Origin of the sequence: Ornithinimicrobium tianjinense, assembly GCF_014636495.1 — a bacterium.
In the GTDB taxonomy this organism is placed as follows: domain Bacteria; phylum Actinomycetota; class Actinomycetes; order Actinomycetales; family Dermatophilaceae; genus Ornithinicoccus; species Ornithinicoccus tianjinensis.
In genome coordinates this window covers 23,803-115,971 of the sequence record NZ_BMEM01000006.1, presented here as the reverse complement: position 1 = coordinate 115,971, position 92,169 = coordinate 23,803, and the positions used below count along the sequence as shown (strand labels likewise).

Here is a 92,169-nt window from a genome sequence, read left to right as displayed (position 1 = left end):
CGACGAGGCCCACGGCTGGAACCCCTCGGTCGAGGACATCCGGTCCAAGGTCACGCCCCGGACCAAGGCGATCGTCATCATCAACCCCAACAACCCCACGGGCGCCGTCTACTCGCGCGAGGTGCTCGAGCAGATTGTCGAGGTGGCCCGCGAGCACTCGCTGCTCGTCTTGGCCGACGAGATCTACGACCGGATCCTCTTCGACGACGCCGTGCACACCTCGGTGGCCTCTCTCGCCCCCGACCTGCTGTGCCTGACGTTCAACGGCCTCTCCAAGACCTACCGGGTGGCCGGCTACCGCGCCGGCTGGGTGGCGATCACCGGGCCGACGTCGCACGCGGCCGGCTTCCTGCAGGGCATCGAGCTGCTCGCGTCGACCCGCCTGTGCCCCAACGTGCCGGCCCAGCACGCGATCCAGGTCGCCGTCTCCGGCCACCAGAGCATCGAGGCGCTGATCCGACCGGGCGGGCGGCTCGCCGAGCAGAAGGACATCGCCACCACCATGCTCAACGCGATGGACGGCGTGAGCTGCGTCGAGCCCCGAGGTGCTCTCTACGTCTTCCCCCACCTCGACCCCGAGGTGCACGAGATCCACGACGACGAGCGCCTGGTCTACGACCTGCTCGAGCAGGAGAAGATCCTCGTCGTGCACGGCACCGGCTTCAACTGGCCCAGGCCCGACCACCTGCGCATCGTCACCCTGCCCTGGGGCGCCGACCTGCGGGCCGCCCTGGAGCGGATGGGCAACTTCCTGGCGAGCTACCGGCAGTGATGCGCTGATGTGCGGACGGTATGCCGCGACCGCCAACCCCGACGAGCTCGTCGAGGCCTACGAGGTCGTCGTCGACGCCACGCACGAGCGCTCGCGCAGCCTCCTGAAGAACCCGCAGCAACCTCCTGCCGGCACGCCCGACCAGAACATGGCACCGACCAAGCAGGCGCCGGTGGTCCTGACCCGGGCCCCGCGTGGCGGGGACACCGACGGTCGCGAGGACGGCGCCACGGCGGAGGCGGTGCGGCAGCTGCGGCTCCTCACGTGGGGGCTCGTGCCCTCCTGGGCCACGGACCCGTCCGTCGGCAACAGGATGGCCAACGCGCGCAGCGAGACCGTGCTGGACAAGCCCGCCTTCGCCCGCGCCGCGAGCCGTCGCCGCTGCCTGGTGCCGATCACGGGGTGGTACGAGTGGCAGGTCTCCCCCGTCGCTCTCGACGCCAAGGGCAAGCCGCGCAAGCAGCCCTTCTTCATCAGCCGCGCGGACGACGTGCCGCTGGCGCTCGCCGGGCTCTACGAGTTCTGGAAGGACCCGTCCGCCCCCGCCGAGGACCCGCTCTCGTGGGTCGTCTCGTTCACGATTCTCACGACCGACGCCGAGCCGGGTCTGGACCGCATCCACGACCGCCAGCCGCTGGCGCTGGACCCTGACCTGTGGGAGGACTGGCTCGACCCGGGGACGACGTCCCCGGACGCGGTGCGCTCGATGATCGACGCCGCGCAGGTGCCGGGCCGGTTCCAGACGTGGGCCGTCAGCACGGCCGTCAACTCCTCCCGGAGCACGGGCCCGCACCTGCTCGACCCCGTCCCGCGCGACCAGCTGGTCGGCGCCGTCGACCCCGTCACCGGGGAGGTGGTCGGGGTATGACGTCCGCCGCCGCCTCGGTCGCGGCGCTGCCCCGCACGGACGTGCCGACGGCGGAGGGGACCGCCCAGGTGCGCGTCCTTCCCTCGCAGGGGGCCACCCACGGGACGCTCCTGCTCGGCCACGGTGCCGGGGGCCGCGGCGACGCCGCCGACGTGGTCGCCCTGACCGCGCTCACCGCGGACGGATGGACCGTGGTCCTCGTCGACCAGCCCTGGCGGGTGGCCGGGCGGAAGGTGGCCATGAGACCCCCCTCGCTCGACCGCGCCTTCGCCGACCTGACCGCGGTCCTCGCGGACGAGGACTGGCAGGCGAGCCACGGCATACCCCTCCCGCGTCCGTGGGTGCTCGGCGGCCGCAGCGCGGGCGCGCGCGTGGCCTGCCGCGCCGCCGTCGACGAGCACGGGGTCGCCCGACCCGGCATCGCCGGGGTGGTCTGCCTGGCCTTCCCGCTCCACCCGCCCGGGGCTCCGGAGAAGAGCCGGGCCGCCGAGCTCGAGGGGCCTCTCGCCGCCGGGCTGCCCACCCTCGTGGTGCAGGGTGCGCGCGACCCGTTCGGCACGCCCGAGGAGGTGCGCGCAGCCGTCCGCGACCAGCGCGCCTGCCTCGTCCTGCATGAGGTGCCGGGCACCCACTCCCCCAGCCGCGACCTTGCGGCGGTGACCGGCCAGGCCCGGCAGTTCCTCGCCGGGCTCGGCGGCCGCCCGGCCGCGGGGGCGCTAGCGTGAACGACCGGACCGACCCGAGGAGCCACGTGCCGACGACGACCGCGCCCGACCTGTGGACCGCACCCCGTCCGGGCTCGCCCGTCGACGCGGTCGTCGAGGTCCCCGGCAGCAAGTCCCTGACCAACCGCTGGCTCGTCCTGGCCGCGCTGGCCGACGGTCCGTGCACCGTGCGCCGGCCGCTGCGCTCGCGTGACAGCGAGCGGATGGTCGACGCGCTGCGGCTGCTGGGGGCGCAGGTCGACGACACCTCCGACGACGCGTGGACGGTGGTGCCGGGCGTCGCGGTGCGCGGCGACGTCCGGATCGACGCCGGGCAGGCCGGCACCGTCATGCGCTTCGTCCCGCCGGTCGCGGCGATGGCCGACGGGCCCGTCGCCTTCGACGGTCACGAGACGGCACGGCTGCGACCGGTCGGCCCCGTCCTCGAGGCGTTGCGGGCGCTGGGTGTCCGCGTCGAGGACGAGGGGCGCGGGACGATGCCGTTCACCGTGCACGGTCGGGGCCGCGTCGCCGGCGGCGAGGTGGCGCTCGACGCGTCGGCCAGCTCGCAGTTCGTCTCCGCCCTGCTGCTCGCCGGGGCGCGCTACGAGCACGGGCTGACCGTGCGGCATACCGGCAGCGCGGTGCCCAGCGCGGCCCACCTCGACATGACCCTGCAGGTGCTGGCCGAGGTCGGCGTGCGGGCGACCCACCCCGACCCCGTGACCTGGCGGGTCGAACCCGGCCCGATCACCGCCTTCGACCGGACCGTCGAGCCCGACCTGTCCTCCGCGGCGCCCTTCCTCGCCCTCGCGGCGGTGACCGGCGGCCGCGTGCGGCTGCGCGGCTGGCCGCGGGAGACCACCCAGCCGGGGGCCTGGCTCGTCGGGGCGCTGGAGCGCATGGGCGCCACGTGCACGCTCCACGACGACGGCCTGGAGGTCCAGGGCCCGCGCCGGCCCCTGCGCGGCGGGGACCACGACCTCTCCGACGTCGGGGAGCTCACCCCTGTGGTCGCGGCGCTCGCCGTGCTTGCCGACGGCCCGAGCCGGTTGGCCGGGGTCGCTCACCTGCGCGGCCACGAGACCGACCGGCTCGCCGCCCTGGCGGCGGAGATCACCCGCCTCGGCGGGAGCGTGCACGAGACCGCGGACGGGCTCGAGATCACGCCCACGCCGCTGCGGGGCGCGCAGCTGCGGACCTACCACGACCACCGGATGGCGATGTTCGCCGCGGTCGTCGGCGCCGCGGTCCCGGGGGTCGTCGTGCAGGACGTCGCCACCGCGGACAAGACCTTCCCCGGCTTCCACCTCGCGTGGGAGCGCGCGGTCGCCACCGCTGACCGAGCCCGCCCCGAGGGAGTGCCGGGGTGAGCGGGCGCTACGACCACCTCGACGAGAGCTCGGTGCGCCAGCGACCCTCCCGCAAGGGGTCGCGTCCCCGCACCAAGGACCGGCCGGCCCACGAGGACGCCGTCGTCGGGGTCGTGACCGGGGTGGACCGCGGCCGCTGCAGCATCCGCGTCGGCGACCGGGTCGTGGTCGCCATGCGGGCCCGCGAGCTGGGGCGGACCCGCATCGTCGTCGGCGACCGGGTAGCGATGGTCGGCGACACCTCGGGCGAGCCCGACACCCTGGCGCGCATCGTCCGTGTCGAGGAGCGCCGGACGGTGCTGCGGCGCAGCGCCGACGACACCGACCGTGTCGAGCGGGTGATCGTCGCCAACGCCGACCAGCTCGTGGTCGTGACCGCGCTCGCCGACCCCGAGCCGCGCCCCCGGATGGTGGACCGCTGCCTCGTGGCGGCATACGACGCCGGCCTGGACCCGCTCCTGGTGCTCACCAAGGCCGACCTCGCCCCTCCGGAGCCCTTCCTCGCGCACTACACCGCGCTGGACGTGCCCCACGTCGTGAGCCGGTCCGGGCCGGACGGCGGGCTGGACGCGGACGGCGTCGAGGCGGTCCGGGCACACCTCCTCGGCCGCACCAGCGTGCTCGTCGGCCACTCCGGCGTCGGGAAGTCGACCCTCGTGAACGCCCTCGTCCCGGAGGCCGAACGGGCGACGGGTGCCGTCAACGCGGTGACCGGGCGCGGGCGGCATACCTCGACCTCCGCGGTGGGGCTGGAGCTGCCGGGGGGCGGCTGGGTGGTGGACACCCCCGGGGTCCGCTCCTTCGGCCTGGGGCACGTCGACCCGGCGACCTTCATCAACCACTTCGAGGACCTCGCGCCGGGCACCGAGGACTGCCCGCGCGGCTGCAGCCACGACGAGCCGGACTGCGCGCTCGACGCATGGGTGGCCGGCGGGCGTGCCGGCCCGGCCGGACCGGCACGCCTGGAGTCCCTCCGCAGACTGCTGCGCAGCCGCTCCGGCGACGAGCGCTGAGCCTGCGCGGCGCCGTGCCGCGCGCCCTGACGGGCGGCACGCCGGTGTGCGGCTACGGTGGGCCGGTGCCCCGATATGACGACGACCTGCGCCTGGCCCACGTGCTGGCTGACTCCATCGAGCGCACCGCGCTCGAGATGTTCGCCTCGCCCGGGCTCGAGGTCAGCGTCGCCGACGACGGCTCGCTGACCACCCAGGCGGCCGGGACGCTCGAGGAGCTGCTGCGCCACCAGCTGCAGCGCACCCGCCCGCGCGACAAGGTCCAGGGGCGCATCCTGCCCTCGACCGGGCACGGCGACCGCCGATGGGTCATCGACGCCCTGGACGGCGCCGCCAACTACGTGCGCGGGGTGCCCGTGTGGGCCACGCTGATCGCTCTGGTCGTGGAGGAGGAGCCCGTGCTCGGGCTGGTGGCCGCGCCCTCCCTGTCCCGCCGGTGGTGGGCGGGGCACGGGTCCGGCGCGTGGACGGGACGCACCCTGGCCCGGGCCACACAGGTCCGCGTGAGTGACACCGCGGTCCTGGAGCACGCCTCGGCCTCCGCCGACGACGTGGCCTCCTGGCTGTTCGGCCCGCACGGGCAGGGGTTCGCCCAGCTCACCGACCGCGTCTGGCGCACCCGCGCCTTCGGTGACTTCTGGAGCCACGCGCTGGTCGCCGAGGGGGCCGCCGACGTGGCCCTGGGCTCCTACCTCGACACCTTCCAGACGAGCACGCTGTCGGCCCTCGTCCGCGAGGCGGGCGGCCGGATCAGCGACCCGTGGGGCGCCCCCGTCTCCGACCGGGCGGCGAGCGGTGGCTCGCCCGTCGTCGTGACGAACGGGCTGCTGCACGAGGCGGTGCTCGCCGCCCTCTCCCCCACCGACGCTGCGGAGGGCTGAGCTCGGCGGTCGGGCCCCGCGAGCCTCAGGAGCCCGTGACGACCGACACCGGCCCGATCCCCAGGTCCTGCAGCCCGGCCGCGTGCTGCGGGTCGCCCACGAGCACCACGGTCCAGCCGGGTCCGGCCAGGACCTCGTCCCAGGCCGCCCCCACCTGGGCCGCCGTCAGGCCCCGCAGCTGCTCCAGGGTGGCGGTCACCACGCGAGGCTCGAGCCCGTCGGACACGAGGGAGACGATCTCGTCCGCCACCGCGTCCGCCGTGCCGTAGCGCCCGGGCGCGGTCATGGACACGAAGTCCGCGGCAGCGCGCACCTCCGGCTCGGTGAGCTCCGCCCCCGGCACCGCGAGGATGTCGAGCAGCTCACGCAGCGCCGGCACGGTGGCGTCCGCCCGCACCGAACCACCGGCGACGGTCAGCCCGCCGGTCGCGCGCGGCCGGAAGCCCGCCCGCACCCCGTAGGTGTAGCCGCGCTCCTCGCGCAGGACCTGGTCGATCCGCGCGTGCGGGGAGCCGCCGAGCACCATACCGAGCGTCTGGTAGGTGCCCCAGCCGTGCGGCGTGCGGCGGTCAGGTCCGGGGCGGCCCAGGTAGAGCTCGGTCTGGGCCAGCCCCGGACGCTCGACGAGCACCACCCGTCCGGCGTCGTCAGCGCGCCGCGCCGCGGCGGGTGCCTCAGCAGGCCCCCCGGAGCCGGCCCAGGACCCGAGGGTGGCAGCCACCGCGGCGACGACGTCGCCGCACGCCGACAGGTCGCCGGTCAGGACGACCGCTCCGCCCGCAGGGGTGAGGCTCGCGTGCCGGTCACGCAGGACGTCGGGGTCCAGGGCCGCGACGCTGGCCCGGGTCCCGCCGAGGGGCTGGTGCGGCCGGTCGCGCGGGTCGAAGTAGGTGCGGATGAACTCCAGCGAGGCGCGGGCCCCGGGGTCCGCCTGGTCGTGGGCGATGTCGGCGAGCCGGTGCCGCACGAGCCGAGCCACCTCGGCCTCAGGGAAGGTGGCCTCGGTCAGGCACTCGGTCACCAGGTCCAGGGCCGTCCCGAGGTGACGCGCGGTCACCTCGACGCCCAGGTGCACCCCGCGCTCCCCCGCACCGGCGCCCCAGGCGATGCCGTGCCGCTCGCTGAGCTCGGCGATCTCCTCGCTGGTATGGCGTGCCGTGCCCTCGTCGAGGGCCCGGGTCATCAGCAGCGTGGCACCCTCGGTGCCGGGCACCTCCTGGGAGACCGGGAGGGCCAGCACGACCCGCAGGGACAGCACGTGCTGCCCGGGCAGGTCGACGAGGAGCAGCCGCATGCCGTTGGGCAGCGGGTGCTCGGCGGGCTCGGGGAAGGCCCAGGCGCGCGGGGGCAGCACCGCAGGACGGTGCATCTGACGCGAGCTCACGGCGCGACCCCGCTCGCAGCGAGGACCTCCGCGGCAGCGACGTCCTCGTCGACCCCACGCACCTGACGGAACCGGATGGTCGCCACCGAGGCGGGGCGCAGCCACTCCGCCGCCGCCCGCCGCACCTGCTCACCCGTCACGGCCACGACGTCGTCGAGGTAGGTGTTGACGTGCTGCGGGTCGCCGAAGATGACGGACGCGCGGGCCAGGAGATCCGCCCGGTCGTCGAAGCTGGCCAGCGCCTCCAGCCAGGAGCGCTCGGTGTCGGCGCGCGAGGCCTCGAGCTCCACCTCCGACGGGCCCTCGACTCCCATGCGCACCAGCTCCTCGTGGACGGCGGCCTCGACGACGGACGGGTCGACGCTCTCGGACACGTCGAGGACGAGCAGACCCAGGGACGCTCCGTCCGCCAGCCCGAGCACCGACGCGGACACCCCGCTGACGGTCTCCTCGTGGCGCAGGAGCCGTCGGTACAGCCGCGAGACGCTCAGGGACGCCAGTGCGTCCAGGGCCATCGCGCAGGGCAGGAAGTCCGGGTCGGTGACGGCCGGGAGGCGGAAGCAGAGGTACAGGCGCTCCGAGGGAACGTCCCCGACGATGTCGAGCGCGACCGGCTGCGGGAGCGGCCCCAGCGGGGCGCTCGGTGCGGGACGCGGCTCGGAGGTGTCCTCGAGGTGTCCGAGATGGCGCTCGGCCAGGACGCGGGCCTGCTCCGGGGTCACGTCACCGACGAGGACAAGGGTCGTCGTGGACGGCCCGTAGTGCGCGCGGAAGAAGGCGTGCACGTCCTCCAGCGTCGCGGCGGACAGGTCGGCCATCGACCCGATCGTCGTGTGGTGGTAAGGGTGGTCCTCGGGGAAGACCAGCCGGCAGGCGTGCTCGAGGGCCGCACCGTAGGGCACTGTGTCGTAGCGCTGCCGCTTCTCCTCGACCACGACGTCGCGCTGGTTGTCGAGGTTGTCCTGGGTCAGCGCCGGGAGCAGGTGGCCGTGCCGGTCCCCCTCCAGCCAGAGCGCGAGCTCGAGCGCGCCCGAGGGGACGGACTCGACATACGTGGTCCGGTCGAAGGAGGTGGTCGCGTTGGAGCGCCCGCCCTGCGCCATGAGCAGCGACATGTGCTCCCCCTCGGCGACGAGCTCGGAGCCCTGGAACATCAGGTGCTCGAACAGGTGAGCCAGCCCGGTGCGACCCGGCTGCTCGTGGCGCGAGCCGACGTCGACCCAGAGCGTGACGGACACGCTGGGCACGGAGTGGTCCTCGCTGACGACGAGGCGCAGCCCGTTGGGCAGGGTGGAGGTGACGACCGGGAAGTCCAGAGGCATGGTCGTCCCACTGTACGTGCGGTGCGACGGCCTCTCGACCAGTGCGGGAGGTGCGGCGGCAGGGAGGGACGAGCGCACGGGAGGAACATGCACGAGGCGATCGACATCCTCGAGGCCGCGATCCCCAGCACGGAACCGGCCGAGATCTACTCAGTCACTCACAGCGCTCGCATCGGCGCTCAAGGTGATCGCCCGGGCCGACGACTCCAGCGGCATCATCGGCGACGCCTGCCGTCGACTCCTGGAGCCCCATCAGCAGGCGGCTGCCGGGGCCAGGACACCGATGTCCGGGACGAGGTCGTTGCAGCTCTCACGGCGAGTCCCCGGGACGTGGTCCTCTTCGCGCTCCTCACTCTCAAGGAGCCCGAGCTTGCCTGGAACCTCGCGCACGCCCTCGCCCTGGACAGCGACCGCACGTGGAGCGAGCTGATGAACGTCTACAAGAAGGTGGACCCGATGGCCACGCTGCGATCCACGGCGTCGTCCGCGCCTGCAGCAGGAGTTCGACCGCGCCGGGCTCCCACGCAGCCCGGGAAGGAGTCGATCGTCCTGAGCAAAAGTTCAGGCCCCTGACCTGGCGTCTCGCCTGGTCAGGGGCCTTGTGGAGTAGCGGGGGCAGGATTTGAACCTGCGACCTCCGGGTTATGAGCCCGGCGAGCTACCGAACTGCTCCACCCCGCGTCGTTGCTGTGCTTGGACTACTTTACCCCGACCCGGCGGCCCGACCAAATCGAGGTCGGGCCGCCGGTCTGCGGGCGGCGGGCCCCGGTGGCCCGGTCAGGGTGCGGTCGTCTGCGACGCGTCGTCGCCCGGCACCGTGACCGAGCCGCCCTCCGGGCTGGCCGCCACCGCTCGCTCGATGGCGCTCTGCAGGCGCTCCTGAGCCTGGCCGTAGGCCTCCCAGTCGCCGGCCGCCAGGGCGGCCTGTCCTTCCTCGTAGGCCTTCTGGATGTCGGCGACCGCGGCGGCGAGGTCACCCTCGACGGGCTCCTCGGACGGGGTCCCGCCCTGACCGGGGGGCGTCGTCGGTGACCCCGTGCCGGCGTCGCCCGCCGTCGCGCCGGAGTCCCCGCCGAAGAGCTCGTCGAGCGCCCCGTTGAGGGTGTCCGACCACGCCAGCTCGTTGCCGAAGGCCACGACGACCAGACGCTGCAGCGGGTAGGAGGAGCCGCTCTCCGCCTGGACGTACACGGGCTCGACGTAGAGGAGTCCGTCCCCGACGGGGAGGGTGAGCAGGTTGCCGATCTTGACCTGCGAGCCCTGCTGCCGGTTGAGGTTGAGGAACTGCGACAGGGTCTGCGTGAAGGCCTCCGACGTCTCGTTGGAGGAGTTGATGTCGTTCTGGAACTGCCCGGGACCGCGCACCGTCGTGTCGCGCGGGAGCACGAGCAGACGCATCTGGCCGTAACCCTCGCGCGGCTCGCCGGTGGTCTGCCCGGCGTCCGCGTCGACGGCGAGGTAGCCGGTGAGGTTCTGCCTCGCCTGCCCCTGGGGGATGTAGGTCGTCGTGAGACTGAACGTCGGCTCGTCCTGCCCGGGCATGGCGACCGAGAGGTAGTACGGGGGGATGTCCGGCTTGGTCGCGGTCTCCACGCTCGGGTCCTCCGAGACCGCCCAGAAGTCCTGGCCGCCGAAGAAGCTGGACGCGTCGTCGACGTGGTAGCGGGTCAGCACCGAGCGCTGGACCTTGAAGAGGTCCTCCGGGTAGCGCAGGTGGCTCATCAGGTCGCCCTCGATCGCCGACATGGGCTGGACGGACCCGTCGAACGCCTGGCTCCACGCCTTGAGCAACGGGTCCTCCTGGTCCCAGGCGTAGAGGTCGACGGAGCCGTCGTAGGCGTCGACGGTCGCCTTGACGGAGTTACGGATGTAGTTGACGCGGCCCGCGCCGATGGTGTCGACGTTCTGCGCCTGCTGCAGCGAGTCGGCCGTCGCCTCCCCGAGCTCCATCATCACGCTGTACGGGTAACGGCTCGAGACGGTGTAGCCGTCGACGATCCAGACCACGCGCCCACCGACCACGGCCGGGTAGGGGTTGCCGTCGAGCTTGAGCCACGGAGCCACCCGCTCCACGCGCTCCCGGGGCTGGCGGTGGTCCAGCAGCCGCGACTCGCTGTTCACCGAGTCGGACAGCAGGATCTCGATCTCGCGGTACTTCAGGGCGTAGGCGGTGCGGCGCAGCACGTTGCCGATGGAGACCCCGCCGTCACCCTCGTAGTTGTTGCGGACCTCACCGGTGGTGGAGCCGCTGGAGGGATAGTCGATCTCCTGCGGGGTCGCGCCCTCGGGAGCCCCGACGATCGAGTAGTCCGGGGAGTGCTCCCCGAAGTAGATCCGGGGCTCGTACTCACCGAGAGCCCCGACCGGCGGGATGTTGCGCTCGTAGAAGATCGGCTCACCCTCGCTCGACCGGCGGTTGCCGTACGCGGCCACCACGCCGAAGCCGTGGGTGTAGACCGTGTGGTCGTTGACCCAGTTGCGCTGGGCGGCCGGGATGCCGGCCTGGTTGAGCTCGCGGACGGCGATGACGGTGTCCACCTGCTCGCCGTCCACCTCGTAGCTGTCCACGTCCAGCGCGTCGCCGAACTGGTAGTAGTTGCGCACGCCCTGCAGCTGACGGAAGGTCGGCGAAACCACCATGGGGTCGACGATCCGGATCCCGGGGATCGTCTCGGCGTCGCTGCGCAGCTGCCCGGGCTCGGCGTCGGTCACGGCGTCGTAGTCGGTCTTCTCGACACCCGCGAGGCCGTACGCCTCCTGGGTGCTGGCGATCGCCCGCTCGATGTAGGGCGCCTCGAGCTGGGCCTCGGAGGGGCGGACCCGTAGCGACTGCACCAGCGAGGGGTAGAGGCCGCCCAGCAGCAGGGCCACGACGACGAGACCGCCGAGGCCGATGAGGGGAAGCCGCCACGCACGGGTCCAGATGGTGGACACGAAGAAGGCGGCGCACAGCAGCGCGGCGACGGCGAGGATGCTGCGCGTGGGCAGGACCGCGTGGACGTCGGTGTACGTCATACCGGTGATCCGTGCGTGCTCGGTCATGCTCAGCGTGTAGCGCTCCACCCAGTAGCCGGCGGCACGGACCACGAGGAGCAGCCCGAGCAGCACCGAGAGCTGCAGGCGCGCGGCGGGCGTGGTCCGGGAGGCTCCCGCGGCGGCCTGCAGCTGGATGCCCCCGTAGATGTAGTGCGTCAGGACCGCGGCGATCACCGAGAGCCCGATCACGAGGGTGGCGAACGAGACCAGCATCTGCCAGAACGGCAGGCTGAAGACGAAGAAGCCGATGTCGAGACCGAAGTGAGGATCCTCCCGGCCGAACGGCTGGCGGTTGAGGAAGAGCAGGACCGTCTGCCACTGCGAGGACATCGCCGTGCCGGCGAAGGCGCCGAGCACCAGAGGGACCGCCACGAAGACCAGGCGCCGCATCGGGTCCAGCGCGGTGCGGTAGCGGTCGAGGGCGGCCTGCTCGGGGGTGCTGGGGGCGTAGACGGGCCGGTGCCGCCAGGCGAGCCAGAGGGAGGCCCAGACCAGCAGCGCGGTGAGCCCGCCCGCGATCACGAAGATCGCCGTCTGGCTCAGCAGCCGGGTGGTGAGCACCGAGCGGTAGCCGACGGCGTCGAACCACAGGAACTCGGTCCACAGCGTGGCCGCGGACCCGATCCCGGCGAGCAGGACGAAGAGGATGACCAGCGTGGGGATCAGCCGGCTGCGTCGTCGACCGGGGCGCCCGGGTCCACCCGGTCGGCGCGGGCCACGGCCTCCCGGCCCTGTCGGACCGGTGTTCCGCGGCGGACCGGTGGGCTCGTCGGGGTCGGGGCGGGGCTCTGGCTCGCTCACCCCGACAGCCTATCCGGCCGCACCGTGCCCTCCTGCGTGGCCTCGGGTGCGACGATGGGTCCCGTGCCCCACGACCAGGAACCGACACGATCCGCCCTGCTGACCGCTGCCGTCGACACCGAGCGGCACGTCGCCCGGCTGGGCTGGGACCAGCCCCCGCGCCTCTTCGCGCTCGTGCCGACGGCCCTGCTCCGCGAGCGTGAGCCGAGCCTGGCCGGTCGGCTGTCCGAGGCGGACGACACCGGCTACACCGCCGTGGAGCAGGACGGGCTCCCGCCGACCGCCGACCTCGAGTCGCTGCTCGGGCGCGTGGCCTGGCCGGAGGAGGTCGCCGGCGTCGCGCTGGCCGTCGAGCGCATCGTGGTGCCACCGGAGGCGGAGCGGAACCTGCCCGACGACCCGGGGGCGGCCACGGACCAGCTGGCTGCCCACCCCGACCGCAAGGACGTCCGGCTGCTGGCAGCGTGCCTGCGCGACGGCGAGCAGATCTGCCTGCTGCGCCAGCGTGAGCACGACAGCGACGACGCCGTGGCGATCGGCCGGGACATCGCCCCCGGGCTCACCCACGCCCTGGCCGCGACGCTGCGCGACTGAGCCGCTGCGCCGACGACGGCGCGCCCTGGGGTCTCAGCCCGTGGTCGTCGCGCCGTCCGAACGCTCGGCCAGGACCTGCTGGCAGGTCGGCAGGTCCAGGGAGCTCAGCTCGTCCGCGCCTGCCGAGGCGACCGCCTCGACATACTCCTTGGCCTCGTCGAAGGTGCTGACCGGGACCACGGTCAGACCGTCGGGCGTGCGCTCGACCACCTCGTCGCAGTTGTCCGCAGGGGCGAGGAAGACCGTCGCCCCGGCCTGGTCGGAGGCCCACATCTTCTGGGCGATGCCGCCGATCGGGCCCACGGTGCCGTTGCCGCTGATCGTGCCCGTGCCCGCGAAGGACAGGCCGCCGGTGAGCGACCCCGGCGTGATCGTGTCGTAGATCGCGAGCGCGAACATCAGGCCGGCGCTCGGTCCGCCGACGTTGCCCGCCGAGACCGTGACGTCGTAGGGCATGTCGTAGTCGGGAGCCAGGTAGACGCCCACGATGGTGCGGCCGCTCTCCTCGTCCTTGGTGGTCGGCACGTCGAGGGTGATCGTCTTGCCGTCGCGCACGAGGGTCATCTCTGCCGTCTCGCCGGGGGTGACCTCCTGGAGGCGGGAGCGCACGGTCTCGGTGTCGTCCATCTCGTCGCCCTCGACCGTCAGGATCTGGTCGTCGACCTCCAGCACCCCGTCGGCCGGCGCGTCCTGGATGACCTGGGCCACCATGATCTTCTCCGGCACCGCGATCCCGTCGGCGCGCAGCGCGACCACGGCCGCGTCCTGCTGCGAGTGCTGCATCAGGGAGGTGTTCTGCTCGCGGACCTGCTGCGGGGTCACGTCCTCCGGATAGACCTCCTCGCGCGGCACGATGGTGGTGGACGGGTCCAGCCTGGCCCTCACCCATTCCCAGACGTTGAGGTCGTCGCCGGGGCCGCCCGCCAGCCGGATGGTGGTGAAGTAGAGGTCGCCGTCGGTCGGGTAGGTCTCCAGGTCCTCGTCCATCTGGACCACGGTCGTGTCGTCGATGGCCCCGAGCGTGTCGTACACGGGTCCGGGGAAGTAGACGACGTCGTCCACCGTGACCCGGCTCAGGGCCGCACCGAGGACCACGGCGAGCGCGACGGTGACGATCATCGCCCAGGCGTAGGCGCTCACGCCTGTGTGAGGAGGGCGGTCCGGGGGCACCTGCGCGGGGGCCGGACCCTGCTGCGCCACGGTCACAGGCCCACCCAGGTGTGCCCGCCCTCGGCATACTCCTGGCGCTTCCAGATGGGCACCTGCGCCTTGAGCTCCTCGATCAGGCGCCGGCCGCCCTCGAAGGCCTCCGCGCGGTGCTCGGCGGAGACCGCGCAGACGACGGCGAGGTCTCCGACGGCGAGCTCGCCGACCCGGTGCACGGCGTAGACCCCGTGGATCTGCTGGCCCGCGGCGACCTCCTCGGCGATGAGGGTCAGGTGCGCCAGGGCGTCGGGGTGCGCGCTGTAGTCGAGCTCGGTGACACCCTCGCGCCCCTCGTCGTGCTCGCGCACGGTCCCCACGAAGAGGGTCACCGCGCCCGCGCGCGGGTGCGCGACGGCAGCGAGGGCCTCGTCGACGGACAGCGGCTGGTCACGGATGTCGGTGACGACGGTCGGTGCGTGCTCGCTCACCGCGTCATCATGCCCCATCACCCCTGGGAGGGCCCTGTATGCCGTGCGCGGTGCCGTGCGCGGTGCCGTGCGCGCGCTGCTGGGTCCGGCTCCTCAGTCCCGCCCGCGGCGGCGGCGCAGGAGCGCTGCGGTCGCGATGACGGCCACAGCCGCACTGGCGGCTCCGGCCGCGGCCCCGACCGCGTCCCTCGAACGCAGCCGTCGGGCCATCACCGCGCGGTGGCCCCGGACCTGGTCCAGCAGGGTGGCCAGGCAGGAGGCGTTGTCGTGCGCGGGCTGCCAGCCGAGCGCGGCGAGCCGGTGCGGCTCGGTGACCCAGGGGTGCGCCACGTAGGCCAGGTCGCTCGCCGCCACGGGAACCGCACCCAGCCGGTGCAGACGGTCGGCGGCCGAGTGCGCCGAGGACTCGGACAGCTCGACGTGCCGCATGCCGGATAGTTCCTCCACGTCCTGCTGGCTGAGACTGCCCCAGGAGGACACGGCCAGCTCGTCGGGCACCTCGTCGGCGCGCGCGAGGACCAGGAGCGCCGACGCCAGGTCGTCCACGTGGCAGAAGCTCCAGGCGGGTCTCGTGCCCCGCAACGTGAGCAGGCGGGGAGCCTCGAAATGCCGGGTGATCATCGTGTCCACGCCGGGACCCACCAGGGCTCCGGGGCGCAGCACGGTGACCTGGGGACCGGGACGGGGTGCGCCGCGGGCCGTGAGCTCCTGCTCGACGGCCACCAGGTCGGCGACCAGCCCTTCGGTGTCCGGCGTCCGCGCCGGGCTGTCCTCGGGCAGCGGCACCGGGTTGTCCGCCCTGGCCCCGTGGATCATGCCGCTCGTCACCACGACCAGCCGTCGCACACCCGCCGCGGCACTGGCGGTCAGCAGCGTGCGCACCGTCCGGACCTGACGGGCACGCCTCACCGCGGGCTGCTCCGCGAGGGAGGTCTGCAGGTCTGGCTCCCACGCCAGGTGCACGAGCACGTCGACACCCTCCAGGTGCTGGAGCACGGCGGGCGAACCCGCGTCCACGCTGCGCCACTCCACGCCGGGACTGTCGCCGACGCGCTCGTCGAGTCCCACGAGGTCCGCGCCCCCGGCGACGAGCAGCTCGGCCAGCGCGGTGCCGAACGGCGTGCCCGCCCGCGTCAGCGCCACGCGCACACCGCGGCCCGCAGGAGCGCTCGTGTCACCCGTGGAACTCACGGAGGCCTCCTGGTGTTGATGAGGATGAGGGCGCTGCGGCGGCAGCCGCGGCACCCGCCATCGTCTCAGAGTGGCAGGCTGGACCGACCGGCCCTGCCCCCAGGAAGGAAGCACCCACCGTGTCCGACCAGAACCGTCCGGAGCTGCCCGAGGAGCCCGAGGGCCGAGACGACCCCTTCGAGGCGCTTTTCGGGGGTGCCGTACCGCCCCAGATGCGGGAGGCGCTCGAGGCCATGGGCCTGGGCAACCTCGACGCGACCCAGGCCGCCCAGATGCGCAGCCAGATCGAGATGCTGATGGGAGCGGGTGCGGGCGATGACGGACCGGTCAACTCCGAGCTGGCGCACGACGTCGCGCGCCAGGTGGTGGCCCAGCAGGGCGACGCCTCGATCGGCGAGAGCACCCGTCGCGACGTCGAGCAGGTGGTCCAGGTGGCGTCCCTGTGGCTGGACGCCGTGACCGACCTCCCCCGACCGGAGGGCCTGGCCCGCGCGCTGAGCCGCGCCGAGTGGGTCGAGCTGACCCTCCCGCTGTGGCAGCGGCTCACCACCCCCGTCGCGACCGGGCTGCAGAACGCCCTGGGCGAGGCGATGCGCCAGCAGCTGTCGGGCCTCGGCGAGGAGGGCGCACCCCAGATCCCCGGTCTGCCGGCCGGCATGAACCCGGCGATGCTCATGGGCCAGATGGAACCGATGATCCGTCGGATGAGCGCCAGCATGTTCGGCGGCCAGGTGGGCCAGGCCGTCGGCACCCTGGCGGCGGAGACCCTCTCCGGGACCGAGGTCGGCATCCCGCTGCTGGACGACGAGTCGGTGGCGATCCTGCCCGCCAACGTGGCGCAGTTCGCGGAGGGCCTGGAGATCGATGCGGGTGAGGTGCATCTCTACCTGGCCGTGCGCGAGGCCGCCCGGGTCCGTCTCTTCGCCGGCGTCCCCTGGCTGGGCCCTCAGCTCCTCGGGAGCGTCGAGGCCTACGCGCGCGACATCAGGATTAACACCGAGGGCATCGAGGAGGCCGTCCGCAGCACCGATCCCCAGGACCCGGCCGCGCTGCAGGAGGCGCTCGGCGGCAGCCTCTTCTCCCCCGACCCCAGCCCGACCCAGCAGGCTGCCCTGGCCCGGCTGGAGACCTACCTCGCGCTCGTCGAGGGGTGGGTCGACCAGGTGACCGCGCGGGCCACGGCGGCGCACCTGCCCCACAGCGAGGCCCTGGCCGAGGCTGTCCGGCGCCGGCGGGCCACCGGCGGACCGGCCGAGAAGACCTTTGCCTCCCTGATCGGGCTGGAGCTGCGCCCCCGCCGGTTGCGTGATGCCGCGAACCTCTGGGCGGCCCTCGAGGAGTCCTCCGGCGCAGCCGCTCGTGACGAGGCCTGGGGCCACCCCGACCTCGCTCCCACCGCGGCCGACCTCGACGACCCCCTGGGGTATGTCGAGCGACGTCGAGGAGGCAGCGTGGAGAGCGGGGACGGCCTCACGGTGACCGACGAGGACATCGAGCGTCTGCTGGGCGGCGACGAGGCCTGAGCCTGCGGCTCACCCCTCCCGAGGCGGGCGCACCTGTGGACAACCACGGGTCCGTCCGCGCCGCGGTGCGAGGGTGGTCGGGTGACCATGACACCCAGCCGGCCGGAGGACGTGCCCGAGCTGCGGCTCGGCGTGGGCCCAGGGGCCCTCATGGCCAGCCAGGCGGGTCCCAGGCGGCTCGCCGAGACGATCGGGGCGGCGCTCGCCTGGCCGTCGAGGCCGACCGGGAGACCGACCTGCCCGGTGCTCGGCGCCGGCCCGGTGGCACGGCACCTGTCGCTGCTCCTCGGCGGTGTCGCGGCCACGGAGCAGTCCGCCGGCCCGGCCGTCCAGGTGCACCATCACGTCATACCTCCGGACGTGGCGCTGACGACCTCACGCGCGGGGCTGCTGCGCCTGCCCGTCGTCGTGCAACCGCGGCGCATCGTGGTCGGGCCGCTGAGCGGACTGCCGGAAGGCCCGTGCCTGCACTGCCTGGACCTGCGCCGGCGGGACCGTGATCCGGCCTGGCCCGAGGTCGCCACGGCGTTGGGCCACCCCGCCCGTCAGCTGGAGCCGGTCCCGGTCGTGCCCGAGGTGCTCGCGACCGCGGAGGGTGTCGTGATGCTCCTGATCGCCTCCGTCGTGGCCCACCGCCCGGTCGCGGCGGGCCTGGCCCACGAGATCGGCCCGCACGCGCCCCACGTCGTGACCCGGACGTGGACGCGCCACCCGGAGTGCCCGTGGCACCCCGGGTGGCGCTGATCCGGCCGGCGGCCGGTGGCGGGACTCCCCCGCCGGGCCCGCCCCTGTCGTCCGCAGCCGCGTTCACCCGCCGGCGTCGGTCGTCAGGGAGCGTCGGTCGCTAGGCGGCCGCGACGGCGTCCTTGCGGGGTCGGCCGCGTGGCCGCTTCCGCGGCACGACCACGCCCTGCAGCACGAGCTGTCCGCCCCAGACACCCCAGGGCTCACCACGCTCGAGGGCGCCGGCGAGGCAGGCCTCGCGCAGCGGGCAGTCCAGGCACAACGCCTTGGCCTGCTCGACCTCGTCGGGCAGCTCCGCGAACCACAGGTCTGCGTCGTTGACCTGGCACGGCAGGGCGACGACCCGCGCCTCGGTCCTCACGTCGAGGACGAGCCCGAGCATCGCGGCGATCGGGTGGGCCGAGCTCCCGACCTGCCTGTCGGTGGCGTGCGTGCGCATCGCGGTAGGCACGTCTGTTCCTTCCTGCTGCTGTCTGATGTGCGGTCTGGGTGGGTGTGCGGTGATCGTCATGACGAAGGTCTCCGGGCTGGTGCGGGACGGATCCGTGACGGTCTGCGCGACCTGGCGGGGAGCCTGGTCCAGACAGCAGAACGGCCGCGGATCCTCGGACGAGGACTCGCGGCCGGCAGACGCAGCAGCGGAGCTAGCTGGTCCTGGCTGAGGTCACGTCCAGGGCAGGGTTCGGCGCCGTGGCGCCGCCGAGGTCGGCGCCGAACACGGCGCGGACCGGGGCGAGCCTTTCGGCAGAGCCGAAGCGCGGGCGCAGCGAGAAGCCGGGGGTGGGCATGGCTGCGCCCGTCACGCCGACGAGGCGCCGAGAGCCGGTGACGAACATCGTCTTCTCCATGTCTTCCCCTCCTTCCCAGATGCGCTGACCCCACAGGCCATCGACGGCCGTGAGCTGGACAGAGATCACTCTAGGCACCTGCCCGCCCGCGCGCAACGTCTTTATTCCGGATCAGTCGGACGAGGGCCGCAGCAGGGCGAGGACAGCCTCGCCATACATCCCTAGCTTGCGCTCCCCGACCCCCGAGATCTGCTGCAGCGCAGCCTGGTCGGCAGGCATGGACTCAGCGATCGCGGTGAGGGTGGCGTCCGTGAAGACGACGTAGGCCGGGACGGAGGCAGCGGCCGCCGTCTCCTTGCGCCACTGCCGCAGCGACTCGAAGACCGCCTCGTCGTACGTCGCCGGACAGGCCTCGCAGCGGCCGATCTTGCGCTCGGCCGCGCTGTGCAGCACCGTCCCGCACGTCCGGCACGTGCGCGGTGCCCTGTCGGTGCCGCGCTTGCGGGCTGCCCTGCCCGCACCCGTGCGGTCGCGGCCTGCCGCGCCTGCCCCCAGGACGGTGGCCGCCGGCGCCAGGAAGCGCGAGACCGACCGGGACGCCCTCCCCCCGGGAGCTCGGGCACCGGCCCAGCTCAGGACCAGGCGGTCGCGGGCGCGGGTGATGCCGACGTAGAGGAGGCGGCGTTCCTCCTCGACCCGTGCGGGGGTGTCCGCCAGCGTGATGGGCAGCAGCCCTTCGCTGCACCCCACCAGGTGGACCACGTCCCACTCCAGACCCTTCGCCGCGTGGAGCGAGGCGAGCGTGATGCCCTCGACCGTGGGTGCGTGCTGCTCCGCCGCGCGCCGGTCGAGCTCGGCGACCAGGTCGGGCACTCGCGCGGCCGGGGTGGTGCGAGCGAGGTCGTCGGCGAGCAGGGCCAGGGCCTGCAGACTCTCCCAGCGCTCGCGGGTGGCACCGCCCCCCTCCGGCGGCTGCGGGCCCCACCCCGCGCCGGACAGCACCGATCTCACGACCTCGCCCAGGGGCTGCGAGCCGTCGTCCGAGCGCGCTGCACCCCGGAGCAGCAGGACCGCGGACCGGACCTCCGCCCGGGAGAAGAACCTCTCCCCGCCCCGGACCAGGTAAGGGACGTCCGCGCGGGCCAGGGCTGCCTCGAGCACCTCCGACTGGCTGTTGGTGCGGTAGAGCACCGCGATCTCGCTCGCCCGCGTGCCCGAGTCGAGCAGCGCCCGGACCTGGGTCGCGACGCCCGCGGCCTCGGCCTCGTCGTCCGGGTATGCCGTCAGCGTCGGGGTCGGCCCCGGCTCGCGCTGGGCGACGAGCTCCACCCCCTCCGTGGCGCGCGCGGCGGGCGGGCCACCCGAGGCACGTCGGCCACCGCCCAGGACCAGGTTCGCGACCTGGATCACCTGCGGGGTGCTGCGGTAGTTGCGCACCAGTCGCACGGTGCGTGCGCCCGAGTGCCGCCCGGCGAACCCGAGCAGATGGTCGGCCGACGCCCCCGTGAAGGAGTAGATGGACTGGGCCGGGTCGCCGACCACGCAGACGTCCGAGCGGTCGCCCAGCCACAGGTCCAGCAACGCCTGCTGCAGCGGGTTGACGTCCTGGTACTCGTCGACGACGAAGTGGCGGTACTGCCCCTGCACCTGGGCCAGGATCCGGGGGTGCTCGTCCAGCATGCCGACCGTGAGGAGCAGCACGTCCTCGAAGTCGATGACGTGGCGTTCGGCGCACACCTCGCCGTAGACCTCGAGGAGGCGAGCCATCGCGGTCGCGTCGAGACCGGCGGGCGCACGCCCCTGGGCGCGGGCGGCAGCGGCATACGTCTGCGCAGTGAGCATGCTGACCTTGGCCCACTCGATCTCGGCCGCCGCGTCCCGCAGGCCCGCACGGTCCAGGCGGATGCGCAGCCGTCCGGCGGCCTCCGCGACAGCGGGGACCTTCTGCGGGACGACCTCGGGCGGTGCGCCGCCGACCGCCTGCGGCCAGAAGAACTGCAGCTGGCGCAGGGCTGCGGCGTGGAAGGTCCGGGCCTGGACGGCGGGAACGCCCAGCCCACGCAGCCGCGTGCGCATCTCCCCCGCTGCCCGCGCCGTGAAGGTGACCGCCAGCACCCGTGCGGGGTGGTAGGCGCCGCTGGCCACCCCGTAGGCGATCCGGTGGGTGATGGCTCGGGTCTTGCCCGTGCCGGCGCCGGCCAGCACGACCATCGGTCCGGAGGGGTTCCCGGCGACCTCCCGCTGCTCGGGGTCGAGGGCGGACAGGATCAGGTCAGGATCGCCGACGGGCCCGGCGCCGGCGCCGAGGCTGTCGGTCACCGTCCGCCTCCCGGACCTGCGCCCTCGGCGACCGGCCCCCCGAACCACTCCTCGATCAGGTGTCGGGCGATGGACGAGCGTCCCGGCAGCGTGAGGCGACCCGCCGCGGCTTCGCTCGCCAGCGTCGTCCGGTCGAACCACCCGGCGAACCGCAGCTCCTCGCCGTCCGGCCGCAGCTCTGTCGTCAGCGCGCGAGCGCGGTAGCCCAGCATGAGCGACCCGGGGTAGGGCCAGGGCTGGTTTCCGCGGTAGACGAGGTCCGTCACCTCGACCCCGGTCTCCTCGCGGACCTCGCGGACGACCGCCGCCTCGGCCGACTCTCCCGCCTCCACGAAGCCGGCCAGCACGGAGACGCGCCCTTCCTGCCAGGCGTGGCCGGTCCCGAGCAGGATCCGGTCGGACTCGTCCACCACGGCCATGATGACGGCAGGGTCGGTGCGGGGGTAGTGCTCCGAGCCGTCGGCTGGGCAACGGCGGACCCAGCCGCCGAGCACCACCTCGGTCACCGCCCCGCACCTGGTGCAGTGACGATGCGTGCGGTGCCAGCCAGCCAGCGCCGTCGCCGTCGTGAGCAGCCCGGCGTCGGCGTCCCCGAGCTCCGCACCGATCTCGCGCAGACCGGCCCACCTCACGTCCGGCTCTGCGCTCGGCTCGTCGGCGCTCGGCCCGTCGTCGTCGAAGCCCTCGGGAGCGAGCACGGCGAGGTAGGCCACCCCACGGTGGCGGCCGAGGAACCACGGCGAGGCAGCGGCGTCACTGTCCGCAGGTGGCCGCAGCACCAGGGTGACGGCGTGCGGTCCGCTCCCGTCCCCACGCACCGCGGCCTGTCCCCCGCGCAGCGTGAGCACCCTGGTCGACGGGTCGGCCAGCGCACGGGGCACGGTCGTCAGGTCGGCCCGCTCGTGAGCGGACCTGTCGACGGCTGCCCTCGCCAGCGCGAGGTCGAGGAGGGTCTCGTCGGGGGTGCTCACCCACGCAACTCTAGGTGTGCGCACCGACGCCCCCGTGACCTGCCGGGTCCGCTTCCCCGGCTCAGGAGGGCCGACGTCTTACGGTGGAAGGGTGATGCGCAGCGATCTGGCCATGGCCGCCCTCGCCAGCGCCGCCGTGCCGGGCATGAAGCCGGTCTCGGTGGCCGGCATGAGGCAGATGCCCGCCGATGAGGATGCGGGGGTGCAGCGAGCCCTCGTCGAGGACGCCACGGGCCGGCGCTGGGTCGTCCACGCACCCCTCGACGCCGTGGCCGGCGCCCGTATGCAGCGCAACGACGACCTGGTCCGGGCCCTCGCCAGGCACGTCCCGTTCAAGGTGCCGGCGTCCGTGGGCCACGCCTCCGTCGGTCGTGACGGCTACGCGGCCGTCTACCCGTATGTCGAGGGCTCTCCGCTGGACCTGGCGCGCCTGCCTGCCGGTCAGGGACTGGCCAGTGCTGTCGGCCGCGCGCTCGCTGCCGTCCACAACGTGCCCCGAGCGGTCTTCGAGGAGCAGGACGTCCCGGTGTTCGATGCCGCCGGGTGCCGCCAGCGGGCCACCGCCGAGGTCGACCGCGCGGCGGAGACCGGGCGGGTCCCCACCCGTCTGCTCGCCCGGTGGGAGGAGGCCTTCGACGCGCCCACGCTGTGGCAGTTCGCCACGACCCCGGTCCACGGTTCGTTCGGCGGGGGCACGGTGCTCGTGGCCTTCGCCGACGAGACGGACGCCGCGACGGGTCGGGTCGTGGCGCTCACCGACTGGGGCCACGCGATGGTGGGAGACCCGGCGCAGGACCTGACCTCCATCTACTCGCAGGCCTCGCCAGAGGCCTGGGAGTCCGTGCTGGACAGCTATGCCCTGGCCAGGACCCACCGGCCGGACCCGTACCTCCACGCCCGCGCCCGCCTCCTCGCTGAGACACGGGTGCTGCACGGGTTGGCGGCGGCCGTGGCCGACGGTGCGGAGGAGGTCGAGCGCAAGGTCGTGGAGGCGCTGCGGCGGATGGACCGGCTCACCGAGGACGAGGACTCGCTCGTCCCGGTCACTGCGCGGCCCCGCGCCGGGGCGCCCTCCCGGTCCGTCGCCGCAGCGCGCGTCACCGCCGATCCCTCCGCTGAGACAGCCTTGGAGCGGGCCCGCGAGGAGGACGTGTCGGGGGCGGCCGGGCCCGCCGGACCCGTCCGCGACGCCGGTCGTTCTGCGGACGACGCAGAGGATGAGCCGACGGAGCAGGTGCCCGTCGTGGCGCACGGCCGGTTGCCCGGCGACGATGCCTACGACGAGGCGTCAGACCCTGACGGCGCGACAGGCCCTGACGGGGCCCCGGACCTGGACGAAGCCGCAGACGCCGATACGGCGGACGCTGACCGCGAGACGTCCGAAGCGGCCTCCCTGACGGCACCCTCTCCCGTGGCGGCACCCTCTCCCGACGAGGGAGACCTCACGGTCGAGGTGGCTCTGCCACCCTCACCCGCCGACCAACCGGTCGGTGAGCCGCTCCACGCGGATTCCGAGGAGCGGATCGAGGAGCAGGCGGCGGAGCAGGCGGCCGAGCAGAGCGGGCGGCCGGAGCCTCCGGCGTCCGGTGGCGATCTTGACGACCCTGCGGACCGGCTCTCCGAGCTGTACGGCATGCCGGATCTGGAGATGACGTCGTCGACCGCAGAGGATCCTGCCGCGAGCGAGCCGGTCGACGGCACGAGCCGCGACGTCGACGGCTCCCAGGAACCGAGGGCCTCAGGCACCCAGGGTCCCGACACCTCTGACGACAAGGACTCGGGCACCAGCGCGGGCTGAGCGTCGTTCAGCCCGTCCCGGACAACCGGGCGAGCAACCCCTCCACCTCCTCCTCGTCGAGCAGCGGCGGGCGGACCGTCTCACCGGTGGCGGCGAAGAAGAAGGCTGCGCGGATCGTCTCGAGAGGCCTGCCGGTCAGCCGGGCGTAGGCCAGCCGGTAGACCGCAAGCTGCAGCGCCCGGAGTCGTTGCTGCTCGGGGGATCCTGGTCGGCCGGTCTTCCAGTCCACGATGGTGATCCCGCCGTCCGGGTCGTCGAACACGGCATCGATCCGTCCGCGCACCGAGCGGTCCGCCACCTGCGTCTCCAGGGACACTTCCACCTCCAGGGGGGAACGGTCCGCCCACTCGCTGGCGAGGAAGTTCTGCTGGAGCAGCTCCAGGTCCTCCTCCGGCTCGAGGTCCGCGTCCATCGGTAGGAGCGCGTCGAGGTCGACCAGTGCCGCTGCCGCGTAGTGCTGCTCGACCCACGCGTGGAAGGCCGTGCCGAGGCGGGCGTGCGGCGCGGGCGGCCGCGGGAGGGGACGACGCAGCCGGGCGAAGAACGCTGCCGGGTCGGCGGCCAGCTCGACCACCGCCGACGTGGAGAGATGGTCCGGCACCGCCGCGGCGGCGCCGGCCGTGCGAGCCTCGGCGCGCTCGGCGAGCAGCAGCTGGGCCGCCTCGTGCCACGGATGGGTGCCGAGCAGCAGCGGAGGCTGAGCCGTGGTGCGGGCCGCGATCAAGGCCGAGGCGACGTCACGCACGACGGACCGGCGAGCCACGGGTTGGACGGGCCAGGGGGCCACCGTCTCCTCGAGAAGCCTGGGGTTCTGCATCTGGTCAGGCACGTCCGGGTCCGGCATGGGCACCCAGGTGCGCGTGATCACGCCCTCGACGGCCATGGCCTCGTCCAGGAAGCGCGAGGTGACACGCGGCGTCTTTCCGGTCGACCACACGGCTGCCGTGAGCAGCATCCGGGTCCGCGCCCTGGTGAAGGCGACGTAGGCGAGCCGCCGCTCCTCTGCGACGGCAAAGTCGCCTCCGTCGATCAGGAGTCGGTCGTGCTCAGCCTGCAGCTCCTCGGTGTCGGCGACCGACAGCCAGCCCAGGGTCGGCCGACCCTCGCGATCTCCCCGTAGCGGGGTCGGCAGCCTGCCGACGCCGGTCAGCCAGCCCTTGTCCTTCGGACGGGAGACCGTCCAGCTCCGGCCGTCGTGGCTCGCCCGGGCGCTGCGGGAGGGGAAGGTGCCCTCGACCAGGCCCGGGACGGCGACCAGGTCCCACTCCAGACCCTTCGCGGCGTGCACCGTCAGGACCTGGACCCGACCGGCATCCACACTCACCTCGGCGAGCTCGGGAACCTCCGCGCCCTCCAGCCCGCGTTCGTGCTCGCGCGCGGCGTCGAGCCAGTCGAGAAAGGCACCGAGGGTGGCCCTGTCGGCCCCCGAGGCAAAACCTGCCGCCACGTCCACGAGCGCATCGAGCTGGGCCCTGCCCCAGGTCGGGTGCAGGTCGGGGTCCGCGGCCACCTCGAGGTCGAGACCGAGGAGCCGTTCGGCCTCCACGAGCAGGTCGGGCAGCGTCAGCCCCACGAGGCTGCGGACCCGACGGACCGCACGCGCCAGACCGGCCAGGCGCGTCTGCGCCTCCGGGCTGAGGTGGCGACCCTCACGGTCCACCCAGCCAGTGGCCGGAAGCTGCTCGAGAGCCTCGGCCAGGACCGGGGTGTGCTCGCGCCGGCCGTCCCGCGCGCCTGCGCCACCCAGCTCGCGGGCCCAGGCCCACAGCGCGTCGATGTCGCTGGCGCCGAGCCGGCAGACGGGGCCGCTGAGCAGGCGCATCAGCTGGTCACCACGGGTGGGCTCCTGGGCGACCCAGAGGAAGGCGACAAGGTCCAGCACCTCCGGCGTGTCCAGCAGGCCACCGAGCCCGACGACCTCGACGGGCAGTCCACGGTGCCGCAGCGCGTCCACGATGGTGGGGAACTGTGCGCGGGTCCGGCAGAGGACCGCTGCCGTCCGTGCGCCCGGGCGGCCCCAGTGCCCAGCGACCCACTCGGCGACGTGCTCTGCCTCGGTGACGTGGTCGAGCAGGCGGGCGACCTCGACCTGCCCCGCGCCCGCACCGGACCGCGCCTCCAGGGTGCGGACCGGGATGGGCGACTCGTCCCGGAGCGGGCCGGACACCGCGTTCGCGACGTCCAGGACGCTCTCGTCGTTGCGCCACGAGGTGGACAGATGCAGCACCGGCGCGGTCTGACCGTCGAGCGCGAAGGCTTCGGGGAAGCGGGTGAGGGTCGTCGCGCTGGCACCGCGCCACCCGTAGATCGACTGGTGCGGGTCACCGACCGCCGTGACCGGGAGACGTTCGCCCGCGTAGAGCGCGGTCATCAGCACCATCTGCGCCTCGGAGGTGTCCTGGAACTCGTCCAGCAGGACGGCCCGGTAGCGCACGCGCTCGGCCGCCGCGACGTCGGGCACCTGCTGGGCGAGCCTCGCCGCGAGGGCCATCTGGTCGCCGAAGTCCAGGGCACCGCGGGCCGCCTTGGCCGCGCGGTACTCCTCGACGAGCGGGTAGATCAACGACTGACGCCGGAGCGTGTCGGCGAGGTTGCGACCGATCACCTTCGCGGGCTTGCCGTCCCGCCCCGGCAGTCCGCGCAGACGGTCCTCCACGCGGGTCAACCACCCGAGCGCCGCCTGCGGGTCGACGAGGTGCTCCCCCAGCTCGCCGGCCAGGGAGAGGACGGCGCGCACGACCGTGGCGGGTTGCAGGTCCATCGCCTCCATGTCACCGCTGTGCTCGGCCACCACCTGGTGCGCCAGCTGCCAGCAGGCCGCCTCGGAGAGCAGGCGGGCGTCCGGCTCGACGCCGAGGCGCAGGCCGTGCTCGCTCACCAGGCGGCCGGCATAGGCGTGGTAGGTCGAGACTGTCGGCAGGTCGAAGGCATCGCCGGAGCCGTCCTCCTGGGCGGTCAGGACGCCGGCGTCGCGCAGCAGGGTGAGCTTGTCAGCCAGGCGGCCGGCCAGCTCCAGCGCCGCCTTGCGGGTGAAGGTCAGGCCCAGCACCTCCTGGGGGCGGACCACACCGTTGGCGATGAGCCACACCACCCGGGACGCCATGGTCTCCGTCTTGCCCGATCCTGCGCCGGCGACGACCACCGTCGGCGCCAAGGGTGCCTCGATGACGGCTCGTTGCTCGGACGTGGGGCGGTGCGTGCCGAGCAGGTCGGCGAGGTCGTCCGCGCCGTAGCGGTGAGCGCTGCGTGTCTCGGAGGCGGCGGTCGTCATCGTTGCTGTCCCTCGGGCTGCAGCGGGCAGCAGAACCGGACCGGGCAGGTGCGGCACCGCTGCGCCTGGTCGTGGGCGGTGAACTCGTGCCCGGCCATGCCTGCGGCAGCCGTGGCCAGCAGCCGGTGGGCCCAGCGGGGGTCCTCGCTCTCGCCCAGTGGCTGCTGCTCCTGGGTCAGCGCCTTCTCCTTGATCCCGAGGTTGACCAGGCGGGCGCCGCCGGCACCGCCCGGGGCCAGGTCGCGGAAGGCGCCCTCCTCCACGGCGACCTGGTATGCCGCGAGCTGGGCGTGCGTGACGATCTCCTCCGCGGATGGTTTGGACCTGCTGGTCTTGAGGTCGAGCACGACCAGGCGGCCGTCGGGGGCGCGCTCCAGCCGGTCGACCTGGCCTGTGATGAGCACCTCTCGGGCCTTCTCGTCCTCCTGTGCCGTGAACCGGGCACGCATCGGGATCTCGGTGCCGAGCAGCACACGACCGTCGGCCGCCGCCTGCTGGACATAGGTGGCGTAGCGCTCGACCATCCTGCGTGCCGCCGCCTGCTGCTTGTCCGAGATCCATCCCTCACCAAGCCGCAGCTCTGGCCACCGTCGGTCGAGCTCCTCGACCAGGGTGGGACCGTCGGCGTCGGGATCCTTGGCGACGATGTCGTGGACGAGGATCCCGACGTCGGCCCCCGTCGCCTCGCCCGTCTCCGCCCCGCGGCCCTGCAGCAGCCATCGCAGGGCGCAGTCGAGGTAGGTCTGCACCTGCGAGGGCGAGACCCGCACGGGGCCGGTCGGCACCAGGTCCCGGGTCGTGGAGACGTCGAGGGTGTCCCACCAGGTCGACGGGTCCACGCCGGGGACACCGGCCTCGGCGAGCAGCGCGAGCGTGTCCACAGCCGCGTCCCGGTCCGCCCGGCGTCCCGAGCGCTGGGCCAGGACGGCCTCCCGGCGCAGCTGCCCCACGAGGCCACGCAGGGTCAGTGCCGGGGGGACGTCGACCTGCGGACGGTCCCGGTGGGCGGGGTCCACCAGGTCGAGGAACCCTGACGGCTGGTCGTCGGTGCTGGCGACGGCGGTCACGAGCAGCTGACGGTCGGCGCGCGTGATGGCCACGTGGAACTGACGCAGCTCGTCAGCGCGCACCTGCGCCTGCGCCGCCCGCACGGCCTCGGCGCCGTGGGCGGGCTGGCCGCGCAGGACGGCCACCAGCGCCTCGGCCCCGAGCAGCGTGTCCCGGAGGCGCAGGTCGGGCCAGACCCCGTCCTGGACGCCGACGACCGCCACATGGCTCCACTGCCGACCGGCCGCCGCCTGCGGCGTGAGGACCTCCACGGCCGACCCGGTGCGGGCGCCCACGACCAGGGTGTCCGCTGCCACCTCCGCGCTGCGGACGTGGTCGAGGAAACCACGGGCCCGGCTGCCGGGGAGACGCTCGACGTAGGACTCCGCCGCGCCGAACAGGACGAGGATCGCATCGAGGTCTCGGTCGGCGCGAGCGCCCAGCGCACCACCGGCGAGCGCCTGGGCCCCCCATGACTCCGCCAGCCCGCTCGCCTGCCACAGGGTCCACAGCACGTCCTCGGCCGAGCCCGCCGGATCGGCCGAGGCGACGGCACGGCCGGCGTCGAGGACCGATCCCACCCGGACGAGCGGTGCGAGGTCCGGGTGCAGCTCGGCCGGGGTCGTCGCGCGCAGCTCCTCGTCGATCAGCAGGTCGGCCAGGATCTCGTCGGCCGTGCGGGTCCCACCTTCTGCCAGCTCCTGTGTGCGGACCCGTCGCCGGAGGCGGCGGAGGTGGACCGGATCCACCTGCCCGAAGGGACCGGTCAACAGGCTGATCGCCTCCTCCGGCCTGACCTCCCACGCTCCCACGGCAGGGCGGGTCACGACGTCGAAGGCCACCAGGACAGGCTCGACGGCGGGGTCCAGGCCCAGCGGCAGCCCCGCGCGGTCGACCTCCACGGGGACCCCGCCGGAGGTCAGGGCCCGCCGCAGCGCATCCTGCTGCGCACCGGCACGGGCGATGACGGCCATCTGCTCCCAGGGCACCCCGTCCATCAGGTGGGCGCGGCGCAGCCAGTGAGCCACGTAGGCGCTCTCCTGCGGTCGGCTGCGGGCCACCGCCACCTCGACCGACTCCCCCGGTCGCCCACCCGGCGCAGGGCGACGGTGCGCCCGCCCTCCGACGACCCCGATCCGCTCGGCGACACCGGCCTGCACCTCGGCCAGCTGCGGGCCTCCCCGGTGACGGGTGCGCAGGGCCACGCTCCGCAGACCTTCGTCGCCGGCCAGCTGTCGCGCGAGATCGATGAAGCGGCCCGGCACCGCTCCCCGGAAGCCCAGGACCGTCGCGTCCGGGTCCCCCACCAGCAGCAGGTCGGCCCCCGGCCGGTGCAGCACCGAGACGAGACGCGCCGCGGACGCCGTCAGCTCCTGCGCGTCGTCCACGACGAGGGCTCTGATGCGCCCCCGGACCGTGGCGAGCAGATCGGGGTCGTCCTCGAGCAGGTCCGCCGCAGCGGTGCAGATCCACGCCGGGTCGAAGCTGCCAGGGTCGGAGAGAGCAGTGACCTCGTCGTACTCGGCCAGCACCCGCGCCGCGGCGCCCCACTCCGGCCGCCCGTGAATGTCGCCCAGGCGGTCGAGGTCCGACGGCTCCAGCCCGTGCTCGACCGCGCGCATGAGAAGGTCACGCAGCTGACCGCGGAATCCTGCGGTCGACAGGGCCGCCGTCAGCGACGCGGGCCACTCCGGGCCGCTGCCCTGCTCAACGTGGCCGGCCAGCAGCTCCCGGAGGATCACGTCCTGCTCCGCGCCGGACAGCAGCCGAGGCAGGGGCTCCCCCGCCGCGGCGGCCGCGAGCCGCAGCACGGAGAACGCCAGCGAGGACGGGGTGCGGGCGAGCGGCTCGGCGAACGTCGTGCCCAGGCCCTGCCCGATCCGGCTCCGCAGCCGGGCGGCCGCCTGCCGGGTGGGGGCCAGCACCAGGCAGGAGTCCGGCGACGAACCGTCCCGCAGCACCCGCTCCTGCGCGTGGCCCACCACTGCGGTCGTCTTGCCGGTCCCCGGACCACCCAGCACCAGGAGGACCCCACCACGGTGCGCGACCACCGCCTGCTGCTCGGGGTCGGCGGTGCGGCGCTCCGGCGGGAGCGGCTGCGGGGTGCCCTGGGACGACATACCCCCATCTCATCATCGACCACCGACAGGGCGCCCCGGCCCTAAGATCTCACCAGAACCGAGGAGAGGACACCGTGTGACACCGGCCGACCAGACAGCTGACCAGCCGTCCCGGGTCCGACTGCCGCGGGACGAGCGCCGCGCGATGCTGCTGCGCGCGGCACTGGAGACGTTCTCCGAGCATGGCTACCACGCGACGGCGATGGACGACATCGCCGAGCGGGCCGGGGTGTCCAAGCCCGTCCTCTACCAGCACTTCGACAGCAAGCTGGAGCTCTACGTCGCCCTCGCCGAGAGGGTCCGCGACGACATCGTCGAGACCGTGCGCGCGGCCCTGGAGTCCACCCCGGACAACGACGCCCGCATCGCCGCGACCATGGCGGCGTTCTTCGAGTTCGTGGACCGCCCGGCCTCGGGCTACCCCCTGGTGTTCGCCAGCGACATGGGCCGAGAGCCTGCCGTGGCGGCCATCATCGACGAGGCGCGCCGCGGGTGCGCCGAGGCGATCGGTCAGGTCATCCAGGACGAGACCGACCTCGGCGGGGACGAGTCGCAGCTGCTCGCCGTGGCCATCACCAGCCAGGTCCAGGCGGTGGCGCAGCACTGGGTCGAGTCCGGCTCCCCGTTGCCGCGGGAGCGCGCGATGGAACTGCTCATGGCGCTCGTGTGGCGCGGGATCGGGCACGTGCCGCAGTCGACCGCCGCCGATGGCGAGGAGGCGGCGGGGTCGGGGACGGTGTTCCACGCGGGATAACCTCGTCGGGACACCATCACCACCATCCCAAGGAGGAACCGTGGAGGTCCGCATCGGCATCCGCGACGTCGCGCGCGAGGTCGTCTTCGAGTCTGCACGCACGCCGCAGGAGGTCCGCGACACCGTCACCGAGGCCGTCCGCACCGGCGCGCCCGTCATCGAGCTCGAGGACGAGAAGGGGCGCACCGTCATCGTGCCGACCACCGCCCTCGGGTATGTCGAGGTCGGGGCGCAGGAGAAGGGCCGCGTCGGGTTCGGCACCCGCTGACGTCACGTCAGGGCAGGTCAGCGGCCACTTCGGTTGGCACGTCCTCCGGAATGGCACTAGCGTCGTCGTCGTTGAATCGTCGTGCCTCCTTCGGGGGCGCACCAGCCGGGTGAGACCCGCGTTGGACAGATAGTCGAAAGGTCATCTCATGATTCAGACCATCATCGCTGCGCTCGTCGCCGGCTGCATCGTCGGCCCGCTCGCGCGCCTGATCCTGCCCGGCCGCCAGAACCTGTCGGTCGGCATGACCGTGCTGCTCGGCGCCGTGGGCTCGCTCCTCGGCTCCTGGCTGGGCTCCCTGGTCTTCAACTACGAGGGTGGGCTGCTGAACTTCTGGGGCCTGATCCTGGGCATCGTCGGTGCCATCATCGTGGTCCTGGCCTATGGCGCGATCGCCGGCCGCAACGACCGCGCCGTGGGTCGCTGACCCGCACCCGCGCCACTCGCCGACGGCGCGTCCTCCTCATGGAGGGCGCGCCGTCGTCGTGTCTGCAGTAGGTGGTCGCGGTCCCGCTCGGGTAGCCTGAGGACGTTCACCGGTGACCGGTCGGCCGCGCACCTGCGGCTGCTGCTGGTCGGGCGCGTCGCCCGACCCCCACGAAGACTTCCCGATCGGCCCGCGAGAGCCCGTGCGCGGCATACCTCTGCGCGCGGAACCTTCGACCCGATCGTGAGTGCACCCGTGCAGGAGACCCGTACCTTCGCCGACTTCGGCATCCACCCCGACGTCGTCGCGGCCCTGGCCGACAACGGCATCACCCACCCCTTCCCGATCCAAGCCATGACGCTGCCCGTCGCGATGAGCCGGCACGACATCATCGGTCAGGCCAAGACCGGCACGGGCAAGACGCTCGGCTTCGGCCTGCCCGTCCTGCACAACGTCGTGGCTCCCGGTGACGAGGGGTATGCCGCGCTCGAGCGTCCGGGTGCGCCCCAGGCCCTCGTCGTCGCACCGACCCGTGAGCTGGCGGTCCAGGTCGCCGGTGACCTGGAGAAGGCCGGCGCACGACGCGGCATCCGCGTCCTGACGGTCTACGGCGGTCGGGCCTACGAGCCCCAGATCGAGGCCCTGCAGAAGGGCGTCGAGGTCGTCGTCGGGACCCCCGGCCGCCTCCTCGACCTCGCCGGCAAGAACCACCTCACCCTGGCGCACGCCCGCACCGTCGTGCTGGACGAGGCCGACGAGATGCTCGACCTGGGCTTCCTGCCCGACGTCGAGAAGCTCCTCGCCCTGACCCCGGCGGGGCGGCACACCATGCTGTTCAGCGCCACCATGCCCGGCGCCGTGGTGTCGCTGGCGCGGCAGTACATGAGCCAGCCCACGCACATCCGGGCGATGAGCGAGGACGGCGAGGGCCACACCGTCGCGGCCGTCGAGCAGTTCGTCTACCGCGCGCACGCGCTGGACAAGGTCGAGATGGTCGCCCGGATCCTGCAGGCCGAGGGCCGCGGGCGCACCATCATCTTCACCCGCACCAAGCGGACGGCAGCCAAGGTCGCGGACGAGCTCACGGAGCGCGGCTTCGCCTCCGCGGCCATCCACGGCGACCTGGGGCAGGGCGCTCGCGAGCAGGCGCTGCGCGCCTTCCGCAACGACAAGGTGGACGTGCTCGTCGCGACCGACGTCGCGGCCCGGGGCATCGACGTCCAGGACGTCACCCACGTCATCAACTACCAGTGCCCCGAGGACGAGAAGACCTACCTGCACCGCATCGGCCGCACCGGCCGCGCGGGCGCGACCGGCGTGGCCGTGACCTTCGTGGACTGGGACGACATGCCGCGCTGGGGCCTGATCAACAAGGCCCTGGACCTGGGCTACCCCGAGCCGGAGGAGACCTACTCCTCCAGCCCCCACCTCTTCGAGCAGCTCAACATCCCCGAGGGCACCCGTGGCACCCTCCCCCGCTCCGCGCGCACCCACGCGGGGCTGTCGGCCGAGCAGGTCGAGGACCTGGGCGGTCGCGAGCCGGGGCGCGGGAGCCGCGCCGGGGGTCGCGACGGTGGCCGGGGTGGTCGCTCCGGCGGCCGCGGCCCCCGTCAGGACGGCGAGCGGCGGGCGGCTCGCGAAGGTGGCCAGGGCGAGCGCGCCGAGGGCACGGCCGGGGCGGCCGGAGGCACCTCCGAGCAGGCGCCACGTCGTCGGCGTCGGCGCACCACGCGGACGCCGAAGGCGTCGACGACCGACTGACCCGCGCCCCTCAGGCGCGTCGGCGAGCGCCCAGCGGCGCCCCCAGGAGCGGGGTGCCGCTGCCCCGCTCGAGGATCTGCTCGAGCACCTCGGGCCGGGTGGTGTTCTCGGCCAGGCGGTTCGGTTTGCCCGACCCGTGGTAGTCGCTGGATCCCGTGCGCAGCAGGCCCAGCCGGGTCGCGGTCCGCTCCGCCCGGGCGTGCTCGGCCGGTCCGTGGTCCCGGTGGTCGACCTCCAGCCCCGCCAGCCCGGCCTGCGCCATCTCCTCGATCAGGCTCTCCTCGACGACGCGACCGCGGGTGCTCGCGAAGGGGTGTGCCATCACCGGGACCCCTCCGGCGGCCACGACGAGCTCGGTCGCACGCACCGGGTCGGGCGCGTAGTGCGACACGTAGAAGGGGCTCCCGGGCACCAGGAGCGTCTCGAAGGCGGCCGACCGGTCGGCCAGGACCCCGTTGCGCACGAGCACGTCGGCCACGTGCGGACGCCCGAGCGTGGCGTCCGGACCTGCCTCCTGGAGGACCTCCTCGTAGCTGATCGGATACCCCTCCGCCGCCAGCAGGTCGACCATCCGGCGCAGCCGCGTGTCGCGGCTGGCCCGGCTCTCCTCCAGCTCGGCCAGCAGGCCCCGGTGGGTCGGGTCGGGCAGGTATCCAAGGAGGTGCACCGAGATCCCCCTCCAGCGGCAGGAGACCTCGACTCCCGGGACCACCGTCACCCCAAGACGGGTGCCGGCCACGTCGGCCTCCGCCCAGCCGCTGTAGACGTCGTGGTCGGTCAGCGCGATGACGTCCACGCCGGCGGCCGCGGCAGCGGCGACGACCTCCGCGGGGGTCTCCCGGCCGTCGCTGCGCAAGGAGTGGGTGTGCAGGTCGACCACAGCCTGCGGGGGCACGGCGCTCATCCTCGCCACCCTAGAGCCCCCTGCTCCCCCGAGCGGAGCAGGCATACTTGAGAGCAAGGCCGTCGGACCTGCCGGCGGGCCCGACCCGAGGAGATGTATGTCGTTCACGTCCCGCCGACCGCTCGCCCGCGCGGGCGTCGTCGCCCTGCTCGCCGCGAGCGTGCTGGCCGGCTGCGCCCAGGAGGAGCCGACCGAGGACGTCTCCCCCAGCACCTCGGCCGCCACGTCCGAGGACGCGGCCACCTCCACCGAGGCCGCCCCGAGCACGTCCCGGCCGACGACCGACGACGCGGCGACCACGTCCGCAGCCCCGCTCGAGAGCGTCACCGTCCGCGCCGTCGACAAGGGCTTCGAGGTGACGCTTCCGGCGGGGTGGGCCGACGCCTCCGACCTGGTGGACGACAAGACCGTCCAGGTCGCCGGTCGCGCTCCGGAGCCGGTGGACGGCTTCTACACCAACATCCTCGTCACCAAGGAGGAGTACGTCAGCAACCTCACCTCGGCGGTGGAGCGCTCCGCCAAGGAGCTGGCGGGCGAGGACGGCGAGTTCGAGATGCTCGAGCCCGCGAAGGTGGACGGCAACACCTCTCCCGGCTACACCATCGTGCGGAAGGTCGAGGGTCGCACCCTGCACCAGACGCAGCGGTGGATCAGCCACGACAAGACCCTGTATGTCGTCACCCTCTCGACCGTCGGGTCCGAGGCCAGGACCTCGGCACCGCTGCTGGACGACGTGCTCGACTCCTGGACCTGGACCGACTGATCTCGGGTCCGCCCCTCAGCGGCTCCGGCCGCGCGACCGGCGCAGCGCGCGCTGGGTGGCGAGGTCGATGCCGAAGCGTCGGCGGGCGAAGAACCCGCCCATCGACAGCCCGCCGGCCAGCGCGAGGCCGGTCGCCGCGGCGCTGACGAACTCGATGACCGCGTTGCCGACGACAGCCGGGTTGTCCGACAGGATGAGGCTGATCGCCCGGTAGAGGGCCAGTCCGGGAAGCAGCGCGACGATGCTGGCGGTCGCGACGGCGAGCTCGGGCACCCGCAGCCGCTCGTGCACGGCATACGCCAGAGCGCCCACGAGGAAGGCCGCCAGCGCGGTGGACGCGGCCCCGCCCAGGCCCAGACCGACGCCCGCGGTGAAGACGAGCCAGCCCAGCGCCGCGATGATCATCGCCAGGGCCGTGGTGCGCCACCCCGCGTAGGTGGCCAGGCAGAAGCCGAAGGCGATGAGGAGCGCGCCGATGCCGTCGACGAGCGGGTTTCCCCCCAGGAGCAGAGTGTCGTCCACCTCCATGGACAGCTCGAGGGCGCGGGCCAGCGCCATGACCGTGCCGACCCCCACGGCGATGCCGAGCGTCATGAACACCACCTCCAGCCCGCGCGCCCCGGCCGTGACGTAGTAGCCGTCGATGGCATCCTGCACCGCGCCGAGCAGGCCGAGCCCCGCCAGCAGCACCACGATGCCGGACACGACGACCAGCGACGGGTAGCGCACCCCCAGCAGCGACACGCCGTGCTCAGCGCCCCAGAAGATGAGGAAGGCGATGAGGGCCGGCACGGCGGCGCTCACGGCCTGCGCGAAGAAGGCCGCGACGCCGGCCCGGTAGAGCAGCCGCTGGACCCGGTCCACGAGCGTGGCGGAGAGGGCGGCCACGAACCACATCAACGGGCCGGCCCCGAACAGCATGACCACCCCCACGCCCATCAGTGCCGAGCCGCCCGTCGCCACCCAGGGCCGGTAAGGGTGAGGCGCCCCGAGCACCCGCTGCAGGGTGACCCGGGCCTCGTCGACGTCGAGGGGCGGGGACCCCGTGTCGGAGGTGCCCACGACGTCGTCGACGAGCCGTTGCACCGCCTCGAGCCGCGTGTAGTCCAACGACCGCCCCGAGACGACCCGCATGATCGACAGCGGGTCCTCGTGCAGGCCGCGGTGGATCGACACGGTGATCGAGGTGAAGGTCACGTCGACGTGCGCCGAACGGACGCCGTAGGCGTCGACGAGCCGCAGGACCGTGGCGACGCACTCCGACGCCGAGGCGCCGGTGGAGAGCATGGCCTCGCCGACCCGCAGCGCGAGGTCGATGACCGCGCGCGCCTGCCGCTGGCTCACCTCGGCGTCGCCGCCGAGCCGGGTGCCCAGGGCGATGGTGGGTGGGGCGATCCCCCGGACGACGTGGGCGGCGCGGGCTCGCCAGAGCCGGGCCACGCTCGGTGCCGGGGCCAGCTCGGTCTCGGCGAGGCGGTGCGGTCCGGTCACCTCGCCCTGGTCGGTCGGGACACCTGGCTGCTCGCTCACCCGTCCAGCGTAGGGGTCACGGCTGACCGTGGGCCGGACGCTTCCTGTACCTAGGATGAACCGGTGAACGTGAGCGAGAAGCAGCACAAGGCCGAGCACCGGGAGCGTCCCTCCAACGAGGCGTTCCGCGCCTTCATGGGTGGCGGGTGGGCCCCCCGGGACAGCACCGTCCCCTCCCTGACCGAGGCGGCCCGGTATGCCGCCGCGCGCCGGGAGCGCCTGTCCGCGCTCTTCCCGGGCGAGCGTCTCGTGGTGCCGGCCGGTGGCCTGAAGATCCGCAGCAACGACACGGACTACGTCTTCCGGCCCCACAGCGCCTTCGCCCACCTGACCGGGCTCGGGGCGGACCGCGACCCCGACGCCGTGCTGGTCCTGGAGCCCCGGACCGACGGCGCCGGAGCTGCGGCCGGGCACGAGGCGGTCCTCTACTTCCTGCCCCTGGCCGACCGGGACACCGAGGAGTTCTTCGCCGACTCCCGGGTCGGTGAGTTCTGGGTGGGTGCGCGCCCCACCCTCGCGTCGACCGCCGCCGAGCTGGGCGTGACCACCCGGCACCTGCACGAGTTGCCGGACGCCCTCGCCAAGGACGCCGGACCGGGTGCCGTGAGCGTGCGCGTCGTCCGTGACGCCGACCGCGAGGTCGCCGCGCTCGTCGACACCGTGCGTCAGCAGGCTGGCCTCACCACCGACGAGGCGACGGTCGCGGCCGCGCAGGAGGCGGACCTGGCGCTGGCCCGGGCGCTGTCCACGCAGCGGCTGGTCAAGGACGACTGGGAGGTGCGTCAGATGGAGGAGGCCGTCGAGGCCACCGCGATCGCCTTCGACGCCGTGGTGGCCCAGCTGCCCGAGGCGGTGCGGCGCGGGCGGGGCGAGCGCTGGGTGGAGGGCGTCTTCGGACTGCACGCGCGACACGCGGGCAACGGGGTCGGCTACGACTCGATCTGCGCCGCGGGCGAGCACGCCACGACGCTCCACTGGAACCGCAACACGGGCGAGGTCCGTGAGGGCGAACTGCTCCTCCTCGACGCCGGGGTGGAGACGGACGCGCTCTACACCGCGGACGTGACCCGCACGGTGCCCGTCGGCGGGACCTTCTCCCGCGCCCAGCGCAAGGTGTATGAAGCGGTGCTGGCCGCGCAGGAGGCGGGCCTCGCGGCCGCCCGGCCGGGCAACACCTTCAAGGACATCCACGCGGCGGCCATCACGGTGATCGCCGAGCACCTGCTGGAGTGGGGGCTGCTGCCCGAGGGCGTCACCCTGGAGCAGACCCTCGACGCCGACACGGGCCAGTACCACCGCCGCTGGATGGTGCACGGGACCAGCCACCACCTGGGCATCGACGTGCACGACTGCGCGCTGGCGCTGCGCGAGGACTACCTCGAGGGCGAGCTGCGCGAGGGCATGGTGCTGACGGTGGAGCCCGGGCTCTACTTCAAGTCCGACGACCTGCTGGTGCCGGAGGAGCTGCGGGGCATCGGGGTGCGCATCGAGGACGACGTGGTGATCACCGCCGACGGCTGCCGCAACCTCTCGGCGATGCTCCCGCGCACCGCCGACGAGGTCGAGGCCTGGGTCCGCGCCGGCGGCACCCGCTGATCAGTCCTGCTGGCGGTCCGTACGGGCCGCCAGCAGGTCGCGGGCCTGCTCGGCGAGCTTGTGCTCGGTGAGCACCTCGTAGCGGGTGGCGACGACCTGGCTGACCGACACGAAGTCGCGACGCCCGCGGGTCAGGGCGTAGCCCAGGAGCGCCCAGACCAGACCGAAGAGGGCGCCGAAGAAGACCACGCCGAGGATCATGACGATCGCGTCGGCGGGCTGGGCGAAGAGGGAGAAGATGAGGCCGACGAACAGGCCGAGCCAGATCCCGGACAGCAGGCCCCCGAGGGCGACGCGGCCGGTCGTCAGACGGCCGGTGACCCGCTCGATCTGCTTGAGGTCGGTCCCGACGATCATGCAGTTCTCGACAGGGAACTCGTGGTCGGACAGGTAGTCCACCGCCTGCTGCGCGCCCTCGTAGTCGTCGAAGACGCCCAGGCTCATCGGGTAGGCGAGGGCGAGCACCGGGCCGGGGCCGATGCCGGCAGATCTGCTGGGTGGGGTGGTCACGCCAGCCATTGTGCCGCCCGCGACGGGCGGGGGCGACCGGTGGCCGCCCCGACGCCCGGAGGCGCGGCGCGGGTCAGCGGCGGAAGAGGCGGCGCCGCGGACGGACCGGACGGCGGGCGACGTCCTGGGCCAGGGTGTGACGGAAGGCGCGGTGGGCGGAGGGGTGGTACGCGATGGGGAAACCCATGGTGGAGCTCGGTGTTCCTTTCGGGGACGTCGGGGAGACGGTGATGGACGAGAGCCCTCCCCAGGCCCTCATACATGATATACGCGCAGGTGAGGCCAGGTATTCCAGCTCAATCAGTGACCCCTGTCACCGACGGTGCCGCTATCCTTCCGGGGTGAGCTCTCCCCGCGTGTTCGTCGCCCGCCTCAACGGCATGAGCGTGTTCGACCCGCTGGGTGACGAGGTGGGTCGGGTGCGCGACGTCGTGGTGACCCTCACGGGCCGCGCCGCGTCCCTCGGACCACGGGCGATCGGCCTGGTCGTGGAGGTCCCGGGACGGCGGCGGGTCTTCGTCCCGATCACGCGCGTGACCTCCATCGACGCCGGCCAGGTCATCACGACGGGGCTGGTGAACATGCGCCGGTTCCAGCAGCGGCCCGGCGAGACCCTCGTGGTCGGCGAGCTCTTCGACCGTCAGGTGAGCGTGGAGGAGGACGGCCGTCAGGTGCCGGCCGTCATCGAGGACATCGCCATGGACCGCGACCGCGTCGGCGACTGGCGGCTGACCAAGATCTTCGTCCGCAAGGGAGCCTCCGACTCCTCCCCCCGGGGTCTGCGCCTACGGCGCCGCCGCGGCGAGACGGTCCTGGTCGACGCCGGAGCCGTGCACGGTCTGCGCGAGTCCGGCCCCGCCCAGGCCGCGACCGCGCTGCTGGAGGCCTACGAGGACCTCAAGCCCCAGGACCTCGCCGACGCCATGCACGACCTGACGCCCAAGCGCCGGGCGGAGGTCGCCGACGCCCTCGACGACGAGACGCTGGCCGACGTCCTCGAGGAGCTGCCGGACGACGACCGGCTGGAGATCCTGACCCACCTCCCGACCGACCGCGCCGCGGACATCCTCGAGGTCATGCAGCCCGACGACGCGACCGACCTGCTCGCCGACCTGCCGGCCGCGACCCAGGAGGAGCTCCTCCAGCTCATGGAGCCGGAGGAGGCTGCGGACATCCGCCGCCTGCTCACCTACGACGAGAACACCGCCGGCGGACTGATGACGACCGAGCCGGTGATCCTCGGGCCCGAGGCGACGATCGCCGAGGCGCTGGCCCTCGTCCGCAGGGAGGAGCTGCACCCGGCCACCGCGTCCCTGGTCTACGTCACCCGCCCGCCCCACGAGACCCCGACCGGTCGGCTGCTGGGCAGCGTCCACATCCAGAGGCTGCTGCGCGAGCCGCCGCACCAGCCCGTCGGGTCGATCCTCGACGCCGACATCGACCCAGTGCTCCCGGAGGCCTCGCTCGGTGAGGTCACGCGGGCCCTGGCGATGTACAACCTCGTGGCCCTTCCGGTGACGGACCAGGAGGGACGCCTGCTCGGCGCGGTCACGGTCGACGACGTGCTGGACCACATCCTGCCCGAGGACTGGCGCGAGGACGACGACGACAGCCTGGAGGAGGTGCCCGATGTCTGAGCGGACCCGCCCGGCCGGCCGCCCGTCCCCCTCCCGTTTGGACCAGCCGCTGGCCAAGGCGCGCAGGTGGCTGCCCCAGACCGCCATGGACCCCGAGAGCTTCGGGGCCTTCGCCGAGCGGTTCGCCCGCTTCATGGGCACGGCCCGCTTCCTCGTCTGGATGACGGTCTTCGTCGTCGTCTGGCTCACGTGGAACACCGTGGCTCCCGCAGGCCTCCGCTTCGACCCCTACGCCTTCATCTTCCTCACGCTCATGCTCAGCCTGCAGGCCTCCTACGCCGCACCGCTGATCCTGCTCGCACAGAACCGCCAGGACGACCGTGACAAGGTCCAGATGGAGCAGGACCGGGCCCGCAACGAGCGCAACCTCGCCGACACCGAGTTCCTCACCCGCGAGGTGGCGGCGCTGCGGCTGGCCATGCGGGAGGTCGCCACCCGCGACTTCGTCCGCTCCGAGCTGCGCTCCCTGCTCGAGGAGCTCGAGGAGCGTGCCGAGGAGCGAGGTCGTCGCACCGACCCCGCCACCTCACCGGCCCGCGAGGACGACGGCCCGACCCCGTCCTGACCCGCCGGGAGAGCCACCTACCATGGGAGGCATGCCCGCCCCCAGCACCGCGACGCTCCAGGCCGCCCTCGCGACGGTCAACGACCCCGAGATCCGCAAGCCGATCACCGAGCTCGGCATGGTGGAGGCCGTCGACGTCAGCGACACCGGCCACGTGCGGGTGACGGTGCTCCTCACGGTGCCCGGCTGTCCGATGAAGGACACGATCACCCGCGACGTGACGCGCGCCGTGGGTGCCGTGGAGGGCGTCACCGGGGTGGACGTGCAGCTGGGCGTCATGAGCGACGAGCAGCGCTCGGGCCTGCGCCAGCAGCTGCGCGGCGGCGCACCGGAGAAGGAGATCCCCTTCGCGCGTCCCGACTCCCTCACCACCGTGTATGCCGTCGCCTCCGGCAAGGGCGGCGTCGGCAAGTCCTCGGTCACCGTCAACCTCGCCGCAGCCCTCGCGCAGGAGGGACTGCGGGTCGGGGTCGTCGACGCCGACATCTACGGCTTCTCGGTCCCCCGCATGCTCGGCGTCACGCAGCCCCCCACCCAGGTCGACGACATGATCCTCCCGCCGGTGGCCGAGCCGGGCGGCGTGCCCGTCAAGGTCATCTCGATCGGCATGTTCGTCCCGGGCAACCAGCCGGTCGTCTGGCGCGGCCCCATGCTGCACCGCGCGATGCAGCAGTTCCTGGCCGACGTCTACTGGGGCGACCTCGACGTCCTCCTCCTCGACCTGCCCCCGGGCACCGGCGACATCGCCATCACGGTCGCCCAGCTGCTGCCGAGCAGCGAGCTGATCGTGGTCACCACTCCGCAGCAGGCCGCCGCCGAGGTGGCCGAGCGTGCGGGCGCCATCGCGCTCCAGACGCACCAGCGCCTCGTCGGTGTCATCGAGAACATGTCCTGGCTGGAGCTGCCGGACGGCTCACGCCAGGAGATCTTCGGCTCCGGAGGCGGTCAGGCGGTCGCGGACTCGCTGTCGCGGTCCATCGGCGCCGACGTGCCGCTGCTGGGCCAGGTCCCGCTCGACGTCACCCTGCGCGAGGGTGGCGACCAGGGCCGGCCCGTCGTCGTCGGATCGCCGGACTCCCCCGCCGCGACCGCGCTGCGCGGGATCGCCCGCCAGCTCGCCCGTCGGGGACGCGGCCTGGCCGGGCGCAAGCTGGCCATCACCCCCACGCTGTCCCGCTGACACGACCTGCCGCGGCTGCGGCTCAGGTCGCCTCGAGGTCGAACGGCGTGGGTCGCGCCGGGTCGAAGGCAGGGACCGTCGCCGCGGACGGCCGGGCAGCCGAGCCCGGACCGACCGCCGTGGATCCCGCCGTGGCGTGCTGGACCGTCGGACCCCCGGACGAACCTGCCCGAGGGGTGTCCGACGGGGTGGCGAGCGCCTCGCGCACGATGCGGCGCGGGTCGTACTGACGAGGGTCGAGCTGGCGCCAGTCGACGTCGTCGAAAGCCGGGCCCATCTCGGTCCTGATCTGCGACTTCGCACCCTCGGCGAGATCGCGGAGGCGCCGGACGTTCTGGGCCAGGAGCGCGGCATACGTGGGCAGCCGGGAGGGTCCCAGGACCAGGAGAGCCAGGAGGACGAGGAGCACGACCTCGCCGCCACCGATGTTGAGCACGACCCTCCTCAGGGACCTGACGCCGGCTCGGGTGCCGACCGCCCTACCTTACCTAGTCGCTGGAGCCCGCCAGCGTGATGTCCACGGTCCGCTCCCGGCCGTCCTCGCCGCGCAGGACCAGCTCGACGGTCTCCCCCACGGCGTGCGAGCGCAGGAGCACGAGCAGGTGCTGGGCGTCGGTGACCCGCCTGCCGTCGACGCTCACCACGACGTCGCCGGGCCGCACCCCGGCCTCGGCTGCCGGACCTCCGGGGATCACCGGCTCGACCCCGTCGCGCCCCTCGGACAGGACCCGTGCGCCCTCACCGGTGTACTGCAGGTCGATGTGCACGCCCATCACCGGGTGCTCGCTGCTGCCGGTCTCGATGATCTGGGTGGCGGTGCGCTCGGCCTGCTCGGCGGGAATGGCGAACCCCAGCCCGATGCTGCCCTGCGGTCCTCCGAAGGACCCGGTCGGCATCTGGGCGATGGCGGAGTTCACGCCGACCACGCGCCCGGCGAGGTCGAGCAACGGACCGCCCGAGTTGCCGGGGTTGATCGCCGCGTCGGTCTGGACGGCGTTGATGTAGCTCAGCTCGTCGTCCTCACCCGCGACGACCGGCCGGTCCAGCGCGGAGACGATCCCGCTCGTCACCGTGCTGTCCAGCCCGAGGGGCGCACCGACCGCGACGACCGCCTGACCGACCTCCACGGCGTCGGAGTCGGCGAAGGGCAGCGCGGCCAGCCCGGTCCGGTCCACCTTGAGGACGGCGATGTCGTAGGCCGGGTCAGAGCCGACGATCTCGGCCGGCAGCGGGTCCTGCCCGGGCAGCTCGACGGTGATCCCTCCCCCGGTCGTGCTCGCGGCGACGACGTGGTGGTTGGTGAGGAGGTAACCGTCCTCGCGGATGACGAACCCCGATCCCTGGCCGTCGCGCCCACCGGGCCCGACCGAGATGAGCGCCACGCTGGGCAGCACAGCCCTCGACAGACCCGCGATCGTCCCGTCGGCGGGCACCGGAGCGACCGGCGCGGCTGCGGAGGACGGTGAGGCGTCCGCGCGGGAGGTCTCCGTCGCGACCACCCGCTCCTGCGCGTCGAGAGAGTTCGCGAGGACCCCACCGCCGAGGCCTCCCACGACGCCTGCGACGAGGGAGGCCAGCACGACGGGGACGCTGCTGCGGCGACGCGGGCTGCGCATCGACGGCAGGGGCGCCGGAGCGCTCGCGGGATCGGTCATGGCCCTGATTGTCTCAACACCCGCCGGTGCCGGACGACGACGGGTGACGCTCAGCCGAAGCTGGTCGCAGGCCGCGGCAGACCCGCCCTGACGCCCGAGCGCGGCACCGGCCGCCGGTGCTCCAGCGACTGCCGCAGCAGCGCCCGGCCGCGGTGGATGCGCGAGCGCACCGTGCCCATCTTCACGCCGAGGGTCGCGGCGACCTCCTCGTAGGAGTAACCCTCGATGTCCGCCAGGACGACCGCGGCGCGGAACTGCGGGGGGAGCGCCATGAGGGCGGCGGTGATCTCGTCGTCCAGGTGCGTCATCTCGAACACCTGCTCCGGGTCGGTGCCGCTCGCCCGCATCGGCAGCCGCGCGGACAGCTCCTCGGTCAGCGCGTCGAAGCGGATGCGCTGCCTGCGTCGGACACGGTCGAGGAAGAGGTTGGTGGTGATCCGGTGCAACCAGCCCTCGAAGGTGCCGGGGCGGTAGGAGTCGAGGGACCGGAAGACGCGGACGAACACGTCCTGGGTCAGGTCCTCGGCGTCGTGGGGGTCGCCGGTCAGACGGTAGGCCAGCCGGTAGACCCGCGCCGAGTGCTCGCGCACGATCTCCTCCCAGGTGGGCGGCGCCCAGTCCTGGGGGGTCTCGGTCGGCGGCTGGACCGTCGCGGGCGAGCTCATGCGCACCAGCGTCCCAGGGCTGGCTGAGAGGAGGCTGGACGGCGCCCGACGGCTATCGTGGGGGCCATGGCAGCTGCGAAGGTGTCCTCGATCGCCTACGTCGAGGACTTCATCACCCCCCATCCGGTCATCGAGCGCGCGCAGCGTCGTGGTGAGGAGCTCGGCGCCCCGCCCGTGTCGACCTCCGCCGGCGCCACCCTCCGTCTGCTCGCCTCCGCGGTCGCCGCCCGGCACGTCGTCGAGATCGGCACCGGCGCGGGCAGCTCGGGTCTCTGGCTGCTGCAGGGTATGCCGCGTGACGGGATCCTCACCTCCATCGACAGCGACCCCGAGCACCAGCGCGCCGCGAAGGAGGCCTTCGCCGAGGCCGGGATCCCCACCCAGCGGACGCGCGTGATCAGCGGTGACGCTGCGCAGGTCCTCGGGCGGCTGACCGACGGCGCCTACGACCTGGTCCTCGTCGACGCCGACAAGGAGAGCTACCCGGTCTACGTGGAGGAGGCGATCCGCCTGCTGCGCACCGGGGGCGTCCTCGTCCTGGACAACATGCTGTGGCACGACAAGGTGGCCGACCCGGCCTCCCGCGACGAGGTGACCACGCTGCTGCGCGACCTCGGCAAGAGCCTGCGCGACGACGACCGCCTCCTGCCGGCGCTGCTGCCGGTCGGCGACGGTCTCCTCGTCGCCGTCAAGCGCTGACACCGACGACGAAGCCCCCGGACCGTGACGGTCCGGGGGCTTCGCGACATCTGCGGTGCTGGGTCAGCCGACGCACTCCTTGATGGCCTCGCCGAGCGCGGTGGCTTCCTCGGCGTTCATCTCGACGACAAGTCGTCCGCCACCCTCGAGCGGCATGCGCAGCACGATGCCACGCCCTTCCTTGGTGACCTCGAGAGGCCCGTCTCCGGTGCGAGGCTTCATTGCTGCCATGAGTTGCCCTTCCCTTGTCCGCGGTGTGGCCGCTGCCGTGCGCGGGTGCGCGCGGGATCGAAATCTGCGGCCAGTATCCCATCCCCGCCGACGCGCCGCCTAATCGGTCCGGCGCGCGACCCTTGCCATACTGGCCGGATGCACGCCCGCTCCGCCGTCGTCGACCTCTACGGCGACCACCTGCGGCAGCACGGCTGGTGGGCCCCCGTCGCGGGTGTCGTCGCCCTGGCGCGAGACTGCGACGTGCAGCCGGCGGCGGCCCGCACGGCCGTGTCCCGACTGGTCCGTGAGGGGTGGCTGGTCGCCGAGGCGCGCGCCGGGGTCCGGGGGTATGCCGCGACACCGCTCGCCCAGGAGCGCCTGGTCGGCGCGCACGCCCGCATCTACGCCACCGGGCCCCGGGGCTGGGACGGCACCTGGCACGTCGTGATCGTCGAGCACGGCGGTGAGCGCCGCAGGCGCGACCAGGTGTCCGCCTCGATGGGCTACCTCGGCTACGGCCGGCTCGCACCCGGCGCCTGGGTGAGTCCCCGAGCCAGCGAGGAGCTCTCGGGCGTGCTGGCCCGTCACGGTGCGCGCTGGACCGCCGTGCGTGGACCGCTCGACGTCGGGGCCGCCTCACCCGCAGCGCTGGCGGCGCGCGTCTGGGACCTCGAGGCCCTGGCGAGCGCCTACCGGGACTTCCTGGCCGCCCTTCCGGGACCCAGCCAGGTCCGCGCGCTGACCTCGGCCGACGCCTACCCGGAGCGCGCGCGGGTGGTCCACGCGTGGCGCAAGTTCCTGTTCAGCGATCCCGACCTGCCGGCCGAGGTGCTGCCCGACGGATGGGTCGGGGTCGAGGCTCGGGCGCGCTTCCTGGAGGTGGCCGGCGCCCTGCGACCCGCGGCCGAGCTCCACGTCGCGCGGACGCTCAGGGCAGGCGACTCCGCCGCGTAGATTGTCGCCATGAGCGAACTGGCAGAGTCCTCGTCCGAACCCGTGCTGGTGACCCGGGAGGCGGGCGTCGCCACCGTGACCCTCAACCGCCCCGACGCGATGAACTCCCTCGACGTCGCCACCAAGGAGTCGCTGCTCTCTGCCCTCCAGGATGTCGCGAGCGACCCGGAGGTGCGCTGCGTGGTCCTCACCGGGACCGGCCGGGCCTTCTCCGTGGGCCAGGACCTCAAGGAGCACGTCGGCCTGCTGGCCGAGCGGGCCGACCAGCTGTGGACCACGGTCTCGCAGCACTACAACCCGGTGGTCGAGCTGATCGCGACGATGGACAAGCCCGTCGTCGCCGCCGTCAACGGGGTCGCGGCCGGTGCCGGGGCCGCCTTCGCCTTCGCTGCGGACCTCCGGTATGTCGCCGCCTCGGCAGGCTTCAACCTCGCCTTCACGGGCATCGGGCTCTCCTGCGACTCCGGCTCGTCCTGGTCGCTGCCCCGGCTGATCGGACCGGCCAAGGCCAAGGAGCTGCTGTTCTTCCCCCGCACCGTCAAGGCCGAGGAGGCCCTCCAGCTCGGGCTCGCGACGGAGGTCGTCGCGGACGAGCAGCTGTCGGCTCGCGTGGAGGAGGTCGCGCGGGGCCTCGCCGCGGGACCGACCCTGGCCTACGGCGCGGTCCGCCGGGCCGTAGCCTTCTCCGCCGGGCACAGCCTGACCGACTCGCTGGACTTCGAGGACCAGATGATGTCGCGCACGGGCACCAGCGCCGACCACCGCGCCGCCGTCGACGCCTTCCTCGCCAAGGAGCCACCGACCTTCACCGGCCGGTGAGGGCCGACAGCCGAGCGATGAACCGTCAGGGCGGGTCGTCGCTCGGCGGGACGAACCGGAAGAGCTCCCAGGACCACCACACCTGCCAGCCCACGAAGACCGCCGCGATCGCCACCGTCCGCACGACGAGCAGCCAGGTCGGCTGCCAGCGCTCGGAGCGTGGCCACCCGCCGCCCACGAGGAGCACGAACAGCGGGAAGAGGAGCATCAGGTAGCGGTAGAGGCTCGTCCACGGGTCGAGCGCGGCGAAGAGGTAGAGCACGTAGCCCAGGCACCAGGTGCGCAGCTCGACGCCGAGACCTCGGGCCCAGGGCCCCAGGACGGCGAGCAGCAGCAGAGCCAGGCCGAGGGCCAGGACCAGCAGACCGGTGAGGTCGCCCCAGAGCCACTGCACGCGCTCCAGGGTGGGCAGGAAGGGCGTCACCTTTTCCCCGCCCCGCCAGGCCGACATCGTGACCGTGTAGGCGTCGCGCACCCCGGTCGCGCGCCACGCGACGGTGGGCCAGATCAGACCGGCGAGACCGCAGCCGACGAGCGCGGCGGCCATCCCGGCGTACTCCCCCCTGCTGATCGGGTGGTGATGCCGCTCGCGCCAGCGGACCACGACCGCGACGAGGGCGACGAGGCCCAGGGGCAGGGCGATCGGACGCGCGAGCCCGGTCAGGAGCGCGACCACCGCGGCCGGGCCCCAGGCGCGGCGCGCGAGCAGCCACAGCGCCAGGGCGAGCAGCAGCAGCGCCAGCGACTCGGTGTAGGCCACCTGGAAGGTGGGCGCGCTGGGGTAGGTGCCCAGCAACGCCACCGCGGCGAGAGCCGCGGCGCCACCGACCTGCTCACGCAGCAGCCCCGCGACGACGACGGCGGCGGCATACCCCAGGACGAGGGCGACCACGGTGCCGGTGACGGCGAACGGCTCACCGGTCACGGCCGAGAGCGCGCGGGCGAGGAGGGGGAAGATCGGGTAGAACGCCCAGGCGTTCTGGCGGACCTGGCCGTCGCGGACCGGCAGCTCGTCGGGATAGCCCTCGGTGGCGATCCGCTCGTACCAGGCGCCGTCCCAGAGCGTGGCGAACTGGAAGTAGCGCGGGACGCCCGAGCCGTCGTAGATCGACGGGTCCTGCCAGTGGTGGGCCAGCTGCCACAGGATGATCGTGGAGATCAGGCGGCACAGCGTCCACACGCCGACGACGGACAGCACGAAGCGACCGTCCAGCAGCCGCCGCACGGGAAGCGCGACGCGCGTCATGAGGTCGCGCGCAGCCCGCCGGTCAGCCGGGACCCGGACCGCGAGGCACCGGCGCGGAAGCAGCCCACCAGGTGGTCGTCGACGAGTCCGCAGGCCTGCATCGCGGCATAGATCGTCGTCGGGCCCAGCTGCACGAAGCCCGCCTTGCGCAGCCGCTTGGCGAGCAGCTCAGACTCCGGCGTCTGCGGCGGCACGTCGGCGAAGGTCCGCGGACGCGGCGACGGCTCGGGGGCGTGCGTCCAGAGCATCTCCTCCAGACCTCCCGCCTCGCGCAACGCGACGGTGGCCCTCGCGTTGGTGATCGTCGCCTCGATCTTGCGACGGTTGCGCACGATGGACTCGTCGCCCATCAGCCGGTCGACGTCCAACTCGCCGAACGCGGCGACGGTGTCGGCGTCGAAGTCGGCGAAGGCGGTCCGGAAGGCCGGCCGCTTGCGGAGAATGGTCAGCCACGACAGCCCGCTCTGGCAGCCCTCCAGGCACAGCCGCTCGAGCAGCGCCGTCTCACCGTGGACGGGCTTGCCCCACTCCCTGTCGTGGTAGTCGCGGTAGTCGGCATGGGTGAGCCCCGGCCAGCCGCAGCGCACGACGCCGTCGGGACCGACCGCGAGGTCGGGGTGCGGGGGAATGATGGTCATCGACTGGATCCTCCAGGCTGCGGCGCAGCGTCGTCGTGGGCTCCGTCCGCAGGATCGTCCCCCCGCAGCCGGGTGATCTCGGCGTCACGCTCGACCAGCTCCTGGGCCAGCCGGGAGAGCGCCGCGTCGACCTGCTCCATCCGGTAGCCCCGGACGGCCTGGTCGAAACGCAGTCCCCGCACGTCCTCCGTGGTGAGCGGACCCGGCGCGAGCGGGCTGGCGCTCTGGGTCGAGACGGGCGCGGCGACACCGGGTACGTCGGCGCGGCTCACGCCCCAGGCGGCCAGGCCACCCAGGACGAGGACTGCCACGACGAGCCCGACGATGATCACGTCCAGATACTGACACGTCAGGAGCCTGGTGAGAACCCCGCAACGCGGCGACGCTCCGCCTGGGCCGTCACGATCCACCCCACGGCCTCCGCCACGTCGTCGGTGACCCGCAGCAGGTCGAGGTCCTGCGGCGAGAGCATCCCCTCCACCATGAGGGTGTCGCGCAGCCAGTCCAGCAGCGGTGCCCAGAACCTCGTGCCCATCAGGACGATCGGGAAGTTGGTGATCTTGCCCGTCTGGATGAGGGTCAGCGCCTCGAAGAGCTCGTCCAGCGTGCCCACGCCCCCGGGCAGGACGACGAACCCCTCCGCATACTTGACGAACATCGTCTTGCGCACGAAGAAGTAGCGGAAGTTGATCCCGAGGTTGGCGAACTCGTTGAGGCCGCTCTCCATCGGCAGCTCGATGCCGAGCCCGACCGAGGTGCCGCCCGCCTCGGCGGCGCCCTTGTTGGCCCCCTCCATGGCGCCCGGACCGCCGCCGGTGATCACCGCGAAGCCCGCCTCGACGAGCGCGGCACCGACGCTCTCAGCCAGCTCGTAGGTCGGGTGGCCGGCCCGCGTGCGCGCGGAGCCGAAGACCGAGACCGCCGGTCCGAGCTCGGCGAGGCCGCCGAAGCCCTCGACGAACTCGGCCTGGATCCGCATCACCCGCCAGGGGTCCGAGTGCACCCAGCCGCCGGGCTCCCGTCCCTCGAGCAGCCGCTGGTCGGTCGTGCTGACGGGCATCCTGGACCCCCGCAGGGTCACCGGACCCTTCTGGTGCTCACGTCGTGTCGAAGCCACGTGGCGACACTACGCGGTGCCCGGATCACCCCGCCTGCCCGCCTACCATGGGCGGGTGCCACGTACAGCGCCAGCGCGCGCCACCGGACGGGCGATCGCGGTGCTGGCTCTCGTCGGGGCGACCGCGGCCGCCGCCGTCGTCGGCGCCCGCTGGGTCGGCCAGAGCCTGGCCCCGGTGGAGTGCGTCTTCGCCGCCGCGGACCGGGAGGAGACCCTGAGTCCTGAGCAGGCCGCCAACGCCGCCACCATCGCGGCGATCTCGGTGCAGCGCGGGCTGGCGCCGCGGGCCGCGACGATCGCGCTGAGCACGGCGATCCAGGAGAGCAAGCTGCGCAACCTCACCTACGGTGACGCGGACAGCCAGGGGCTGTTCCAGCAGCGCCCCAGCCAGGGATGGGGCACCGTCGAGCAGGTCACGGACCCCGTGTACGCCACCAACGCCTTCTACGACGCCCTGGTGCGCGTCGAGGGCTGGGAGACGGGGGTGATCACCGAGGTCGCGCAGGAGGTGCAGCGCAGCGCCTACCCCGAGGCGTATGCCGACCACGAGTGGGAAGGCAGGGTGCTGGCCTCGGTGCTGACCGGGCAGGAGGGCACCGGCACGCAGATGGGCTGCCGCCTCAAGGACCCGGGCGGCGACGGCTCGCCCCAGCAGGTGGCCGACAAGCTCGCCGCGCAGCTCGGCGTCGACGGCACCGTCGACGCCGCCGCCGGCACCGTCACCCTGGACCTCGGCTCGGAGTCACTGGCCTGGGTGGCCGGCACCTGGGCCGTGAGCCACGCCGAGGCCGAGGACCTCACCGCGGTCACCGTCGGGGGACGCACCTGGCAGCGCTCCGCCCGTGACCCGCTCTCCTGGGCCGACGCCGGCAGCGGCGGTACGGGCGAGGTGCCGGCGACCACGGTCGTCATCTTCACGCGCTGACCCGGCAGCCTCCCCCGGGGACGATGACGGGCTCCCGCCGCAGTGCGCGGCAGGAGCCCGTCGGGAGCGTCGAGTCGTCAGCGCTGCGGGTAGTCCCGGGCCGGCGAGCCGACGTAGACCTGGCGCGGACGCCCGATCTTGGTGGCCGGGTCCGTGATCATCTCGCGGTACTGGGCGATCCAACCGGGGAGGCGGCCGATCGCGAACAGCACGGTGAACATGTTGCTCGGGAAGCCCATCGACTCGTAGATCAGACCGGTGTAGAAGTCGACGTTCGGGTAGAGCTTGCGCTCGACGAAGTAGTCGTCCTCGAGGGCGGTCTGCTCCAGCTGCATGGCCAGGTCGAGCAGCGGGTTGTCGCCGGCCTTGGCCAGCAGCTCGTGGGCCGTCTTCTTGACGATGGCGGCGCGCGGGTCGTAGTTCTTGTAGACCCGGTGGCCGAAGCCCATCAGCTTGACGCCGTCCTCCTTGTTCTTCACCCGACGGACGAAGTCGGCGACGTCCCCGCCCTCGTTCTTGATCTTGGTGAGCATCGACAGCACGGCGCTGTTGGCGCCGCCGTGCAGCGGGCCGGAGAGGGCGTGGATGCCGGCGGAGATGGAGGCGAAGAGGTTGGCCTCGGAGGAACCCACGAGCCGCACGGTCGAGGTCGAGCAGTTCTGCTCGTGGTCGGCGTGCAGGATGAACAGCAGGTCCAGCGCCTTGGCCAGGTCCGCGTCGAGCTCGTACTGCTCCGTCGGCTGACCGAAGGTCATCCAGAGGAAGTTCTCGACCAGGTTGTAGTCGTTGCTCGGGTAGAGCAGCGACTGGCCCTGGCTCTTGCGGAAGGCGTAGGACGCGATGGTCGGCAGCTTGGCCATGAGCCGGATCGTGGAGATCTCGACGGCCTCAGGGTCGTGCGGGTCGTGGCTGTCCTGGTAGAAGGTGCCCAGGGCCGACACCGCGGAGGACAGCACCGACATCGGGTGCGCGTCGCGCGGGAAGCCGTCGAAGAAGTTCTTCATGTCCTCGACGAGCAGGGTGTGCCGCCGCAGCCGCTGGTCGAAGGCCGCGAGCTCCTCGGCGGTCGGCAGCTGGCCGTAGATGAGCAGGTAGGAGGTCTCCAGGAAGGATGACTGCTCCGCGAGCTGCTCGATCGGGTAGCCGCGGTAGCGCAGGATGCCTGCCTCACCGTCGATGTAGGTGATCGCCGACTGGCACGAGGCCGTGTTGACGAAGCCCACGTCGAGCGTGGTGTCACCAGTGGTCTTCATCAGGGCGCTGATGTCGAGGCCGTTGTTGCCCTCGACCGCGGGCACGACCTTCAGCGGAAGCTCGTGCTCGCCGTGCCGCAGCGTCACGGCCTGATCGATCGTCGTGTCAGTCATGCATGTCCTCCGTACGGGGGTTGGCCGGTCGAGCGGGCAGGCTCACTCGTCGTGCGACTGCGGGGGCAGTGCGGCGATGAGCGGGTGGTCCTTGGGGATCAGGCCCATCTTGGCTGCCCCGCCGGGGCTGCCCAGGTCGTCGAAGAACTCGACGTTGGCCTTGTAGTAGTCCGCCCACTCCTCCGGGACGTCGTCCTCGTAGTAGATCGCCTCTACCGGGCACACCGGCTCGCAGGCGCCGCAGTCGACACACTCGTCCGGGTGGATGTAGAGCGAGCGCTCTCCCTCGTAGATGCAGTCGACAGGACACTCCTCGATGCAGGCCTTGTCCTTGAGGTCCACGCACGGCTGAGCGATCACATACGTCATGGGGACAGAGTATGCCGTCTCGGGGACGACTTCTCCCACCGGGTCAGTAGCCGGCGTCGGGGTGGGAGCACTCGATCTCGTCGGCCGGCTTGTAGACGGTGGTGAACTCGTCGCGGCTCACCTCGCGTCCGGCGGCCAGGAGGATGCGGACGTTGGAGATCGTGAACCCGTCAGATTCCTTCTGCGGCACGCACTCAGGGCTGTCGTCCACCTTCTTCTCCCCCTTGGTGACCGAGTGCCGCGGGCCGTCGACGGTCTGCACGGTGTACTGCCGGTCTCCGAGGAAGCGCATGGTGATCGTGTCGCCGGAGATGCCGGCCCGGATCACGATGGGGTTGTCGGTGTCGTTGGTCCACACGTTGTCCAGTCCGGGCAGGGCCAGCGTGGCCTCCCGTCCGGCGGGATAGCGCGGGATGTAGTAGGAGTGCGGCGTGTGGGCGTCCAGCTGCACGCCGGCGAACCACGACGTGTTGAAGATCACGGTCGAGATCTGCGAGAGGCCCCCGCCCATCCCCATGACCAGGGCTCCGTCGACGATGATCGGCGCCTCGTGGTAGCCGTTCTGCTCCGTGATCTCGCCCAGCGCCCTCGAGAGCGCGAACTGCTCGCCGGGCATGACGACGTCACCGTCGAGGTGCTTCACGCCGGTGCGGAGGTTGGCGGTGCGGGCGGCGTTGAGCTCACCCGTCGGGAAGACCGATGTGAACTCGGCCATCTCGGTGAAGGTCCACTCCTTCGCCACGGCCGTCGAGATCTCCGGCTTCACGGCCTTGAGCGTGGTGCTGACCCTGCGCTCCTTGCCCCGTGCGGAGATCGCCTCGGTCACGTCGGCCAGCAACGGCTTCTCGTCCAGGGCCGCACCGGAACGGGCCGGCACGACCTTGACCGCACCACCGGAGAGCCGGACGGTCGCGTCGGAGGGTCCGCGCTCCAGCTGCCCCAGGTCCTCGCGGAGGCGCGCCAGCAGCGCCTTCTGGTCGACGGAAAGCGTCAACGAGCCGTCGCCGGGACGGTCCACCGAGAGCAGCGCCGCGATCTCTCGCGGGGCGAGCTCAGCGGTGACCTTCTCGGCGTCCTCGCCCTTGCCCTGGCTCGCGGTGACGAGCACGGGCCCGGCGAGAGCGGGCTCGACCTCCTCACGGGTGAAGCGTTCGACCTCCTGCTGGGTCAGCCGCGGGGCGACGGCCTCGGCGCTGCCCTGCACCTCGTCGCGCGCCGGCCACTCCCGGGCGACGACCTCCACCGTCTCCTCGACGTCCAGCTCCCGCCCGTCGGCCGCGTCGACGACCTCGACCCCGGACCCCGTCAACGAGACCTCGCCCTCGACGGGCTCGGTGTCGTAGTCGGCCGCCAGTGCGCGCACGGCGGCGGTCAGCGACTCACGGTCGACGGTGCCGACGAGCCGCAGCTCTCGCTCGCTGCCGACGACGTGCGACCAGAGGTCGGCGGGGTTCAGGCTGAAGCCGGTGACCTGGTCGAGCGTCGCGTCGAGGTCGTAGCCCAGGCCGGCCTCGGACGGGTCCAGCTGGAGCGTGGTCGCCTGGTCCGGCCCGGCACCGTCCGGGACGACCCTGACGGGCACGGGCTGCTCGAGGCGCTCGGCCAGCGACTCCTCGAGGTGCTCCCGGGCCGCGTCGCGGGACATCGTCCCGATGTGCACGCCGTCGACGTTCACCCCGGCCGGTGGGCGGTCCTTGAACCACAGCGCCACGCCGAGGTAGACCCCGCCCAGGACGAGCAGGGCGACGAGGAGCCGCAGCCCGACCGTCCGCCACTGGTCGGTGCGGTCGTCCTCCTCCGGCAACCCAGGTGCGGGCATCCGTCCCCCGTGCGTAGGCTCGCTCACTCCGGCGCAGTCCTTCCCTCGTGCGATGGGCCCGTCCCCGTCGTTCAACGCAGCTCGCCCAGACCCCCACGGTAATGGACGAGCGCCGGCTCGCCCGTCGGGCGCGCCTGCAGACCCACCACCTCCCCGACCACCAGCGTGTGGTCACCCGCGGGGTGCACGGCATACGTGCGGCACTCGAAGGTCGACAGCGCGTCGGCCACGAGCGCGACGCCGGTGACCTCGCCGCGCTCGTGCGGCACCCTCGCCAGCTGGTCGTGCAAGGGCCGGCCCGGCTCCCCCAGCCACTGGGCGAGCGCTCGCTGACTGGCGGTGAGGATGCTCACGCCCCACGCCTCCCCCGCCTCGACGCCCTCGAGCACGCGGGCCTCGGCGTGCAGGCTGACGAGGAGCAGCACCGGATCCAGCGAGACGCTGGTGAGCGAGTCGACCGTGAGCGCGACGTCGTGGCCGCGGTGCCGCGAGGTGACGACCGCGACGCCCGTGGCGAAGCGTCCCATGGCCTGGCGGAAGCGGCCGGGGTCGACGGGCAGCTGCTCCTCGCTCACCCGGACGACACCTCCCAACGGGCAAAGCCCTCGCGACCGGGCAGCCGCGCGGCCACGTCGTTGCTCAGGGTGTACCAGCCGTCGTGCACGGTCACCTGCGTCGGGTGCTCCCGCAGGGCAGCCACCTGCCGGCTCACCGCGCGCGGGTCCACCACCGCGTGGGTGACCCGCTCGTCGTCGACCACCGAGACGGCGTAGGGATCCTGCGGCGCCGGCACCACGGCGACGCCACCGGCCGGGCTGCGGGTGCCGGGCGGGACGTGTGCGGTCAGCCACTCGCGGTCCTCGACGGCCCAGGAGCGGGGGGTGAGGACGACGTAGAGGCGCGGGACCGGGTCCAGCCTGGCCACGGCGGCGACGGTGACCCGGTGCGTCTGCACGTGGTCGGGGTGACCGTAGCCGCCCTGCGGGTCGTAGGTCAGCACGACGTCCGGGCCCAGGTCCTCGAGCTGGCGGGCGAGCACCCCGGCGGCCTCTTCGACGTCCGCGCCGGCGAAGGCCCGCGGGTGCGCCGCGGCGGCCGACCCCGCCATGCCGCTGTCCCGCCAGCGCGGGACCGCCCCGCCCAGCCAGTGGTGGCGCACGCCCAGCGCTGCGGTCGCCCGGGCGATCTCGCCGGCGCGGTGCGGGCCGAGGTCCTCCGTGCCCCCGAGGTCGGCGAGCGCCGGCGTGATGACCTCGCCCTCCTCGCCGAGGGTGCACGTCACGACATGGACCTCGTCCCCGGCCTCGACATGGTGGGCGAGAGCCAGGCCGGTGGCGAGGGTCTCGTCGTCCGGGTGGGCGTGGACCGCCACCACGCGCAGGGGTCGCCCGAGATCCTCGGGTATGCCGTCGCGCAGGTCGGGCCGCCCCGTCGCCACCATGCCTCAGCCTCAGCCCTGGTTGCGGGCCCTGGCTGCGGCGCGGGCGCGCAGGGTCTGGTCGAGGACGACTTTGCGCACCCGCACGGCCTCGGGCGTCACCTCGACGCACTCGTCCTCACGGCAGAACTCCAGGGACTGCTCGAGGGAGAGCACGCGCGGCGGGATCAGCCGCTCGTGGACCTCGGCCGTGGAGGACCGCACGTTGGTGAGCTTGCGCTCCTTGGTGATGTTGACGTCCATGTCGTCGGCGCGGGAGTTCTCGCCGACGATCATGCCCTCGTAGACCTCGGTGGCCGGCTCCAGGAACATCGTGCCGCGCTCCTGCAGGTTGAACATCGCGTAGGTGGTCGCCGCCCCCGCGCGGTCCGCGACGAGCGAGCCGGACTGGCGGGTGCGGATCTCGCCGAACCACGGGGCGTAGCCGTCGAAGACGTGGTGGGCGATGCCGGTGCCGCGCGTCTCGGTGAGGAACTCCGTGCGGAAGCCGATGAGACCGCGGGAGGGCACGACATACTCCATCCGGATCCAGCCGGTGCCGTGGTTGGTCATCTGCTCCATGCGGCCCTTGCGGGCGGCCATGAGCTGGGTGATCGTGCCGAGGTGCTCCTCCGGGGTGTCGATCGTGAGGCGCTCGACCGGCTCGTGCAGGGAGCCGTTGACCTCCTTGGTGACGACCTGGGGCTTGCCGACGGTCAGCTCGTAGCCCTCGCGGCGCATCTGCTCCACGAGGATCGCCAGCGCGAGCTCGCCACGGCCCTGGACCTCCCACGCGTCGGGGCGGTCGGTCGGCAGCACGCGCAGCGAGACGTTGCCGACGAGCTCGGCGTCGAGACGCTCCTTGACCAGGCGGGCCGTGACCTTGGCGCCCTTGACGCGGCCGGCCAGCGGGCTGGTGTTGGTGCCGATCGTCATCGAGATGGCCGGCTCGTCGACGGTGATGAGCGGCAGGGGCACGGGGTTCTCGGCGTCGGCGAGGGTCTCGCCGATCGTGATCTCCGGGATGCCGGCGATCGCGATGATGTCGCCGGGGCCGGCCTCCTCGGCCGGCTTGCGCTCCAGCGCCTCCGTCAGCAGCAGCTCGGTGATCTTGACCCGCTCGACGGACCCGTCGCGGCGGCACCAGGCGACCTGCTGCCCCTTGCGGATCGTGCCCTCGTGCACGCGGCACAGGGCGAGGCGGCCCAGGAACTGGCTGGAGTCGAGGTTGGTGACGTGCGCCTGCAGCGGGGCACCCGGGGTGTAGGTAGGGGCCGGGATCGTCTCCAGGATGGTCTTGAAGAGCGGCTCGAGGTCCTCGTCCTGGGGCAGGCCGCCGTCGGCGGGCGCCTCGAGCGAGGCGCGCCCGGCCTTGGCGGAGGCGTAGACGATCGGGAAGTCCAGCGCCTCGTCGATGCGCGCCTGGTCGTGCTCGTCGAGCAGGTCCATGAAGAGGGAGTAGACCTCGTCGACGACCTCGGTGATCCGGCTGTCGGGACGGTCGACCTTGTTGATGCACAGCACGACCGGCATGTGCGCGGCGAGCGCCTTGCGCAGCACGAACCGGGTCTGCGGCAGCGGGCCCTCGGAGGCGTCCACGAGCAGGACCACGCCGTCGACCATCGACAGGCCGCGCTCGACCTCGCCACCGAAGTCGGCGTGACCGGGGGTGTCGATGATGTTGATGGTCATGCCGCCCTCGGGGGCGTGGGCACCGGTATAGCGGATGGCCGTGTTCTTGGCCAGGATCGTGATGCCCTTCTCCTTCTCGAGGTCGCCGGAGTCCATCACCCGCTCGACCTCCGTGCCCTCCTTCTGGTGGCCGGCGAAGGCGCCGCCCTGCGTCAGCATCGCGTCGACGAGGGTGGTCTTGCCATGGTCGACGTGGGCGACGATGGCGACGTTCCTGATGTCCTGGCGCTCGGCGCGCACGCCGGGTCCGGTCTCGTTCTGGGGCATGTCCCTCATTCTCTCAGGTCCGAGGGGGTCCTTCTGCGTCGTCAGAAGGTGTCGTCAGCAGGAGGTCAGCAGGAGGCCGTCAGGAGGACGCGGTATGCAGCAGCCCGCCCAGGTGCTGCACGACCGGCAGGTCCGCGGGCAGCCACGCGACGTCGAGCAGCTGGCCGGCGCTCAGCCACCGGAGCTCGTCATGGTCCTCCAGCGGCGCCGGCTCCGGCTCACCCGGCTCCGCCACCGCCCACCACAGATGCATCTCGTAGGTCTGCCCGAGCGGCCAGGCACCGCCCACCTGCGTCCCCAGCCGCACGCGCACCCCCAGCTCCTCCAGCGCCTCCCGCGCCGCCGCGTCGCGGGGCCGCTCCCCCGGCTCCACCTTGCCTCCCGGGAACTCCCACCCGCCGGCGAGCGCCGGCGGTCCGGAGCGCCGCGCGGCCAGCAGCCGGGTGGGTCGCTCGAGGTCGTCGACGAGGGCGACGGCGGCGACGGCGCGGCGGGGCGAGGGGCTCGGCATACCCCCATCCTGCCCGCACCGGCCGAGGCGGCGGACCACGGTGCCAGGTCACGGTGCGGTCACGACTTTCCGCGAACGGTAGCCAAGCGGGTCAGGAATGTGATGGGGTCGTTTGCTAGCCGGACGCCGACGTCCGGACGACCCTTTCGAGGAGGCACGATGAAGAACCGTTCGGTCGGTGCGCTGGCGACAACCGCCGCGCTCGCCCTGCTCCTCACGTCCTGCGCCCAGTCGCAGCGTGAGACCGACGACGCCGGCGACAACGGCGACGGCGCCACCGGCACCCAGTCCGCCGGAGGCGGCGCGGAAGCGTCCGACGCCACGTTCGTCTTCGGCGCTGCCGGCGCCCCGACGACCTTCGACCCGTTCTACGCCAGCGACGGCGAGACCTTCCGCGTGACCCGACAGATCTTCCAGAACCTCATCGGCATCCAGCCCGGTGGCACCGAGGCGGTGCCCGAGCTGGCGACGGAGTGGACGAGCGAGGACGGCCTGGTCTGGGACTTCACCATCCAGGAGGGCGTCAAGTTCCACGACGGCACCGACCTCAACGCCGAGGCCGTCTGCGCCAACTTCGAGCGCTGGGCCGACCAGAACGAGGCAGGTCAGAGCCCCTCCGGCGCCTACTACTTCGGCAACGACTTCGGCTTCGGCGAGGACTCGCTCTACAAGTCCTGCGAGGCGACCGACGAGTTCACCGCGCAGGTGACCGTCTCCCGCGTCACCGGCAAGTTCCCGATGGTGCTCTCGCAGGCGTCCTACGCCATCCAGTCGCCCACCGCGATGGACCAGTACAAGGCCAACGACATCAAGCTCGAGGGTGAGGCGTTCGTCTTCCCCGAGTACGCCACGTCGCACCCGACCGGCACCGGCCCGTTCACCTTCGAGTCCTACGACAACGCCGGTGGCACCGTCACCCTGGCGCGCAACGAGGACTTCTGGGGCGACAAGGCCGGCGTGGCCTCGCTCGTCTTCAAGATCATCCCGGACGAGGCCGCGCGCCGTCAGGAGCTGGAGGCCGGCACCATCCAGGGCTACGACCTGCCCAACCCCGTCGACTGGCAGGCGCTGAAGGACGCGGGCAACCAGGTGCTCATCCGCGACCCGTTCAACATCCTCTACCTCGCCCTGAACCCGGTCGCCGACCCGCAGCTGGAGGACCCGCTGGTCCGCCAGGCGCTGTACCACGCGCTCAACCGCGACCAGTTCGTCACCTCCCAGCTGCCCGAGGGTGCCGAGGTCGCCACGCAGTTCATGCCGAGCACGGTGACCGGCTGGGACGACAGCATCGCGGCGTACGAGTACGACACCGAGAAGGCCAAGCAGCTCCTCGAGCAGGCCGGCAAGTCCGACCTGACCATCGAGCTGTGGTACCCCTCCGAGGTCTCGCGCCCGTACATGCCGGACCCCCAGCGCGTCTACGACCAGGTCAAGTCTGACTGGGAGGCCGCAGGCATCACCGTCGAGACCGTCACCAAGCCGTGGGCCGGCGGGTACATCGACGACACCCAGGCCAGCCGCGCCCCCGCCTTCTTCCTGGGCTGGACCGGCGACCTGAACTCCGCGGACAACTTCCTGTGCGCCTTCTTCTGCGGCGACGACAACCAGTTCGGCACCTCCGCCTACGACTGGCACGGTGAGCTGCAGGACGCCATCAGGGCCGCTGACGCCGAGGCGGACGAGGCCAAGCGCGAGGCGCTGTACAAGGAGCTCAACACCAACATCATGAGCCCCGAGTGGCTGCCCGGCCTGCCGATCTCGCACAGCCCGCCGGCGCTCGTGGTCGCGGCCAACGTGCAGGGCATGCAGCCGAGCCCGCTCACGGCCGAGGACTTCTCGACCGTGACCATCACGGAGTGAGCCTCACCCCGAGCTCACGCTGACGTGCGACCGACGGCGGGTCGGGTGGTGACACCCGGCCCGCCGTCGCCGAGCGCGGCGCTGGGCTCCCGGACGAGAATCGGCATACCCTGCCCCGAGCCGTCCGTCCGCCCGCACCTGCTCCGCCCCCGACCCCGTGCCCAGGAGGAACCCCAGTGCTGAGGTTCATCGTCCGCCGCCTGCTGCAGGCGCTGATCGCCCTGTTCGTGCTGAGCGTGCTGCTCTTCGCCTGGTTGCGCTCGCTGCCCGGAGGCGTCGTCAGCGCCCTGCTCGGGGAGCGCGGCACCCCGGAGTCCGCGGCGAAGCTGCGGGCCCAGCTGGGTCTCGACGACCCTATCCCCGTCCAGTACTGGCGCTTCCTGGAGCGAGCCGTCCAGGGCGACTTCGGCGTCTCCAACGGGGTCTACCGTGGCCAGCCCGCGCTGGACGTGTTCACCCAGCGCTTCCCGGCCACGATCGAGCTCAGCTTCTTCGCGATCCTCATCGCGCTGACCTTCGCGATCCCGTTGGGCTACTTCGCGGCCCGCCGCCGGGGCGGTGTGCTCGACACCGGCAGCGTGGTCTTCTCCCTCGTCGGGGTCGCCGTGCCGGTCTTCTTCCTGGCCTACGTGCTGAAGTACCTGTTCGCGGTCCGCTGGGGCCTGCTGCCACCGTCGGGCCGGCAGACGGTGGGGATCAACGCGACGCACATCACCAACTTCTACGTCCTCGACGCGCTCATGACGCGCGAGTGGGACGCCGCCTGGGACGCGCTCAAGCACCTCGTGCTGCCCGCCCTGGCGCTGTCGTCCATCCCCTTCGCGGTGGTCTTCCGGATCACCCGCGCCGCCGTCATCGACGTCATGGACGAGGACTACGTGCGCACCGCCCGGGCCAAGGGACTCACGGCACGCACCATCCGCGGACGGCACATCATGCGCAACGCGCTGATCCCCGTGGTGACGATCGTGGGCCTGCAGATCGGCGCGCTGCTCGCGGGCGCGGTGCTGACGGAGAAGGTCTTCGCCTTCCAAGGCATCGGACAGGCCCTGGCCATCGGCTTCGAGCTGCGCGACTACCCCGTGCTGCAGGTCCTCATCATGATGGCCGCCCTGATCTACATCGTCGTCAACCTGCTCGTCGATATCGCCTACGCGGTCATCGATCCCCGCGTGAGGCTGTGAGGAGAGCCATGACCAACCCCGGCCCCGCCCCCGACCTGACCCCAGGCGTCCCCACCCCCTCCACGACCGGCGCCACCACCGACCCCACGCCCGACGCCCGGCGGCACGGGGCGCTCGGTGCGCTCGCCGACCGCAAGAAGAAGCGGATCGACGCCCTCGCCGAGGCCGGCACGATCTCCTCGGAGGAGGGCGTCAGCCTCTGGCAGAGCGCCTGGCGCCGGCTGCGCCGCGACCCGGTCTTCCTCATCGGCGCCGTGATCGTGCTGCTCTTCGTCCTCGTCGCGATCCTGGCTCCCTGGCTCGCCCCCCACGACCCGCGGGCCCGTGACCTCATCGGGCAGGTCACGCCCGCCACGCCGATCCCCGAGCCGCAGCCGGGCTATCCGCTCGGCGGGGACAACGCCGGCCGCGACATGCTCTCCCGCCTCATCGTCGGCTCACGCCAGACCCTCATCGTCGGTGTCCTCGCCACCCTGGGCGGGCTGGCGGGCGGCCTGGTCCTGGGCACCCTCGCGGGCGGCATCAGCGGCTGGGTGGACACCATCGTCATGCGCATCGTCGACGTCATGCTCTCGATCCCCAGCCTGCTCATGGCCTTCTCGATCGCCGCGCTGTTCGCCAGGCCCAGCCAGTGGACGGTCATCCTCGCCATCGCGATCATCCAGATCCCGATCTTCGCCCGGCTGCTGCGCGGCTCGATGATGGCCCAGCGGCACAGCGACCACGTGCTCGCCGCCCGCGCGCTCGGCGTGCGCCGTCCCGCGATCGTCTTCCGGCACATGCTGCCCAACTCCCTGGGCCCCGTCATCGTGCAGGGCACCCTCGTGCTGGCCGTCTCCATCATCGACGCGGCCGCCCTGTCCTTCCTCGGCCTGGGCAACCCGGACGACTCGATCCCGGAGTGGGGTCAGATGCTCGGCAAGGCGCAGACGTTCTTCAACACCTATCCGCACATCGCGGTCTACCCCGCGCTCTGCATCATCGTCGTCGCCCTCGGCTTCACGCTCATGGGCGAGTCGCTGCGCGAGGCCCTCGATCCCAAGTCCCGGCGCTGAGGAGGCGACGATGACCACCCAGGCCAGCACCACGGCATACCCCTCCGGGGCGGGCGGCGGCGAGCCCCTCCTCTCGGTGCGCGACCTCACGGTGACCTTCGGGCGCGGGGGCCGCGCCTTCACCGCGGTCGACCACGTCAGCTTCGACGTGCAGCCCGGCCAGACCGTCGGCCTCGTCGGCGAGTCCGGCTGCGGCAAGTCGGTGACCTCGCTCGCGATCATGCAGCTGCTGCCCTCGCGGGGCAACACGGTCAGCGGCACGGTGAGCTTCGCCGGCGAGGACCTGCTCTCGCTCAGCGACGCCCAGATGCGGGACCGGCGCGGGCGCGACCTGGCGATGATCTTCCAGGACCCGCTGTCCTCCCTGAACCCCGTCGTCCCGCTGGGCACCCAGGTGGCCGAGGTGCTGCAACGGCACAAGGGCATGAAGAACGCACCTGCCCAGAAGCGGGCTGCCGAGCTGCTCGACAAGGTCGGCATCCCCGACCCGACGCGCCGCCTCAAGGAGTACCCCCACCAGCTCTCCGGCGGCATGCGCCAGCGTGCGCTCATCGCGATGGCGCTGGCCTGCGAGCCGCGCCTGCTCATCGCCGACGAGCCGACCACCGCGCTCGACGTGACGATCCAGGCCCAGATCCTGGCCCTGCTCAAGGAGCTCGTCCAGGACAGCGGCACCGCGCTGATCATGATCACCCACGACCTGGGCGTCGTCGCCGGGCTGTGCGACGAGGTCAACGTGCTCTACGGGGGGCGGATCGTCGAGCGCGCCGGCCGGCACGACCTCTTCGCCCGCCCCCGTCACCCCTACACCGGCGGTCTGCTCGCCTCGATCCCCCGGCTCACCGAGGAGCGCGGGCGACGGCTGACGCCCGTCCCGGGGTCGGTGGCGGACAACATCCCCTGGGACCACGGCTGCGCCTTCGCCCCGCGCTGCGCCTCCGAGATCGGGGTATGCCGTGAACGCACCCCCGAGCTCGTGCCCGACCGCCCCGAGCTGGGCGCGGACCGGCTGCTGCGGTGCCACAACCCGCTGGAGTCGAACCCGCTGGACGACGCACCGACCACCGAGGAGAGCGGCGCATGACGACCTCGACCCCGACCCAGCCCACCGCCGACCAGGCGCTGCCGGACGAGGACGTGCTGCTCGACGTGCGCGGGCTCAAGGTGCACTTCCCGATCAAGAAGGGCGTGCTGATCGACCGGACCGTCGGCCACGTCTACGCCGTCGACGGGATGGACCTGCAGATCCGGCGTGGCGAGACCTACGGGCTCGTCGGGGAGTCCGGCTGCGGCAAGTCCACCTTCGGCCGGGCCGTGCTGCAGCTGGAGGAGCCGACCGAGGGAGAGGTGCTCTTCGACGGCACCGACCTCGCGAGCCTGAGGGGCGAGGCGCTGCGCAGGCAGCGGCGCCACATGCAGATGGTCTTCCAGGACCCGCTCGGCAGCCTCGACCCGAGGCAGACCGTCGAGCAGCTGCTGCTCGAGGGGATGCGCGCCCACGGTCTGGCCGACGACGCCAAGGCTGCCCGCGCCCGCCTCAGCGCGCTCCTCGATGCCGTCGGGCTGCCCAAGAACGCCCTGTCCAAGTATCCCCACGAGTTCTCCGGCGGCCAGCGCCAGCGCGTCGGGATCGCCCGGGCCCTCTCGGTCGACCCCAAGCTCATCGTCGCGGACGAACCGGTGAGCGCCCTCGACGTCTCGGTGCAGGCGCAGGTGGTCAACCTGCTGGAGGACCTGCAGGAGGAGTTCGGGCTCACCTACCTCGTCATCGCCCACGACCTCGCCGTGGTGCGCCACATCAGCGACCGGATCGGGGTGATGTACCTCGGCGCCCTCGTGGAGGAGGCGGACGCCGACGACCTCTACACCTCCCCCCTGCACCCCTACACCCGTGCCCTCCTCTCCGCCGTGCCGGTCCCGGACCCCACCGTGGAGGACACCCGGGAGCAGATCCTGCTCGCGGGCGACCTGCCCTCCCCCGCCAACCCGCCCTCCGGCTGCCGCTTCCACACCCGCTGCCCGTGGCGTCAGGCGACGCGGTGCGACACGGAGCGTCCGCAGCTGCGGGTCGTCGACCTGCCCGGCACGCCCGCCGGTCACCGCGTGGCCTGCCACTGGGCCGAGCAGATCGCCAGCGGCGAGCTGCGCCCGCACGACGTGGACATGGAGCTCACCGACCAGACGCTCACCGCCGGGCCGGTCGACACCACGCTCGGCGCCAAGGGGCTGACCGACACCCTGCCGTGACCTGACGCAACGTCCCCACAGCACGGCGGTTAGCCTGCGCCCCATGGCATCTCAGGTTCGGGTGCTGGTGATCCAGCACGAGGACGACTGTCCGGTCGGCATGATCGAGCCCTGGCTCGAGGAGGCCGGCGTGGGCGTCGACATCCTGCGCGCGCACGACGGTCAGGCGGTCCCCGCGACACTCACCGAGCACGACGGTCTCGTCGTGCTCGGTGGCGAGATGGGGGCGCAGGACGACGCGCAGCACCACTGGCTGGCGCCGACGCGCGCGCTGATCGCGTCGACGGTGGCCGCGGGTCTGCCCTTCCTCGGCGTGTGCCTCGGCCACCAGCTGGGTGCGGTGGCCCTCGGCGGCGCGGTGCGGCGCAATCCCCGGGGCCCGCTGCACCGGCTGGCGCCGCTGCGTCTCACCGACGAGGGGCGGACGGACCCGCTGACCGCGCACACCTCCGCGGACACGACGGTCCTGCACTGGAACAACGACGTCGTCGTCGAGCTGCCACCCGGGGCCACGCTGCTGGCCGAGGCACCCGACGGGTCGGTCCAGGCGGCGAGGTTCGGCCCGCGCGGCTGGGGCGTGCAGTTCCACCCCGAGGTGGACCCGGACATCGTCGCCGGCTGGTCCCCCGGCGCCGACCGTGACGCCGAGCTGGTCCAGATCGAGGAGTTCCGCCGGCGGGAGACCGAGCTGCACCGGGCGTGGGCGAGGCTCGTCCGGCGGTTCGGCCGGGTCGTCACCGGCGGCTGACCCCCCGGGGCGGCGCACGAGGCGGGCGGCGCGCCATACCCTGCCGCGCAACGCTCCCGGATGGGAAGATTCAGGGACGAACCCAGACGAGGGAGGCCGCCGCCCGTGATGACCGACATCGCCTTCTTCCTCGCGGCGACGTTCGCCGCCGGGCTGGTGATGTCGCTCGTGCGCCTGCCGGCCCTGCTGGGCTTCCTGGCGGCCGGGTTCCTCCTCAACGGCCTGGGCGTGGAGGAGCTGCCCTACCTCGACTTCGTGGCCGAGCTGGGGGTGGCGCTGCTGCTGTTCGGGATCGGGCTCAAGCTCGACGTCCGCAGCCTGCTGGCGCGGGAGGTCTGGATCACCACCGGCGGGCACCTGGCGCTCTCGGTGGCCGTCGGCACCGGGTTCCTGTGGGTGCTGGGTCTGCTGGGCTTCCCGCTGCTCCAGGGGCTGGACGTGCGCACCCTGGCGATGGTCGCGTTCGCGCTGGCCTTCTCCTCGACCGTGTTCGTCATCAAGGTCCTCGAGGAGCAGTCCGAGCTGCAGTCCTTCTACGGTCGCGTCGCGATCGCCATCCTGGTCATGCAGGACCTCGCCGCCGTGATCTTCATGACCGTCGTCGGGGGCGAGCTGCCCAGCCCGTGGGCCATCCTGCTCGCCGTGGGTCTCGCCCCGCTCGGCTGGGTGGCGCGCAGGCTCTGGGACCACGTCCCGCACGGGGACATGCAGGCGCTGTTCGGCCTGGCGATGGCGCTGGGCCCGGGGTATGCCGCGTTCGAGGCCGTCGGGCTCAAGGGCGACCTCGGCGCCCTGATGATGGGGATGATCCTGGCGGGCGACAAGGCCGCCACCCAGCTCTCCCACCACCTGTTCCTGCTCAAGGACCTCCTGCTCGTCGGGTTCTTCATCTCCATCGGCTTCGGCGGGCGGGTCGAGGGGGCCGCCGTGTCGGTCGGACTGGTCCTGCTCCTCCTGCTGCCGGTGCAGGTGCTGACCTACATCTGGCTGCTCGACAGCCACAAGCTGCGCCGGCGCACGTCGGTCAAGGCCGGTCTCGTGCTGGGCAACTACTCCGAGTTCGGGCTCATCGTCGTCTCGGTGGCGGTGACGCAGGGCCTGCTGGACGAGATCTGGCTGGTCGTGATGTCGGTCTCCGTCGCCTCGAGCTTCGTGGTGGCGTCGGTCGTCAACACCTACTCCGACCAGCTCCTGGGTCTGGCGCGCCGCATCATGCCGATGCACCCGCCGACGGACGTGCATCCGCACGAGAAGCCGATCTCCTTCGGCAACGCCCGGGCGGTCGTGATGGGCATGGGCCGGATCGGCCGGTCCGCCTACACCGAGCTCGCCGCGACCTACGGCCTCGACGTGCTCGGCGTGGAGAACCTGCCCTCCCGGGTGCAGGAGCTGACCGAGGCCGGCCTGAGCATCGTCGAGGCCGACGCGGCGGACGGAGACTTCTGGTCGCGGCTCGAGTCGACGCGCCAGGTGGAGATCGTCGTCCTCGCGATGCCCTTCCACGGCGCCAGCCGCCTCGCCCTCGCGGAGCTCTCGAAGATCGGCTACACCGGCGTGGTCGCGGCCGTCGCGCAGTACGACGACGACGCCGCGGAGTACCACGAGCTCGGGGCCGACGTGGTCGTCCACCTCTACGAGGGCGCCGGGGCCAGCATCGCCGAGCAGGCGGCCGAGGCGCTCGCCGACCGGTCCTGAGCCCGATCGCCGTCCTCGCCCTGGCTGTGCTACTGCCGCGGACCGCCGGCCACGATCACCGGGCAGGGCGCCTGGCGCATCAGGCGGTGGCTGACCGAGCCGAGCAGGCGGCCCTGGACGCCGCCCAGGCCGCGGCTGCCGACGACGATCATGTCCCAGTCCGCCGCCGCCTCGAGCACCGCCTGGACGGTGGAGCCGCGACGCACCTCCAGGGTGACCTCGACCTCGGGGTGGTGCTCGCGCGCGGGCTGCATGACCTCGTCGAGCATCGCCTCGCGCTCGGCCACGAGCGCCTTCCACTCCGGGCTCTCCGGCTCGGTCACGACATACCCGTCGACGACCTCGAGGTACCAGGTGTTCACCGCGACGACCGACGTGCCGACCGCGGCGGCGTAGGCGACCGCGAGCCGCGCGGCGACGCGGCTGTCGGGGCTGCCGTCGATCGCCACCCCGATGCGGTTGTGGATCAGGCCGCCGACCTCGACCTCGGGGTTGACGATCACCACCGGGCAGCGGGCGTGCGCGGCCACCCCGAGGGACGTGGTCCCCAGGACCCACTCACGCAGCGCCCCCTTGCGCCCCGTGCCCACGACGATCAGGACCGCCTCGTCGTCGTGCTCGAGCAGGGCGCGGACCGGTGACCCACGGTGCAGCTCCAGTGTGGCCACGATGCCGAGCTCCCGCCCGAGGTCCTCGACCTCGACGGCCATCGCGTCGGTGCGCTCCTTCTCCGCCTCGAGCAGCGCGGTGATGCCGGTCGCGCCCGCTCCCACCGCCTGCGCGGCGAGCGCCTCGGGCTCGCTGGCGTGGACCACGATCAAGGGGCGGCCCGTGCGCTGCGCGTGCCTCGCGGCCCAGCGCACCGCTGAGCCGTCGGTCCGGCCTCCGTCGGCACCCACCACCACGGGGCGCCTGCTCTGCGTGCCGTCGGTCACACCCATCTCCACCTCTCAGCGCGACACCCCGCGCACCCCCGTCGGTGGCGGGAACCGTCTCTCGCATCCTAGCGGGGGTCGAGTAGCCTCGTCCCCGGTACCCGTCCGCCGACAGCCCAGGAGAACGCCAGGATGTCCACCATCATCTACACCCGTACCGACGAGGCACCGCTCCTGGCGACGTACTCGCTCAAGCCGGTCCTCGAGGCCTTCGCCGGCACCGCCGGCATCGACGTGCAGACCCGCGACATCTCGCTGGCGGGGCGCATCCTGGCCCAGTTCCCGGAGCGGCTCACGGAGGAGCAGCGCGTCGGCGACGCGCTCGCCGAGCTGGGCGAGCTCGCGACCACGCCCGAGGCCAACATCATCAAGCTGCCGAACATCTCGGCGTCCGTGCCGCAGCTGCGCGCCGCCGTCGCCGAGCTCCAGGCCCAGGGTTACGCGATCCCCGACTACCCGGAGGACCCCCAGACCGACGAGGAGCGCGACGTCCGCGCCCGTTACGACAAGGTCAAGGGCTCGGCGGTCAACCCCGTGCTGCGCGAGGGCAACTCCGACCGGCGCGCCCCCGAGGCGGTCAAGAACTACGCCCGGTCCAAGCCGCACTCGATGGGCGCCTGGTCCGGCGACTCCCGCACGCGCGTCGCCACCATGGGTGAGCACGACTTCGCCACCAACGAGCAGTCCGTGGTGCTGCCGGCCGCGGACACGCTCACGATCCAGCACGTCGCCGGCGACGGCACGACCACGGTCCTCAAGGACGGCCTGAAGGTCGAGGAGGGCGAGGTCGTCGACGCCACGTTCATGGACGTCGCGGCGCTGCGGGCCTTCCTCACCGAGCAGTACGACGCGGCCGCGGCGGACGACGTCCTGCTCAGCCTGCACCTCAAGGCGACGATGATGAAGGTCTCCGACCCGATCATCTTCGGGCACGCCGTCGAGACCTTCTTCGCCGACGTCTTCGCGCAGTATGGCGAGCAGCTCGCCGCGGCCGGGCTCTCCGCGCGCGACGGGCTCGGCGGCATCCTCGCCGGCCTCGACGCGCTCGGCGAGCAGGCTGAGGAGGTCCGTGGCGCGATCCAGGCCCGCCTCGCCGAGCTGCCGCGCCTGTCGATGGTCAACTCCGACAAGGGCATCACCAACCTGCACGTGCCCAGCGACGTCATCGTCGACGCCTCGATGCCGGCGATGATCCGCAACGGCGGCAAGCTGTGGGGCCCCCAGGGTGAGGAGGCCGACACCCTCGCGGTGATCCCTGACTCCTCGTACGCCGGGATCTACCAGGTGGTCATCGACGACTGCAAGGCCCACGGTGCCTACGACCCGACCACGATGGGCTCGGTCCCCAACGTGGGCCTCATGGCCAAGAAGGCCGAGGAGTACGGCTCGCACGACAAGACCTTCGAGATCGCGACCGACGGCGCGGTCCAGGTCGTGGACTCCTCGGGGACGGTCCTGATGGAGCACAAGGTGCACGCCGGCGACATCTGGCGCGCCTGCCAGACCAAGGACGAGCCGGTCCGCGACTGGGTCAAGCTGGCCGTCAACCGCGCCCGCGCCACGGGTGACCCGGCGATCTTCTGGCTCGACGAGGCCCGCGCCCACGACGCCAACCTCATCACCAAGGTGAAGACCTACCTGGCTGACCACGACACCGACGGGCTCGACCTGCGCATCATGTCGCCGGTCGAGGCCACGAAGGTCTCGGTCGAGCGCATCCGCGAGGGCAGGAACACCATCTCGGTGACCGGCAACGTCCTGCGCGACTACAACACCGACCTCTTCCCGATCCTCGAGCTGGGCACGAGCGCCAAGATGCTCTCGGTCGTCCCGCTGATGAACGGCGGCGGCCTGTTCGAGACCGGTGCCGGCGGCTCGGCCCCCAAGCACGTCCAGCAGCTGCAGGAGGAGAACTACCTGCGCTGGGACAGCCTGGGCGAGTTCATGGCGATCGCCGAGTCGCTGCGCCACCTGGCGGACCGCGAGGGCAACGCGCGAGCCGCCGTCCTGGGTGACGCGCTGGACAAGGCCACCGAGCGGGTGCTCACCGAGGACCGCTCGCCCGCCCGCCGCCTGGGCCAGATCGACAACCGTGGCAGCCATTTCTACCTCGCCCTCTACTGGGCGCAGGCCCTGGCCGAGCAGACCGCGGACGCCGAGCTGGCCGCCGCCTTCGCGCCCGTGGCCCAGGAGCTGACCGAGAAGGAGCAGCAGATCGCCCAGGAGCTGCTCGACGCCCAGGGCTCGCCCGTAGACCTCGGTGGCTACTACCACCCCGACGAGGACAAGGCGGCCGCCGCGATGCGTCCCTCCGCGACGTTCAACGCGGTGATCGACGCCCTGCGCGCCTGACGGCATACCTCCGCGACGACCGCCTCCGATCCCTCCAGGGGTCGGGGGCGGTCTAGCTGTCCGCGGTGCGGGTGCTCGAGGTGGCGTAGCCCCATCCGTCGCTCTTGGCGTGCATGACCCGCGCCCTGGCTCCCACGGGGAGGTCGGGCACGGTCAGCCGCGCGTTGCCGTACGCATCGGTCCGGGCCGTGCGCACGGTCTCCTCAGCGCCGCCGGGCAGCCGGACCATCAGCCTGACGAGGCGATCGCGCACGTCGGGGCCGCTGACGCCCGCCCGCAGCTTGACGACGACCGCACCGCCGTCGTCCCAGCTGCGGGACCAGGTCGAGACCAGCTGGACGGGGGCCACGCCCGTGGTCAGACCCCACACCTGGGTGTCGTAGTCGTCGTACCTGTCGTAGCGGCCGCCCATCCACAGAGCACTCATCGGACCTCCGCTCCCGTACGGCGTGGTGGGCGTACGCAGCCCGGACATCTTCGTGACGACCCTGGCGGTCCAGGTGTCCCCCTCGTCGGGCGTGCGGTACTCCACCAGACCGGGCTTGTCGAGCATCCGGGCCAGCAGCACCCGCGTCGGGTCGCCGGAGTCCAGGCTCATCCCCGCCGGGAGGGTGCCGGACTGACGGGCCAGGGTGCGCAGCTTCCATCCGGTGCCCTGCTCCTTGGGGATCCCCCACTTGAAGGTGAAGGTGGAGCTGGCCGAGGTCGTGACCCCGATCCGGGGGATCCCGTCCGCACCCACCATGATGTCGTAGACGCGGGGTCGCCCGTCGGCAGAGGAACCGTCGTACACTAGCGTGGCCTCCGACACGGTGACCGGTCGGCCGGCCTCCAGCTCGGGCAGAGTCATGATGAGCGACCCGTCGGTCCGCTCCACCCGCTCGCCCCGCAGCACGAAGTGGTAGAGGGAGGTCGAGCCCCGGAACGGGTGGCGATCCGTCGCCAGCACGTGGATGGCATCTGCGTGGATCGCGAACTTCAGGTAGGGATGATGCTGGTCCTGCTCGTGCACGCGCGCCAGCAGCTGGACCGCGGGCGTCCACGTGACCAGGTCGGCGCTGCGGGTCATCACCCACATGTCGTCGCTGCTGCGCCGCGTGAGCGCGATGTAAGGCCGGGGGTGGCCGTCCTGCCGCAGCAGGTGGGCGTAGCTGGCCCCGGTCGACTCCAGGCCGGAGCCCCGGAGCGGGGTGGCCCCCGACATCCTGGTGAGCGAGTCCTTGCTGCTGGTGATCCGGTAGCGCAGCGGATGGCGGCCGTGCCCGCTCCACATCGCCATGATCCGCCCGTCCGGCAGCTCCATGAGCGCCGGGGCGTTGTGGTCGTCGTCGTTCATGCCCGACTGCAGCGTCGTGCGCGTCACCGTCCCGCTGGAGTGCGCGAACCGGGTCAGGGTCACCGAGCCGGAGGTGCTCACGCCACCGACGAGGGTGGACGTCTGGGTCTCCAGCACTCGCGGGTCCATGTACCACGACCACGCGGAGTGGTTGACGAGGCGCACACGACGCGGCGAGCCCCCTGTGGCCGAGGTCGAGCTCTCCAGCTGCGCCAGTGACCTGGCGTGCACCACCTCGCTCCTCGCCCGCTCGAAGGGCTCCTCCCAGCCGGACTGCGACGGCGCCGCCGCTGCCATCGACATGCTCGCCAGAGGCCCCAGGACCCATGCCCCCAACGCGATCAGAAGATTGCGCATGCCCGGAGGCTACCGCCGCCCTGGCGACCCGCGTGAGGCCGGTCGCCGGCCTCACTGGTAGGACTCTCTGGTGACCAGTCGCTCGCAGGACCGCCCCGCGCGGACGCCCCGGCCGGGCGTCGGCGGTGCTCTCGCGGTGGCGGCTGTCGCGCTGATCGCCGTGAACCTGCGTCCCGGCGCCTCCTCCGTCGGCCCGGTCCTGGCGGAGGTCCGGCAGGCCCTGGCCATGCCTGCGGCCGCCACCGGCCTGGTGACCGCCCTCCCCGGGCTGTGCTTCGGGGCCGTGGGCCTCCTGGCGGTCGGCCTGGCCCGACGGCTCGGGATGACGGTCGCGGTCAGCCTCGGGATCCTGGCCGTGGTGGTCGGACTGCTCGGCCGCTCGCTCACCACGTCCACCGTGCTCTTCCTGCTCCTGACCACGCTCGCCCTGGCCGGGATGGCGATCGGCAACGTCCTCGTGCCGGCGTGGATCAAGCGCCACGCCACCGACGGCGGGGTGGCGCTCATGACCCTCTACAGCGCGGGCCTCACGGCCGGCGGCGCGCTGTCGGCCGCCGTGTCGGCCCCCACCGCTTCCGCGCTCGGCTGGCGCGCCGCGCTGGGCGTGTGGGGCCTGATCGCCGTCGCGGCCCTCCTCCCGTGGACGCTCGTCGCACGACGCGAGCACCTCGATCCTGGCGACCACCGGGCCGGTGACACGTCCGGCGGCGGCGGGCTGTGGCACTCCCCCACGGCCGTGTGGCTCATGCTCCTCTTCGGACTCCAGTCGATGAACGCCTACATCCAGTTCGGGTGGCTGCCCCAGGTCTACCGCGACGCCGGCATCTCGCCCACCGCCGCCGGGCTGCTCCTCTCGCTGCTCACCGCCATCGGGATCGCGGGCGGGCTCCTCATGCCGACGGTCATCGCGCGCGCCCGGACGCTCGCGCCCTGGGTGGTCGGCTTCGCCCTCCTGCTGATCCTCGGGTATGCCGGTCTCCTCACCGCCCCGGCCGCCCTCCCGTGGTTGTGGGCCTCCCTTCTCGGGCTCTCCGGGTTCGCCTTCCCCACCGCGATCGCCCTGATCACCGCCCGCTCCCGTGACCCACGGGTGACGGCCCGCCTGTCCGGGTTCGTGCAGCCGATCGGCTACGGGTTCGCAGCGGTCGGGCCGTTCGTGGTCGGGGTCCTTCACGACCTGACCGGCGGGTGGCACGTGGTCCTCGTCCTGCTCATGGCGTCAGGCGTCGCCATGGCGGTCGCCGGGCTGAGGGTCAGCCGTCCGTCGCTCGTGGACGACGAGCTCGCCGGGCGCTGAAGCCCGTCGTGCGTGGGGCGCGCGGGCCCCTGTGGACAAACGGGAGGCGGGTCGGGCCGAGCCTGACAGGCTGGAGCCCACACGTTCCAGGAGGGGAGAGACGGATGGAAGGCGTCGGGGAGACGGGGACCGCGTCGGTGGCTGACGAGGCCGCCGGGCTGGTCCAGAGGATGCTGTCCAGGGCGCGCTCGGGGTGGGGCCGGCCCGCAGCACGCACCGCCATGGACACGGCCCGTGAGCTCGAGACCGTCCACGACCCCGCCCTCCGCGGGGCGGTGACGATGCTGCTGGCCGAGGCGCTGGCGCGGGCGATCACGTCGGCGTGGTCGCGCGGCTGGCAGCCGGCGGACCTCGAGCGCGCCGCCCGGCGTGAGCACAAGGACGCGATCGTCCTGGCGCTGGCCGACGGGATCCGTGCCGAGCTCGCGACCTACGCGAGGGCGACGGTGGAGCCCAGGTGGTGGGAGCAGGTCGACGAGCTGCCCACCCAGCCGTCGGTCCCAGGTCGTCGCCTGGGTCAGGACAACCCGGTCCGGGCCTGGCAGGAGACCAGCGCCGCGACCCTCACGGCCCTCGTGCTGGTCGAGCGGCTGCCCAGGATCACGGTGCTGGGAGCGCTCCCCGGCGAGCACCAGCACGCCCGGCCGGCCAGGGAGGACAGCGAGGTCGACGACCGGCTCCTGTCCAAGGTGCGCCGTCTGCTGGCGCAGGCGGAAGGCACGCCCTACGAGGCCGAGGCGGAGGCGTTCACCGAGGCGGCCCAGAAGCTCATGGCACGGCACCGCATCGACCGGGCGATGCTCGAGAGTCGCGACCCCGAGCGGACGGACCGGCGCCCCGACGCGGTCCGGATCGGGGTGGACCGGCCGTACGAGAGCCCCAAGATGCACCTGCTCCACCAGATCTGCACCGCGAACCGGTGCCGGTCGGTGTGGAGCCAGCCGGCCGGGTTCGCCACGGTGATCGGCTTCGAGAGCGACCGCCGCGCCGTCGAGCTGCTGTACACCTCGCTGCTCGTGCAGGCCACGAGCGCGATGCAGCGGGAGGGTGAGCTGAGCGGCGAGAGGTCCCGCAGCCGGGGCTTCCGGTCCTCCTTCCTCCTCGGTTTCGCCACGCGCATCGGGCAACGCCTCCAGGAGGCCAGCCGCGCCGAGGAGGCCCACGCCGCGCAGGAGATCGCGGGCGGCAGCTCCAGGGGGACGGTCGAGGGCGAGGAGAGCCGCGGCATACCCGCCCCTGGTCTGGAGCTTGTCCTCCAACGGCGTGACGTCGCCGTCAAGGAGCGGACGCGCGAGCTCTTCCCCGTCCTGAAGTCCACGCGCGCCCGGCAGGTCAGCGACTACGGCGGGTTCATGCAGGGGCGCGCCGCGGCGGACCGGGCGGACCTCGGCACGTCGGGCCGGATCGACGGGCGGGCCTCATGAACCTTCATCTCGTCAACGGCCACGGCGTCGGCCGAGCGCCCCGCTCCGGACAACCCTGGGAACAGGACGACTACGAGACACTCGTCGAGCTGTGCCGGCAGGCCCAGGACGCGGAGACGATCGCCGCCGCTCTCGGGCGCACCGCGGCGACGGTCATGGACCGCGCCAGACGGATGCTGCCCGTCGACGAGCGAGGCCTGCCGCGCGACCGCGCGCTGCATCGCCTGGCCGAGCACCTGCGCGACCCCGACTACGACTGGGACGCGGCGATGGTCCGCTCCGCACCGCCCGCGCCCGTGGAGCACCGCGTCTACCGCCGGGAGGGCGTCGAGGGGTTGCGCACCGACGAGCTGCTGGCCGTCGCAGAGCTGCTCGCGCTCCTGCCGCACGGGGGACGGCAGATCCGCACGCAGGTCATGGGCCGGATCGAGCGGGACATCCGTCTCGTCGAGCAGCTCGAGGCGCGCGTGGGACGCCTCCTCGTCGACCGGGCCGTACGTCTGGCGGACGAGCACGCCTGGCTCGACGAGCGGTTCGAGTCCGACCACGGCTACCGCCATGAAGCGCAGCACTGGTACGACCCTCGACCACCCGGCTGGGACGACGACCCGGTCTGCGGCCACGGCTGCGACGACGCCCGGTTCGTCGACCTGATGCCCGAGCACGAGGGGTAGTGAGGACGGCCTGGCCAGACCGCGGAACTCCTTCCCCGGGGGCTCGTTCGCTGGCCTTGACCTCGAATGCGGCGACCCGCCCGTCGTCGTACTCGACGACGAGGTCGACCTCCGCACCGTCGCTCGTGCGCCAGTGCCCCAGCGCGACGGGATCGTCGAGCCATGACGCCTGCTTCCGCAGTTCCCCGACGACGAAGGTCTCCCGTAGGAGGCCGAAGTCGGTGAGCGAGGTTGGGTCAATACCGCTGAGCTTTTCCGGAACCAGTCGGAGCAGTCGGGCAGCCAGCCTGCTGATGCCCAGCTTCTCCGCTGCCGCAGTCACGTTCAGCAACTGCCCCGTCTGCGCAGTGACATACCCCAGGAGGTCTGCCAGCGCCTGACGGTCGCGGATCCTGCTGAGTTCGACCGCGTCGCGCTCGACGGACGCTCGGACGAAGTCGTCGAACCAGCGAGCTCTGGCCGATCCCGATCGACGCAGCGCCAGCGGCATGCCCCCCCACAGACACGGTCGACATACGTCGAATTGACGTCTCCACGGTGGCGGGCGATTGGACGTTGAAGCGGAACTCCACCACGTTCCGGCACGGATGGCCATCTGATTCCGGCGTCAGATTCGCAGGTCGTCCCAGGGGTTGATGAGGGCCACGCCCATCGGTTCGAAGTCCGCGGTGTTCCGCGTGACCACGGTCAGACTGTGCACGACAGCGGTCGCCGCGATGAGTGCGTCCCGCTCGGGCCGAGGATCGGGCACATGGAGCCGCGCTGCGCGTCGAGCCACCGGCACGTCGACCGGGAGGACGCGCCCGCCGAACACTGCGAGCAGGTCGTCCTCAAACCAGGTCTGGAGGCGTTCGGCCTGCACTGCGTCCCGCCGTCCGAGACGGGCGATGCCGAGCTCGACCTCAAGCACAGTGATGGCGGAGAGGTAGAGGTCGGACGGTTTGCGCCCTGACACCCACCGCCGCACCTCGGGGATAGCCTGTCGCTTCGACCGGCGCAACTCACTGATGACGTTCGTGTCGAGGAGGTAGCTCACAGCTCGGGCACCTCGAACTCCATCCCCACCGGCTCGAACTCGATGTCGATGTCGTCGTCCATGCTCAAGCGATCGACAAGGTCCGCGCCGTCCTCACCCAGCCGGCGGTACTCCTCGATCGAGAGCAGCACGAAGGCCGGCTCGCCACGATCGGTGATCACCACCGGTCCGTGCCCGGCCTCACGCTTCGCTGCGCTCACGTCTTGATTGAACTCCCGCGCACTCATCGTCGTCATGCTGACCACCTCCATGTAGGTATGTACCTACATTACGAGTGGTGGCGGTAAAGCACAAGAGCACCCTCGACCACCAGTTGGGTCCGATGCCCTACTGTTCAGATTTACAAAGGGCTCTGGACCCACCTACAACGATGCCGACAAGCATCGGTGGATCACGACCGGGGGCGTCGACTTCTGGGTCAAGGGTCTGGCGGGGAAGTTGGGGGTCTCCCTGCCGCCCGATCTGGCCGAGTCCTGGGATTCACCGGAGGGCCGTGACGCCTAGACGTTAAACCGGAACTCCACCACGTCGCCGTCGGCCATCACGTAGTCCTTGCCCTCGATCCTGACCCGGCCGGCCTCCTTGGCCCTGGCCATCGAGCCCGCCGCGTCGAGGTCGGCGAAGGAGACCACCTCGGCCTTGATGAAGCCGCGCTCGAAGTCGGTGTGGATGACGCCGGCGGCCTGGGGAGCGGTCCAGCCCTTGCGGATCGTCCAGGCCCGCGACTCCTTGGGCCCCGCGGTGAGGTAGGTCTGCAGACCGAGGGTGTCGAAGCCGATGCGGGCCAGCTGGTCCAGGCCGGGCTCCGTCACACCCACGGACTCCAGCAGCTCGCGCGCTTCCTCCTCGTCCAGCTCCGCCAGGTCAGCCTCGAGCTTGGCGTTGAGGTAGACCGCCTCGGCGGGCGCGACGAGGGCGGCGAGCTCGTCGTGCAGCTCGCTGTCGGTCAGCCCGTCCTCGTCGAGGTTGAAGACGTAGATGAAGGGCTTGGTCGTCAGCAGCCCGAGGCTCTTGGCGATCGCCAGGTCGACACCGCCGGCCTCGCCGGCGGCATACAGCGTGTCACCGGCCTCGAGCACCTTCTGCGCGGCGAGCGCGGTGTCGAGGACCTCCTTGTCGGCGCGCTTGCCCTTGACCTCCTTCTCGAGGCGCGGGACCGCATTCTCGAGGGTCTGCAGGTCGGCCAGCACCAGCTCGGTGTTGATGGTCTCGATGTCGTCGCGCGGGCTCACCTTGCCGTCGACGTGCACGACGTCGTCGTCGCGGAAGGCGCGCACGACCTGGCAGATCGCGTCCGCCTCGCGGATGTTGGCGAGGAACTTGTTGCCCAGCCCCTCCCCCTCGCTCGCGCCGCGCACGATGCCGGCGATGTCCACGAAGCTCACGGTCGCGGGCAGGATGCGGGCCGACCCGAAGATCTCGGACAGTCGGTCCAGCCGCGCGTCCTTGAGCGGGACCACCCCGACGTTGGGCTCGATGGTGGCGAACGGGTAGTTCGCCGCGAGCACGGAGTTCTTGGTCAGGGCGTTGAAGAGGGTGGACTTGCCCACGTTGGGCAGGCCGACGATACCGATGGTGAGAGCCACGGGGTCAGCAGTCTAGTCGCGGTATGCCGTGCTCCCGCCCTCGGCGCCCGGTCACCGCCCCAGCGCCTCGCGCACGACCGGCACCAGCTGCTCCACACCGCGCCGCAGCAGGACGATCGAGTAGTGGTTGACGTCGTCCACGTCGACCACCCGCATCTCGGGGTGCTCGCCCGTCCAGCGTGCCCGTGCCGGGTCGGGATAGAGGGGCGGCACCTCGTCCATCAGCCCGCGCGGCGCCAGCATCCAGGTCGTCGGGTGCTCGAGCGCAGCCAGCGCGCGCGCGACCGAGTCGCCGTCGACGAGCTCGCGGATGTCCTCCTGGAGCGCCTCGACCCGCGTGGCCGCACGCCACGCGCCGCCCTCCTCCACGAGGTCGTAGTCCACGTAGGCCGTCGTCAGGTCCGTCCACTCCGCCCCGATAGCCGGGTGGTCGCGCCAGAACTCGCGGTAGGCCGCACGGTCGGCGAACGTCATCACCAGCCGGTCGGCGGCCGGCCCCAGGACGGCCGCCGCCATCTGGTCTGGGGCGACGCCGGGCGGCGGGAGGAGCGGCATACCCCCGTCGACGAGGACGAGCGAGGTGACGAGCGTGGGGTGGCGGTGGGCGAGGACGACCGAGACGAACCCGCCCATCGAGTGCCCGACCGCGACCGCCTGCGTGAGCCCGAGATGGTGCAGCACGGCGGCGACGTCGTCGGCGTGCGTCGGCATGCCGTAGGGACCGGGCAGGTCCCGCGAGCGGCCGCGGCCGCGCAGGTCCGGAGCGACGATCCGCACGTCGGGCATGGCCCGGGCCAGCTCGGCCCACGCCACGTGCGAGGAGGTGATGCCGTGGACCGCGACGACGGTCGGCGCGACCGACGCGTCGCCCTCCGGCTCCCACAGGCCGACCCGCATGGTGCCGCCGCGGACGGGGACGTCGAGCGTGCGGTGACGCTCACCCACGACCGCCTGGACGGACTCGGGCAGCGCGTCGGGGTGGGTGGCGGCGTCGCTCATAGGTCAGGCCTCGTGTCGGTGGTGGTGGCCGACGGCAGGCTCGGACCCGCCGTCCTGGTCGTGGGTGCGAGCGCGCCCTGGACCACGTCCATGAGCGCCTCGTAGACGTCCTCGGGGATGTCGGCGGCCTGCTCCCACAGGATCCAGCGCATCCCGATGAGCTCGCCGGCGCCCATCAGCGCCCAGGCGGCGACCGTCGGGTCGACCGGCCTGATGTCGCCGCGCCCGCGCGCCGCGGCGAGGCCTGCGGCATACCCGTCGACGATGTTGGCGTAGTGCGCCTGCATCGCCTCGGGCGAGACGAACTCCGCCTGGCGGATGATCCGGTAGAGGGCCGGGTGCTCGGCGGTGAAGCGGAAGAAGGCGCGGAAGCCCGCACGTTCGGCTCCGATCCGGTCGGGGACCGCGCTGGAGGCCTCGCTCATCGCCTGCCGCACCCGGTGCGAGAGGTCGCCGACGACCTCGTCGAAGATCTCCTTCTTGCCGCTGAAGTGCACGTAGAAGGTGCCGAGCGCGACGCCCGCCTCCTCGGTGATCTTGACGATGGAGGCCTCGTGGTAGCCGACGGTCTCGAAGACGTGCTCGGCCGCCTCGAGCAGCCGGGCCCGGGTCCTGGCGCCGCGCGGGGTCCGGGCGGGGCGGGGTGCGGTGGCGGTCATCGGGTCTCCAGTTCCTCGGCGGCGAGCGCAGCGCGCAGCGCCTGCTCGCGGGCGACCTTGCCCACGGACAGGTAGGGCAGCGCCGTGACGAGGTGCACCGAGGAGGGCACCTTGAACGGGGCCAGCCGCTCGCGGCAGTGCTCGATCAGCTCCGTCTCGTCGGTCACCGTGCCGGCGCGTCGGACGACGAGGGCGACGCCGCGCTCCCCCCACCGCTCGTCCGGCACCCCGACGACGACGACGTCCTCGACCGCCGGGTGCGTCTGCAGGACGGCCTCGACCTCGGCGGGCGCGACGTTCTCGCCGCCGCTGATGAAGATGTTGCGCAGGCGGTCGACGATGCGCAGGTAGCCCGACGCGTCGCGCACGGCCACGTCGCCGGTCGCGAGCCAGCCGTCACGCCAGACCGCGGCCGTCGCCTCCGGATCGCGGAAGTAGCCGGTGAACATCCCCGGTCCGCGGACCAGCAGCTCACCGGACCCGGCCCCGGCCACCTCCTCGCCCGTCACGGGGTCGGCGAGGCGGACGTCGACGTGGGGATAGGGAACACCGGCCCAGCCCACGCGGTCCAGCGCCTCGCGCGGTGGCACGCACAGCACGTTGGGGCCGGCCTCGGTCAGGCCGTAGCCCTGCGTCAGGGCCACGCCCCGCGCGTGGAAGATCCGCAGCAGCGGCGCGGGCATCGGGGCGCCCCCGACGACGGCGCTGCGCAGCGAGATGAAGTCGGCCATCCCGAAACGCGGGTGGTCGGCGAGCCGCGCGTAGTGGGTGGGGACGCCCATCATCGTCGTGACCCTCCGCTCCTCCACGAGGCGCAGCACGCGTCCGGGGTCGAAGCCACGCTCGAGCACGACGGTGGCGCCGGTCCACCACGCCAGCAGCGGCTGGACGTTCCACCCGCCGACGTGGAACTGCGGCATGACGCTGAGCACCACGTCGGACTCGTCCAGCTCCAGGGTGCGCGACAGCGACAGGTTGGTCCAGTAGCAGCTGGCGTGGCTCAGGACGGCGGCCTTGGGCCGCGCCGAGCTGCCGGAGGTGAAGACCATGAGCACCGGGTCGTCGTCGGCGACCGGCCCGGCGGGCAGCGCGGGCGCCCCCTGGCTCCCGTGGCGCGGCGCCGGGAGCGCGCGCTCGGCGCCGTCCTCCCCCAGGTATGCCGTGGGCACGGGCACGGTCTCCCCGGTCCTCGCCAGCGCGGTGCGGGCCAGGGTCGCGGTCTCCTCCTCGACCAGCAGGACCGCCGGGTCGGCCAGGACCAGCTGGTCGGCCAGCTCGGCCGACGTGAGCCGCCACGAGAGGGGCACGAGCACCAGTCCGGCACGCGCGCAGGCGAAGAAGGCCACGACGTGGTCGGCGCTGTTGCCCACGAGGGTGGCGACCCGGTCGCCGCGCGCGTAGCCCGCGCGCGCGAAGGCCCGGGCGAGCGTCCTCGCCCGCCGCTCGAGCTCGGCGTAGGTCAGCTCGACGCCGCGGTCCACGACCGCCACCCGGTCGGGGTGCAGGCGGGCCCGGTCGGCGGGCCACCGGCCGAGGGTGTGCGGGCCGTCCTGAAAGGTCACGAGGTCTCATCCTCCACGAGGACCGAGCCTGGGGTGCGCACCTCGGCCGGCCGGCCGCGTCGGCGCGCGCGCAGCCGGGTCGCGATGCCCGCCAGCCCTCCGGGCAGGAAGAGCACGACGAGCACGAAGATCGCCCCGAGGATGAACAACGGCTCTGACAGGGGGATCCGCAGCACGGGCGGCAGGTCCAGGATGGTCGGCGACTGAGCGAGGACGGCCAGGCGCTGGCTGAGCAGGACGTAGACCACGGCGCCCAGCACCGCGCCCCAGCGGGAGCCGACCCCACCCAGGACGACCATGAGCAGCAACGAGATCGTCAGGTCGGCGCTCACCGCGTGCGGCACCGCACCGGAGTTGAGGATCAGGTGGACCATGCCGGCCGCCACGGCGATCACCGACGCCACCACGAAGATCGCCAGCTTGACCAGGAAGGGGCGCATGCCGAGGACGCGCACGCGCAGCTCGTTCTCCCGGACGGCCTCGGCGACGTGGCCCGCCCGGCTGTGCTGGACCCAGGTGACGACGACGAAGGTCAGCACCAGCGCGGCGAGCGCCAGCCAGTAGATGTTGCGGGTGTCCGCCACGCCCACCAGCCAGTCCGGGACGCGCTCGGTCTCCAGGCGCAGGCCCTCCTCGCCGCCGGTCACGCGGCCGGGGTCCCGGCTGACGAGCACGGCCGCGGCCTGGGCGAAGGCCAGGGTGACCATGGCGAACGGGATGCCGCTCACCCGCAGGCTCACCGCCCCCAGCAGGGTGGAGAGCACCACGGCGGCCAGGAGCACCAGCAGGGCGCCGGGCACGATCCCCAGGCCCAGCTCGCGCAGCGCGATGCCGAGCCCGTAGGCGCCGAGGCCGAACCACAGCGCGTGACCGAAGGACAGCAGGCCCGCGACGCCGAACAGCAGGTGGTAGGACAGCGCGAGCGAGGCCATCACCATCGCCAGGGCGAGCAGGTGCAGCGTCCCGGGGGTGTAGGTCGCGCCCGGCAGCACGCCGGGCAGGCTCAGGTCGAGCAGCGGTAAGCAGGCGAGCAGGACCGCCAGGGCGACCGGCACGGCATACCGGAGCAGGGGGGCGCGCATCACTGCCTCCCGAGGAGGCCGGAGGGACGGGCCAGCAGGACGGCCGCCAGCAGGACCACGACCGCCAGGTCGCCGGTGCCCCACAGGTAGTAGTTGGCGAACTGCTGCAGGACGGCGACGAGCACCGAGGCGACGGCCGCCCCGATCAGCGAACCGAGCCCGCCGATGACCGTGACGATGAAGGCGAAGATGAGCAGGGTCTGCCCCAGCAGCGGCGAGACGTAGCCGAAGTAGTGCGAGGCCAGGACGCCACCTACGCCAGCCGCCGCGCCGCCGATCGTGAAGACCAGCGTGAAGGCGTTGCGGACGTCGATCCCCAGCGCGGTCACCATGGACCTGTTCTCGACGCCGGCGCGGATGATCATCCCGAAGCGGGTGCGCTGCAGGAAGAGCACGATGGCCGCCAGGACCACGAGCGCTCCCAGGATCGCGATGAACCTGTCGTTGGGCACGTTGGCGCCGGCGATCCGGGTGGTGCTCTCCATCCAGGCCGGCCCGGTGAGGAAGCGCGGGTCGGTCCCCCAGATGCCGTCGAAGAGGGCGACGGTCGCGAGCGCCAGGCCGACCGTGACGAGGACCTGCTCGATGTGCCGCTCGTAGAGCCGCTGGACCAGCAGGCGCTCGGTCACGGCGGCGAAGAGGGCGCCGGCCAGCGCACCGACCAGCAGCGAGGCCGCGAAGCCGGCCCCACGTCGAGCTGCCGAGCCGGGTCGCCACCTCGTAGCCGAGGAAGGCCCCCAGGGAGAGGAAGACGCCGTGGGCGAAGTTGAGCACGCCCATCAGGCCGTAGATGAGGCTCAGCCCGGAGGCCACGAGGAAGTAGATGGCTCCCAGCCCGATCCCGGTGATCAGGAGGAGGATCGCGGTGCTCATACGGCTCCTGCCGGGTCGGTGCCGCCGTGGACGCCGAGGAGGCGCTGGGTGGCGACGGGGTCGTCGAGGAACTCGGCCGCGGGGCCGTGGTGGACGCTGCGGCCGTCGGTCAGCACGACGGCGTCGCGCGCGAGCGTGCGGACCACCTGGAGGTTCTGCTCCACGAGCAGGATCGGGACCACCTCGGCGGCGTGCGCCAGCACCCGGGCGACCTCCTGGACGAGGCGGGGAGCCAGTCCCTTGGTCGGCTCGTCGACGAGGAGGACCCGGTTGTCGTTGAGCAGCGCCCGCGCGAGGGAGACCATCTGCTGCTGGCCGCCGGAGAGCGTGCCCGCTGCCTGCTGCCCACGCTCGCGCAGCTCGGGGAAGAGGTCGTAGACGAGGTCGTAGCGGTGCTCGGACCCGCGTCGTTCGGCCAGTCGGAGGTTCTCGGTGACGGTGAGGCCGGAGAAGACCTCGCGGTCCTCCGGCACGTAGCCGACACCCAGCTGCGCGACCCGGTGGGTCGGGAGGTGGCTGATGTCCTGGCCGTCCAGGGTGATGCCCCCCTCGCGACCGATGAGCCCCATGACGGCCTTGATCGTCGACGTCTTGCCCACGCCGTTGCGCCCCAGGAGCGCGGTGACGCCGGTGGCCGCCACCTCGAGGTCGACGTGCTCGACGACCTGCTGCCCGGCGACGTGCGCGCGGAGCCCTCGGACCACGAGGACCGGTGCCGCGGCCGTCCCGCTCGCGCTCTTCTCCGGGTATGCCGTGTGCTGGCTCATGCGGGCTCCCCCAGGTAGGCGCTCTGGACGGTCGGGTCGGCCATGACGGCCTCCGGGGTGTCGATCGCCAGCAGGTGGCCGAAGTGGAGCACGGCGACCCGCTCGACCAGGCCCAGGAGCACCTCCATGTGGTGCTCGACCATGAGCACGGTGCACCCGTGGTCGCGATGGAGGCTGCGGATCACGTCGGTGAGCCCGGGCACGTCGCCGGACGCGACCCCGGCCATCGGCTCGTCGAGCAGGACGACCGAGGGGTCGGTCGCCAGCAGCATGGCGATCTCGAGCTTGCGCTTGTCGCCGTGCGGGAGGTCGCCGGCGCGGTGGCGCAGGCGGTCGCCGAGGCCGACGCTGCCGAGCAGGTCGCGGGCCCGGCGGGACGCGGGGTCGCCCGGGCGGGGGAAACGCACGAGGCTGATCGCCCCGCCCTCGTGCACCTGCGACGCGAGGCGGACGTTCTCCTCGACGCTCAGGCCCGGGAAGAGGGAGGAGGTCTGGAAGGTGCGGCCCAGGCCGGCGTTGGCACGCTGGGTGATGGTGCGGCCCGTGACGTCGGCGCCGTCCAGGAGCACCTGCCCGCCCGTGGGGGCGAGCACGCCGGAGACGAGGTTGAACAGCGTCGTCTTGCCGGCGCCGTTGGGGCCGATGACGCCCACGACCTGGCCGGTCGGCACGACGAAGCTGATGTCCTCGAGGATCTGCGCGCCGCCGATGCGCAGCGACAGTCCGCGGACCTCCAGCGCGGGGGTGGGCGACGGGCCCACCCCCGCACCGGCCGGGGTCGTCGAGGTCACCGGCCCGACGCCTCCGGCGGCGCGACCTCGTCGGGCTCGAAGGTGTCGACGAGCTCGGGGACCCAGGTGTCGCCGTCCTGCTTCAGCGTGGCGCTGAACATCGGCTGGAGCAGCGCGTGGTCACCCTCGCGGATGGTCATCGAGCCCTTGGGTCCGTCGAACTGCCAGCCCTCGAGGGCGTCGATCATGGCGTTGACGTCGTCCCCGCCCTCGGTCAGGGCCTGGACGATCATCTGGCCCGCGACGAAGCCGTCGTTGGTGAACAGGTCGGGGGTGCCGCCCGCCTCGGTCACGTGGTCGACGAGGGCCTGGTTGGCCTCGTTGTCCGCCGCGCCCGGGAAATAGTGCGACAGGAAGCTGATCTTCTCGCCGATCGGGCCGTAGGCGCCGAAGGTGGCGCTGTCGGCCAGGCCGGTGACGACCGGCGCGGCCTCGAACACGTCCTGCTGGTCGAGGGACTGCCACATGCTGCCCGCGGTCGCACCCGCCCAGGCGACGAAGATCAGGTCGGGGTCGGCCTCGACGACCTGCCGCGCGAAGCCGGTGAACTCCGTGGCGCTCTCGGGGACGAGCACGCTGTCGACCTCGGCGCCCTGGGCCCCGATGATCGCCTCGACCGCGGCGAGGTTGCCCTGGCCGAAGGCGTTGTCCTGCGCGAGGACCACCACCTTGCCACCCTCGTCGTCGAGCATCGCGCCGGCCGTGGCGACGTCCTGCAGGCTCTGGCGCCCGGACCGGAAGGTGTAGTCGTTGACCCCGCTGATCGCGTCGGTGGCGGCCGGACCGGAGATGTAGAGGATCTCGTTCTGCGCGGCCTGCTCGGCCATAGCGACGGCGATGCCCGAGACCACGGTGCCGCCGAGCACCTTGAAGTCCTGGCCGATCAGGTCCTTGGCCGCGGCCACGGCGGTGTCGGGGGCGCCGGCGTCGTCGCGGTAGGTGATCTCGACGGGCCGTCCGTCGATCTCGCCGGTACCGCCGGTCGCGTAGTCGAGGCCCGCCTCCAGACCCTCGCGGTACTGCTTGCCGTAGGCCGCCAGCGGCCCGGTCTCGGAGTAGATGATCCCGACCTGGAACGGGTCGCCACCGCCGGCGGCGCCGCCGGCGGTCCCGCTCGACGTGTCGGTCGTCGAGCCGCCGGTGTTCGACTGCTCGGACTGGCTGGGCGCGCAGGCGGCCAAGGACAGCGCGGTCGCCAGCGACAGCGCGAGGGCGGTAGAGCGGGACATCGGGGCACTCCTTCGTGGGCCGAATAAAACTGAAAGGTGATTCAGATTTCGGTCCGACCGTAGCGACGGCTTCGCGCCGGTGTCAACGGCTCGAGGTCACGATCCGGTCACGGTCGGCTCGGGCGTGGTGGACCGGGCTTGTCGGTGGTCGGTGACAGGGTCCTGGCATGGACCTCTCGTGGCAGCTCGCCCTCCTCCTCTGCCTCGCCGCCCTGCTCGGTATGGCGACCGGCTGGCTCCTCGCGCGCGGTCGAGGAGCGGTGGCGCTGGCGCGGGCGGAGGCCGAGCGTGACGGCTGGGCGCGCCAGGCCCACGCCCTGGAGGAGTCCCTGGTCGAGGACCGGGAGGCGGCCGCCCAGCTCGCGCCGATGAGCCAGGCACTGCGGCGGGTCGAGGAGCAGGTCAGGGTCCTCGAGCGCGACCGCTCGCAGCAGTTCGGCCAGGTCGGCGCGCAGCTGGCTGACGTCGCCGAGCAGACCCGAGCCCTGCACCGCCAGACCGCGGCGCTGTCGGGCGCCCTCAACTCCAGCGGCACGCGGGGCACCTGGGGCGAGGTGCAGCTGCGCCGCGTCCTGGAGCACGCAGGCATGCTGGAGCGGTGCGACTTCGAGGAGCAGGTCGCCGCCGTGACCCGGCACGACGCCCGGGTGCGCCCGGACGCGATCGTCCGCCTCCCCGGAGACAAGACGCTCGTCATCGACAGCAAGGCGCCCCTGACCTCCTTCCTGCGCGCGCAGGGCGAGGACGTGTCCGCCGACGAGGCCGCGCGGCTGCTGCGCGCTCATGCCGCGGCACTGCGCGGACACGTCGAGACCCTGGCGGCGAAGGCCTACTGGAGCGCCTTCCCCTCCTCCCCGGAGCTCGTGGTCTGCTTCGTGCCCAGCGACGCGGTGCTGGCGGCGGCGCTGCGGGCCGAGCCGGACCTCTACGACCACGCCCAGTCCCGTCGGGTGGTGCTGGCCTCCCCCGGCACGCTGCTCGCGATGCTGCGGGCCACCGCCCTCGCCTGGCAGCAGGACGCGCTCACAACCCACGCCCAGGAGCTGCTGCGCCTGGGCGACGACCTCCACCGTCGGCTCGGCACCGTCGGGCGGCACCTGTCCACGATGGGCGGGGCGCTGCGCCGCTCGGTCGAGACCTACAACCAGCTCGTCGGCACGCTGGAGTCGCGGGTGCTCGTGACCAGCCGGCGCATGCACGAGCTCGGTCTCGTCGAGGCGCCCGTCCCGGGCCCGCTCCCGCTGGACGTCGCGCCCCGGCCGCTGACCTCCGCGGAGCTCATCACCGACCAGCTCGTCACAGACCAGCTCATCACCGACCAGCACGTCTCCGACGAGCTGGAGATGGAGCGCACCTACGCCGCCACCCACCCTCAGCGCGCGGACAGGCAGACGGGCCGCGAGCGCTCCTTGGGGTAGCGGGAGCGCGAGCCGTCGGGTTAGGTTGCGGACACACCCCGTGCAGACCACCCGTGAAAGGACCACGCAACGATGCGTATGCGCACCCTTGTCGCGGCAGCCGCCGGCCTGGCCGCCGTCGCCACCTCCGCCTTCCCGGCCTCGGCCATCAAGTACGGCGACCTCGACGCCGGCGAGCACCCCTACGTGGGCCTCATGGTCGCCTACACCTGGAACGACGTGAACGGCGACACCGTCCAGACCGACGACGAGCTGTTCGCCGGCTGGCGCTGCACCGGCACCCAGATGGACGCCGACACCTTCCTCACCGCCGGCCACTGCACCTTCGGCGCCGACGCCGTCGCGGTCTGGTACGGCGACAACCTCCAGGACGTCCGCCTCGGGCGTGAGTTCGTGACCTTGGCCGGCGCGATCGACCAGAGCAGCGCGCTCGCCGCCGACGCCTGGAGCTACGACGCGATCTACCACCCGGAGTACGACGACGCTGCCTTCTACCTGCACGACGTCGGGGTGGTCGACCAGATGACGCTCGCGGAGGGCACCACCTTCGAGACCTACGGCGAGCTGCCCGAGCTCGGCTACTGGGACGAGCAGCTCGCCCTGACCAAGAACGCGCGCGACTCCTACGAGACCGTCGGCTACGGCCTGCAGTGGGCGATGCCCACGCGCGGGGACTCCGACCCCTCTGTCAACAACCAGGCAAGGCTGGACCAGGCCGACTGGGTCAAGTACAAGGCGGGCGGCGTGCTGGTCAACAACCGCCAGTTCGGCGCCGGTCCCGGCCAGGACAGCTACGTCGTGCTGAGCAGCAACGCCCACACCGGCGGCACCTGCTCCGGCGACTCCGGCGGCCCGACGTTCGTCGAGGACACGACCACCGTCGTGGCGGTCACCTCGTTCGGGATGAACGAGACCTGCGCGGGCTCCAGCGGCGTCTACCGCATCGACACCGTGGACGACCTCGCCTGGCTCGGCCAGTTCATCGGCTGACCGCGTCAGCGACGACGAAAGGGCCGGCACCCGCGGGTGCCGGCCCTTTCGTCGTGGGTGGTGCGCTCAGTGCAGCTGGTCGCCGCCCGCGGCCGGGATGGCGCCGGGGTCATGGCGGACCTTCGCGGCCTCGACGCCGGCGGCCTTGAGGTCGCGGCGCAGCTCGTTGGGCAGGGCGAACAGCAGCGACTCCTGGGCGGCGGTGACCGCCCTCACGTCGCCGTAGCCGCGCTCGGCGAGCCAGTCGAGGACGTCACGCACGAGCACCTCGGGCACGCTCGCGCCGCTCGTGACGCCGACCGTGGTCACCCCTTCCAGCCAGCTCTCGTCGATCTCGTCGGCGTAGTCGACCAGGTGCCCGTCCCGCGTGCCGTACTCCAGGGCGACCTCCACGAGGCGCTTGGAGTTGGAGGAGTTCTGCGAGCCGACGACGATCATCAGGTCGCACTGCTCGGCCATCTGCTTCACGGCGACCTGGCGGTTCTGGGTGGCGTAGCAGATGTCGTCGCTCGGCGGGTCCTGCAGGTGCGGGAACCGGTCGCGCAGCACGGCCACCGTCTGCATCGTCTCGTCGACCGACAACGTGGTCTGCGAGAGCCAGACGAGCCGCTCGGGGTCCGGGACCTCCACGACAGCGGCGTGCTCGGGGCTCTCGACGACGATGGTGCTGTCGGGTGCCTCGCCGGCGGTGCCCTCGACCTCCTCGTGGCCGGTGTGGCCGATGAGCAGGATGGTGGAGCCCTCCCCCGCGAAGCGCACGGCCTCGCGGTGGACCTTGGTCACCAGCGGGCAGGTGGCGTCGATGGTCTGCAGGCTCAGCGCCCTCGCCTCGGCGTGGACCGCAGGGCTGACGCCGTGGGCCGAGAAGATCACCCGGGCGCCCTCGGGCACCTCGTCCGTCTCCTGGACGAAGATCGCGCCGCGCTTCTCCAGGGTGCGCACGACGTGCTTGTTGTGGACGATCTCCTTGCGCACGTAGATCGGCGGGCCGTACAGCTCCAGCGCCTTCTCGACCGTCACGACGGCCCGGTCGACGCCCGCGCAGTAACCGCGTGGGGCGGCCAGCAGGACGCGCTTGTCACCAGGGGCGGCGGGCACGTCGACAGTGGTCGGTCGGGTGTCAGGCGTCGTGGTCACTCCCCCATGGTAGGCGGCGCCCCTGGGTCGCTCCTGGGTGGCGCAGGGGACGGGCCCGTGCCGGCGGCCCCGGTCACGGCGTCCCGGACCACCGTCACCAGCACCTCCGCGACCGCTTCCGGGTGCGTCAAGGGCACGAAGTGGGTGGCGCGCGGGATCGTGACCACGTGCGGAGCGGCGCACGCCGCGGCATACCTCGCGACGTCCAGGCGCATCTGGTCGAACTGCCCGTTGACCAGGTAGACCGGGCACCGCACCCCCTGCAGCAGGTCGGGCCCGCAGTGCTCCATCACCGCCTCCCAGGCTGCGGGGAGCGCCGCGTATGACGTGCCGTCGGGGAGGGCGTCCGCCGCCCCTCCGCGCACCCCCAGCAGGCGGACCACCCGGTTGGCGACCCGCCCCATCCGGTCCGCACCGAGGTAGGGCAGGACCCGGGCGAAGGCCCGGTAGACGACGGCGAGGCGGTTGGCGGGGTCGGCCGTGGCCCCGATCAGGACGAGGGCGTCGAGCGCGTCCGGGTGAGCCGCGGCATACAGGGAGCAGAGGTAACCGCCGAGGCTGTGCCCCGCGAGGACCACGGGCCGTCCTGGCGCCCGGCCGCCCACCGCCGCCCCGATGGTGGCGAGCGCCCCCTCGAGGGTGAACGGCTCGTCCGTGCGGGTGCCGTGACCCGGCAGGTCGACGCTGACGACCTCGGCGTCCGGGAGCAGCGCCGGGTAGGGAGCCCACTGGCGGGCGCTCATCCGGGTCCCGTGGACGAGGACGAGGCGCGCCTGGCCTGGCCTGTCGGTCACCTTCCTTAGGCTAGCCAGGTGACCTCGCCCTCCCTGCCGCCGACCGCCCGGGAGACCACCGCCTCCACCCCGTGGCCTGTGCGGACGTTGTCGATGAAGATCAGCGACTACGTCGACAAGATGTCGCCGCTGTGGGTTGAGGGCCAGGTCGTCCAGCTCAACCGGCGCCCGGGGATGTCGACGGCGTTCCTCACCCTGCGCGACACCGACGTCGACATGTCGCTGTCCGTGACCATCCCCACGGGGGCGCTGGACGCGATGCCCACCCCGCCCCAGCAGGGCGCGCGCGTGGTGGTGCACGCCAAGCCGAGCTTCTGGACCAAGCGGGGCACCCTGCAGCTCGAGGCTCGCCAGATGCGCCACGTCGGGGTCGGCGAGCTGCTGGCCCGGCTGGAGCACCTCAAGCAGCTGCTGCGCAGCGAGGGCCTCTTCGAGCCGTCGCGCAAGAAGGCCCTGCCCTTCCTCCCCAGACGGATCGGGCTGATCACGGGGCGTGCGACGGCGGCCGAGCGCGATGTGCTGGCGGGGGTGCGTCGGCGCTGGCCCGCGGCCCGCGTCGAGGTGCGCCAGGTCGCGGTGCAGGGCACGGACACGGTGCCGGCGGTGACCGCCGCCCTGCGCGAGCTCGACGGGCTGGCCGACGTCGACGTCATCGTCATCGCCCGCGGCGGCGGCTCCTTCGAGGACCTCCTGCCGTTCAGCAACGAGACGCTCGTCCGCGCCGTGGCCGAGGCCCTCACCCCCGTGGTCTCGGCAATCGGGCACGAGACTGACACCCCGCTGCTGGACTTCGTCGCCGACCTGCGCGCGTCGACCCCGACGCACGCCGCCGCCGCGATCGTTCCGGACGTGGCGGACGAGCTGCGAGGGCTCGCGACCGTGCGTCGGCGCAGCCGTGCGGCCGTGCACCGGCGGATCGCCTCCGAGCGCGAGCGGCTCGCTGTGCTGATGAGCCGGCCGGTCATGGCCGACCGCGCCGCGATCGTCGCCCAGCACCGGGCCGAGATCGAGACGCTGCACGCCCGCGGCCGCTCCCGCCTTCAGGACCGGTTGGCCCGGGAGCGCGACCGCAGCGACGGTCTCCTGCGCCACCTTCGCGCCGTCTCGCCCCAGCACACCCTCGAGCGCGGGTATGCCGTCGTCCGCCACCCGGACGGCACCATCGTCCGCGACCGCGCGGAGGTCGACGCGGACGAGCTGCTCCGCGTGACCGTGGCCAGGGGCGACTTCGCCGTGCGCCCGGTCGTGGCCTGACCGGACAGGCGTTCCTGCCGGACCGGACAGGCGTTCCTGCCCGACCGGACGGGCGTTCCTGCCCGACCGGACAGGCGTTCCTGCCCGACCGGACGGGCGTTCCTGCCCGACCGGACACCCGTTCCTGCCCGACCGGACGGGCGTTCCTGCCCGACCGGACAGGCGTTCCTGCCCGACCGGACAGGCGTTGCTGCCCGACCGGACGGGCGTTGCTGCCGGACCGGACACGCGTTCCTGCCCGACCGGACACCCGTTGCTGCCAGGGGTCAAGGCTGGCACTACCGCCTGTCCGGTCGGTCTGGGTTGGCACCTACCGCCTGTCCGGTCGGGTCCGGGTTGGCACCTACCGCCTGTCCGGTCGGGTCCGGGTTGGCACTACCGCCTGTCCGGTCGGTCCGGGTTGGCA

Annotated in this window: 82 protein-coding genes, 1 tRNA gene and 2 pseudogenes; 38 read left to right on the top strand and 47 right to left on the bottom strand. The window is 72.7% G+C overall.

Annotated features, from left to right (window positions below):
- The 6 genes from IEV65_RS14910 to IEV65_RS14885 all read left to right on the top strand — a co-directional run.
- Nucleotides 1–772, top strand: a 772-nt coding sequence (locus IEV65_RS14910) for an aminotransferase class I/II-fold pyridoxal phosphate-dependent enzyme (protein WP_188432132.1), incomplete at its 5' end; no start/stop codon positions are given.
- 7 nt (nucleotides 773–779) lie between these two features.
- Complete coding sequence (locus tag IEV65_RS14905) at nucleotides 780–1,640, top strand: SOS response-associated peptidase (RefSeq protein WP_188432130.1); 861 nt, start codon at nucleotides 780–782, stop codon at nucleotides 1,638–1,640.
- Complete coding sequence (locus IEV65_RS14900) at nucleotides 1,637–2,365, top strand: alpha/beta hydrolase family protein (protein ID WP_188432128.1); 729 nt, start codon at nucleotides 1,637–1,639, stop codon at nucleotides 2,363–2,365. Before IEV65_RS14905 ends, IEV65_RS14900 begins: the two co-directional genes overlap by 4 nt.
- A gap of 26 nt (nucleotides 2,366–2,391) precedes the next feature.
- Nucleotides 2,392–3,717, top strand: coding sequence for a 3-phosphoshikimate 1-carboxyvinyltransferase (gene aroA / locus IEV65_RS14895; RefSeq protein ID WP_188432126.1), 1,326 nt, complete (start codon nucleotides 2,392–2,394; stop codon nucleotides 3,715–3,717).
- A complete protein-coding gene (gene rsgA / locus IEV65_RS14890; protein WP_188432124.1) occupies nucleotides 3,714–4,730 on the top strand; it encodes a ribosome small subunit-dependent GTPase A in 1,017 nt (338 codons plus the stop codon). The genes aroA and rsgA overlap by 4 nt, the downstream gene beginning before the upstream one ends.
- Nucleotides 4,731–4,795: 65 nt before the next feature.
- Nucleotides 4,796–5,611 carry an inositol monophosphatase family protein gene (locus IEV65_RS14885; RefSeq protein ID WP_229735330.1) on the top strand — a complete coding sequence of 272 codons (816 nt, stop codon included), beginning with the start codon at nucleotides 4,796–4,798 and terminating at the stop codon, nucleotides 5,609–5,611.
- Between the two features lie 25 nt (nucleotides 5,612–5,636).
- Here the strand turns inward: IEV65_RS14885 and IEV65_RS14880 are convergent, their stop codons facing one another.
- Complete coding sequence (locus IEV65_RS14880) at nucleotides 5,637–6,995, bottom strand: M16 family metallopeptidase (RefSeq protein WP_188432120.1); 1,359 nt, start codon at nucleotides 6,993–6,995, stop codon at nucleotides 5,637–5,639.
- The gene (locus IEV65_RS14875) at nucleotides 6,992–8,317 is read right to left on the bottom strand and encodes a M16 family metallopeptidase (protein ID WP_188432119.1); all 1,326 of its coding nucleotides are present in this window, start codon (nucleotides 8,315–8,317) and stop codon (nucleotides 6,992–6,994) included. The genes IEV65_RS14880 and IEV65_RS14875 overlap by 4 nt, the downstream gene beginning before the upstream one ends.
- A gap of 330 nt (nucleotides 8,318–8,647) precedes the next feature.
- On the opposite strand from IEV65_RS14875, the gene IEV65_RS14870 reads away from it, so the two are divergent.
- Complete coding sequence (locus tag IEV65_RS14870; protein WP_188432117.1) at nucleotides 8,648–8,890, top strand: hypothetical protein; 243 nt, start codon at nucleotides 8,648–8,650, stop codon at nucleotides 8,888–8,890.
- Nucleotides 8,891–8,924: 34 nt separating this feature from the next.
- On the opposite strand, the gene IEV65_RS14865 is transcribed toward IEV65_RS14870, so the two are convergent.
- A tRNA-Met gene (locus IEV65_RS14865) sits at nucleotides 8,925–8,998 on the bottom strand.
- A gap of 96 nt (nucleotides 8,999–9,094) precedes the next feature.
- Entirely contained in the window at nucleotides 9,095–12,154 is a 3,060-nt protein-coding gene (locus IEV65_RS14860) for a UPF0182 family membrane protein (RefSeq protein ID WP_229735329.1), read from the bottom strand.
- 63 nt (nucleotides 12,155–12,217) lie between these two features.
- On the opposite strand from IEV65_RS14860, the gene IEV65_RS14855 reads away from it, so the two are divergent.
- Nucleotides 12,218–12,748, top strand: a complete 531-nt coding sequence (locus IEV65_RS14855; RefSeq protein ID WP_229735328.1) for a PPA1309 family protein — start codon at nucleotides 12,218–12,220, stop codon at nucleotides 12,746–12,748.
- A 33-nt stretch (nucleotides 12,749–12,781) separates the two neighbouring features.
- Here IEV65_RS14855 and IEV65_RS14850 read toward each other — a convergent pair whose 3' ends face one another.
- The 3 genes from IEV65_RS14850 to IEV65_RS14840 form a co-directional block, all read right to left on the bottom strand.
- Nucleotides 12,782–13,888 carry a YlbL family protein gene (locus IEV65_RS14850; protein WP_188432113.1) on the bottom strand — a complete coding sequence of 369 codons (1,107 nt, stop codon included), beginning with the start codon at nucleotides 13,886–13,888 and terminating at the stop codon, nucleotides 12,782–12,784.
- Between the two features lie 62 nt (nucleotides 13,889–13,950).
- Nucleotides 13,951–14,382 (bottom strand): molybdenum cofactor biosynthesis protein MoaE, encoded by a 432-nt coding sequence (locus IEV65_RS14845; protein ID WP_308642587.1) that lies wholly within the window; start codon nucleotides 14,380–14,382, stop codon nucleotides 13,951–13,953.
- Between the two features lie 93 nt (nucleotides 14,383–14,475).
- Nucleotides 14,476–15,573: an NAD-dependent epimerase/dehydratase family protein gene (locus IEV65_RS14840; protein WP_229735327.1), complete on the bottom strand. Its 1,098-nt coding sequence runs from the start codon at nucleotides 15,571–15,573 to the stop codon at nucleotides 14,476–14,478.
- 119 nt (nucleotides 15,574–15,692) lie between these two features.
- Here IEV65_RS14840 and IEV65_RS14835 point away from each other — a divergent pair, with 119 nt between their 5' ends.
- Together IEV65_RS14835 and IEV65_RS14830 are read left to right on the top strand one after the other, a co-directional pair.
- On the top strand, nucleotides 15,693–17,096 hold the full coding sequence (locus tag IEV65_RS14835; RefSeq protein ID WP_188432109.1) for a zinc-dependent metalloprotease: 1,404 nt from the start codon (nucleotides 15,693–15,695) through the stop codon (nucleotides 17,094–17,096).
- An 81-nt stretch (nucleotides 17,097–17,177) separates the two neighbouring features.
- Nucleotides 17,178–17,840 (top strand): hypothetical protein, encoded by a 663-nt coding sequence (locus tag IEV65_RS14830; protein WP_188432107.1) that lies wholly within the window; start codon nucleotides 17,178–17,180, stop codon nucleotides 17,838–17,840.
- A gap of 100 nt (nucleotides 17,841–17,940) precedes the next feature.
- On the opposite strand, the gene IEV65_RS14825 is transcribed toward IEV65_RS14830, so the two are convergent.
- The 4 genes from IEV65_RS14825 to nudC all read right to left on the bottom strand — a co-directional run bounded on the left by IEV65_RS14825 (nucleotide 17,941) and on the right by nudC (nucleotide 21,918).
- Complete coding sequence (locus IEV65_RS14825; RefSeq protein WP_188432149.1) at nucleotides 17,941–18,222, bottom strand: WhiB family transcriptional regulator; 282 nt, start codon at nucleotides 18,220–18,222, stop codon at nucleotides 17,941–17,943.
- 262 nt (nucleotides 18,223–18,484) lie between these two features.
- Nucleotides 18,485–18,688 (bottom strand): hypothetical protein, encoded by a 204-nt coding sequence (locus IEV65_RS14820; protein WP_188432105.1) that lies wholly within the window; start codon nucleotides 18,686–18,688, stop codon nucleotides 18,485–18,487.
- 111 nt (nucleotides 18,689–18,799) lie between these two features.
- A complete protein-coding gene (locus IEV65_RS14815; RefSeq protein WP_268235354.1) occupies nucleotides 18,800–20,947 on the bottom strand; it encodes an ATP-dependent DNA helicase UvrD2 in 2,148 nt (715 codons plus the stop codon).
- Nucleotides 20,944–21,918, bottom strand: coding sequence for an NAD(+) diphosphatase (nudC, locus tag IEV65_RS14810; RefSeq protein WP_229735326.1), 975 nt, complete (start codon nucleotides 21,916–21,918; stop codon nucleotides 20,944–20,946). Before nudC ends, IEV65_RS14815 begins: the two co-directional genes overlap by 4 nt.
- 94 nt (nucleotides 21,919–22,012) lie before the next feature.
- Between nudC and IEV65_RS14805 the strand changes: the two genes are divergently transcribed.
- Nucleotides 22,013–23,716, top strand: a complete 1,704-nt coding sequence (locus IEV65_RS14805; protein WP_188432102.1) for a phosphotransferase — start codon at nucleotides 22,013–22,015, stop codon at nucleotides 23,714–23,716.
- Nucleotides 23,717–23,723: 7 nt separating this feature from the next.
- Here the strand turns inward: IEV65_RS14805 and IEV65_RS14800 are convergent, their stop codons facing one another.
- Nucleotides 23,724–26,987, bottom strand: a complete 3,264-nt coding sequence (locus IEV65_RS14800) for an ATP-dependent helicase (RefSeq protein WP_188432100.1) — start codon at nucleotides 26,985–26,987, stop codon at nucleotides 23,724–23,726.
- Complete coding sequence (locus IEV65_RS14795) at nucleotides 26,984–30,154, bottom strand: ATP-dependent helicase (protein WP_188432098.1); 3,171 nt, start codon at nucleotides 30,152–30,154, stop codon at nucleotides 26,984–26,986. The genes IEV65_RS14800 and IEV65_RS14795 overlap by 4 nt, the downstream gene beginning before the upstream one ends.
- A gap of 76 nt (nucleotides 30,155–30,230) precedes the next feature.
- On the opposite strand from IEV65_RS14795, the gene IEV65_RS14790 reads away from it, so the two are divergent.
- The 4 genes from IEV65_RS14790 to IEV65_RS14775 all read left to right on the top strand — a co-directional run bounded on the left by IEV65_RS14790 (nucleotide 30,231) and on the right by IEV65_RS14775 (nucleotide 33,364).
- A complete protein-coding gene (locus IEV65_RS14790; RefSeq protein WP_188432096.1) occupies nucleotides 30,231–30,908 on the top strand; it encodes a TetR/AcrR family transcriptional regulator in 678 nt (225 codons plus the stop codon).
- Nucleotides 30,909–30,948: 40 nt separating this feature from the next.
- Nucleotides 30,949–31,176: a DUF3107 domain-containing protein gene (locus IEV65_RS14785; RefSeq protein ID WP_188432094.1), complete on the top strand. Its 228-nt coding sequence runs from the start codon at nucleotides 30,949–30,951 to the stop codon at nucleotides 31,174–31,176.
- Between the two features lie 148 nt (nucleotides 31,177–31,324).
- Complete coding sequence (locus IEV65_RS14780; protein WP_188432092.1) at nucleotides 31,325–31,603, top strand: GlsB/YeaQ/YmgE family stress response membrane protein; 279 nt, start codon at nucleotides 31,325–31,327, stop codon at nucleotides 31,601–31,603.
- A gap of 255 nt (nucleotides 31,604–31,858) precedes the next feature.
- Nucleotides 31,859–33,364 carry a DEAD/DEAH box helicase gene (locus IEV65_RS14775; RefSeq protein WP_188432090.1) on the top strand — a complete coding sequence of 502 codons (1,506 nt, stop codon included), beginning with the start codon at nucleotides 31,859–31,861 and terminating at the stop codon, nucleotides 33,362–33,364.
- 10 nt (nucleotides 33,365–33,374) lie between these two features.
- On the opposite strand, the gene IEV65_RS14770 is transcribed toward IEV65_RS14775, so the two are convergent.
- Nucleotides 33,375–34,268 carry a PHP domain-containing protein gene (locus tag IEV65_RS14770; protein WP_188432088.1) on the bottom strand — a complete coding sequence of 298 codons (894 nt, stop codon included), beginning with the start codon at nucleotides 34,266–34,268 and terminating at the stop codon, nucleotides 33,375–33,377.
- Between the two features lie 97 nt (nucleotides 34,269–34,365).
- Between IEV65_RS14770 and IEV65_RS14765 the strand changes: the two genes are divergently transcribed.
- Nucleotides 34,366–35,031: a hypothetical protein gene (locus IEV65_RS14765; RefSeq protein WP_188432086.1), complete on the top strand. Its 666-nt coding sequence runs from the start codon at nucleotides 34,366–34,368 to the stop codon at nucleotides 35,029–35,031.
- A 15-nt stretch (nucleotides 35,032–35,046) separates the two neighbouring features.
- On the opposite strand, the gene IEV65_RS14760 is transcribed toward IEV65_RS14765, so the two are convergent.
- A complete protein-coding gene (locus IEV65_RS14760; RefSeq protein WP_188432084.1) occupies nucleotides 35,047–36,561 on the bottom strand; it encodes a threonine/serine exporter family protein in 1,515 nt (504 codons plus the stop codon).
- 69 nt (nucleotides 36,562–36,630) lie between these two features.
- Between IEV65_RS14760 and IEV65_RS14755 the strand changes: the two genes are divergently transcribed.
- Nucleotides 36,631–38,157 carry an aminopeptidase P family protein gene (locus IEV65_RS14755; protein WP_188432148.1) on the top strand — a complete coding sequence of 509 codons (1,527 nt, stop codon included), beginning with the start codon at nucleotides 36,631–36,633 and terminating at the stop codon, nucleotides 38,155–38,157.
- Here IEV65_RS14755 and IEV65_RS14750 read toward each other — a convergent pair whose 3' ends face one another.
- Nucleotides 38,158–38,667 (bottom strand): YflT domain-containing protein, encoded by a 510-nt coding sequence (locus IEV65_RS14750; RefSeq protein ID WP_308642585.1) that lies wholly within the window; start codon nucleotides 38,665–38,667, stop codon nucleotides 38,158–38,160.
- 341 nt (nucleotides 38,668–39,008) lie between these two features.
- On the opposite strand from IEV65_RS14750, the gene IEV65_RS14745 reads away from it, so the two are divergent.
- From IEV65_RS14745 to IEV65_RS14735, 3 genes are read left to right on the top strand one after another with little or no spacing between them, the layout of a single operon-like run.
- On the top strand, nucleotides 39,009–40,304 hold the full coding sequence (locus IEV65_RS14745; protein WP_229735325.1) for a magnesium transporter MgtE N-terminal domain-containing protein: 1,296 nt from the start codon (nucleotides 39,009–39,011) through the stop codon (nucleotides 40,302–40,304).
- Nucleotides 40,297–40,869 carry a DUF1003 domain-containing protein gene (locus IEV65_RS14740; protein ID WP_188432079.1) on the top strand — a complete coding sequence of 191 codons (573 nt, stop codon included), beginning with the start codon at nucleotides 40,297–40,299 and terminating at the stop codon, nucleotides 40,867–40,869. Before IEV65_RS14745 ends, IEV65_RS14740 begins: the two co-directional genes overlap by 8 nt.
- A 31-nt stretch (nucleotides 40,870–40,900) precedes the next feature.
- Nucleotides 40,901–42,049, top strand: coding sequence for an Mrp/NBP35 family ATP-binding protein (locus IEV65_RS14735; RefSeq protein WP_188432077.1), 1,149 nt, complete (start codon nucleotides 40,901–40,903; stop codon nucleotides 42,047–42,049).
- A gap of 22 nt (nucleotides 42,050–42,071) precedes the next feature.
- On the opposite strand, the gene IEV65_RS14730 is transcribed toward IEV65_RS14735, so the two are convergent.
- From IEV65_RS14730 to sigE, 3 genes are read right to left on the bottom strand one after another with little or no spacing between them, the layout of a single operon-like run.
- A complete protein-coding gene (locus IEV65_RS14730; RefSeq protein ID WP_188432076.1) occupies nucleotides 42,072–42,485 on the bottom strand; it encodes a twin-arginine translocase TatA/TatE family subunit in 414 nt (137 codons plus the stop codon).
- 52 nt (nucleotides 42,486–42,537) lie between these two features.
- Nucleotides 42,538–43,704 carry a S1C family serine protease gene (locus IEV65_RS14725; protein WP_229735323.1) on the bottom strand — a complete coding sequence of 389 codons (1,167 nt, stop codon included), beginning with the start codon at nucleotides 43,702–43,704 and terminating at the stop codon, nucleotides 42,538–42,540.
- 50 nt (nucleotides 43,705–43,754) lie between these two features.
- Nucleotides 43,755–44,369 carry an RNA polymerase sigma factor SigE gene (gene sigE, locus IEV65_RS14720; protein WP_188432074.1) on the bottom strand — a complete coding sequence of 205 codons (615 nt, stop codon included), beginning with the start codon at nucleotides 44,367–44,369 and terminating at the stop codon, nucleotides 43,755–43,757.
- Between the two features lie 66 nt (nucleotides 44,370–44,435).
- On the opposite strand from sigE, the gene IEV65_RS14715 reads away from it, so the two are divergent.
- Entirely contained in the window at nucleotides 44,436–45,068 is a 633-nt protein-coding gene (locus tag IEV65_RS14715) for an O-methyltransferase (protein WP_188432072.1), read from the top strand.
- Between the two features lie 63 nt (nucleotides 45,069–45,131).
- On the opposite strand, the gene IEV65_RS14710 is transcribed toward IEV65_RS14715, so the two are convergent.
- Entirely contained in the window at nucleotides 45,132–45,299 is a 168-nt protein-coding gene (locus IEV65_RS14710) for a DUF3117 domain-containing protein (RefSeq protein WP_188432070.1), read from the bottom strand.
- Nucleotides 45,300–45,437: 138 nt separating this feature from the next.
- Here IEV65_RS14710 and IEV65_RS14705 point away from each other — a divergent pair, with 138 nt between their 5' ends.
- Together IEV65_RS14705 and IEV65_RS14700 are read left to right on the top strand one after the other, a co-directional pair.
- Nucleotides 45,438–46,235, top strand: coding sequence for a PaaX family transcriptional regulator (locus IEV65_RS14705; RefSeq protein WP_188432068.1), 798 nt, complete (start codon nucleotides 45,438–45,440; stop codon nucleotides 46,233–46,235).
- 9 nt (nucleotides 46,236–46,244) lie between these two features.
- Nucleotides 46,245–47,054: an enoyl-CoA hydratase/isomerase family protein gene (locus IEV65_RS14700; RefSeq protein ID WP_188432066.1), complete on the top strand. Its 810-nt coding sequence runs from the start codon at nucleotides 46,245–46,247 to the stop codon at nucleotides 47,052–47,054.
- A gap of 25 nt (nucleotides 47,055–47,079) precedes the next feature.
- Here IEV65_RS14700 and IEV65_RS14695 read toward each other — a convergent pair whose 3' ends face one another.
- From IEV65_RS14695 to IEV65_RS14680, 4 genes are read right to left on the bottom strand one after another with little or no spacing between them, the layout of a single operon-like run.
- Nucleotides 47,080–48,300, bottom strand: a complete 1,221-nt coding sequence (locus IEV65_RS14695) for a hypothetical protein (protein WP_188432064.1) — start codon at nucleotides 48,298–48,300, stop codon at nucleotides 47,080–47,082.
- Entirely contained in the window at nucleotides 48,297–48,938 is a 642-nt protein-coding gene (locus IEV65_RS14690; protein WP_188432063.1) for a DNA-3-methyladenine glycosylase I, read from the bottom strand. Before IEV65_RS14690 ends, IEV65_RS14695 begins: the two co-directional genes overlap by 4 nt.
- A complete protein-coding gene (locus tag IEV65_RS14685) occupies nucleotides 48,935–49,270 on the bottom strand; it encodes a DivIVA domain-containing protein (protein WP_229735321.1) in 336 nt (111 codons plus the stop codon). Before IEV65_RS14685 ends, IEV65_RS14690 begins: the two co-directional genes overlap by 4 nt.
- Nucleotides 49,271–49,287: 17 nt before the next feature.
- Nucleotides 49,288–49,998 carry an LOG family protein gene (locus IEV65_RS14680; RefSeq protein ID WP_188432144.1) on the bottom strand — a complete coding sequence of 237 codons (711 nt, stop codon included), beginning with the start codon at nucleotides 49,996–49,998 and terminating at the stop codon, nucleotides 49,288–49,290.
- Nucleotides 49,999–50,110: 112 nt separating this feature from the next.
- On the opposite strand from IEV65_RS14680, the gene IEV65_RS14675 reads away from it, so the two are divergent.
- A complete protein-coding gene (locus IEV65_RS14675; RefSeq protein ID WP_188432061.1) occupies nucleotides 50,111–50,980 on the top strand; it encodes a hypothetical protein in 870 nt (289 codons plus the stop codon).
- 77 nt (nucleotides 50,981–51,057) lie between these two features.
- Here the strand turns inward: IEV65_RS14675 and IEV65_RS14670 are convergent, their stop codons facing one another.
- The 7 genes from IEV65_RS14670 to IEV65_RS14640 all read right to left on the bottom strand — a co-directional run bounded on the left by IEV65_RS14670 (nucleotide 51,058) and on the right by IEV65_RS14640 (nucleotide 58,422).
- Nucleotides 51,058–52,347, bottom strand: coding sequence for a citrate synthase (locus IEV65_RS14670; RefSeq protein WP_188432059.1), 1,290 nt, complete (start codon nucleotides 52,345–52,347; stop codon nucleotides 51,058–51,060).
- Between the two features lie 42 nt (nucleotides 52,348–52,389).
- Nucleotides 52,390–52,716, bottom strand: a complete 327-nt coding sequence (gene fdxA / locus IEV65_RS14665; protein WP_188432057.1) for a ferredoxin — start codon at nucleotides 52,714–52,716, stop codon at nucleotides 52,390–52,392.
- A 43-nt stretch (nucleotides 52,717–52,759) separates the two neighbouring features.
- Nucleotides 52,760–54,562: a VanW family protein gene (locus IEV65_RS14660; protein WP_188432055.1), complete on the bottom strand. Its 1,803-nt coding sequence runs from the start codon at nucleotides 54,560–54,562 to the stop codon at nucleotides 52,760–52,762.
- 44 nt (nucleotides 54,563–54,606) lie between these two features.
- On the bottom strand, nucleotides 54,607–55,110 hold the full coding sequence (locus tag IEV65_RS14655; protein WP_229735319.1) for a flavin reductase family protein: 504 nt from the start codon (nucleotides 55,108–55,110) through the stop codon (nucleotides 54,607–54,609).
- Nucleotides 55,107–55,976: an N-acetyl-1-D-myo-inositol-2-amino-2-deoxy-alpha-D-glucopyranoside deacetylase gene (gene mshB / locus IEV65_RS14650; protein WP_188432053.1), complete on the bottom strand. Its 870-nt coding sequence runs from the start codon at nucleotides 55,974–55,976 to the stop codon at nucleotides 55,107–55,109. The genes IEV65_RS14655 and mshB overlap by 4 nt, the downstream gene beginning before the upstream one ends.
- 9 nt (nucleotides 55,977–55,985) lie before the next feature.
- Nucleotides 55,986–57,911: a translational GTPase TypA gene (typA, locus tag IEV65_RS14645; RefSeq protein ID WP_188432052.1), complete on the bottom strand. Its 1,926-nt coding sequence runs from the start codon at nucleotides 57,909–57,911 to the stop codon at nucleotides 55,986–55,988.
- A 79-nt stretch (nucleotides 57,912–57,990) separates the two neighbouring features.
- Complete coding sequence (locus IEV65_RS14640; RefSeq protein WP_188432050.1) at nucleotides 57,991–58,422, bottom strand: (deoxy)nucleoside triphosphate pyrophosphohydrolase; 432 nt, start codon at nucleotides 58,420–58,422, stop codon at nucleotides 57,991–57,993.
- 159 nt (nucleotides 58,423–58,581) lie between these two features.
- On the opposite strand from IEV65_RS14640, the gene IEV65_RS14635 reads away from it, so the two are divergent.
- The 7 genes from IEV65_RS14635 to IEV65_RS14605 all read left to right on the top strand — a co-directional run bounded on the left by IEV65_RS14635 (nucleotide 58,582) and on the right by IEV65_RS14605 (nucleotide 67,211).
- A complete protein-coding gene (locus IEV65_RS14635) occupies nucleotides 58,582–60,282 on the top strand; it encodes an ABC transporter substrate-binding protein (RefSeq protein ID WP_188432048.1) in 1,701 nt (566 codons plus the stop codon).
- A gap of 176 nt (nucleotides 60,283–60,458) precedes the next feature.
- Nucleotides 60,459–61,466: an ABC transporter permease gene (locus IEV65_RS14630; RefSeq protein ID WP_188432046.1), complete on the top strand. Its 1,008-nt coding sequence runs from the start codon at nucleotides 60,459–60,461 to the stop codon at nucleotides 61,464–61,466.
- Nucleotides 61,467–61,474: 8 nt separating this feature from the next.
- On the top strand, nucleotides 61,475–62,521 hold the full coding sequence (locus tag IEV65_RS14625) for an ABC transporter permease (RefSeq protein ID WP_188432044.1): 1,047 nt from the start codon (nucleotides 61,475–61,477) through the stop codon (nucleotides 62,519–62,521).
- Between the two features lie 10 nt (nucleotides 62,522–62,531).
- Nucleotides 62,532–63,605, top strand: coding sequence for an ABC transporter ATP-binding protein (locus tag IEV65_RS14620; protein ID WP_188432042.1), 1,074 nt, complete (start codon nucleotides 62,532–62,534; stop codon nucleotides 63,603–63,605).
- On the top strand, nucleotides 63,602–64,768 hold the full coding sequence (locus tag IEV65_RS14615; RefSeq protein ID WP_188432040.1) for an ABC transporter ATP-binding protein: 1,167 nt from the start codon (nucleotides 63,602–63,604) through the stop codon (nucleotides 64,766–64,768). The genes IEV65_RS14620 and IEV65_RS14615 overlap by 4 nt, the downstream gene beginning before the upstream one ends.
- A 43-nt stretch (nucleotides 64,769–64,811) precedes the next feature.
- Complete coding sequence (locus tag IEV65_RS14610; RefSeq protein ID WP_188432038.1) at nucleotides 64,812–65,516, top strand: type 1 glutamine amidotransferase; 705 nt, start codon at nucleotides 64,812–64,814, stop codon at nucleotides 65,514–65,516.
- Between the two features lie 108 nt (nucleotides 65,517–65,624).
- Complete coding sequence (locus IEV65_RS14605; protein WP_188432036.1) at nucleotides 65,625–67,211, top strand: cation:proton antiporter domain-containing protein; 1,587 nt, start codon at nucleotides 65,625–65,627, stop codon at nucleotides 67,209–67,211.
- 29 nt (nucleotides 67,212–67,240) lie between these two features.
- Here IEV65_RS14605 and IEV65_RS14600 read toward each other — a convergent pair whose 3' ends face one another.
- Complete coding sequence (locus IEV65_RS14600; protein ID WP_188432034.1) at nucleotides 67,241–68,146, bottom strand: universal stress protein; 906 nt, start codon at nucleotides 68,144–68,146, stop codon at nucleotides 67,241–67,243.
- Nucleotides 68,147–68,278: 132 nt separating this feature from the next.
- Here IEV65_RS14600 and IEV65_RS14595 point away from each other — a divergent pair, with 132 nt between their 5' ends.
- A complete protein-coding gene (locus IEV65_RS14595; RefSeq protein WP_188432032.1) occupies nucleotides 68,279–70,498 on the top strand; it encodes an NADP-dependent isocitrate dehydrogenase in 2,220 nt (739 codons plus the stop codon).
- 52 nt (nucleotides 70,499–70,550) lie between these two features.
- On the opposite strand, the gene IEV65_RS14590 is transcribed toward IEV65_RS14595, so the two are convergent.
- Nucleotides 70,551–72,191, bottom strand: a complete 1,641-nt coding sequence (locus IEV65_RS14590) for a BNR-4 repeat-containing protein (protein ID WP_188432030.1) — start codon at nucleotides 72,189–72,191, stop codon at nucleotides 70,551–70,553.
- A 70-nt stretch (nucleotides 72,192–72,261) separates the two neighbouring features.
- Here IEV65_RS14590 and IEV65_RS14585 point away from each other — a divergent pair, with 70 nt between their 5' ends.
- From IEV65_RS14585 to IEV65_RS14575, 3 genes are all read left to right on the top strand, one after another.
- Entirely contained in the window at nucleotides 72,262–73,488 is a 1,227-nt protein-coding gene (locus IEV65_RS14585) for an MFS transporter (protein ID WP_188432028.1), read from the top strand.
- Between the two features lie 104 nt (nucleotides 73,489–73,592).
- Nucleotides 73,593–74,912, top strand: coding sequence for a DUF2786 domain-containing protein (locus tag IEV65_RS14580; protein ID WP_188432026.1), 1,320 nt, complete (start codon nucleotides 73,593–73,595; stop codon nucleotides 74,910–74,912).
- Nucleotides 74,909–75,586, top strand: a complete 678-nt coding sequence (locus tag IEV65_RS14575; protein ID WP_188432153.1) for a hypothetical protein — start codon at nucleotides 74,909–74,911, stop codon at nucleotides 75,584–75,586. Before IEV65_RS14580 ends, IEV65_RS14575 begins: the two co-directional genes overlap by 4 nt.
- A 103-nt stretch (nucleotides 75,587–75,689) precedes the next feature.
- Here the strand turns inward: IEV65_RS14575 and IEV65_RS14570 are convergent.
- The 12 genes and pseudogenes from IEV65_RS14570 to IEV65_RS14515 form a co-directional block, all read right to left on the bottom strand.
- Nucleotides 75,690–76,076: pseudogene (locus IEV65_RS14570) on the bottom strand (DUF8612 domain-containing protein); the annotation flags it as partial.
- A 117-nt stretch (nucleotides 76,077–76,193) separates the two neighbouring features.
- Nucleotides 76,194–76,622 carry a type II toxin-antitoxin system VapC family toxin gene (locus IEV65_RS14565; protein ID WP_188432024.1) on the bottom strand — a complete coding sequence of 143 codons (429 nt, stop codon included), beginning with the start codon at nucleotides 76,620–76,622 and terminating at the stop codon, nucleotides 76,194–76,196.
- Nucleotides 76,619–76,849: a type II toxin-antitoxin system Phd/YefM family antitoxin gene (locus tag IEV65_RS14560; protein ID WP_268235355.1), complete on the bottom strand. Its 231-nt coding sequence runs from the start codon at nucleotides 76,847–76,849 to the stop codon at nucleotides 76,619–76,621. Before IEV65_RS14560 ends, IEV65_RS14565 begins: the two co-directional genes overlap by 4 nt.
- Nucleotides 76,850–77,122: 273 nt before the next feature.
- Nucleotides 77,123–78,208 (bottom strand): redox-regulated ATPase YchF, encoded by a 1,086-nt coding sequence (gene ychF, locus IEV65_RS14555; protein ID WP_188432022.1) that lies wholly within the window; start codon nucleotides 78,206–78,208, stop codon nucleotides 77,123–77,125.
- 51 nt (nucleotides 78,209–78,259) lie between these two features.
- The gene (locus tag IEV65_RS14550; RefSeq protein ID WP_188432021.1) at nucleotides 78,260–79,207 is read right to left on the bottom strand and encodes an alpha/beta fold hydrolase; all 948 of its coding nucleotides are present in this window, start codon (nucleotides 79,205–79,207) and stop codon (nucleotides 78,260–78,262) included.
- Nucleotides 79,204–79,866 carry a TetR/AcrR family transcriptional regulator gene (locus IEV65_RS14545; RefSeq protein ID WP_188432020.1) on the bottom strand — a complete coding sequence of 221 codons (663 nt, stop codon included), beginning with the start codon at nucleotides 79,864–79,866 and terminating at the stop codon, nucleotides 79,204–79,206. The genes IEV65_RS14550 and IEV65_RS14545 overlap by 4 nt, the downstream gene beginning before the upstream one ends.
- Nucleotides 79,863–81,428: a class I adenylate-forming enzyme family protein gene (locus IEV65_RS14540; protein WP_188432019.1), complete on the bottom strand. Its 1,566-nt coding sequence runs from the start codon at nucleotides 81,426–81,428 to the stop codon at nucleotides 79,863–79,865. The genes IEV65_RS14545 and IEV65_RS14540 overlap by 4 nt, the downstream gene beginning before the upstream one ends.
- Nucleotides 81,425–82,510 (bottom strand): branched-chain amino acid ABC transporter permease, encoded by a 1,086-nt coding sequence (locus IEV65_RS14535; protein WP_188432018.1) that lies wholly within the window; start codon nucleotides 82,508–82,510, stop codon nucleotides 81,425–81,427. Before IEV65_RS14535 ends, IEV65_RS14540 begins: the two co-directional genes overlap by 4 nt.
- Nucleotides 82,510–83,383 (bottom strand): annotated as a pseudogene (locus IEV65_RS14530) (branched-chain amino acid ABC transporter permease). Before IEV65_RS14530 ends, IEV65_RS14535 begins: the two are co-directional and overlap by 1 nt.
- Nucleotides 83,380–84,150 (bottom strand): ABC transporter ATP-binding protein, encoded by a 771-nt coding sequence (locus tag IEV65_RS14525; protein WP_188432017.1) that lies wholly within the window; start codon nucleotides 84,148–84,150, stop codon nucleotides 83,380–83,382. The pseudogene IEV65_RS14530 and the gene IEV65_RS14525 overlap by 4 nt, the downstream one beginning before the upstream one ends.
- Nucleotides 84,147–84,941, bottom strand: coding sequence for an ABC transporter ATP-binding protein (locus tag IEV65_RS14520; protein ID WP_229735315.1), 795 nt, complete (start codon nucleotides 84,939–84,941; stop codon nucleotides 84,147–84,149). The genes IEV65_RS14525 and IEV65_RS14520 overlap by 4 nt, the downstream gene beginning before the upstream one ends.
- On the bottom strand, nucleotides 84,938–86,170 hold the full coding sequence (locus IEV65_RS14515; protein ID WP_188432015.1) for a substrate-binding domain-containing protein: 1,233 nt from the start codon (nucleotides 86,168–86,170) through the stop codon (nucleotides 84,938–84,940). The genes IEV65_RS14520 and IEV65_RS14515 overlap by 4 nt, the downstream gene beginning before the upstream one ends.
- Before the next feature lie 167 nt (nucleotides 86,171–86,337).
- Here IEV65_RS14515 and IEV65_RS14510 point away from each other — a divergent pair, with 167 nt between their 5' ends.
- Both IEV65_RS14510 and IEV65_RS14505 read left to right on the top strand, forming a co-directional pair.
- Nucleotides 86,338–87,588: a DNA recombination protein RmuC gene (locus IEV65_RS14510; protein WP_188432013.1), complete on the top strand. Its 1,251-nt coding sequence runs from the start codon at nucleotides 86,338–86,340 to the stop codon at nucleotides 87,586–87,588.
- Nucleotides 87,589–87,660: 72 nt separating this feature from the next.
- The gene (locus IEV65_RS14505) at nucleotides 87,661–88,578 is read left to right on the top strand and encodes a trypsin-like serine protease (RefSeq protein ID WP_188432012.1); all 918 of its coding nucleotides are present in this window, start codon (nucleotides 87,661–87,663) and stop codon (nucleotides 88,576–88,578) included.
- Between the two features lie 66 nt (nucleotides 88,579–88,644).
- Here IEV65_RS14505 and IEV65_RS14500 read toward each other — a convergent pair whose 3' ends face one another.
- Entirely contained in the window at nucleotides 88,645–89,715 is a 1,071-nt protein-coding gene (locus tag IEV65_RS14500; RefSeq protein WP_188432011.1) for a 4-hydroxy-3-methylbut-2-enyl diphosphate reductase, read from the bottom strand.
- Nucleotides 89,712–90,509: an alpha/beta fold hydrolase gene (locus IEV65_RS14495; RefSeq protein ID WP_229735313.1), complete on the bottom strand. Its 798-nt coding sequence runs from the start codon at nucleotides 90,507–90,509 to the stop codon at nucleotides 89,712–89,714. The genes IEV65_RS14500 and IEV65_RS14495 overlap by 4 nt, the downstream gene beginning before the upstream one ends.
- 18 nt (nucleotides 90,510–90,527) lie before the next feature.
- Between IEV65_RS14495 and xseA the strand changes: the two genes are divergently transcribed.
- The gene (xseA, locus tag IEV65_RS14490; RefSeq protein WP_188432010.1) at nucleotides 90,528–91,763 is read left to right on the top strand and encodes an exodeoxyribonuclease VII large subunit; all 1,236 of its coding nucleotides are present in this window, start codon (nucleotides 90,528–90,530) and stop codon (nucleotides 91,761–91,763) included.
- The last annotated feature ends 406 nt before the right edge of the window (nucleotides 91,764–92,169 follow it).

Coding starts and splice junctions, on each gene's coding strand:
- IEV65_RS14905 (WP_188432130.1), top strand. CDS start 780: ATGTGCGGACGGTATGCCGCGACCGCCAACCCCGACGAGCTCGTCGAG.
- IEV65_RS14900 (WP_188432128.1), top strand. CDS start 1,637: ATGACGTCCGCCGCCGCCTCGGTCGCGGCGCTGCCCCGCACGGACGTG.
- IEV65_RS14875 (WP_188432119.1), bottom strand. CDS start 8,317: ATGCCTCTGGACTTCCCGGTCGTCACCTCCACCCTGCCCAACGGGCTG.
- IEV65_RS14825 (WP_188432149.1), bottom strand. CDS start 18,222: ATGCTCGGGCTCGTCCTCGACGTGAGGACCGAGGCGCGGGTCGTCGCC.
- IEV65_RS14820 (WP_188432105.1), bottom strand. CDS start 18,688: ATGGAGAAGACGATGTTCGTCACCGGCTCTCGGCGCCTCGTCGGCGTG.
- IEV65_RS14805 (WP_188432102.1), top strand. CDS start 22,013: ATGCGCAGCGATCTGGCCATGGCCGCCCTCGCCAGCGCCGCCGTGCCG.
- IEV65_RS14800 (WP_188432100.1), bottom strand. CDS start 26,987: ATGACGACCGCCGCCTCCGAGACACGCAGCGCTCACCGCTACGGCGCG.
- IEV65_RS14795 (WP_188432098.1), bottom strand. CDS start 30,154: ATGTCGTCCCAGGGCACCCCGCAGCCGCTCCCGCCGGAGCGCCGCACC.
- IEV65_RS14780 (WP_188432092.1), top strand. CDS start 31,325: ATGATTCAGACCATCATCGCTGCGCTCGTCGCCGGCTGCATCGTCGGC.
- IEV65_RS14770 (WP_188432088.1), bottom strand. CDS start 34,268: ATGAGCGCCGTGCCCCCGCAGGCTGTGGTCGACCTGCACACCCACTCC.
- IEV65_RS14765 (WP_188432086.1), top strand. CDS start 34,366: ATGTCGTTCACGTCCCGCCGACCGCTCGCCCGCGCGGGCGTCGTCGCC.
- IEV65_RS14740 (WP_188432079.1), top strand. CDS start 40,297: ATGTCTGAGCGGACCCGCCCGGCCGGCCGCCCGTCCCCCTCCCGTTTG.
- IEV65_RS14735 (WP_188432077.1), top strand. CDS start 40,901: ATGCCCGCCCCCAGCACCGCGACGCTCCAGGCCGCCCTCGCGACGGTC.
- IEV65_RS14725 (WP_229735323.1), bottom strand. CDS start 43,704: ATGACCGATCCCGCGAGCGCTCCGGCGCCCCTGCCGTCGATGCGCAGC.
- sigE (WP_188432074.1), bottom strand. CDS start 44,369: ATGAGCTCGCCCGCGACGGTCCAGCCGCCGACCGAGACCCCCCAGGAC.
- IEV65_RS14715 (WP_188432072.1), top strand. CDS start 44,436: ATGGCAGCTGCGAAGGTGTCCTCGATCGCCTACGTCGAGGACTTCATC.
- IEV65_RS14710 (WP_188432070.1), bottom strand. CDS start 45,299: ATGGCAGCAATGAAGCCTCGCACCGGAGACGGGCCTCTCGAGGTCACC.
- IEV65_RS14705 (WP_188432068.1), top strand. CDS start 45,438: ATGCACGCCCGCTCCGCCGTCGTCGACCTCTACGGCGACCACCTGCGG.
- IEV65_RS14700 (WP_188432066.1), top strand. CDS start 46,245: ATGAGCGAACTGGCAGAGTCCTCGTCCGAACCCGTGCTGGTGACCCGG.
- IEV65_RS14695 (WP_188432064.1), bottom strand. CDS start 48,300: ATGACGCGCGTCGCGCTTCCCGTGCGGCGGCTGCTGGACGGTCGCTTC.
- IEV65_RS14690 (WP_188432063.1), bottom strand. CDS start 48,938: ATGACCATCATTCCCCCGCACCCCGACCTCGCGGTCGGTCCCGACGGC.
- IEV65_RS14680 (WP_188432144.1), bottom strand. CDS start 49,998: ATGCCCGTCAGCACGACCGACCAGCGGCTGCTCGAGGGACGGGAGCCC.
- IEV65_RS14670 (WP_188432059.1), bottom strand. CDS start 52,347: ATGACTGACACGACGATCGATCAGGCCGTGACGCTGCGGCACGGCGAG.
- fdxA (WP_188432057.1), bottom strand. CDS start 52,716: ATGACGTATGTGATCGCTCAGCCGTGCGTGGACCTCAAGGACAAGGCC.
- mshB (WP_188432053.1), bottom strand. CDS start 55,976: ATGGTGGCGACGGGGCGGCCCGACCTGCGCGACGGCATACCCGAGGAT.
- typA (WP_188432052.1), bottom strand. CDS start 57,911: ATGCCCCAGAACGAGACCGGACCCGGCGTGCGCGCCGAGCGCCAGGAC.
- IEV65_RS14640 (WP_188432050.1), bottom strand. CDS start 58,422: ATGCCGAGCCCCTCGCCCCGCCGCGCCGTCGCCGCCGTCGCCCTCGTC.
- IEV65_RS14635 (WP_188432048.1), top strand. CDS start 58,582: ATGAAGAACCGTTCGGTCGGTGCGCTGGCGACAACCGCCGCGCTCGCC.
- IEV65_RS14625 (WP_188432044.1), top strand. CDS start 61,475: ATGACCAACCCCGGCCCCGCCCCCGACCTGACCCCAGGCGTCCCCACC.
- IEV65_RS14620 (WP_188432042.1), top strand. CDS start 62,532: ATGACCACCCAGGCCAGCACCACGGCATACCCCTCCGGGGCGGGCGGC.
- IEV65_RS14615 (WP_188432040.1), top strand. CDS start 63,602: ATGACGACCTCGACCCCGACCCAGCCCACCGCCGACCAGGCGCTGCCG.
- IEV65_RS14610 (WP_188432038.1), top strand. CDS start 64,812: ATGGCATCTCAGGTTCGGGTGCTGGTGATCCAGCACGAGGACGACTGT.
- IEV65_RS14605 (WP_188432036.1), top strand. CDS start 65,625: ATGACCGACATCGCCTTCTTCCTCGCGGCGACGTTCGCCGCCGGGCTG.
- IEV65_RS14595 (WP_188432032.1), top strand. CDS start 68,279: ATGTCCACCATCATCTACACCCGTACCGACGAGGCACCGCTCCTGGCG.
- IEV65_RS14590 (WP_188432030.1), bottom strand. CDS start 72,191: ATGCGCAATCTTCTGATCGCGTTGGGGGCATGGGTCCTGGGGCCTCTG.
- IEV65_RS14580 (WP_188432026.1), top strand. CDS start 73,593: ATGGAAGGCGTCGGGGAGACGGGGACCGCGTCGGTGGCTGACGAGGCC.
- IEV65_RS14575 (WP_188432153.1), top strand. CDS start 74,909: ATGAACCTTCATCTCGTCAACGGCCACGGCGTCGGCCGAGCGCCCCGC.
- IEV65_RS14560 (WP_268235355.1), bottom strand. CDS start 76,849: ATGAGTGCGCGGGAGTTCAATCAAGACGTGAGCGCAGCGAAGCGTGAG.
- IEV65_RS14550 (WP_188432021.1), bottom strand. CDS start 79,207: ATGAGCGACGCCGCCACCCACCCCGACGCGCTGCCCGAGTCCGTCCAG.
- IEV65_RS14545 (WP_188432020.1), bottom strand. CDS start 79,866: ATGACCGCCACCGCACCCCGCCCCGCCCGGACCCCGCGCGGCGCCAGG.
- IEV65_RS14535 (WP_188432018.1), bottom strand. CDS start 82,510: ATGCGCGCCCCCCTGCTCCGGTATGCCGTGCCGGTCGCCCTGGCGGTC.
- IEV65_RS14525 (WP_188432017.1), bottom strand. CDS start 84,150: ATGAGCCAGCACACGGCATACCCGGAGAAGAGCGCGAGCGGGACGGCC.
- IEV65_RS14515 (WP_188432015.1), bottom strand. CDS start 86,170: ATGTCCCGCTCTACCGCCCTCGCGCTGTCGCTGGCGACCGCGCTGTCC.
- IEV65_RS14510 (WP_188432013.1), top strand. CDS start 86,338: ATGGACCTCTCGTGGCAGCTCGCCCTCCTCCTCTGCCTCGCCGCCCTG.
- IEV65_RS14505 (WP_188432012.1), top strand. CDS start 87,661: ATGCGTATGCGCACCCTTGTCGCGGCAGCCGCCGGCCTGGCCGCCGTC.